General features: G+C 73.2%; 110 protein-coding genes and 1 pseudogene (1 of these 111 only partly in view). 52 read left to right on the top strand and 59 right to left on the bottom strand.

What is annotated here, in order from left to right; all coding sequences use genetic code 11:
- Positions 1-90 precede the first annotated feature (90 nt).
- Positions 91-885 carry an enoyl-CoA hydratase-related protein gene (locus tag LQ327_RS14680; RefSeq protein ID WP_230734744.1) on the top strand — a complete coding sequence of 265 codons (795 nt, stop codon included), beginning with the start codon at positions 91-93 and terminating at the stop codon, positions 883-885.
- Positions 886-973: 88 nt separating this feature from the next.
- Positions 974-2125: an acetyl-CoA C-acetyltransferase gene (locus LQ327_RS14675; protein ID WP_230734742.1), complete on the top strand. Its 1152-nt coding sequence runs from the start codon at positions 974-976 to the stop codon at positions 2123-2125.
- A gap of 41 nt (positions 2126-2166) precedes the next feature.
- On the opposite strand, the gene LQ327_RS14670 is transcribed toward LQ327_RS14675, so the two are convergent.
- On the bottom strand, positions 2167-3387 hold the full coding sequence (locus LQ327_RS14670; protein WP_230734740.1) for a CoA transferase: 1221 nt from the start codon (positions 3385-3387) through the stop codon (positions 2167-2169).
- On the bottom strand, positions 3384-4553 hold the full coding sequence (locus LQ327_RS14665) for an acyl-CoA dehydrogenase family protein (protein ID WP_230734737.1): 1170 nt from the start codon (positions 4551-4553) through the stop codon (positions 3384-3386). Before LQ327_RS14665 ends, LQ327_RS14670 begins: the two co-directional genes overlap by 4 nt.
- A 77-nt stretch (positions 4554-4630) precedes the next feature.
- Between LQ327_RS14665 and LQ327_RS14660 the strand changes: the two genes are divergently transcribed.
- Both LQ327_RS14660 and LQ327_RS14655 read left to right on the top strand, forming a co-directional pair.
- Complete coding sequence (locus tag LQ327_RS14660; protein WP_230734735.1) at positions 4631-5074, top strand: SCP2 sterol-binding domain-containing protein; 444 nt, start codon at positions 4631-4633, stop codon at positions 5072-5074.
- Between the two features lie 11 nt (positions 5075-5085).
- Positions 5086-6765 carry a class I adenylate-forming enzyme family protein gene (locus LQ327_RS14655; RefSeq protein WP_230734733.1) on the top strand — a complete coding sequence of 560 codons (1680 nt, stop codon included), beginning with the start codon at positions 5086-5088 and terminating at the stop codon, positions 6763-6765.
- Here LQ327_RS14655 and LQ327_RS14650 read toward each other — a convergent pair.
- Positions 6720-7379 carry a TetR/AcrR family transcriptional regulator gene (locus tag LQ327_RS14650; RefSeq protein ID WP_230734731.1) on the bottom strand — a complete coding sequence of 220 codons (660 nt, stop codon included), beginning with the start codon at positions 7377-7379 and terminating at the stop codon, positions 6720-6722. The two genes, LQ327_RS14655 and LQ327_RS14650, sit on opposite strands and share 46 nt — an antisense overlap.
- A 45-nt stretch (positions 7380-7424) precedes the next feature.
- Positions 7425-8810 carry a WS/DGAT/MGAT family O-acyltransferase gene (locus LQ327_RS14645; RefSeq protein ID WP_230734729.1) on the bottom strand — a complete coding sequence of 462 codons (1386 nt, stop codon included), beginning with the start codon at positions 8808-8810 and terminating at the stop codon, positions 7425-7427.
- A gap of 186 nt (positions 8811-8996) precedes the next feature.
- Between LQ327_RS14645 and LQ327_RS34765 the strand changes: the two genes are divergently transcribed.
- The 3 genes from LQ327_RS34765 (at position 8997) to LQ327_RS14630 (ending at position 12820) form a co-directional block, all read left to right on the top strand.
- A complete protein-coding gene (locus tag LQ327_RS34765; protein ID WP_230734727.1) occupies positions 8997-10220 on the top strand; it encodes an enoyl-CoA hydratase-related protein in 1224 nt (407 codons plus the stop codon).
- A gap of 16 nt (positions 10221-10236) precedes the next feature.
- Entirely contained in the window at positions 10237-11415 is a 1179-nt protein-coding gene (locus LQ327_RS14635; RefSeq protein WP_230734725.1) for an acyl-CoA dehydrogenase family protein, read from the top strand.
- Between the two features lie 91 nt (positions 11416-11506).
- Complete coding sequence (locus tag LQ327_RS14630; RefSeq protein WP_230734723.1) at positions 11507-12820, top strand: phytoene desaturase family protein; 1314 nt, start codon at positions 11507-11509, stop codon at positions 12818-12820.
- A 75-nt stretch (positions 12821-12895) separates the two neighbouring features.
- Here the strand turns inward: LQ327_RS14630 and LQ327_RS14625 are convergent, their stop codons facing one another.
- The 6 genes from LQ327_RS14625 to LQ327_RS14600 are packed head-to-tail and all read right to left on the bottom strand — an operon-like array spanning position 12896 to position 16658.
- Positions 12896-13156, bottom strand: coding sequence for a cytochrome C oxidase subunit IV family protein (locus LQ327_RS14625; RefSeq protein ID WP_230734721.1), 261 nt, complete (start codon positions 13154-13156; stop codon positions 12896-12898).
- Between the two features lie 2 nt (positions 13157-13158).
- Complete coding sequence (locus LQ327_RS14620; RefSeq protein WP_230734719.1) at positions 13159-13749, bottom strand: cytochrome c oxidase subunit 3; 591 nt, start codon at positions 13747-13749, stop codon at positions 13159-13161.
- Positions 13746-14486 carry a hypothetical protein gene (locus LQ327_RS14615; protein WP_230734717.1) on the bottom strand — a complete coding sequence of 247 codons (741 nt, stop codon included), beginning with the start codon at positions 14484-14486 and terminating at the stop codon, positions 13746-13748. Before LQ327_RS14615 ends, LQ327_RS14620 begins: the two co-directional genes overlap by 4 nt.
- 3 nt (positions 14487-14489) lie before the next feature.
- Positions 14490-15353 carry an SDR family NAD(P)-dependent oxidoreductase gene (locus LQ327_RS14610; protein ID WP_230734715.1) on the bottom strand — a complete coding sequence of 288 codons (864 nt, stop codon included), beginning with the start codon at positions 15351-15353 and terminating at the stop codon, positions 14490-14492.
- A gap of 30 nt (positions 15354-15383) precedes the next feature.
- Positions 15384-15839 (bottom strand): MaoC family dehydratase, encoded by a 456-nt coding sequence (locus LQ327_RS14605; RefSeq protein WP_230734713.1) that lies wholly within the window; start codon positions 15837-15839, stop codon positions 15384-15386.
- A 57-nt stretch (positions 15840-15896) separates the two neighbouring features.
- Positions 15897-16658, bottom strand: coding sequence for an enoyl-CoA hydratase/isomerase family protein (locus LQ327_RS14600; protein ID WP_230734710.1), 762 nt, complete (start codon positions 16656-16658; stop codon positions 15897-15899).
- A 128-nt stretch (positions 16659-16786) separates the two neighbouring features.
- Here LQ327_RS14600 and LQ327_RS14595 point away from each other — a divergent pair, with 128 nt between their 5' ends.
- The 5 genes from LQ327_RS14595 (at position 16787) to LQ327_RS14575 (ending at position 20434) form a co-directional block, all read left to right on the top strand.
- On the top strand, positions 16787-17419 hold the full coding sequence (locus LQ327_RS14595) for a TetR/AcrR family transcriptional regulator (protein WP_230734708.1): 633 nt from the start codon (positions 16787-16789) through the stop codon (positions 17417-17419).
- 94 nt (positions 17420-17513) lie between these two features.
- Positions 17514-18839 (top strand): aromatic ring-hydroxylating oxygenase subunit alpha, encoded by a 1326-nt coding sequence (locus tag LQ327_RS14590; protein ID WP_230734706.1) that lies wholly within the window; start codon positions 17514-17516, stop codon positions 18837-18839.
- A 31-nt stretch (positions 18840-18870) separates the two neighbouring features.
- On the top strand, positions 18871-19413 hold the full coding sequence (locus LQ327_RS14585) for an aromatic-ring-hydroxylating dioxygenase subunit beta (RefSeq protein WP_230734704.1): 543 nt from the start codon (positions 18871-18873) through the stop codon (positions 19411-19413).
- A 7-nt stretch (positions 19414-19420) separates the two neighbouring features.
- Positions 19421-19699: a hypothetical protein gene (locus LQ327_RS14580; RefSeq protein WP_230734702.1), complete on the top strand. Its 279-nt coding sequence runs from the start codon at positions 19421-19423 to the stop codon at positions 19697-19699.
- Between the two features lie 48 nt (positions 19700-19747).
- Positions 19748-20434 (top strand): TetR/AcrR family transcriptional regulator, encoded by a 687-nt coding sequence (locus LQ327_RS14575; protein ID WP_230734700.1) that lies wholly within the window; start codon positions 19748-19750, stop codon positions 20432-20434.
- Here LQ327_RS14575 and LQ327_RS14570 read toward each other — a convergent pair.
- Genes LQ327_RS14570 through LQ327_RS14555 form a run of 4 tightly spaced genes read right to left on the bottom strand, consistent with a single transcriptional unit; the run spans position 20404 to position 24284 of the window.
- The gene (locus tag LQ327_RS14570) at positions 20404-21951 is read right to left on the bottom strand and encodes an acyl-CoA synthetase (RefSeq protein WP_230734698.1); all 1548 of its coding nucleotides are present in this window, start codon (positions 21949-21951) and stop codon (positions 20404-20406) included. The genes LQ327_RS14575 and LQ327_RS14570 overlap by 31 nt on opposite strands.
- A 37-nt stretch (positions 21952-21988) precedes the next feature.
- Positions 21989-22786: an enoyl-CoA hydratase/isomerase family protein gene (locus LQ327_RS14565; RefSeq protein WP_230734696.1), complete on the bottom strand. Its 798-nt coding sequence runs from the start codon at positions 22784-22786 to the stop codon at positions 21989-21991.
- 4 nt (positions 22787-22790) lie between these two features.
- Complete coding sequence (locus LQ327_RS14560) at positions 22791-22985, bottom strand: ferredoxin (protein WP_230734694.1); 195 nt, start codon at positions 22983-22985, stop codon at positions 22791-22793.
- A gap of 30 nt (positions 22986-23015) precedes the next feature.
- Entirely contained in the window at positions 23016-24284 is a 1269-nt protein-coding gene (locus tag LQ327_RS14555; protein WP_230734692.1) for a cytochrome P450, read from the bottom strand.
- Positions 24285-24437: 153 nt separating this feature from the next.
- Between LQ327_RS14555 and LQ327_RS14550 the strand changes: the two genes are divergently transcribed.
- The 3 genes from LQ327_RS14550 (at position 24438) to LQ327_RS14540 (ending at position 26870) form a co-directional block, all read left to right on the top strand.
- The gene (locus tag LQ327_RS14550) at positions 24438-25232 is read left to right on the top strand and encodes an SDR family NAD(P)-dependent oxidoreductase (RefSeq protein WP_230734690.1); all 795 of its coding nucleotides are present in this window, start codon (positions 24438-24440) and stop codon (positions 25230-25232) included.
- Between the two features lie 112 nt (positions 25233-25344).
- Positions 25345-26136, top strand: coding sequence for a coniferyl-alcohol dehydrogenase (locus LQ327_RS14545; RefSeq protein ID WP_230734688.1), 792 nt, complete (start codon positions 25345-25347; stop codon positions 26134-26136).
- Positions 26137-26210: 74 nt separating this feature from the next.
- Positions 26211-26870 carry a TetR/AcrR family transcriptional regulator gene (locus LQ327_RS14540; protein ID WP_230734686.1) on the top strand — a complete coding sequence of 220 codons (660 nt, stop codon included), beginning with the start codon at positions 26211-26213 and terminating at the stop codon, positions 26868-26870.
- A gap of 26 nt (positions 26871-26896) precedes the next feature.
- On the opposite strand, the gene LQ327_RS14535 is transcribed toward LQ327_RS14540, so the two are convergent.
- Positions 26897-27709 (bottom strand): alpha/beta fold hydrolase, encoded by an 813-nt coding sequence (locus LQ327_RS14535; protein WP_230734684.1) that lies wholly within the window; start codon positions 27707-27709, stop codon positions 26897-26899.
- 5 nt (positions 27710-27714) lie between these two features.
- Positions 27715-29124 carry an aldehyde dehydrogenase family protein gene (locus LQ327_RS14530; protein WP_230734682.1) on the bottom strand — a complete coding sequence of 470 codons (1410 nt, stop codon included), beginning with the start codon at positions 29122-29124 and terminating at the stop codon, positions 27715-27717.
- A gap of 145 nt (positions 29125-29269) precedes the next feature.
- Between LQ327_RS14530 and LQ327_RS14525 the strand changes: the two genes are divergently transcribed.
- Positions 29270-29527: a hypothetical protein gene (locus LQ327_RS14525; protein ID WP_230734680.1), complete on the top strand. Its 258-nt coding sequence runs from the start codon at positions 29270-29272 to the stop codon at positions 29525-29527.
- 18 nt (positions 29528-29545) lie between these two features.
- Here LQ327_RS14525 and LQ327_RS14520 read toward each other — a convergent pair whose 3' ends face one another.
- Positions 29546-30244, bottom strand: coding sequence for a TetR/AcrR family transcriptional regulator (locus LQ327_RS14520; RefSeq protein WP_230734678.1), 699 nt, complete (start codon positions 30242-30244; stop codon positions 29546-29548).
- 68 nt (positions 30245-30312) lie between these two features.
- On the opposite strand from LQ327_RS14520, the gene LQ327_RS14515 reads away from it, so the two are divergent.
- The gene (locus tag LQ327_RS14515; protein ID WP_230734676.1) at positions 30313-31224 is read left to right on the top strand and encodes an NADP-dependent oxidoreductase; all 912 of its coding nucleotides are present in this window, start codon (positions 30313-30315) and stop codon (positions 31222-31224) included.
- Position 31225: 1 nt separating this feature from the next.
- Here the strand turns inward: LQ327_RS14515 and LQ327_RS14510 are convergent, their stop codons facing one another.
- The gene (locus LQ327_RS14510) at positions 31226-32272 is read right to left on the bottom strand and encodes a spirocyclase AveC family protein (RefSeq protein WP_230734674.1); all 1047 of its coding nucleotides are present in this window, start codon (positions 32270-32272) and stop codon (positions 31226-31228) included.
- Between the two features lie 113 nt (positions 32273-32385).
- Here LQ327_RS14510 and LQ327_RS14505 point away from each other — a divergent pair, with 113 nt between their 5' ends.
- The gene (locus tag LQ327_RS14505; protein WP_230734672.1) at positions 32386-33009 is read left to right on the top strand and encodes a TetR/AcrR family transcriptional regulator; all 624 of its coding nucleotides are present in this window, start codon (positions 32386-32388) and stop codon (positions 33007-33009) included.
- Between the two features lie 7 nt (positions 33010-33016).
- Here the strand turns inward: LQ327_RS14505 and LQ327_RS14500 are convergent, their stop codons facing one another.
- The 3 genes from LQ327_RS14500 to LQ327_RS14490 all read right to left on the bottom strand — a co-directional run bounded on the left by LQ327_RS14500 (position 33017) and on the right by LQ327_RS14490 (position 38462).
- Positions 33017-33880 (bottom strand): hypothetical protein, encoded by an 864-nt coding sequence (locus tag LQ327_RS14500; protein ID WP_230734670.1) that lies wholly within the window; start codon positions 33878-33880, stop codon positions 33017-33019.
- A gap of 106 nt (positions 33881-33986) precedes the next feature.
- Positions 33987-35717: a phytoene desaturase family protein gene (locus tag LQ327_RS14495; protein ID WP_230734668.1), complete on the bottom strand. Its 1731-nt coding sequence runs from the start codon at positions 35715-35717 to the stop codon at positions 33987-33989.
- A gap of 36 nt (positions 35718-35753) precedes the next feature.
- Positions 35754-38462: a PEP/pyruvate-binding domain-containing protein gene (locus LQ327_RS14490; RefSeq protein WP_230734666.1), complete on the bottom strand. Its 2709-nt coding sequence runs from the start codon at positions 38460-38462 to the stop codon at positions 35754-35756.
- Between the two features lie 236 nt (positions 38463-38698).
- Here LQ327_RS14490 and LQ327_RS14485 point away from each other — a divergent pair, with 236 nt between their 5' ends.
- The gene (locus LQ327_RS14485) at positions 38699-40360 is read left to right on the top strand and encodes a PEP-utilizing enzyme (protein ID WP_230734664.1); all 1662 of its coding nucleotides are present in this window, start codon (positions 38699-38701) and stop codon (positions 40358-40360) included.
- A gap of 34 nt (positions 40361-40394) precedes the next feature.
- A complete protein-coding gene (locus LQ327_RS14480) occupies positions 40395-41282 on the top strand; it encodes a DUF7064 domain-containing protein (RefSeq protein WP_230734662.1) in 888 nt (295 codons plus the stop codon).
- Between the two features lie 51 nt (positions 41283-41333).
- On the opposite strand, the gene LQ327_RS14475 is transcribed toward LQ327_RS14480, so the two are convergent.
- The 15 genes from LQ327_RS14475 to LQ327_RS14405 form a co-directional block, all read right to left on the bottom strand.
- Complete coding sequence (locus tag LQ327_RS14475; RefSeq protein WP_230734660.1) at positions 41334-41768, bottom strand: hypothetical protein; 435 nt, start codon at positions 41766-41768, stop codon at positions 41334-41336.
- 16 nt (positions 41769-41784) lie between these two features.
- Positions 41785-42234, bottom strand: coding sequence for a universal stress protein (locus LQ327_RS14470; RefSeq protein ID WP_230734658.1), 450 nt, complete (start codon positions 42232-42234; stop codon positions 41785-41787).
- Positions 42235-42265: 31 nt separating this feature from the next.
- On the bottom strand, positions 42266-43423 hold the full coding sequence (locus LQ327_RS14465; protein ID WP_230734656.1) for a peptidylprolyl isomerase: 1158 nt from the start codon (positions 43421-43423) through the stop codon (positions 42266-42268).
- 4 nt (positions 43424-43427) lie between these two features.
- On the bottom strand, positions 43428-45968 hold the full coding sequence (locus LQ327_RS14460; protein WP_230734655.1) for an RND transporter family protein: 2541 nt from the start codon (positions 45966-45968) through the stop codon (positions 43428-43430).
- Positions 45965-47266: an MlaD family protein gene (locus tag LQ327_RS14455; protein ID WP_230734653.1), complete on the bottom strand. Its 1302-nt coding sequence runs from the start codon at positions 47264-47266 to the stop codon at positions 45965-45967. The genes LQ327_RS14460 and LQ327_RS14455 overlap by 4 nt, the downstream gene beginning before the upstream one ends.
- Positions 47266-48564 carry an MlaD family protein gene (locus tag LQ327_RS14450; RefSeq protein WP_230734651.1) on the bottom strand — a complete coding sequence of 433 codons (1299 nt, stop codon included), beginning with the start codon at positions 48562-48564 and terminating at the stop codon, positions 47266-47268. Before LQ327_RS14450 ends, LQ327_RS14455 begins: the two co-directional genes overlap by 1 nt.
- A complete protein-coding gene (locus LQ327_RS14445; protein ID WP_230734649.1) occupies positions 48561-50003 on the bottom strand; it encodes an MlaD family protein in 1443 nt (480 codons plus the stop codon). The genes LQ327_RS14450 and LQ327_RS14445 overlap by 4 nt, the downstream gene beginning before the upstream one ends.
- 47 nt (positions 50004-50050) lie before the next feature.
- Positions 50051-51334 carry an MlaD family protein gene (locus LQ327_RS14440; protein ID WP_230734647.1) on the bottom strand — a complete coding sequence of 428 codons (1284 nt, stop codon included), beginning with the start codon at positions 51332-51334 and terminating at the stop codon, positions 50051-50053.
- Between the two features lies 1 nt (position 51335).
- Positions 51336-52658, bottom strand: coding sequence for an MlaD family protein (locus LQ327_RS14435; RefSeq protein WP_230734645.1), 1323 nt, complete (start codon positions 52656-52658; stop codon positions 51336-51338).
- Positions 52655-53875, bottom strand: coding sequence for an MlaD family protein (locus LQ327_RS14430; RefSeq protein WP_230734643.1), 1221 nt, complete (start codon positions 53873-53875; stop codon positions 52655-52657). Before LQ327_RS14430 ends, LQ327_RS14435 begins: the two co-directional genes overlap by 4 nt.
- A gap of 17 nt (positions 53876-53892) precedes the next feature.
- A complete protein-coding gene (locus LQ327_RS14425) occupies positions 53893-54708 on the bottom strand; it encodes an ABC transporter ATP-binding protein (RefSeq protein ID WP_372460669.1) in 816 nt (271 codons plus the stop codon).
- A gap of 40 nt (positions 54709-54748) precedes the next feature.
- On the bottom strand, positions 54749-55594 hold the full coding sequence (locus LQ327_RS14420) for an ABC transporter permease (protein ID WP_230734641.1): 846 nt from the start codon (positions 55592-55594) through the stop codon (positions 54749-54751).
- Complete coding sequence (locus LQ327_RS14415) at positions 55591-56463, bottom strand: ABC transporter permease (protein ID WP_230734639.1); 873 nt, start codon at positions 56461-56463, stop codon at positions 55591-55593. Before LQ327_RS14415 ends, LQ327_RS14420 begins: the two co-directional genes overlap by 4 nt.
- Positions 56464-56808: 345 nt before the next feature.
- Entirely contained in the window at positions 56809-57747 is a 939-nt protein-coding gene (locus tag LQ327_RS14410) for an SPOR domain-containing protein (protein ID WP_230734637.1), read from the bottom strand.
- Between the two features lie 367 nt (positions 57748-58114).
- Positions 58115-58276, bottom strand: coding sequence for a hypothetical protein (locus LQ327_RS14405; RefSeq protein ID WP_230734635.1), 162 nt, complete (start codon positions 58274-58276; stop codon positions 58115-58117).
- A gap of 112 nt (positions 58277-58388) precedes the next feature.
- On the opposite strand from LQ327_RS14405, the gene LQ327_RS14400 reads away from it, so the two are divergent.
- The 4 genes from LQ327_RS14400 (at position 58389) to LQ327_RS14385 (ending at position 60969) form a co-directional block, all read left to right on the top strand.
- Positions 58389-58817 (top strand): hypothetical protein, encoded by a 429-nt coding sequence (locus tag LQ327_RS14400; protein WP_230734634.1) that lies wholly within the window; start codon positions 58389-58391, stop codon positions 58815-58817.
- Positions 58799-59533, top strand: coding sequence for an LLM class flavin-dependent oxidoreductase (locus LQ327_RS14395; protein WP_230734632.1), 735 nt, complete (start codon positions 58799-58801; stop codon positions 59531-59533). Before LQ327_RS14400 ends, LQ327_RS14395 begins: the two co-directional genes overlap by 19 nt.
- A 23-nt stretch (positions 59534-59556) precedes the next feature.
- Positions 59557-60150 (top strand): TetR/AcrR family transcriptional regulator, encoded by a 594-nt coding sequence (locus tag LQ327_RS14390; RefSeq protein ID WP_230734630.1) that lies wholly within the window; start codon positions 59557-59559, stop codon positions 60148-60150.
- Between the two features lie 147 nt (positions 60151-60297).
- Positions 60298-60969, top strand: a complete 672-nt coding sequence (locus LQ327_RS14385; RefSeq protein WP_230734628.1) for a hypothetical protein — start codon at positions 60298-60300, stop codon at positions 60967-60969.
- A 118-nt stretch (positions 60970-61087) separates the two neighbouring features.
- On the opposite strand, the gene LQ327_RS14380 is transcribed toward LQ327_RS14385, so the two are convergent.
- Entirely contained in the window at positions 61088-61855 is a 768-nt protein-coding gene (locus tag LQ327_RS14380; RefSeq protein ID WP_230734626.1) for a hypothetical protein, read from the bottom strand.
- 59 nt (positions 61856-61914) lie between these two features.
- Here LQ327_RS14380 and LQ327_RS14375 point away from each other — a divergent pair, with 59 nt between their 5' ends.
- Positions 61915-63294, top strand: coding sequence for a protoporphyrinogen/coproporphyrinogen oxidase (locus LQ327_RS14375; RefSeq protein WP_230734624.1), 1380 nt, complete (start codon positions 61915-61917; stop codon positions 63292-63294).
- Between the two features lie 135 nt (positions 63295-63429).
- Positions 63430-63579: a cytochrome c oxidase subunit 3 family protein gene (locus LQ327_RS14370; protein ID WP_230734622.1), complete on the top strand. Its 150-nt coding sequence runs from the start codon at positions 63430-63432 to the stop codon at positions 63577-63579.
- A 6-nt stretch (positions 63580-63585) separates the two neighbouring features.
- Here LQ327_RS14370 and LQ327_RS14365 read toward each other — a convergent pair whose 3' ends face one another.
- The gene (locus LQ327_RS14365; RefSeq protein WP_230734620.1) at positions 63586-65886 is read right to left on the bottom strand and encodes an acyl-CoA dehydrogenase family protein; all 2301 of its coding nucleotides are present in this window, start codon (positions 65884-65886) and stop codon (positions 63586-63588) included.
- A gap of 117 nt (positions 65887-66003) precedes the next feature.
- Here LQ327_RS14365 and fgd point away from each other — a divergent pair, with 117 nt between their 5' ends.
- From fgd to LQ327_RS14345, 4 genes are all read left to right on the top strand, one after another.
- Positions 66004-67011: a glucose-6-phosphate dehydrogenase (coenzyme-F420) gene (fgd, locus tag LQ327_RS14360; protein WP_230734618.1), complete on the top strand. Its 1008-nt coding sequence runs from the start codon at positions 66004-66006 to the stop codon at positions 67009-67011.
- A 392-nt stretch (positions 67012-67403) separates the two neighbouring features.
- Positions 67404-68759, top strand: coding sequence for a class I SAM-dependent methyltransferase (locus LQ327_RS14355; RefSeq protein WP_230734616.1), 1356 nt, complete (start codon positions 67404-67406; stop codon positions 68757-68759).
- Between the two features lie 10 nt (positions 68760-68769).
- Complete coding sequence (locus LQ327_RS14350; protein WP_230734614.1) at positions 68770-69396, top strand: P-loop nucleotide/nucleoside kinase family protein; 627 nt, start codon at positions 68770-68772, stop codon at positions 69394-69396.
- A gap of 13 nt (positions 69397-69409) precedes the next feature.
- Complete coding sequence (locus LQ327_RS14345; RefSeq protein ID WP_230734613.1) at positions 69410-70279, top strand: DMT family transporter; 870 nt, start codon at positions 69410-69412, stop codon at positions 70277-70279.
- 309 nt (positions 70280-70588) lie between these two features.
- On the opposite strand, the pseudogene LQ327_RS14340 reads toward LQ327_RS14345, so the two are convergent.
- Positions 70589-72043: pseudogene (locus tag LQ327_RS14340) on the bottom strand (MDR family MFS transporter); the annotation flags it as partial.
- A gap of 166 nt (positions 72044-72209) precedes the next feature.
- Between LQ327_RS14340 and LQ327_RS14335 the strand changes: the two are divergent.
- Positions 72210-72578, top strand: coding sequence for a hypothetical protein (locus LQ327_RS14335; protein ID WP_230734611.1), 369 nt, complete (start codon positions 72210-72212; stop codon positions 72576-72578).
- A 27-nt stretch (positions 72579-72605) separates the two neighbouring features.
- Here LQ327_RS14335 and LQ327_RS14330 read toward each other — a convergent pair whose 3' ends face one another.
- Positions 72606-72929, bottom strand: a complete 324-nt coding sequence (locus tag LQ327_RS14330; RefSeq protein ID WP_230734609.1) for a hypothetical protein — start codon at positions 72927-72929, stop codon at positions 72606-72608.
- Between the two features lie 222 nt (positions 72930-73151).
- Here LQ327_RS14330 and LQ327_RS14325 point away from each other — a divergent pair, with 222 nt between their 5' ends.
- The 3 genes from LQ327_RS14325 (at position 73152) to LQ327_RS14315 (ending at position 75566) form a co-directional block, all read left to right on the top strand.
- Complete coding sequence (locus LQ327_RS14325; RefSeq protein WP_230734607.1) at positions 73152-74420, top strand: glycoside hydrolase family 1 protein; 1269 nt, start codon at positions 73152-73154, stop codon at positions 74418-74420.
- Positions 74417-75121, top strand: a complete 705-nt coding sequence (locus tag LQ327_RS14320) for an RraA family protein (RefSeq protein ID WP_230734605.1) — start codon at positions 74417-74419, stop codon at positions 75119-75121. The genes LQ327_RS14325 and LQ327_RS14320 overlap by 4 nt, the downstream gene beginning before the upstream one ends.
- Before the next feature lie 70 nt (positions 75122-75191).
- Positions 75192-75566 carry a hypothetical protein gene (locus tag LQ327_RS14315; RefSeq protein ID WP_230734602.1) on the top strand — a complete coding sequence of 125 codons (375 nt, stop codon included), beginning with the start codon at positions 75192-75194 and terminating at the stop codon, positions 75564-75566.
- Positions 75567-75587: 21 nt separating this feature from the next.
- Here LQ327_RS14315 and LQ327_RS14310 read toward each other — a convergent pair whose 3' ends face one another.
- Positions 75588-77021, bottom strand: a complete 1434-nt coding sequence (locus LQ327_RS14310; RefSeq protein ID WP_230734600.1) for an alpha,alpha-trehalose-phosphate synthase (UDP-forming) — start codon at positions 77019-77021, stop codon at positions 75588-75590.
- Positions 77022-77212: 191 nt separating this feature from the next.
- Here LQ327_RS14310 and LQ327_RS14305 point away from each other — a divergent pair, with 191 nt between their 5' ends.
- The 4 genes from LQ327_RS14305 to LQ327_RS14290 all read left to right on the top strand — a co-directional run bounded on the left by LQ327_RS14305 (position 77213) and on the right by LQ327_RS14290 (position 79611).
- Positions 77213-77503 carry a hypothetical protein gene (locus LQ327_RS14305; protein ID WP_230734598.1) on the top strand — a complete coding sequence of 97 codons (291 nt, stop codon included), beginning with the start codon at positions 77213-77215 and terminating at the stop codon, positions 77501-77503.
- A gap of 98 nt (positions 77504-77601) precedes the next feature.
- A complete protein-coding gene (locus LQ327_RS14300; protein ID WP_230734596.1) occupies positions 77602-78234 on the top strand; it encodes a protein-L-isoaspartate(D-aspartate) O-methyltransferase in 633 nt (210 codons plus the stop codon).
- Positions 78235-78296: 62 nt separating this feature from the next.
- On the top strand, positions 78297-78830 hold the full coding sequence (locus tag LQ327_RS14295) for a hypothetical protein (RefSeq protein ID WP_230734594.1): 534 nt from the start codon (positions 78297-78299) through the stop codon (positions 78828-78830).
- 67 nt (positions 78831-78897) lie between these two features.
- Positions 78898-79611 carry a GAF and ANTAR domain-containing protein gene (locus tag LQ327_RS14290; RefSeq protein ID WP_230734592.1) on the top strand — a complete coding sequence of 238 codons (714 nt, stop codon included), beginning with the start codon at positions 78898-78900 and terminating at the stop codon, positions 79609-79611.
- Between the two features lie 40 nt (positions 79612-79651).
- On the opposite strand, the gene LQ327_RS14285 is transcribed toward LQ327_RS14290, so the two are convergent.
- Positions 79652-80539, bottom strand: coding sequence for an oxidoreductase (locus LQ327_RS14285; protein ID WP_230734590.1), 888 nt, complete (start codon positions 80537-80539; stop codon positions 79652-79654).
- A 133-nt stretch (positions 80540-80672) separates the two neighbouring features.
- Positions 80673-81623: an FAD-dependent oxidoreductase gene (locus LQ327_RS14280; protein ID WP_230734588.1), complete on the bottom strand. Its 951-nt coding sequence runs from the start codon at positions 81621-81623 to the stop codon at positions 80673-80675.
- A gap of 386 nt (positions 81624-82009) precedes the next feature.
- Here LQ327_RS14280 and LQ327_RS14275 point away from each other — a divergent pair, with 386 nt between their 5' ends.
- The gene (locus tag LQ327_RS14275; RefSeq protein ID WP_230734586.1) at positions 82010-82420 is read left to right on the top strand and encodes an SRPBCC family protein; all 411 of its coding nucleotides are present in this window, start codon (positions 82010-82012) and stop codon (positions 82418-82420) included.
- A gap of 138 nt (positions 82421-82558) precedes the next feature.
- Here the strand turns inward: LQ327_RS14275 and LQ327_RS14270 are convergent, their stop codons facing one another.
- Complete coding sequence (locus LQ327_RS14270; protein ID WP_230735122.1) at positions 82559-83200, bottom strand: hypothetical protein; 642 nt, start codon at positions 83198-83200, stop codon at positions 82559-82561.
- Positions 83201-83379: 179 nt separating this feature from the next.
- On the opposite strand from LQ327_RS14270, the gene LQ327_RS14265 reads away from it, so the two are divergent.
- The gene (locus LQ327_RS14265; RefSeq protein WP_230734585.1) at positions 83380-84069 is read left to right on the top strand and encodes a response regulator transcription factor; all 690 of its coding nucleotides are present in this window, start codon (positions 83380-83382) and stop codon (positions 84067-84069) included.
- Positions 84066-85535, top strand: a complete 1470-nt coding sequence (locus LQ327_RS14260; protein WP_230734583.1) for an ATP-binding protein — start codon at positions 84066-84068, stop codon at positions 85533-85535. The genes LQ327_RS14265 and LQ327_RS14260 overlap by 4 nt, the downstream gene beginning before the upstream one ends.
- Positions 85536-85575: 40 nt before the next feature.
- Here LQ327_RS14260 and LQ327_RS14255 read toward each other — a convergent pair whose 3' ends face one another.
- A complete protein-coding gene (locus LQ327_RS14255) occupies positions 85576-86307 on the bottom strand; it encodes a maleylpyruvate isomerase family mycothiol-dependent enzyme (protein ID WP_230734581.1) in 732 nt (243 codons plus the stop codon).
- A gap of 111 nt (positions 86308-86418) precedes the next feature.
- Here LQ327_RS14255 and LQ327_RS14250 point away from each other — a divergent pair, with 111 nt between their 5' ends.
- The 4 genes from LQ327_RS14250 (at position 86419) to LQ327_RS14235 (ending at position 91992) form a co-directional block, all read left to right on the top strand.
- A complete protein-coding gene (locus LQ327_RS14250) occupies positions 86419-87105 on the top strand; it encodes a PAS domain-containing protein (RefSeq protein WP_230734579.1) in 687 nt (228 codons plus the stop codon).
- Positions 87106-87210: 105 nt separating this feature from the next.
- Positions 87211-89184 (top strand): molybdopterin oxidoreductase family protein, encoded by a 1974-nt coding sequence (locus tag LQ327_RS14245; RefSeq protein WP_230734577.1) that lies wholly within the window; start codon positions 87211-87213, stop codon positions 89182-89184.
- A 16-nt stretch (positions 89185-89200) separates the two neighbouring features.
- Positions 89201-91063: an NAD(P)H-dependent oxidoreductase subunit E gene (locus tag LQ327_RS14240; RefSeq protein ID WP_230734575.1), complete on the top strand. Its 1863-nt coding sequence runs from the start codon at positions 89201-89203 to the stop codon at positions 91061-91063.
- A complete protein-coding gene (locus tag LQ327_RS14235) occupies positions 91060-91992 on the top strand; it encodes a 2Fe-2S iron-sulfur cluster-binding protein (protein ID WP_230734573.1) in 933 nt (310 codons plus the stop codon). The genes LQ327_RS14240 and LQ327_RS14235 overlap by 4 nt, the downstream gene beginning before the upstream one ends.
- A 44-nt stretch (positions 91993-92036) precedes the next feature.
- Here LQ327_RS14235 and LQ327_RS14230 read toward each other — a convergent pair whose 3' ends face one another.
- The 4 genes from LQ327_RS14230 to LQ327_RS14215 all read right to left on the bottom strand — a co-directional run bounded on the left by LQ327_RS14230 (position 92037) and on the right by LQ327_RS14215 (position 96527).
- The gene (locus LQ327_RS14230) at positions 92037-93083 is read right to left on the bottom strand and encodes a maleylacetate reductase (protein ID WP_230734571.1); all 1047 of its coding nucleotides are present in this window, start codon (positions 93081-93083) and stop codon (positions 92037-92039) included.
- Positions 93080-93949 (bottom strand): dioxygenase family protein, encoded by an 870-nt coding sequence (locus LQ327_RS14225; RefSeq protein WP_230734569.1) that lies wholly within the window; start codon positions 93947-93949, stop codon positions 93080-93082. The genes LQ327_RS14230 and LQ327_RS14225 overlap by 4 nt, the downstream gene beginning before the upstream one ends.
- A 56-nt stretch (positions 93950-94005) precedes the next feature.
- Positions 94006-95790, bottom strand: a complete 1785-nt coding sequence (locus LQ327_RS14220) for an FAD-dependent oxidoreductase (protein ID WP_230734568.1) — start codon at positions 95788-95790, stop codon at positions 94006-94008.
- Between the two features lie 77 nt (positions 95791-95867).
- A complete protein-coding gene (locus LQ327_RS14215; RefSeq protein ID WP_230734566.1) occupies positions 95868-96527 on the bottom strand; it encodes a TetR/AcrR family transcriptional regulator in 660 nt (219 codons plus the stop codon).
- Positions 96528-96613: 86 nt separating this feature from the next.
- Between LQ327_RS14215 and LQ327_RS14210 the strand changes: the two genes are divergently transcribed.
- The gene (locus LQ327_RS14210; protein WP_230734564.1) at positions 96614-97741 is read left to right on the top strand and encodes an FAD-dependent oxidoreductase; all 1128 of its coding nucleotides are present in this window, start codon (positions 96614-96616) and stop codon (positions 97739-97741) included.
- A gap of 8 nt (positions 97742-97749) precedes the next feature.
- On the opposite strand, the gene LQ327_RS14205 is transcribed toward LQ327_RS14210, so the two are convergent.
- From LQ327_RS14205 to LQ327_RS14190, 4 genes are all read right to left on the bottom strand, one after another.
- Positions 97750-98631: a polysaccharide deacetylase family protein gene (locus LQ327_RS14205; RefSeq protein WP_230734561.1), complete on the bottom strand. Its 882-nt coding sequence runs from the start codon at positions 98629-98631 to the stop codon at positions 97750-97752.
- A gap of 57 nt (positions 98632-98688) precedes the next feature.
- The gene (locus LQ327_RS14200; RefSeq protein WP_230734559.1) at positions 98689-99450 is read right to left on the bottom strand and encodes an alpha/beta fold hydrolase; all 762 of its coding nucleotides are present in this window, start codon (positions 99448-99450) and stop codon (positions 98689-98691) included.
- Positions 99451-99478: 28 nt separating this feature from the next.
- On the bottom strand, positions 99479-100141 hold the full coding sequence (locus LQ327_RS14195; RefSeq protein ID WP_230734557.1) for a TetR/AcrR family transcriptional regulator: 663 nt from the start codon (positions 100139-100141) through the stop codon (positions 99479-99481).
- A 215-nt stretch (positions 100142-100356) separates the two neighbouring features.
- Positions 100357-101007, bottom strand: coding sequence for a TetR/AcrR family transcriptional regulator (locus LQ327_RS14190; RefSeq protein WP_230734555.1), 651 nt, complete (start codon positions 101005-101007; stop codon positions 100357-100359).
- 117 nt (positions 101008-101124) lie between these two features.
- Here LQ327_RS14190 and LQ327_RS14185 point away from each other — a divergent pair, with 117 nt between their 5' ends.
- From LQ327_RS14185 to LQ327_RS14175, 3 genes are all read left to right on the top strand, one after another.
- Entirely contained in the window at positions 101125-102903 is a 1779-nt protein-coding gene (locus LQ327_RS14185) for an MFS transporter (protein ID WP_230734553.1), read from the top strand.
- A gap of 8 nt (positions 102904-102911) precedes the next feature.
- The gene (locus LQ327_RS14180; RefSeq protein ID WP_230734551.1) at positions 102912-103052 is read left to right on the top strand and encodes a hypothetical protein; all 141 of its coding nucleotides are present in this window, start codon (positions 102912-102914) and stop codon (positions 103050-103052) included.
- Positions 103053-103233: 181 nt separating this feature from the next.
- Positions 103234-103419: a cytochrome P450 gene (locus LQ327_RS14175; RefSeq protein WP_372460668.1), complete on the top strand. Its 186-nt coding sequence runs from the start codon at positions 103234-103236 to the stop codon at positions 103417-103419.
- 3 nt (positions 103420-103422) lie between these two features.
- Here LQ327_RS14175 and LQ327_RS14170 read toward each other — a convergent pair whose 3' ends face one another.
- Both LQ327_RS14170 and LQ327_RS14165 read right to left on the bottom strand, forming a co-directional pair.
- The gene (locus LQ327_RS14170) at positions 103423-103830 is read right to left on the bottom strand and encodes a PPOX class F420-dependent oxidoreductase (protein WP_230734549.1); all 408 of its coding nucleotides are present in this window, start codon (positions 103828-103830) and stop codon (positions 103423-103425) included.
- Positions 103831-103877: 47 nt separating this feature from the next.
- Positions 103878-104471, bottom strand: coding sequence for a TetR/AcrR family transcriptional regulator (locus LQ327_RS14165; RefSeq protein ID WP_230734547.1), 594 nt, complete (start codon positions 104469-104471; stop codon positions 103878-103880).
- Between the two features lie 76 nt (positions 104472-104547).
- Here LQ327_RS14165 and LQ327_RS14160 point away from each other — a divergent pair, with 76 nt between their 5' ends.
- On the top strand, positions 104548-105693 hold the full coding sequence (locus tag LQ327_RS14160; protein ID WP_230734545.1) for an FAD-dependent oxidoreductase: 1146 nt from the start codon (positions 104548-104550) through the stop codon (positions 105691-105693).
- A 9-nt stretch (positions 105694-105702) separates the two neighbouring features.
- Here LQ327_RS14160 and LQ327_RS14155 read toward each other — a convergent pair whose 3' ends face one another.
- Positions 105703-106476 carry an ABC transporter permease gene (locus tag LQ327_RS14155; protein ID WP_230734544.1) on the bottom strand — a complete coding sequence of 258 codons (774 nt, stop codon included), beginning with the start codon at positions 106474-106476 and terminating at the stop codon, positions 105703-105705.
- Positions 106473-107054, bottom strand: coding sequence for an ATP-binding cassette domain-containing protein (locus tag LQ327_RS14150; protein WP_230734542.1), 582 nt, complete (start codon positions 107052-107054; stop codon positions 106473-106475). The genes LQ327_RS14155 and LQ327_RS14150 overlap by 4 nt, the downstream gene beginning before the upstream one ends.
- A 657-nt stretch (positions 107055-107711) precedes the next feature.
- On the opposite strand from LQ327_RS14150, the gene LQ327_RS14145 reads away from it, so the two are divergent.
- Complete coding sequence (locus LQ327_RS14145) at positions 107712-108035, top strand: antitoxin (RefSeq protein WP_230734540.1); 324 nt, start codon at positions 107712-107714, stop codon at positions 108033-108035.
- 200 nt (positions 108036-108235) lie between these two features.
- Here LQ327_RS14145 and LQ327_RS14140 read toward each other — a convergent pair whose 3' ends face one another.
- Positions 108236-108937: a M24 family metallopeptidase gene (locus LQ327_RS14140; RefSeq protein ID WP_230734538.1), complete on the bottom strand. Its 702-nt coding sequence runs from the start codon at positions 108935-108937 to the stop codon at positions 108236-108238.
- 94 nt (positions 108938-109031) lie between these two features.
- Here LQ327_RS14140 and LQ327_RS34760 point away from each other — a divergent pair, with 94 nt between their 5' ends.
- Positions 109032-111035 carry a S9 family peptidase gene (locus tag LQ327_RS34760; RefSeq protein ID WP_230734536.1) on the top strand — a complete coding sequence of 668 codons (2004 nt, stop codon included), beginning with the start codon at positions 109032-109034 and terminating at the stop codon, positions 111033-111035.
- Positions 111036-111060: 25 nt separating this feature from the next.
- Here LQ327_RS34760 and LQ327_RS14130 read toward each other — a convergent pair whose 3' ends face one another.
- On the bottom strand, positions 111061-111178 hold the final stretch of the coding sequence (locus LQ327_RS14130) for a nucleobase:cation symporter-2 family protein (protein ID WP_230734534.1). Its footprint extends 1391 nt past the window's final position; the window shows 118 of its 1509 coding nt (coding positions 1392-1509); its start codon lies off the right edge, out of view; it ends in the stop codon at positions 111061-111063.

Raw genomic sequence — 111178 nt, 5'->3', positions numbered from 1 at the left:
GTTTTTAATCGACCATAGAATGTCACCGTGAGGTTGTCAGCCCCGGCGGTTCCTCGCCCGCCCGGGTCCGCGAACCCGTCAGGAGCGTCGATGCCGACCTACGAGACCGTCCGCCTGCACGAGCTCGCCGGTGCGCGCCGGATCGAGCTGCACCGTCCCGACTCGCTCAACGCCTGGACCCCGGAGATGGGGCGCGAACTGCTGGACGCGCTCACCACGGCCGCCGAGGACCCCGAGGTCCGGGCGATCCTGATCACCGGGGCGGGACGGGCGTTCAGCGCCGGCGCGGACGTGAAGAACGCCCGCGAGCTCACCGCCGACGGCGCGCCCGACCTGTCCGGGCGGCTGCGCACGATCTACAACCCGATCATCTCGACGATCCGGCAGGCCCCGAAGCCGGTGATCGTCGCGATCCACGGGGCGTGCGCGGGCCTCGGGGTGTCGCTGGCCCTGGCGGGCGACCTGCTGCTCGCCGCCGACGACGCCTACCTGCTGCTGGCGTTCGCGCGCATCGGCGTCATGCCCGACGGCGGGGTGCTGCCGGCGTTGGCGGAACGCATCGGCCTGACCCGCGCCGCCGAGCTGGCGATGCTGGCCGACAAGCTGCCCGCCGAGCGGGCGCACGAGTGGGGCCTGGTCACCGCCGTACACCCCCGCGACGAGCTGTTCGACCAGGCCGTCGCGCTCGCCGAACGGCTTGCCGCCGGACCGACGGTGGCCTACTCCAGCATCAAGACCGTGCTCGCCGCGGCCGCCCAGCCGCGCCTCGACGAGCTGCTCACGCTCGAGGCCGACCTGCAGCAGCGCCACGCCACCACCCACGACTACGCCGAGGGCCGCGCGGCCTTCGTCGAGAAGCGGCCCGTCGCGTTCACGGGCCGGTGAGCCGAACCGACCGACGACGTCACACCCCGTCGTCGCCAACATCTTCTACTCTCGATTAAAGAACCCGAACCCGACAGGGAGGTGGCCCGTGTCCGAGGCCTACATCGTCGAGGCCGTCCGCACGCCGGTCGGACGCCGCAACGGGGGGCTCTCGCAGGTCCACCCTGCGGACCTCGCCGCACACACCATCCGTGAGGTCGTCGAGCGCAGCGGCGTCGACCCGAACGCGATCGACGACGTGATCCTGGGCTGCCTCGACCAGATCGGCGCCCAGGCCGGCGACATCGCCCGGACCGCCGCGCTCGCCGCGGGACTGCCCGAGCACGTCCCCGGCGTGACCATCGACCGGCAGTGCGGCTCCTCCCAGCAGGCGGTGTCCTTCGCCGCGCAGGCCGTGATGAGCGGCCAGTCCGACGTCCAGGTCGCGGGCGGCGTGCAGGTCATGAGCCGCTACCCGCTCATGGCCGGGTTCGTCGCGGGCAAGGAGTTCGGCGACCCCGACCCGTGGACCGGGTGCGAGGGGTGGGAGGCCCGCTACCCCGGCGAGGAGATCTCGCAGTTCCGGGGCGCGGAGATGATCGCCGACAAGTGGGCGATCTCCCGCGAGGAGATGGAGGCGTTCGCCTACCAGAGCCACCAGCGTGCGCTGACCGCGATCGCCGAGGGCCGGTTCGCGAAGGAGATCAGCCCGTACCGCGGCGTCGACACCGACGAGGGCCCGCGCGCGGACACCACCCCGGAGAAGATGGCCGGGCTGAAGACGCTGGCCCCGGGCGGGCGGCTCACCGCGGCCGTCTCCAGCCAGATCTCCGACGGCTCGGCCGCGCTGCTCGTCGCCTCCGAGAAGGCCGTCCGCGAGCACGGGCTCACGCCTCGCGCCCGCATCCACCACGTGTCCGCGCGCGGCGACGACCCGGTCATGGTGCTCACCGCGCCCATCCCGGCCACCGCGTACGCGCTGGAGAAGACCGGGCTGAGCATCTCCGACATCGACACCGTCGAGATCAACGAGGCGTTCGCCAGCGTCGTCCAGGCCTGGCTCAAGGAGACCGGCGCCGACCCGGCGAAGGTCAACCCCAACGGCGGCGCGATCGCGCTGGGCCACCCGATCGGCGCGACCGGCGCCCGCCTGATGACGACGATGCTCGGCGAGCTCGAGCGCACCGGCGGGCGCTACGGCCTGCAGACGATGTGCGAGGGCGGCGGCCAGGCGAACGTGACGATCATCGAGAGGGCGTAGCCCATGTGAACGGATTTGGTCGTCTGGGCGACCAAATCCGTTCACATGAGGGTTCCCCTCTTCCGCAGCGCCGCGGGGTCGTAGCCGCGCTCCCCGAGCCACTCGGCCACCACCTCGTCGCCGTGCTCGCCGAGCGTCGGCGCCCGCACCACCGGCGTGCGCAGCGACCCCAGCGCGATGGGCGACGCGGGCACGAAGTGCTCCCCGACCCCCGGCTGGTCCACCCGGTCGATCATCGGGTTGTCCCGGATCACCGCGCCGTCGTCGGCGACCAGGTCGGTGAAGGTGCGGTAGCGCGACCACAGCAGCGAGCTGTCCGCGAGCCGGGCCTCGACGGTCTCCAGGTCCAGGTCGGCGATCCACTTCGCGAACAGGCCTGCCAGCACCTCGCGGTAGGCGAACCGGTCGTCGTCGGTGGAGAAGTCCGCGCCCACGGCGTCCTCGAGCGCCTTCACGGGGCCGCCCAGCTCGGAGATGCGCAGCAGGTCCTGCCAGTGCCGGGCGGTCAGCGCGACGATCATGACGCGGCCGCCGTCGCGGGTGGTGAAGTCCCGGGCGAAGCCGCCGTAGAGGTAGTTGCCCATCCGGCGCCGCTCGACGTGCCCGACCTGGGCCTCGGCGAGGAACCCGAGGTTCCCGGCCATCGCGAGCGCGACGTCGTGCAGCGCGATCCGCAGCTGCGAGCCCGCGCCGGTGCGCGTGCGGCGGCGCAGCGCGGCGAGGATCGACGTGGCGGCGTAGAGCCCGCAGGCGATGTCCCACGCAGGAAGCACGTGGTTGACCGGGTCGGCGTGGCCCTCGGGCCCGGTCACCGAGGGGAACCCGACGCCGGCGTTCACGGTGTAGTCCACCGCGGGAGTGCCGTCGTGGTGCCCGTCGACCTGCACGTGGATCAGCCCGGGGACCTGTTCGGCCAGCACGTCGTAGCCGAGGAACCGACGCCCGACGGCGTTGGTCAGCAGGATCCGGCCGTCCTCGCCCGACCCCGCGATCAGGTCGGTGACCAGCTGCTTGCCCTCGTCGGAGCGCAGGTCGACCGCGACGGAGCGCTTGCCCTTGTTCAGCCCGGCCCAGTAGAGCGAGGTGCCCGACGGCGCCAGCGGCCAGCGGGCGTGGTCCGGCGCGCCGCCGAGCGGGTCGATCCGCACCACGTCGGCGCCGAGCTGGGCCAGGGTCATCCCGCCGAGCGGCGCGGCGACGAACGTCGAGACCTCGACGACGCGCAGGCCCGCCAGCGGCAGGTCCTCGGGCGGGGCGCTCACAGCCCGAGATCCCGCCCGACGATCTCCTTCATGATCTCGTTGGTGCCGCCGTAGATCTTCTGGACGCGGGCCTCCACGAACGCCCGGCCGACCGGGTACTCGCTCATGTAGCCGTAGCCGCCGAAGAGCTGGAGGCACCGGTCGGCCGTGCGGGCCTGCACGTCGGTGCACCACCACTTGGCCTTGGCCGCCCGCGCGGCGTCGAGCTCGCCGCGCACGTGCGCGGCGATGCAGTCCTCGACGAACGAGCGGGTCACGTCGACCTCGGTCGCGACCTCGGCGAGCACGAAGCGGCTGTTCTGGAAGGAGCCGATCGGCCGGCCGAAGGCGGTGCGCTCGCGGACGTAGTCGAGGGTGTTCTCCAGGACGCCCTCGGCCGCGGCCAGGCCGAGCACGGCGAGCGAGAGCCGCTCCTGGGCGAGGTTGCGCATCAGGTTCCGGAACCCGTCGCCCTCGGCGCCGAGCAGGTTGGCGGCCGGCACCCGCATCCCGGTGAACGAGAGCTCGCAGGTGTCCTGGCCGTGCAGCCCGATCTTGTCGAGCAGGTTCCGCTCGAAGCCCGGCAGGTCGGTGGGGATCACCAGCAGGGACAGGCCCTTGTGCGGGTCGTCGCCGGTGCGGACGGCAGTGACGACTAGGTCGGCGTTCAGCCCGTTCGAGATGAACGTCTTCGCCCCGTCGACCACGTACTCGTCCCCGTCGCGGACCGCCTTCGTCCGGATCGCGGCGACGTCGCTGCCGGTTCCCGGCTCGGTCATCCCGATGGCCGAGACCAGCTCGCCGGAGACGAGACCGGGGAGCCAGCGCGCCTTCTGCTCGTCGTTCGTGAGCTCGAGGAAGTACGGCCCGAGCACGTCGTTCTGCAGGCTGAGCGCCAGCCCCGGCGCGGAGAGCCCGTGGCGGCCGAACTCCTCGGAGACCACGGCGTTGAACCGGAAGTCGTCGATCCCGGCGCCGCCGTGCTCCTCCGGGGCGGCGAACAGGAGGAGCCCCTGCGCACCCGCGGCGGAGAACAGCTCGCGGTCCGGACGGTGCTGCGCCTCCCACTCGCGCTCGTGGGGCAGCACGGAGCGCTCGATGAAGGTCCGGACGACCTCGCGGAACGCCTCATGGTCGTCGGAGTACAGCGAGTCGCCGCCCGGGCGGCTCGTCGTCGGCGCGGCCATGGCGGGCTCCTGTCGATCGGGACGGGTCCGGAGTCGGCGCGGTGGGTGTCGCCGTCGTTGAATTTAATCTACCTTAGATGAGTAGGACCGCACGACGACAGGAGGAGGCCCCGATGCCCGGCTTCGCCGACGAGGACGAACTGCGCCGCTACGTGGGATCGATCTTCGAGGCCGCGATGGCCGACCCCGAGACCGGCCCGAAGCTCGCCGACACCGGCCTGGTGCTCCGCATGGACTGCACCGCCCCGGACTCGAAGCTGACGATCGACCTGCCCGGCAAGGTCGTCTACTCGGGCGACGACGGACCGGAACCCGGCGCGACCATGGTCATGTCGACCGAGACCGCGAACGCCTACTGGCAGGGGAAGGTCAACCTCCCCTTCGCGATGGCCCGCGGCAAGGTGAAGATCCAGGGCGAGATGAGCAAGCTGCTCGCCCTCGCGCCGCTGTCGAAGAAGCTCTTCCCGGTCTACGTCGAGACCCTCAAGGCCGACGGCCGCGACGACCTCGTCGTCACCTGAGGTCGGCCACCGTGAGCACCGCCGTCGCCGTCGACGCCCCTCCCGTCGCCCTGCCCGCGACGACGCGCCGCCTCGAGCGCGCCGAGTGGGCACCCGACGAGTCGGTGCCCCTCGCCGAGTGCACCGTCGGGGATCTGCTGCGTGACCGTGCGCAGCGGTTCCCCGACGTGTGCGCCCTCATCGGCACCCGTCACGACGGGTCCACGGCCAGGCTGACGTACACCGAGCTGCTCGCCGAGGCCCGCAGCGTCGCCGCGGGCCTGCTGGCACTTGCCGACCCGGGCGAGCACGTGGCGCTGTGGGCGCCGAACGTCGCCGAGTGGCCGGTGATCGAGTACGGAGCCGCGCTGGCCGGCGTCGTGCTGGTGGCGCTCAACCCGGTGCTCACCGACGACGAGCTCGCCTACTCGGTGCGCCTGGCCGGGGCGTCGGTGCTGGTGCACGCCGAGACGAGCCGGGACCGCGACCTCGCGGCCTCCGTGGCGCGCGTCCGCCGGGACCTCCCGGCGCTGCGCGAGACCGTCAGCCTCGCGCACCCCGACCGGCTGTACGCCGAGCCGGGCCCGGAACCGGACGACCTCCACCCCGACGACCCGGTGATGATCCAGTTCACCTCGGGCACCACCGGGCGGCCCAAGGCGGTCGTGCTCGCGCACCGGTCACTGGTCAACAACGCGCGCCTCACGATGATCACCGCCGAGGTCGGGCCGGGCGCGGTGGGGATCGCACCGCTGCCGATGTTCCACACCGCGGCCTGTGTCATCTCCACGCTCGGACCGGCCTGGGTCGGCGGCACACAGGTGCTCATCGAGCGCTTCGAGCCGGGCCCGGTCCTCGCGAGCGCGGTGCGCGAGGGCGCCCGGGTGCTCTTCAGCGTCCCGACGGTGCTCTCGGCGCTGCTCGAGGCCGCCCGTAAGGGCGCGGCGGCGCCGCGGCTGGACACCGTGCTCGTCGGCGCCTCGATCTGCGCGCCGACCACCATCACCGCCGCACAGGAGACCTTCGGGGCCTCGGTGCACAACCTGTTCGGCCAGACCGAGCTCTCCCCCGTGCTCTCGCTGACGCGCCGCGGCGACACCGCCGACGACCTCGCCACCACCGTCGGGCGGCCGCTGCCCCAGACCGCGGCCCGCGTCGTCGACCCGACGTCGGGCGACGTCGTCGGGCTGGGGGTCCAGGGCGAGATCTGCGCGCGGGGCTACCTGCAGCTGCTGCGTTACCACGACGACCCGGCGGCCACCGCCACGACGGTGGACCCGGAGGGCTGGGTGCACACCGGCGACCTCGGGACGATGGACGAGCGCGGCCTGATCACGGTGACCGGCCGGCTGAAGGAGCTGGTCATCCGCGGCGGGGAGAACATCGCCCCGGCCGAGGTGGAGATCGCCCTCGCCGAGCACCCGGACGTGCTCACCTCGGCGGTGGTCGGCCTGCCCGACGACCACTGGGGCGAGATCGTCGCGGCCGCGGTGGTGCTGCGCGACGGCGGCGCACCGGGCGTCGAGGAGGCGCTGCGGGCGCACTGCCGGGAGCGGCTGTCGTCGTTCAAGGTGCCGGAGCGGTGGTTCGTCGTCGACGAGCTGCCGATGACCGCCTCCGGCAAGGTGCAGAAGTTCGCGCTGCGCGACCAGCTGGCCGATCAGCCTTACGCGGGGGGCACGAGCACCGACTCGAGCACCCGCTCGAACTGATCCACCACGGCCTCGAGCTGCTCGTGGGTGCCCACGAACCCGGCGTAGAGGCCCATCCCCCACATCACGGCGACCAGCAGCTCGGTCACCGGTTCCAGCTCGAGGTCGGCCCGGATCTCCCCGGCGGCCATCCCGGTCTCGAGGGTGCCGCGGACGAAGCCGCGCACGTCGTCGATCTGGCGGCGCGCGTGGTCGGCGAGCTCCGGGTGGCGGAACGCGTCGACCAGTGACGCCGCGATGAACCGCGCGAACGACCGGTCCCCCGCGTCGGCCTGCGCCGCGGTCTCGAGGAACAGCCCCAGCCGCTCGGTGGAGGTCCGGGCGTCCGCCGCCCGGGCCAGACCGACGGTGACGACGCCGTCCTGGGTCGCCTCGAAGACGGCGGCGTAGAGCGCGGGCTTGCCGGCGAAGTAGTGGTTGACCGCCGGGCGGGTGACCCCGGCCCGCGCGGCGATCTCCGCGAACGTCGCGCCCTCGTACCCCGACTCGGCGAACACCTCCCGCGCGCTGCGCAGGATCGCCGCTTCCGTGCTCGGGCCCCCCGAGGCGGCCGGTCGACCCCGGCGCCGTGGCGGGGCGTCGCGCCGGTCCACCCGGTCGCCGCTCGTCGTCACCTACCCGACGTTATCTCACCCGCCGTCGTGCCCCGTGATCACCGATCACCGGGCGGTGGCCTTCTCCAGGTCGGTCAGGCCGTTCTCGAGGTGGGCCAGCAGCCGCTGCAGGTGCGGCACCGAGCGGCGGCAGCCGGTGATCCCGAAGGCCAGGTGATCGGCGTAGGAGACCATCGTGATGTTGAGGGCCTGACCGTCGAGGACCATGGAGATCGGGTAGTTCTCGGTGAGCTCGCACCCGTCGAGGTAGAGCGGTTCGCGGGTCGCCGGGATCGTCGAGCAGATCAGGTTGAACGCCGGGCGCGGGAGCGACGGGGCGCCCGGGATCGAGATCGGGACGGCCCCGGCGAGGTTCACGGCGCTGATCGCGGTCGCCGAGACGGCGTCGAGGGAGCCCATGAGGTCCTTGCTGCGGTTCATCGCGGCGTGGACCCGGGTGAGGCGCTCGACGGGGTCGTCGGTGTCCGTCGCCAGCGTGGCGAGCACCGCCGCCCAGGAGTTGCCGTCGGTCGCCGTCCCCGACGGGTCGGTGCCGACCAGCGAGACCGGGACCATCGTCACCAGCGGGTCGTCGGGCAGCTCACCGCGCTCGTCCAGGTAGCTGCGCAGCGCCCCGCCGCACATCGCGAGCGCGACGTCGTTGGAGCTCGTCCCGGCCCGGCGGGCGACGGTGCGCAGCCGCTCCATCGGCCACTTGTCGCCGGCGAACCGGCGCCCGGAGCTGACGGGCGCGTTGAACCGGGTCGGGGGTGCGTCGTAGGGCAGCGCGACCGAGTCCTCGCGCACCGCCGCGGCGCCGGCGCTCGCCAGCCGCGGCAGCGAGCGGACGAACGCCCCGGCCGCGCCGCCGACCGACCGGGCGGTGTCCGTCCAGCTGGGCAGCGGGCGACGCTTGCGGGGGGAGCTGCGCTCCGCCGTCGGGACCATCCAGGGCGCGGTGCCCCCGCGGTGCTCCTGGTCCGTGGACAGGCCGCCGAGCAGGTGGCGACCCATGTTCACGCCGTCCAGCGACGCGTGGTGCATCTTGGTGGCGAGCGCGAACCGGCCGTCCTCGAGTCCCTCGACCAGGCGGGCCTCCCAGAGCGGGCGGTCGCGGGCCAGCGGGACGGCGTGCCAGTCCCCGAGGAACTCGAGCAGCTCCCGGATGCGCGCCGGGCGGGGCAGCCCGATGCGGCGCACGTGCAGGCCCATGTCGAGGTCGTCGTCGATCGCCCAGGCGAACTGTCCGCCGGTCGACCAGCCACGCACCGGCCGGCGCCGGAACGAGCGCTTGACGTGCTTCGGGTCGGTCATGCCCTCGTAGAGCTCGTCCAGCAGCTCCGGGCCCGAGCCCTCGGGCGGGCGGAAGAGCTGCAGGGCGATCACGTGGCAGGGACTGTTGCCGCCCTCGCCCCAGAGGTAGACCGAGTCCATCGCCGGCACCAACTGCACGGGGCTCCCCCTCCGAAGCACGCCTTGTTTCGAATTTCGATTAAACCACTTGGGCTGGCACCCGGGAACACCCGACCGGCCGTCGTCCTCTCGCTCGTTCTGGGCATCTCTCCCTCTTGCCTGCCTCTCACCAGCATGTTCTAGTAAGTCCTAGAAAAATTCGGCACGGAGGGAGACCGGGCGCACGTGATCACGACGGACGCCGAGACCCGGGCGCGGGCGCTCTACGACGCGCTCGCCGCGGGCAATGCCGACGCCCTCGCCGACCTCCTCGACCCCGACGTGGTCGTCGAGCCGACCGCCGGCCTGCCCGGGGATCTCGGCGAGGTCCGGCACGGCCGCGACGCCGCGATCCAGGGCTTCTGGTGGGCGATCGGCCGGCGCTACGCGGCGCGGGCCGAGCCCGAGCGCTTCCTGCCCACCGACGACGGCGCGCTCGTCGTCCTCGGGCGCTATCGGGGCACCGCACGCGACGGCGGGGGCGAACTCGACGCCGCCTTCGCGCACGTCCTGCGCTTCGCCGCCGACGGCCGGATCGCCGCCCTGACGCAGTACACCGACTCGACCGCCTGGGGCGAGGCGCTCCCCGCCCCCGACCGACCGCGGGCCGGCGAACGGGAGATGCGTCGGCTGAGCTACACCGTCGACTCCCACGGCGTCGCCACGATCCGGCTCGTCCGCCCGAAGGCCGGCAACGCCATCGATCCCCGGTTCACCGAGGATCTCGACGAGGCCACCTTCCGGGCCGCCGAGGACCCAGCGGTCCGCGCGGTGCTGCTCTGCGCCGACGGGCCGCGGTTCTGCGTCGGCGGCGACCTCGCCGTGCTCGGCGAGCTCGAGCCGGCCGCGCTGCCCGTGGTGCTCCGCCAGATGATCGACACCTACCACCAGGCGCTGGAGCGGCTCACCGAGATCGACGCGCCGGTGGTCGCCGCGGTGCGCGGGGCCGCCGCCGGCGGCGGGCTCGGGCTGCTGCACGTGTCCGACGTCGTGGTGATCGACGAGGCCGCGTCGCTGGCGATCGGCTACGCGGCGCTCGGGCTGGTCGCCGACGGACTGAACACCTGGTACCTGCCCCGCACCGTCGGCCTGCGCCGTGCCCAGGAGCTCTTCCTGCTCAACCGGCCCTTCTCCGGCGCCGAGGCGGTGGCCTGGGGGCTCGCGACCGAGGCCGTGCCCGCCGACGACGTCGACGAACGCGGCCGCGCCCTGGCCGAGCGCCTGGCCGCCGGCCCGACCCGCGCGTTCGGCCGGATGAAACGGCTGCTGCGCGAGTCCCACAACACCGCCCTGCCGGTGCAGGCCCGCGCCGAGATCACCGCCATGACCGACGCCGCCGCCGACGAGGACGCCGCGGCGGGCGTCCCCGCCTTCCGCGCCGGGCAGCGCCCGGTCTTCCACGGCCGCTGAGCAGAGAGGACCTCCGTTGACCCCCTCGTCGATCGTCCCCGAGAGCCCGGAACGGGCCGAACTGCGCGCCAGCGTGACGAAGCTGGTCGCCGCGTACGGGCACCCGTACTTCGTCGCCCGCTCCCGGGCTCACGAGCAACCCACCGCGCTGTGGTCGGAGCTCGGGGCCGCCGGCTTCCTCGGCGTACACCTGCCCGAGGCCTACGGCGGGGGCGGCGGCACGCTCGGCGACCTGTCGGTGGTCGTCGAGGCCGCCTCGGCCGCCGGCTGCCCGCTGCTGATGACGGTGATCTCCCCGGCGATCTGCGGGACGATCATCGCGCAGCACGGCTCGGAGGAGCTGAAGTCCCGCTGGCTGCCGGGCATCGCGGACGGCTCGCTCAAGATGGCGTTCGCGATCACCGAGCCGGACGCCGGGTCGAACAGCCACGAGATCACGACGACGGCCCACCCCGACGGCGACGGGGGCTGGCGGCTGCGCGGCACCAAGTACTGGACCTCGGGGATCGACGAGGCGGACGCCGTCCTCGTCGTCGCGCGCAGCGGGTCGGCGCAGCCCGGGTCGAGCGGGCGCAAGCCGCTGTCGCTGTTCGTCGTCCCCACCGACTCCCCCGGGCTGTCGTGGCAGCACCTCGAGGCGGCGCTCGTCCAGCCCGAGCACCAGTTCACGGTGTTCCTCGACGACGTCGCGGTCGGGCCGGAGACGCTCATCGGCGACGACGGGGCCGGGCTGCGGCAGGTGTTCGCCGGGCTGAACCCGGAGCGGATCACCGCCGCGTCGATCTCCAACGGCCTCTCGCTCTACGCCCTGGACAAGGCCACCCGGTACGCGGGCGAGCGGGCGGTGTGGAAGGGCGTCCCGATCGGCGCCCACCAGGGGGTCGCGCACCCGCTGGCCGAGTGCTACATCGCGGTGGCGCAGGCCCGGCTGCTCACCGCCCGCGCGGCGGAACTGTTCGACGAGGGCTCCGACGCCGCCGAGGCCTCCAACATCGCGAAGTTCGCCGCCGCCGACTCCTCGCTGCGCACCCTCGACCAGGCGATGCAGACGCACGGCGGCAACGGGCTCGCGCTCGAGTACGGCCTGTCCGACTACTGGTTCCTCGCCCGGATGCTCAAGACCGCCCCGGTCAGCCGCGAGATGGTCCTGAACTTCGTCGCCCAGCACAGCCTGGGCCTGCCGGCTTCGTACTAGGTGGCCTTCGGCCCTGTGAGCACTAATTGACGCCAGGGCATCAATTAGTGCTCACGGGCGCGGCAGCGCACCTACTGAGCAAAGGAGACGCATGACCAGGACGTTCGACGTGCTCGTCGTCGGCGCCGGCGCCGGCGGGCTGTTCACCGCCGCCCGGCTCACCCAGCGCGGCTACCGCACGCTCGTCGTGGAGCGCCTCGACCGCGTCGGCGGCCGCGCGTCCACCGAGGACATCGACGGCTTCAAGGTCAACAACGGCGCGATCGTCATCGAGGTCGGCGGGATCACCGAGCAGACCTTCGCCGAGGTGGGCGCCCGCTTCGACGTGCGCCGCGCGACGCCGCCGCTGCTCTACCGGATCGGCGGCAAGGACGTCGACGTCACCGGCGGCGGCTGGGGGTTCCTGCTCTCGAAGCTCACCCGCCAGGGCGCGAAGGTCCTCGAGGGGCTCGGCGCCGCCCGGACCGACGACGGCCTGCCCGACGGCGGCCTCTCGACGGCCGAGTGGCTGCGGCGCTTCACCAGCAACGAGAACGTCCACGGGATCTTCCGGAACATGTGTGCGTCGATCTTCGCGGTGAGCTCCGAGGAGCTGCCCGCCAAGGTCTTCCTCACGTACTTCACCCGGCGCAGCGCGTTCAAGAAGTTCGGGTTCTGCCCCGAGGGCACCATCGGCGTGTGGCGGGCCCTCGCCGACGTCATCGAAGGCACAGCGGGCGAGGGCAGTGAAATTTGGCTCGACAGCGAGGTCCGCGGGCTGCACCTCGGCGACGACGGCCTCGTCACCGGCGCCACCGTCACGCGCGCCGGCGAGACCGTCGAGGTCGCCTGCCGGGCCGCGGTGAGCGACGTCGGGCCGGCCGCGACGGCGGATCTGATCGGCCGGGACCGACTGTCGGCCGAGTACACGGCGACCGTCGACACCACGCCGTGCTCGATGATCGTCGTGAACTTCGCGAGCCGGACCCCGCTCATCGACGCCCCCGGGATGCTGAGCTTCGCGAAGACCCGGCGGATGTGCTACGTCGCGAACTTCACGGCGACCTGCCCGGAGATGGCCCCCGAGGGCTGGCACCTCTACAACGGCACCTCGGTCCCGGTCCCGGCCACCGGCGGGTTCGACGCGGCCGAGGAGACGGCGCTGCTCCACGAGGACCTGCACGAGCAGATTCCCGGCTTCGCCGACGCCCGGGTGCTCTCCACCTCGGTGTGGCGCGACGACTGGCCGCCGCAGCGCGCGGTTGCGGGCTTCGACCTGCCGCACACCACGCCGGTGGCGAACCTCTGGAACGTCGGCGACGCGGTGAAGGAGTACGCCAACGGCGGCACGACGGCGTGCGCGGAGACCGCCGCGCTGGTGGTGGAGGAGCTGGCCGAACGCTTAGCCCCGGCCGCCGCGCGGTAGGCCTGACGAGGGGTACGTGGGGCAGGGTCCGGCGACCCGCGACCTGCCTCACGTGCCCCTGATCAAGGTGGCCCGTCAGGCGAGCAGGACGACGGCGAGCACGACCGGCACGACGACGACGTAGGCGTCGAACAGCCGGCGCAGCACCGCCGGGGCGTGGCGCAGCTCCATGAAGTACCGGCCGACGAGCCAGATCTTGACGAAGGCCACGGCGACGACCACGAGCACCGTGGTCGGGCCGGGGCCCAGTCCCTCGTGGACCCCGACCGAGACGGCCGTGGCGACGAGCAGCGCGGCCCAGACGGCGATCAGGGTCCTGTCGACGACGGCAGGCATGATCACCCCAGGGTGTAGAGCAGGCCGAAGAGCACGAGCCAGAGCAGGTCGACCATGTGCCAGTAGCTCGCTCCGCTCTCCACCAGCGAGAGGTCGGCGCGCCCGAGCACCGGCCGGCGCACGATCCGCAGCACCCCGCCGAGCACGGCCAGCCCGATCACGACGTGCAGCAGGTGCAGTCCGGTGAAGCAGAAGTAGTAGAGGAAGAAGTCGTCGGAGCGCGCGGTGTGCCCGGCGACGACGAGATCGGTGTACTCGACGACCTTGACCGCCGCGAACACCACCGCGCCCGCCATGGTCGCGACGACCAGCCGCACCGCCGTCCGTGGCCGGGCGAGCCGGGCCGCACGCACGGCGAGGGCCATCGTCAGCGACGTCGTCACGAGCACGACGGTGTTGACGATGCCGAGCCCGAGGTGCAGGGCCTGCTGGTCGGCCGCGTAGGCCGCCCGGTCGTGCGCGTAGGTCACGGCGAGGACGACGAAGCAGACGGCGAACACGACCATGTCGCCGAGGACGAAGATCCAGATGCCTGTCTCGCCGGGCGTCCGGGATACCGGTGCCTCGCGCTCCGCCGGCGGGGCGGCGCTCATCGGGCCTCCGCCCGGAGCACGTCGCGCAGCACCCAGAACATCACCAGGAACCACCCGCCGAAGACCGTGGCGACCACCCAGAACACGAGCACGCCGTTCCACGCGAACGCCCCGGTACGGAAGAAGATCAGCAGCAGTCCCGGCAGCGTCAGGAACGCCGTCCAGAGGTTGTAGAAGCCGACCCAGCGCGGCAGGACCGGTCGCTCCGGGTCCTGCATGAGCACCGCCACCCCGATGGCGATCGCCTGGATGAGGAACGGCACCAGGTTGCCGATGAACGGGATGAACGCCAGGTCGTGCAGGGCCTGGGTGATCTCGGGATTCCGCTCCGGGCGGTAGGCCGCGACCATGAACACGATCGCCGGGAGGACCACCGCGAAGACCCCGAGGGTCCCGCCGATCACCTGCAGCCGGGCCAGCGCCCGCGCTCCGGGGATCTGCTCCAGGCGGTGGTCGATCGCCGCCACGAACGCGGCGCTCATCCCGCCGCCGAGGAAGAGCAGCACGAAGGCCAGGCGCTTGAGGTCGGTGTGCTCCGCGTACATCGCCGCGACCTGGCCCGGCGTCTGCGACGGCGACGGCGGCGGGACCCACCCGGCGACCAGGAGGGCGCCGAAGAGCAGCGCCACGAACAGCGGGGCCGACCACACGCACCACGTCTGGACGCGATGCTCGGTCAGCCCGCGCGGCGTGACCGCCGCGACGTCGCGCTCACGGGCCGCGCGGACCGTCGTCACGGATCAGCCGACCGGGTTGACGCCGGGCACGGCACCGGACAGGTCGGTGATCTCGTTCCACCGGTCCCCGACCTGCTCGAGGGTCGGGACCTCGGAGAAGGTGACACCCTTCGTCATGAACTGCGCGACCTGGTGGATCTGGCCGCCGCCCGCGACGGTGACCGTGCCGGAGTCGCTGCACTCGTCGGAGAGCAGGTACCCGACCACCGGGGCGACGTGGGCCGGCCCGAGCTTCTCGAGCACCTCGGGCGGCGCCACGTCCGCGGTCATGCGCGTCGAGGCGATCGGGGCGATCGCGTTGGCGAGGATGCCGTAGCGGGCGCCCTCGAAGGCGAGGGTGCGGATGAGCGCGATCATCCCGCCCTTGGCGGCGCCGTAGTTCGACTGCCCGAAGTTGCCGTAGATCCCCGACGTCGAGCCGGCGACGACGACGCGGCCGTGGCGCTGCTCGCGGAAGTGCGGCCACGCGGCGCGCACGGTGTGGAACGTGCCGTTCAGGTGGACGGCGAGGACGGCCTCCCAGGCCTCCGGGGTCATCTTGTGGAACGCCGCATCGCGCAGGATGCCCGCGTTCGCGACGACGCCGTCGACGCGCCCGAACCCGTCGAGGGCGGCCTGTACGACGGCCGCGCCGCCGGCCTCGTCGGCGACGCTGTCGTAGTTCGCCACCGCCTCGCCGCCCGCGTCGCGGATCTCGCCGACGACGGTGTCCGCGGCGGCATGGTCCTCCCCGCTGCCGTCCCGGGCGCCGCCGAGGTCGTTCACCACCACCTTCGCGCCGGAGCGGGCGAGCAGCAGGGCGTACTCCCGCCCGAGCCCTCCCCCGGCTCCGGTCACCACGACGACGCGTCCCTCGACTCCGGACACACGGACCTCCTCTGGACAAAGACGTCAGAACTACAGGTAGAAGCGTCCGATGCTCTCGACGACGCAGGCGGGCTTGGACGAGCCGTCGAGCTCGATGACGGTGGAGAACACGACCTGCACGGCGTTCCCGTCGAGCGGCGTCACCTCGGACACGGTCGCGACACCGCGGACCTTCGAGCCGACCGGCACCGGCGCGGGCATGCGCACCTTGTTCAGGCCGTAGTTCACGGCCATCTTGACGCCCTCGACGGTGTAGAGGGAGTTCAGCAGCTCCGGCAGCATCGTCAGCGTCAGGAAGCCGTGCGCGATGGTGGTGCCGAACGGACCCTGCGCCGCCCGCTCCGGGTCGGTGTGGATCCACTGGTGGTCGCGGGTCGCGTCGGCGAACTGGTCGATGCGGGCCTGGTCGATCTCGATCCAGTCGGTCGGTCCGAGCTGCTCGCCCACGGAGGCGAGCAGGTCGTCGGCGCCGGTGAACGTGCGCATGGGCAGCACTCCTGGAGGTCTGGGGGAACGGGTCAGCGGGCGGGCCGGGTGCACTGCTCAGCGGGTACGCGCGTCGAACGCGGCGATGCCCGCGGCGGCGGAGTCGCCGCCGAGGTGGTCCACGACGGCCTCGCGCTCGGCGGCGAGGCCCTCGGCGAGGGGGAGCTCGAGCCCGTCGCGCACCAGGCGCTTGGCCCGGGCGAGTGCGGCGGGGTCCTTGCTCGCGAGGTTCTCGACGACCTCGTCCACGACGGCGTCGAAGTCCTCGGCGGAGGCGGCGCGGTGGGCCAGCCCCCAGGCGAGCAGGTCGGTGCCCGAGATCCGGTCGCCGGTGAGGATGTGGGCCAACGCCCGCGAGCGCCCGACCAGCCGGGGCAGCCGCTGCGACGAGCCGCCGCCGGGGACCTGCCCGAAGTTGAGGTGGTTGTCGGCGATCTTCGCGTCCTCGCGCACGACGACGACGTCGCAGGACTGCAGCAGCTCGAAGCCGCCGGCCAGCGCGTAGCCCTCGACGGCGGCGACGACCGGCACCCCGACCTCACCGATCACCGCGCACGCGGCCCCGAAGTTCTCGAACAGCGGGCGCAGCGCGTCGGGTCCCTCGGCCCGCAGCGCCGAGACCTCGGCGAAGTCGCCGCCGGCCGAGAAGTGCCCGCCGGCGCCGCGGATGAGCAGCACCCGGGTGCGGCCGGCGAGGTCGACGACCGCGTCGTGCAGCGCGCGCCCGAGCTCGACGGTCACCGCGTTCCGCGCGTGCGGCCGGTTGAGCGTGATCCGCCCGACCGGCCCGTCGACCTCGGCGTGCACCGGCTCGTCCACAGGCCTCCCTCGCGCTCGGCCCCGCCGGTCGGCGTCCACGACCAGTGAACGGGCGGGTTTTAACGGACGTTAGAAGAATCGCTCGTCCCGGTCAACGGCGACGCACCGGCGCCGTAGGGTGAGCGCCCATGGCGTCGGTGACGCGCAGGACGTCCGGGACCCGGGCGCAGCGGCGCGAGGAGAACGCGCGCCGGCTGCTGGGCGCGCTCTCCGAGCTCCTCGCCGAGGGCACGAGCTTCACCGAACTGCCGGTCGAGCGGCTCGCCTCGCGCGCCGGGGTCTCGCGCTCGACCTTCTACGTCCACTTCGCCGACAAGGGCGCGCTGCTGCGCGAGGTCACCGCCGACATCGTCGAGGCACTGCTCACCGCCGGGCGGGGCTGGTGGGCCGGCGACGCACCGGCCTCGCGCGAGGAGCTGCGCGAGCGCGCCGCGGTGATCGTCGCGACCTACCGCCCGCACGCCGAGCTGATGCGCGCCTTCACCGACACCTCGAGCCACGACGCCGAGGTCCACGAGGCGTTCCGCGCCCTGACCGACTCCTACGTCGACGAGCTGACCGACCACATCGAGCGCGGGCAGCGGGCGGGCACCGTGCACCGGGACCTGCCGCCGCGCGGCACCGCACAGATGCTGACCGGCATGGCCGAGCGCGGCCTCGACCAGATGCTGCGCGGCGCCGACGACGAGCGGGCCGAGCAGACCGTCGAGGCCTTCACCGCCGTCGTCTGGAACATGCTCTACGCCCACGCCGACGCGTGACTGGACACGGTGTCCAGACAGACTGTCTTGACTCCGGATTAAATTCGCGGGAAGCTGGGCGCCGTACTCGACCTGTCCTGCGAGAGGACCCTCGATGACCACCACGCTCGGGTCGTCCCGGCCGACTCCCGAGGGCCTGCGCGGCCTCGTGCAGCCCGACCGCGTGCACGGCTCGCTCTACACCGACCCCGCGATCTTCGCGGCCGAGCTCGAGCGGATCTGGTACTCGACCTGGGTCTACGTGGGGCACGTCAGCGAGATCCCGCGCCCGAAGGACTACGTCCGCAAGACGATCGGCCCGCAGCAGATCGTCATGACGCGCGACACCGACGGCGGCGTCCACCTGCTGCAGAACCGCTGCGCGCACCGCGGCAACCTGGTCTGCGAGGCCGACCGCGGGCACTCCGGCTCGTTCCGCTGCCCGTACCACGGCTGGACGTTCTCGAACACCGGCGACCTGCTGGGCGCCCCCTTCAACCAGGGCTACGGCGGCCGCGAGGGCCTCAAGGAGCTGGGCGGGCTCGCGACGGTGCCCCGGGTCGGCATCTACCGGGGCTTCGTCTTCGGCAGCCTGGCCGCCGAGGGGCCGACCCTCGAGGAGCACCTGGGCGCCGCCGCCGAGCGCCTCGACCGGCTGGCCCGCCTCTCCCCCGAGGGCGAGGTGGAGCTGACCGCGGGCTTCGTACAGCACGAGGTCGAGGCGAACTGGAAGATGCTCGTCGAGAACGAGACCGACGGCTACCACCCGCAGTTCGTCCACTCCTCGATCTTCTCGATCTCCGGCAGCAGCATCGGCGACCTCTACAGCGACAAGTCCACGGCGGTGACCCGCGCCCTGGGCGGCGGCCACTCGGAGAACGACCTGGCCCCGGAGTTCCGGCGCCTCGGCGTCCCGATGGGCTGGGCGGGCACCCCGGAGTCGAAGATCCCGGACTACGTGGCGCAGATGCGGGACGTGTACGGCACGGAGACCGGCGACGAGATCATGATCAACGGTTCGCCGCACATCATGATCTTCCCGAACCTCTTCGTCGCCGAGATCCAGCTCTTCTCGATCCAGCCGCTGGCGGTGAACCGCACCGTCCAGCACGTGACGGCGATCCAGTTCAAGGGTGCGCCCGACCTCAACCGCCGGCTCGTGACGCAGTGCGTCGGCTCGGTCGGGCCGGCCGGGATGCTGCTGGCCGACGACGCCGAGATGTACGAGCGCAACCAGCGCGGGGTGGAACAGCTGCGCCCGGAGTGGCTCGACCTGCGCCGCGGGCTCGGCCGTGAGACCACCGACGACGACGGGTACACGATCGGCACCGCGACCGACGAGACCTCCATGCGGTCGATGTGGTCGCACTACCTGACGCTGATGGACCCGCAGCCCGCCACCGCCCCGCAGGAGAGCACCGTCGAAGGAGCGCAGGCATGACGACGGAGACGAAGCGAAGCGGAGCTCGACCATGACAGTTGCGGCCCAGCAGATCGTCGACGGGACGCCGGCCCCCACCGCTGGAAACGACACCGGCACCGTCACGCCCATCGGCGTCGACGAGGCCGCCCAGTTCCTCTACCGCGAGGCCCGGCTCGCCGACGCGCACGAGCTCGACGCGTGGGAGGCCCTCTGGACCGACGACGCGCTCTACTACGTGCCGATCGACGACACGGCCGACCCGATGACGTCGATGTCGATCATCTTCGACAACCGCGGCCGCATCGCGACCCGGATCAAACAGCTGCATACCGGCCGTCGTCACGCGCAGCGCCCGCCGTCCCGGCTGTGCCGCACGGTCGGCAACGTCGAGGTCCTCGGCGTCGAGGGCACCGACACCGTGGTGACCTCCGTCGTCCAGATCGTGGAGTCGCGCGAGCGCGGGACCCGGTTCTGGGCGGGCCGCGTGACCCACAAGCTGCGCCGGACCGACGACGGCCTCCGGATGTCGACCAAGAAGGTCGTGCTCGTCGACTCCGACCGGCCGTTGCTCTCGCTGTCGTTCCTGGTCTGATGTGACCGTGGCGAAGGGCGACGACGAGGCGACCCCCGGCATCGAGCTCGGTGTGGTCGCCAGCGAGTTCGCGACGGTGAAGGTCACCCTCGAGCAGGGCGGCTCCGGGGCGCGGCTGCGCGTCGAGGACCTGCGCGCAGACGCGGTGCGCTACCTCGACGCCCTCGAGCTGGAGTCGCTCGTCTGGGCGCCCGAGGACTGGTGGCGGCGCCTGCTCGACCCGTCGCTGCACCGCTGGCGCGACGCCGGACGGGGCCCGGAGATCGAGTCGCTGCCGCCGGGCTGACCCCGTGGACGGGGCGGCCGTCGTGAACGTTCCTTACACTCGTCCGCCATGGGGCGCCCGCGCGCCGCTCGGGGGTCGTCCGGCGCGGAGAACAAGTCGTCGAGGACGCGTGCGCGCATCCTCGTGGCCGCGGCGCAGCTGCTGGACCGCCACGGGTACGCCGGCACCCGCCTGACCGAGATCGCCGAGCTGGCCTCGGTGCAGGCCCCGGCGCTGTACTACTACTTCCCGTCGCGGGACGCGCTCGTCGAGCAGGTCGTGCTCTCCGGCCAGGCGACCATCATCGACCACGTCGTGGGTGTGCTCTCCGAACTGCCCGACGACCTGCCGCCGATCGAGCGCGTCCGCGAGGCCGTCGCCGCGCACCTGCGGATCGTGCTGGAGACCTCGGACTTCTCCTCGGCGGCGCTGCGCAACGCCAGCCAGCTGCCCGAGCCGATCCGCGCCAAGCTCGTCGAGGGCCAGCGGACCTACAGCGACATCTGGCGCGGACTGGTGGTGGCGTGCGCCGAGGCCGGGCAGCTCGCGCCGGACCTCGACGTCGGGCTCGCCCGGATGTTCGTGCTCGGCGCGCTGAACTGGGCGCCGCAGTGGTTCGATCCGGACCGCGGCCCGGTGGACGACGTCATCGACACCACCCAGCGGTTCATCCTGCACGCCCTGACCCGCGGCGTCCCGGACGATCTCCGGGACGCCGTGGCCGCTCAGGCGCCGGCGGGGCTGGAGGCCAGGTAGGCCTCCCGGATCTCCCGCTTGAGGAGCTTGCCGGTCTCGGTGCGCGGCAGCGAGTCCACGAACTCCACCCCGCAGGGCGCCTTGTAGTGCGCGATGCGCTCCCGCACGAAGGCGATGATCTGCTCCTCGAGCTCGGGGCCGGTCGCCGTCCCCGCGGTGGGCACGACGAAGGCGCGGACCTGCTCGCCCATCTCCTCGTCGGGCACCCCGATGACGGCGACGTCGTCGATCGCGTCGTGCAGCGTCAGGACGCTCTCGATCTCGGCCGGGTAGATGTTCACACCGCCGGAGATGATCGTGAAGGACTTCCGGTCGGTGAGGAACAGGAACCCGTCCTCGTCGACGCGGCCCATGTCCCCGACGGTCGTCCAGTTCTCGTGGGCAGGGTGCTGCGCCTCGCGGGTCTTCTCCGGGTCGTTGTGGTAGACGAACGGGAGCTGATCACGCTCGAAGTAGACGGTGCCGACCTCGTCGGTTCCCAGCACGATGCCGTCGTCGTCGCAGATGCGGACGGTGCCGAGCACCGCCTTGCCGACCGAGCCGGGCTTGGTCTGCCACTGCGCGCTGTCGATCATCGTCATGCCGTGGCCCTCGGTCCCGGCGTAGTACTCGACGAGGATCGGGCCCCACCAGGCGATCATCTTCTGCTTGACCTCGACCGGGCACGGCGCGGCCGCGTGCACCGCGACCCGCAGGCTGGAGTGGTCGTAGGAGAGCCGGACGTCGTCGTCGAGGCGCAGCATCCGCACGAACATCGTCGGGACGAACTGCGCGTGGGTGACGGCGTTGGCCGCGATCGCGGCGAGCGCACCCTCGGCGTCGAACTTGCGCATCATCACCACGGTGCCGCCGTGGGAGTGCACGCCGGCGGCCCAGCGCAGCGGCGCCGCGTGGTAGATCGGGGCCGGCGAGAGGTAGACGGTGTCCTCGCCGACGCCGAACGCCGCGATGAGCCGCACGAGCGGGTCGGGGGCGTCGGCGATCTGCGCGTCCTCGAGCGGCGGCCGGATGCCCTTCGGGCGGCCCGTGGTCCCCGACGAGTACAGCATCGGCGCGCCCGCCGGCTCGTCGTCGAGCGGCTCACCCGACGACCCGGCCAGCGCCGCCTCGTAGGAGCCGTGGCCCGGGACCTCGCCGCCGTAGGCGAGGCGCAGCACGACGCCGGGGGTGGAGTCGACGACGGCGGCCGCGAGGTCGCCCTTGTCCGCGGAGACGACGATCGCCCGGGCGCCGGAGTCCTGGGCGATGTAGGCGACCTCGTCGGGGGCCAGGTGGTGGTTCACCGCGGTCACGTAGAGGCCCGACCGCAGGCCGGCCCAGTACACCTCGAGCGCCTCGAGCGCGTTGGTCGACAGCAGCGCGACGGTGTCGCCGCGGTGCAGGCCGGCGTCGGCGAGCACGCGCGCGAGCCGGGTGGAGCGGTCGTCGAGCTGGGCGTAGGTCAGTTCCTGGCCGGTCTCGACCAGGCGCGCGGCGACCTTGTCGGGGGTGCGCAGGGCGTGGGTGCGCGGGTACATCGGTTCCTCCCGGGTCGAGCTCGGCCGACGCTGAGGGTCAGCGCCCGGTGAACGAGGGCGCGCGGCGCCCCATGACGGCGTCGAGGCCCTCCCGGGCGTCGGCGGTGCCGGAGAGCTCGGAGACGGTGCGCGCCTCCTCGGGCAGCTGGGCCTCCACGCGGGAGCCGAGCCCGGCCCACATCAGGCGCTTCGTCGCCGCGAGCGCCCGCGGGGCGCCGTCGGCGAGCTGCGAGGCGAGGTCCTCGGTGGCCTTGCCGAGCTCGTCGTCGGGAACGACCTTCGTCAGCAGGCCGATCTCGAGCGCCTCGGCCGCCGTCAGCACGGGGTTGGTCAGCGAGATCTCGAGGGCCTTCCGCAGCCCGACCAGCTGCGGCAGCGTCACGGTCGTGCCGGCGTCCGGCGCCATTCCGACGCGGGTCGCCCCGCCGAGGAACTTCGCCGACTCCGCCGCGACGACCAGGTCGGCCGCGCACACCAGCCCGAAACCGCCGCCGCCCGCCGCGAACCCGTGCACCGACGCGATCACCGGGGCGGGCAGGTTCAGCAGCCCCTGCACGCACACCTGCAGCCAAGACGTGGCCTCACGCAGGTAGTCCGGCAGCGCCTCGCCCTTGCTCGCGAAGGTCTTGACGTCGCCGCCCGCGCAGAAGTTCTTGCCCTCCCCGGAGAGCACGAGCGCCCGCAGGTTCGGTTCCGAGTAGGCGTTCATGATCTTGTCGTAGAGGGCCCGCAGCAGCGGGACGTCCATCCCGTTCGACGCCTCCGGTCGGTTGAGGCGCAGCCGCGCCACCCCGCGCTCGTCGACGTCGAGGAGCACCAGTTCCTGGTCCGCCACCGGCTCAGTCCTCGATCGACAGGGCGCCGGTCGGGCAGCCGTCGACGGCCTCCTGGAGCTCGCCGCGACGGGTCTCGTCGGGGGACTCCTCCAGGATCAGCAGCGAGCCGTCGTCGTCGACCTCGAAGACGTCGGGGGCGATCGACTCGCAGATGCCCAGTCCGGTGCACTTGTCGTAGTCCACGACGATGCGCGGCATCGTTCCTCCTACAGGCTCGGCGTGGTGGTGTCAGAGGTTGAGGCGGCAGGGCATCGACTTGATGGCCTGCATGAAGTTCCCGGCCAGGTAGACCGGCTCCCCGGCCTCGAGGTCCGGGACGCGGGTCAACAGCTCCCAGAAGATCGCGCGGAGCTGGGTCTTCGCGAGCTGGTTGCCCATGCAGTAGTGCGGTCCGCCGCCGCCGAACGCGATGTGGGGGTTCGGGGAGCGGGTGACGTCGAAGCGCATCGGGTCGTCGAACACCTCAGGGTCGCGATTGCCCGAGGAGTAGAACAGCACGACCCAGTCGCCCTGCTTGATCTGCTGCCCGCCCAGCTCGACGTCGCGGGTGGCGGTGCGCCGGAAGGTCATCACCGGGGTGGCCCAGCGGACGAACTCGTCGATCGCGACGGTGATGCGCCCCTCGTAGTCCTCGCGCAGCAACGCCCGCTGGTCCGGGTTCAGGGTCAGCGCCCGCATGGTCGAGGAGGTGGTGTTGCGGGTGGTGTCGTTGCCGGCGATCGAGAGCAGGCAGAAGAACGCCGCGATCTCCTCGTCGGTGAGCTGCTCGCCGTCGACCTCGGCCTGGACCAGGTTGGTCATGAGGTCGTCGCGCGGCTCGGCGCGGCGCGCCTCGGCCAGCTCGAGGGCGACGTTGATGAGCGCCATGAGCGACTCGGTGAGCAGCTCGGCCGGCTCCCGTCCCTGCCGGACGTCCTCGTCGCCCCAGCTCACCATGCCGTCGGCGGCGCGGGTCGCGATCTCGCGGGTCTCCTGGTCCTCGACCCCGACCATCTCGAAGATCGTCCACTGCGGCAGCCGTCGGGAGATGTGCTCGACGAAGTCGCAGTCGCCGGTCTCGATGAGCTGGTCGACCAGCCGGGTCGCCTGGGCCTTGATCTGCTCCTCGATCTTCTTCACCCGCTTCGGGGTGAACGCCGCGCTCACCAGCTTGCGGAGCTTGGTGTGCCGCGGGGCGTCCGTGGCGAGGAAGGAGCTGACCGCCTCGAGGATGTCGAGGGGGACGTCCTCCATCTGGATGCCCTCGCCCGAGCAGAAGGTCTCGGGGTCCTTGCTGACGGCGACGATGTCCGCGTGGCGCGTCACCGCCCAGAACCCGCCACCCTCCTGGGGCGGCATCATCGAGCCCTCGGCGGGCGGGTGCCAGCTGATCGGCCGCTCGGCACGCAGGACCGCGTAGTCCTCCTCGCGCTCCTCCGGCGACTTCGCCCAGAAGGCCATCGGGGCGAGCGACACCGGGTCGTACTGCCGTGCGTTCGGCTCGGTCGTCAGCGTCATCGCCCACCTCCGGCGGCTTTTTTAAGATGGATTAGGTTAGGAGCACGACACCACGACGGGGCGGGCGTGTCAAGCGCCGGACACGGCCCGGCGGACCCCTCGGACGTGTGGTCCGATCCCGCAACGAGCGCACGCCCGAGAAGGGAACTCGAGATGGACCTCGGACTGGCCGACGCCCGGGTGATCGTCACCGGCGGCGCCTCCAACATCGGCCGCGGCATCGTCCACGGCTTCGCCCGGGAGGGCGCCCGCATCCTGCTGGTCGACGTCGACGCGGAGCAGGCCGAGCGGGTGAAGGTCGAGGCCGAAGATCTCGGGGCGGGCGAGGTCCTGGTCCACGCGACCGACCTGACCGAGGACGGCTCGGGCGCCGTGGTGACCGGCCGCGCCGTGGACGCCTGGGGCGGGGTCGACGCGCTGGTGAACAACGCCGGCATCAGCGTTCCGGGGTTCCTGACCGAGCAGACCGACCGGGCGCTGTGGCAGCGCCACGTCGAGGTCAACCTCTTCACCGCGATCGACTGCACGCAGTCCGTTCTGGGACCGATGGGCGAGGCGGGGCGCGGGTCGATCGTCTTCATCTCCTCGGACGCCGCGTTCGGGGCGGTCCGCCAGGGCGTCTACGGCACGACGAAGGCCGGGATGATCGCCCTGGCCCGCACCACTGCCCGGGAGCAGGGCCGCAAGGGGATCCGCTCGAACGTCGTCTGCCCCGGGCTGGTGCTGCCGGACGAGGGCGGGGTCGGAGAGCGCAGTCTCTGGTCGGCGGGGCAGGACGCGATCTTCACGTCCGACCAGGTCGATCACGTCGTCAAGCAGCAGCCGCTGCGGCGCCTCACGGAGGCCTCGGACGTCGCCGACACCGTCGTGTTCCTGTCCTCGGAACGCGTGGCACGCCAGGTGACCGGTCAGGTCGTGGCCGTCGGCGGCGGTTCCTCCATGCCGTGACCCGGCCCTGACCCGGCTCCGACCCGACGAGCCGTGATCGTGTCCGGATTGACTCCCTCTTGTTTTGAATCTAGATTCGAATCAATACCGTTCCGGGAGTGAGGAGACCGCCATGGACGTCGCAGGCCTGCGTTGCCTGGTCACCGGGGCCGCCTCGGGCATCGGCGACGCCGTCGCCCGCGCCCTGATCGCCGACGGTGCCGAGGTGGTGAGCCTCGACCGCAACAAGCCCACGGCCGACGTCGCCTCCCACATCGAGATCGACCTGGCCGATCCGGCGGCGATCGACGCCGCGGTCGCCGAGGCCGGCTCCGGGTGGGACGTGCTCGCGAACGTGGCGGGCGTGCCGGGCAACGCACCCTCCGAGACCGTCTTCCGGGTCAACTTCCTCGGGCTGCGCCACCTCACCGAGTCGCTGTTCGAGCGCATGAACCCCGGCGGCTCGATCGTCAACGTCGCCTCGATCGCCGGGTTCGGCTGGCCGCAGCGCCTCGAGACGGTCCGCGACCTGCTCACCACGGAGACCTTCGACGAGGGCCTCGCCTGGTTCCGCGAGCACCGCCCCGAGGGGAACGCCTACAACTTCTCCAAGGAGGCCGTCGTCGTCTACACGATGGCCATGGGCGGGGCGGTCCGCGAGATGAACGAGCTGCGGATCAACGCCGTCATGCCGGGCCCGGTCGAGACGCCGATCCTGGCGGACTTCGAGGAGTCGATGGGCAAGCAGACCCTCGATGGGGTGCGCGCCTTCCTGGGCCGGCACGCCACGGCCGCCGACATCGCGCCCGCGGTGGAGTTCCTCGCCTCGCGCAGTTCCGGCTGGATCAACGGCGTCGCCTTCCCCGCCGACGGCGGCATCACCGGGGCGGTCATGGCCGGGCTCGTGCCGCCGCCGGAGATCTGATGCGCTCCGACCGGGAGAGCACCACCACGCGCGTCGGCGTCCCGGAACAGCGCGATCCCACCTACCATCGGAACATGCCGCCTGCCACGAGCTCTCGGGGCAAGGACCCGGCGTCCACCCGCGGCGGTGCCTCCAGCAAGTCGGAGCGCACCCGCGAACGGATCGTCGACGCCACCGCCCGGGTCCTCAACTCCCGCGGGTACGCCGGCACGCGGCTCTCGGACATCGCGGCGATCGCCGAGGTCCAGGCCCCCGCCATCTACTACTACTTCTCCTCCCGCGAGGAGCTGGTGGAGGAGGCCGTCTCGGTCGGTCTGCAGCGCACGATGCTGCTCATGCGCGAGGCCCTCGACGAGGTGCCCGAGAGCGCGACGCCGCTGCAGCGCATCCGGGTGGCAGTGGCGGCGCACCTCAACACGCTGCTGACCCACTCCGAGCACTCCGCCGCGGCGGTGCGCACCGTCGCCCAGCTGCCCCAGGAGATGCGTGACCGCCAGCTCACCGCGCACCGGGCCTACATCGACGTCTGGCGGGGCCTGCTGGAGGACGCGCGCGCGGCCGGTGAGATCGACCCGGACCTCGACCTGCGGGCGGCGCTGATGATCGTCCTCGGCGCCCTGACCTGGACCGTCGAGTGGTGGGACCCCGACCAGGGCTCGCTCGACCGTGTCATAGCGACCGCGCAGTCACTGATCGAGAACGGCCTCTCCGCCACGGCCCCCTCGGCGGCCTGAGCCCAGGTGGCTCAGGCCGGCGAGGCTCAGGCCGGCGAGGTCACCTGCAGCACCGCCCGGGCGACGAGCTCGGGGTCGTCCCACATGGGCACGTGCCCGCACCCGGGCAGCGAGACGAACTCGGCCCCGCGGACCGAGGTCAGCATCGGCGCCCCGTAGCGCGCCCAGGGGACCACGTGATCGTGCTCGGCCCACGCGACGCGCACCGGGCACGGCAGCTCGTCGAAGTCCGCGAGCCGGTCCTCGGGCCGTGCCCCGCCGAGCAGGGCGGGCATCATCGTCGCGCCCACGAGGTCGTCGAAGAAGCCCTCGACGTCGGCGGCCGGGACCCGGTCGCCGTGCTCCATCACCTGGTGCAGCAGCACCCGGCGCATGTCCGGGCGCACGGCGGCCCGACGCACCGCGCGGACCTCCCCGAGCGCGGTGCCGAGCCGGAAGAACTGCAGCAGCCGCCACAGGTCCCGCGGCCGCTTCCACGAGCCGGCCGGGGAGAGCGCCACGCACGAGAGCGCCCGGCCCCGCCGCACCAGCTCGAGGGCGACCCAGCCGCCCAGCGAGTTCCCCGCGAGGTGGGCCCGCTCGACGCCGAGGGCGTCCATCCGCGCGCAGACGGTGTCGGCGAGCTCCGGGACCCCGACGCGGAGGCCCTCGGGCCACGTCTCGCCGCCGCGGTGCCCGGTCATCGTCAGGGCGAGGACGTCGTGGTGGCTCTCGAGCGCCTCGAGCACCGGCCGCCAGGCGCGCCAGGACATCGAGGCGCCGTGCAGCAGCACGAGCGGCTCGCCCGACCCTCCCCGGTGGAAGCCGCCGTCGACCCCGACGGCGGGGGCGCTCGCCACGACGGTCACAGCAGCTTCCGCATCAGGGCCTTCTCCCGGTCGGAGTACGGCGGGTAGAGCAGACCCGGGTCGGGCTTCGTCGACTTCGACATCACCGCCTTGCGGTGGCTGAACGCCTCGAAGCCCCACCGTCCGTGGTACGCGCCCATCCCGCTGGTGCCGACCCCGCCGAAGGGCAGCTGCGGGACGAGGCAGTGCATCATCGCGTGGTTGATCACCGTGCCGCCGGAGGGCACGGCGGCGGTCAGCAGCTCGTGGGTGCGCCGCGAGGACGAGAACACGTACGCGGCGAGCGGCTTCGGGCCGGCGTTCACGTGCCGCACGGCGTCGTCGACCGAACTCACCGACACGATCGGCAGGATCGGCCCGAAGATCTCCTCGGTCATGAGCGACGAGGCCTTGTCGGGGTCGACGACGACCGTCGGCTCCATCGTCAGCGCGTCGCGGTCCGCGCCACCGCCGAGGACGACCCGCCCGCCGTGGCCCTCGAGCAGCCCGGTCAGCCGATCGTGCTGGCGGTCGTTGACGATCCGCAGGCCCGCCGGCTCCCCCACCCGGAACTGCTCGTAGCAGCCGAGGATCTCGGTGACGAGCGCGTCGCGGACGCTCTCCTCGACGAGGAGGTAGTCGGGCGCGATGCAGGTCTGCCCGGAGTTCAGCAGCTTCGTCCACACCAGCCGGCGCGCGGTCACCGCGAGGTCCGCGTCCGCGGCCACGATCGCCGGGCACTTCCCGCCGAGCTCGAGCACCACCGGGGTGAGGTGCTTGGCTGCACCCTCCATGACCTTCTTGCCGATCTCCGGACCGCCGGTGAAGAAGGCCAGGTCCAGCCCCTGCGCGAGCAGCGCCTGGGTGGCGTCCGCCTCGCCCTCGACGACGGCGACGGCGTCCGGGTCGACGTAGCGCGGCAGCAGCTCGGCCAGCAGCGCCGACACCGCGGGCGCGTGCTCGGACGGCTTGAGCACCGCGGTGTTGCCCGCCGCGAGCGCGCCGACCAGCGGGCCCAGGCAGAGGTAGACCGGGTAGTTCCAGGGGCCGATCACCAGGACCGTGCCCAGCGGCTCGTAGCGGTAGTGCGCCGAGCCCGGCTGCTGCGCGACCGGCAGGTGCACCCGGCGCTTCCGGTTCCAGCGCCGCAGGTGCTTGCGGGCGAACGCCGCCTCGCCGCGGGTGCTCGCGATCTCGCCGAGCCAGGTGTCGTGCGCCGAGCGCCCGAGGTCGGCCGCCATCGCCGCCGCGATCGCCGGTTCCTGCTCGGCGCACAGGCGCTCGATGCCGCGCAGCTGCTGTCGCCGCCATCGCAGATCCCGCGTCCGACCGCCGGCGAAGGTACTGCGCAGCCGCGCCACGACCTGCTCGACGTGTTCCTCGGGAGACGGTCGGGCCGGCACCGGCCGGGACGCCACGCTGGTCACGGGATCACCTCTCGATAGGTTTCTGAATACAGATTAGAACCCACGGGGGCGGTCGCCAAGTCCCCACACCCGCCGTCGTCGTCACCGGTATCGACCCAGATCGTTACTGCTGGTGAGCCTGACACAGCCGATCGGGAGAAGCATCGTGCGCGCCATCCACGGTCTCGGAATCGCCGGCATGACGACGGCGGCCCTCGTCGGGCTGAGCGCTCCGGCCTTCGCCGAGAGCACGACCGACGCCGCCGTTCACCCCGCGAGCGCTCCGGCCGCGTCCAGCCAGGCCGGGACCGTCGGGCAGGCGTCGCTGCTCCAGGGTCTGCCGATGAACTCGGCGATCCCCGGTGCCCTCACCGCGGCCGGGAGCCTCGACCCGATGGGCACCTTCGCCTTCCCGAAGCTCTAGATCTCGCCTCGCCGCCGCTCAGGAGTCCCCGCTCCCGGGCATCAGCGCAGCGAGGAGCCGGTCGAGGCCGAGCCGGAACACGTCGTCGTCGGACCACGCCCGGTCGACGAACCCGGACGCGGCGAGCGTCGGGTACAGCTCGGCGCGCCCGGCGATGTGAGCCTTCGCCGCGGCGAGGACGGCGGGCTCGTCCAGCCGGCGCCAGGTGGCGTCCGCCATGGCCGACCCGATGACGAACGTCGACAGCGTCCGGGTGGCCGCCTCGAGATCGATCCCGGACAGCCCGGCGCGGCTGAGCATCGCCTGCAGGAACTCGGTCCGGGCCAGCACGTTCGGGCCGAGCAGGGGTCGGCCGAGCAGACCGGGCGACCACGGGTGCGCGAGCATCGCGGCCCGCCACCCGAGCAGCAGGTCGCGGGCGGCGGCGCGCGGGTCGGGACCGGGCTCCGGGATCGGCCCCTCGCCGACGACGTCGTCGAGCGCGAGGTCGAGCAGGTCCTCCTTCGTGGACACGTGCCAGTAGAGCGCCGTCGAGGTCACGTCGAGCCGCTGCGCGAGGCGCCGCATCGTCAGGCGCTCCGCCCCGTGCGCGTCGAGCTCGGCGACGACCGCGGCGACGATCCGCTCCTGCGTCAGCGGCTCGGCCCGGCGCGGTGATCGCGCCGTCCGGTCCCGCAGCCACAGGACATCACCCCGATCGTTCTCGTCCGCCGCCACGAGACTGCACCCTACCCGCTCTGCCTTACCGTTGATAAGTTACCTGAACGCGGGTAAATCTAGACCTCATGAAGGCAGCCCAGTTCAGTCGGTTCGGCGGACCCGAGGTCCTCGAGATCGTGGATCTCCCCGATCCGCACCCGGGTCCCGGCCAGGTCCGGATCGCCGTGCGCGCGGCCGGCATCAGCGCGACGGACACGAAGCTCCGCTCCGGCGAGGTGAGCTTCGGAGCCACGCTGCCCCAGACGACGGGGGCCGACGTGGCGGGCGTCGTCGACGAGGTCGGGGACGGGGTCACGGACGTGGCGGTCGGTGACCGGGTCTTCGGCATCTCCGACGACCACGCGTCCGCGGCCGGGTTCGCGCTGCTGAGCTTCCGTGCGGTCATCCCCCGAGCACTCGGGTTCGTCGACGCCGCCGCCCTTCCCGTGGCGCTCGAGACGGCCACCCGCGGCCTCGACCAACTCCGGATCGGCGCCGGGACCACCCTGCTGCTCAACGGCGCCACCGGCGGGATCGGCAGCACTGCCGTGCAGCTCGCCGTCGCGCGCGGCGCCCGCGTGATCGGCGCGGCGAGCGCGGCCAACCACGGCTATCTCCGGACGCTCGGTGCGGAGCCGGTGACCTACGGGGACGGCCTCGTCGAGCGGATCCGCACGCTGGCGCCGCACGGGGTCGACGCCGCGCTCGACATCGCCGGCAGCGGCGTCCTCGCCGAGCTGATCGACCTCGCCGGGACCCCGGAGAGGGTGGTCACCGTCGCCGACATGGCGGGCGCCGAGAAGCACGGCGTCCATTTCAGCAACGGCTTCGTCGACGGCCCCGCCTTCCACGCACTGGGCGAGATCGGTGCGCTGATCGAGGCCGGCCGGTTCTGGCTCCCGGTCGACCGGACCTTCCCGCTCGACGGGATCGCCGAGGCGCACCGCATCAGCGAGCACGGCCACGTCCGCGGCCGGCTGGTGCTGGTGATCGACTGACTCAGCCGGGGAGCATGTACGACGGCAGGTGCGCGACCGAGGTCCCCGCGAGGCCGAGCCAGTTGAACGGCAGGTGGTAGACCGTCAGCGTCGCCGCGCAGCACAGTCCGATCACCGCGAGGGTGCGCACCGGGCCCTGCAGCGACGGGCGCCACCGCTCGAAGCCGCGCTCGGCCGGGCACAGCCCCTGCGGGCTCTCCTGGGCCATGATCCGCATCCAGGTGTACACCGAGCCCAGCGTGGCCACGAGGAGCGACTCGTAGACCGGGAACTGGTGCACGTCGCCGGACCAGAGGGTCAGCGGGGCGAAGGTCTGGGCGTACGCGTAGCCGTTGGTGAGCCGGATGATCAGGTTCTCGGCGACGAAGTCGAACAGGAAGTCGAAGACCCAGATCGCGGCGAACAGCTTCACCGTGGTGATCGCCGGGTTCCGGCGCCGCAGCCAGGTCACCATCGGCGCCGACATGATCGCGACGCCCGCGCAGAAGTACACGTACATCGGCGCGCCCCAGATGATCGACTCGGCGTACCGACTCGAGGACTCCGGATCGTGGAAGGGCAGGAACCGGGTCCAGACCCCCATGTTGATGTTGTTCGCGTTCCAGGCGAACAGGTACTGCCGGGAGTTGAGGAAGGCGTCCCCGACGAAGGCCACCAGCCCGCCGAGCACGAACTTGCCGTCCAGGCTGAGCCGGCGCTCGCGGATGATCGGCCGCAGCACGCAGAACCACAGGAACACCACGAGCACGAGCAGGCTGAGGCCCTCGAAGATCCGCAGCGCGACGAGCTGCCAGGCCGCCATCACGTCCGGGCCGATGATCGGGGCCGGCGCGAAGTCGTCCGAGAGGATCCAGCGGACGACCGCCTGGACCGCCACGACGATCCAGACGAGCGCGATCGCGGCCCAGACGGTGGCCGGGCCCCGCTGCTCGGGCCGCAGCCGACGCACGCCCTGGGGCGTGAGGTCCTGCCCGGTCTCGTCCGGGACGACGTGGTCGGCCGTCGTCCCGGGGGCGTCCGAGGTCCGGGCGGATTCGGCGAGCGTCATCGCGTGCTCCCTCCACACAGGCCGCGGACGGCTCCGCAGCCGAGGTTACATATCGTCGATGCTGTTGTCAGATAGCCGGTTTTGTCAACACGTGGCGGGGATACGGTGGCAGGGTGACGACGACCGACACCGCCGCGCTGCCACCTCGGGGCACCTCGCGCGACCGCTCGGACGCGCGGGACCAGGTCGTCGCGGCGGCGCGGTCGGTGTACCGGGACAAGGGCGTGCGCCGGGCGACGATGGAGGACGTCGCCCGGGCGCACGGGACCTCGCGGCAGACCGTGTACAAGCTCTTCCTCGGCCGCCGCGAGCTGGTCGAGGCCGCGGTCGCGGCCCGGGTCGCCGAACTGGCCGACGAGATCACGGGCGGCGAGTGGGGCGACGGGGCCGACGCGGTGGCGGCCTTCGTCCACGCCTCGGTCACCGTGATCCGCCGGATCCGCGAGGACGCCGAACTGCGCGACCTGCTCGACGAGGGCAGCCCGGTCACCCTGCACGAGGCGCTCTGGCTCGACGAGGTCCGCGCCCGCGGCCTCGCCTTCTGGGCCGCGTGGTTCGACCGCGCCCGCGTCGCCGGTGTGCTGCGCCGCGACGTGCCCGAGGCGGCCCTCTCCGACTGGCTCCAGACCATCTACGCCTCGCTGATCCTGCGCGACCCGCTCGACGACGAGGGCGCCCGCGAGATCATCGAGCGCTTCGTGCTGCCCTCGATCCTCACCGCGGCCGCCCTCGACTGACCGGTCGCTACGCGTCGGCGGTGGTGCGCTGCGCCGCCGGGACCACCGAATCGTCGGGCGCGGGAAGTGCCTCGCCCCGTCCCGCCGGCAGCAGCATCGCCATCAGCCGCACGGTCAGTGCGCCGCCGCCGACCACGGTCAGCGCTCCGATGTAGAGCAGCCACATCGGGGGATTCTCGGAGTGCCGCAGCGCCAGATAGAGCACCCCGGAGCCGATGGCGTCGACGCCGAAGGCCAGCGGCGGGATCGTCGCCAGGGCCAGGCGCGCGCGCCCGTGCAGGTGCGGCACGAGAGCGTGGATCGCGATGCCGCCGATCAGCGCGGACATCGAGTTCACGAAGCCCAGGAACAGCGGGTAGCCGAGGACCACGAACGGCTGCTGGTCCTGGTAGTTGTAGACCCCGAGCGCGGAGATGTACGCGATCTCGGCGACGATCGCGACGACGACCAGCGCCCCGTAGAGGCGCCACACGGTGCGCATCGTCGGCGCCCGGTCCAGGGTGCGGGCACACCAGATCGCGAGCGCCCCGTAGACCACCAGGTAGGCCGCGGGCAGCCAGACCGGCTCGTGCAGCCCGTAGGTCACGAACAGCGTCCACTGCCCGATCGTGGGGAACCACAGTCCGTAGAGGTGGTCGAACAGCGGCTCGAGCAGGCATGTCACGGTGCCGCCGGCCAGCACCGCGAACGGCCAGGCGATGCGCTCCCGCACGCACATCCGGCCGATGACCACGACGGCGACGACGGCGAGCGCGAAGGTCGCGACGGTGGCGACGACCTGCCCGACGGCGTTCACCGGGCCGTCGACGCCGTCCGAGGTCACGGGGGCCATGCCGCCGGGATCGGCGAACACGGTTGCGAGCAGGGACATGACAGAACCTCCGGGTCAGCCGGGTCGAGGCCGGGAAGGTCGGGGTCCCGGCCTCCTCACCGGGAGACCGAGACCCGGACGGTCGCCGGGGAGCGCGTTCTGGGGGTCAGGCGTGCGGGGCGGAGGGGGTCGGCCACGGGTCGTCGGCCAGCTCGAGCCGGGCCTGCACCCCGCGCTCCTGCTCGGCGAGGGCGGCGATCCGGTGGCGCAGACCTCCGGAGTCCTCCGCCTTGAAGAGCTTGATCATCGTCTTCGCGGCGTTCTGGCCGGGCATGCCGCTGATGCCGGCCACCGGGTGGGTGCCCGAGCCGGTGAGGAAGAGCCCCGGGACCGGCGTCCGGTAGCCCGCGAAACCGGGCGCCGGCTTGCGCGGGCCGAACCGGGTGATCGTCGGGTCGACGTGGTAGACGCTGCCGTCGATCGCCCAGAACCGCTCCTCCAGGTCGGGCTGGGCCAGCTCCCGGCGGGCGACCTCGAGGCTCTCGATGCCCTCGTAGTACTGCTGCGCGTCGCGGATGACGTTGTCGGTGATCTGCTTGCGTGCCTGGTCCCAGCCGTCCCGCGGGATGGCCGGGGTCAGGCCGCTCCAGTACCAGAAGACGTCCTTGCCGGGGGGCGCGAACTGGTCGAACGCCGTCGGGACCGTGGCGAGACCCGGGACCTGGTCGGGGACCTCGCCGCGCACGCAGGAGCGCGCGGCAGCGAGGACCTCCTCGTAGGGGTGGAAGCAGTTGCAGGCCAGCCGCAGGTCGATGCCGTCGCCGCGCCACTTCTCGTGCTTGGTCATCCGGATCGTGCCGGAGAGCGCGATGTTGAGCTTGTAGTCGGTGATCCCGCGCTTCTTGGTCGGGATGTGCTTGACGGCGTTCTGCAGCCGGTGCGGCAGGACGCCGTCGGGCAGCAGCCGCTCGAGGGTGGTCCGCGGGCTGCAGGCCGTCAGCACGCCGCGGCGGGCGGTGATCTCCTTGCCGCCCCGGACGCGGACGCCGGTCACCCGGCCGCCGGTGACGACGAGCTCCTCGACCGGGGCGTCGGTGATGATCTTCCCGCCGTGGTCGTGGATGCACGCCGCGAGCGACTTCGGGAACGACCCGGTGCCGCCGTGGAACATCGACACGCCGTACTTCGAGAGCACGCCGAGGTAGATCAGCGACCAGCCGGAGAGGTCGGCGTCGAACGGCATGAACGGCAGCGACGTCAGCAGGGGCGCCTTGATCATGTCGTGCTCGAAGTACTCCTCGACCGCCTCGGCCTGGGAGTTCGCCATCCAGCGCCCGACGTTGACGAGCTCCTTGCGGTTCTTGGCCGCCCCGGCGACGGTCTTCATCACCGCCTTGAGCGCGGGCCGGGTGACGTTGGTCTGCATCAGCGGCAGGCCGATCTCGACCGCCGAGTCGATGACCCGGTAGAGGTCGAGGAGCCGGTCCGCGTCGCGGCGGCTGAAGTGGCGCAGCTCGTCGGCCGTCTTCCGGGGGTCGCGCCAGAGGCCGAGCGAGGACCCGTCGGCGGCGAGCTGGAAGTGCGCCGGGTCGATGATGGTCTGCTTCAGGCCGTAGCGACGCCCCAGCCCCAGCTCCTGGTCGATGTTCGTGGTCCGGAACAGCGAGGCCTGCAGCGACGCTTCGTTGATCTTGTAGCCCGGGGCCTCGGGGAGCATCTCGTTGGTCGCGGTCATGCCGCCGTACGTCGGCGACGCCTCGACGACGACGACGTCGAGGCCCGCGCGGGCGAGATAGGCGGCGGACACCAGCCCGTTGTGGCCGGCCCCGACCACGACGACGTCCGCACTGCGCGGGAGCTCGTCGGTCGTCGTCATCGGCTGATCGAGAAAGCTCATCGCTCTCTCCTTTCTGCTCGGTCGTTCGGGGCTCGGTCAGGAGATCGGTGGGTCCTCGGGCGGGGTGGCGCGCTGCAGGACGGTGACCGTTCCGGCGGTGCCGTCGACGCGGACGCGGTCTCCGGTACTCAACGCCCGGGTCCCGGTCCGGGTGCTGACGACGCAGGGCAGGCCCAGCTCGCGGGCGACGACCGCGGCGTGGCTCAGCGCCCCGCCGATGTCGACGACGAGGCCCGCGGAGACGAACATGATCGACGACCAGCTCGGGTCGGTCGTCGGCGCCACGAGGATCTCGTCGGGGCGCACCTCGGCGAAGTCCGGGTGGGTCACCACGCGCACCGGTCCCTCGACGACGCCGCTCGACACCCCGACCCCGCTCAGGGCGTCGCCGACCGCCACGTCGGTGTGGGCCTCGTCGAGCAGGTCGGGCTGCCCGGCCCAGTGGTTGGGGATCCGCAGGGCGGCGTGCTGGTCGCGCCGGCGCCTGCGGCGCGCGACGAGCTCGGCGGTGTCGCCCCCGCCGTCCCGCCCCATGTCCTCGCCGACCCCGGCGACCAGCTCGTCGACGGTCAGGTAGAAGACGTCGTCGACCGCCCCGAGCCGGCCGTCGTGGACCAGGCAGCGCCCGATCCGGCGGGCCGCGGCGCGGGCGACGTCGATGCTCTGCAGGTAGGAGCGCTTGCCGACGCCGCGCAGCGGGATGCGGTGTGCGGCGAGCGCGAGCAGTGCCCGGACCGCGGGCCTGCGGTGGCGCGGGACGGCGGCGAGCAGCTCGCGGGTCGTGACGGCGGCCTGCTCACGGCGTCGCTGTTCGCGGGCGCGGGGGCCGGCCGAGTCGGGCCGCTGCGCGTACTCGCCGACGAGGCGGCGCAGCGGGCTGTCGTCCTCGCGCCAGACCCGTCCGGAGAGCTCGCCCTCGAGAGGGCCGTGGAAGCCGTGCCGGGCGACCACCTCGGCGAGGTCGATCTCCCCGCGGGAGGCGCGCCAGATGTCGCCGACGACGGCCATCTCGGCCCCGCCGGATCCGGACAGCACCGCGACGTCGCCGACGCCGGTGGTCTCGACGAGCCGGGTGAGGGCGTCGTAGACCGGCTGCACGACGCCCATGAGCCCGAGCGTGTGCAGCGAGAGCGTCGCGAAGAACCGGTCGGAGGCCTCGGTCAGCAGCTCGGTGGCTCCGCGCAGCCCGAGCGAGCCGGCGCGCGCCGTGGATTCCTGCCACCAGGTGTCGGTCTCGCGGGCCAGCCGGTGCACCTGCGCCGGGCCGGTCACCGAGAGGGCCGCGAGCCGCGCCGCGATGGCGGGGTAGCGACGGCGGGTGCTGGTGTAGTCGATGTCCTCGGGGGCCTGCCCGAACAGGCCGCGCACGACCTCCTCGCCGGTGGTCCCCGGCATCCGGTTGCCGGTCGCGGCGACGAAGTCGACCTGTAGCGCGAGGCGTCCGTGGAAGATGCGCAGGATGCGGTCGGCCGGGTCGTCCGGCGCGCCGCGCTCGTCGGCACGCAGTGCACCGAGCCGGTAGAACGCCTCGCGGCAGGCCCGCTCCCCCACGCTCCGCCACAGGGACCAGCAGAGCGGGGTGAGCACGCCGGGCGCGGCCTCACCGAGGTTGTCCACCGACCAGTGCAGGGACGGGGCGCTGCGCGAGTGCAGCGGGTCCCAGTCGTCCTGGGGGCTGATGGGCTCGTCGTCGGGCTGCGCGGTGGGGTCGACGACCGTGGTCGCTTCGCGGCCGCTCCAGACCGTCTCCGGGCGGGCCTGCAGGACGAGGACCCGGCCCGCGGCGACCGGGTCGGAGTCGTCGGCCACCGCCCACTCGACGTCCATCGGGGCGCCGAAGCCGTCCTCGATGGTGCGGCCGAGCTGGGCGAGCGCGGTGAGCTCGTCGTCGGTGAGGACCGGGAGGTCCTGCTGATCGGCGGGGACCTCGACGACGGCCCCGGCGGCGCGCTCGACGTCGAACCGGTGGGCGTGCTCCTTGTGCCCGATCTCGGTGCGGCGGGGCGCGAGGGTCGCCTTGTCGATCCAGTGCCGGTCGGTCGCGACGTCGCCCTGGACGACGCCCTCTCCCACCCCGTAGCCGGCCTCGAGGTAGATCTGGGAACGGTCGCCGGTCACCGGCTCCAGGGTCATCAGCACGCCCGCGCCGCGCGCCGGGACCATGCGCTGCACGACGACGGCGATGCCGAGGTCTTCGAGGGGCACCCCGAAGTGGGCGCGGTAGGAGATCGCCTGCGGGGTGAACAGGCTGGCCCAGCACCGGAGGACGTGGCGGGCCACCTCGTCGCGGCCGCGGATCCAGAGGTAGGTCTCCTGCTGCCCGGCGAACGACGCGTTCGCGGTGTCCTCGGCGGTGGCGCTGGACCGGACGGCGACCCGTGCGGGTTCGTCGGCCCCGAGGGCGTCGTAGGCGGCGAGTACCTGGTCGGCCACCGCGGCGGGGAGCTCGACGCCGGCGAACAGCTCGGCAATGCGGGCGGAGACCTTCCGGGTGTCGCGCTCGCCCGCGGCCTCACGCAGAAGGTCGGCGACCTGCTCACGGAGCCCGGTCACCGCCATCAGGTGGTGGTAGGCCTCGACGGTCACCACGAAACCGCCCGGGACGGGCAGGTCCATCCGCAGCAGCTCGCACAGGCCCAGCGCCTTGCCGCCGACCCGGTCCGCGACGTCCCGCCCGCACTCGGCCAGGGGGAGGGTGTACGCCGCCGAGACCCCGACCTCGACGTCGGACGCGAGTCCCTCCATCGCCCGTCCTCCGACTCCTGGCCACCGGTGGCCGACGTCACTCCAAGTATTGTCCTTAATGTAAATTAAGCAGCTCGCACCGGTGCGGTCAAGGACCCCGTCCCGGGCTCCCACCGGCGCGTTCGAGGTTTATTGACGCTTAAGTAAATTTCGCCCTAGAGTGAGCGCCCTCACGCCCACCGCGGCGCTCCCGGGCCCCGGCCCATCGCCTCGAGCGCTTCGACACCGGAGTCACCATGGCCAGCACGATCGCCGCCGACGCGGACCACGCCGATCCCGCCGCGACCATCGGCGACCTCCGCACCGCGGCCGACCCGGTCAACACCGTGCGGTGCGACCCCGCCGTCGCGTGGACGACCGGCAACGTCGCCGAGGCGTTCCCCGGCGTGTTCACCGCGCTCGGCTTCACCTTCACCCACGAGCCGATGGAGCTCGCCTTCCGGACGATGTTCCACCGCCTCGGGGTCTTCACCGAGGCCGAGCTGACGGTCCCGCAGCGGGTGGAGGACCAGTTCTGGACCGCCTTCGAGGGCCGGGCCGCCGCGAACCTCGACCAGTTCCACCGGGTGGCCTCGCTGACGCCCGGAACCTCCGCCTCCGCCGTCGAGAAGCAGCTCTTCGGCTACGTCCGCGACACCACCCGGGACGCGAACTCGCCGAGGCGCTACCCGCTGCTCACGGTGAAGGCGCCCCGGACGATCGCCACCCTGCCGAAGCGCCACGACGCGCTGTTCGCCCGCCTGCGAGGTTGGCGCCGCCAGCAGCTGCCCAAGATCGAACGGATGGACGAGCGCAGCTGCCTCGACCTGCTCGACGACGCTCGCGGCCGATTCCGGACGATCATGATCGAGCACCTCGTCGTGGCCTTCGTCAGCTCCGGGCTGGCGGACCGGCTGGCGGCGATGGTCGAGGTGGCGGACCTGCCGGGGCTCGAGGCGCGGCTGCTCTCCGGGGTCGGCACGGACGAGAACGAGGTCGCCCACGACCTCTGGGCCCTGGCCCACTCCCAGCTGGAGCTCGACGAGTTCCTGGAGCGCCACGGCTATCACGGCCCCGGGGAGGGCCAGCTGCACGGCGCCTGCTGGCGGGAGGACCCTGCTCCGGTGCTGGCCCGGCTCGACGGCTACCGCCGGATCGCGGCCGATGACCCGAGGGCCCCGCGGCGGCGCAGCGCCGAGCAGGCGCGGGTCCGGGCCGCGGCGACCGCCGAGCTGACGGCGACCGCCGGCCCCGTCCGCCGTCGGGCGGTGCTCACCCTGACCGATCTGACGGCGCGGTTCCTCGCGCTGCGCGAGCAGGGCAAGGCCGGCTACCTGCTGGCCTACGACGTCGCGCGGGCCGCGGCCCGCCGGCTCGGGGATCTGCTGGTCGCGCGGGGCGTGCTCGCCACCTCCGCCGACGTCTTCCACCTGACCTACGACGAGCTCATGGCGCAGCCGACCGCCGATCTACGGGCCCTCGCCGACGAGCGGCGCGCGCTGTACCAGCGTCGCCTCGGCCTGCGCCTGCCCCAGGGCTGGGAGGGCGCGGTGCCGGTGAGCGCCGCCCCGCGCGACGCGACCGAGGGCGAGCCGCCGGGCACGGTGTTCTCCGGGGTCCCGGCGAGCTCCGGGGTCGTCGAGGGCACGGTGCGCGTGGTCCGCGACCCGGCGACCGCCGAGGTCGACGACGGCGACGTGCTGGTCTGCGAGACCACCGACCCCGGGTGGACCTCGCTCTTCCTGGTCGCCTCCGCGGTGGTCACCGACTTCGGCGGCATGCTCAGCCACGGGCCGATCGTCGCCCGCGAGCTGGGCGTGCCCTGCGTGTGCGGCACCCGCGACGGCAGCCGCCGGCTGCACGACGGTCAACGGGTCCGCGTCGACGGCGGCGCGGGGACCGTCGAGGTCCTCGCATGACGCCCCCACCGTCACCCACCGAGAAGGAGAGCCCATGACCGCCGTGACCGACACCGACTGGGGCCCGCTCGCCGAGCCCGTCCACGCCGACGCGGCCGGTCCCGGCGACCCGGTGTGGAAGGACAACGGCTACCTGTCGTTCTGGAACCCCGACGGCGAGGTGTTCGGGACGCTGCACGTCTCGACCTCTCCCAACGGCGAGGGCGCGCGGCGGGCGCGGTGCAGCATGTCTGTGGCGGGCCGCATCGTCGAGGTCGTCGAGGGGCTCCCGGTCGGCGGGTTCACCAGCGACTCCATCCATTTCGGGCTCGACGGCACCGTCCGCGTGGACCACCCCACCATCACGATGGACCTGGTCAACCGGCCGCTGCTGACGCCCGCGGACTACGCGGCCAACGGCTCCATCCCGGCGCTCGTCCCCGACCAGCCGCTGCAGCACTTCCAGCAGGGCACCGCAGTCACCGGGTCGGTCAGCGTGGACGGCGTCACCCGCTCCGTCGACGCCCGCGGGATGCGCGACCGCACCTGGGGCTTCCGCGACGAGTCCTCGCAGTGGGTCGAGTACATCGGCGTGGTCGGGGTGTTCGAGGACCGCTTCCTGACCGTCATGAAGTTCCTCGGCGCCGACGGCTCGCTCGCCGCCGACGGCTTCGTCATCGACGCCGACGGGGCCGTGTCGCTCGCGGACCTGCACGTCACCCGTGACGCCGCCGCCCGCTTCGTGAGCTGCCGGATCGACCACCGCGACGGGTCGTCGTCCACAGTCACCACGACGTCCCGGACCGGCGGGTTCTGGGTGCCGATGGGGCGGGAGCAGGAAGGTCCGGCGCTGGCCACCTACGACGACTTCCTGTCCTTCTCACTCGACGGCGTCCCGGGGGCCGGCTTCGTCGAGCAGGCCGCGCTGCACCGCGTCATCTAGGTGCGCTCCGCGCCCGTGAGCACTAATCCGTGCTATTGGACGGATTAGTGCTCACGAGCGCGACAGCGCACCGGCACAGCGGGAGCAGGGCGTGAAGCCCTCCTCCTGCGCCTCCTCCAGATCGAGCGTCTCGGGCTCGCGGCCGTCGAGCATGCTGCAGCCGGCGCGGTGGTAGCGGTGCCGGCCCGGCACGACCAGCACCGACGTGAGCACCGGTTCCTCGACGGCCGGCTCCTCGGCGACGGGCTCCTCGGCGACGGTTTCCGCCGGCGTCTCCTCGACAACGGGAGCCTCCTCGGCCGCCGCGTCCTCCTGCTCCTCCGCGGCCACCGCGGCGGCCCGGCGCGCCATCAGCACCGGCCACACGATCAGCCCCAGCGCCACCACGGCGACCACCAGCCCGGCGATCGCGAGCGGCAGCGAGTCGGTGAGCACGGACGCCACCACCAGACCCGCCGCGACGACGACCAGCAGCAGAGTCAGCACGGGCGATCACTCCCCCTCATACGGTGTGCACGATCAGCACGTCGACGGGCGCCCGCCGCGACACCCCGGACGGCACCGAGCCGAGCAGGCGGCCGCTCAGGCTGTTCAGCCCGCGGTTGCCGATCACGACGACGTCGGCCTCGCGCGCGTTCACGACGTCGACCAGCGTCTCCACCGGCTCGCCCTCGACAGCGACGGTCTCGACCGACGACACGCCCGCCCGGCGGGCCTCGTCCTCGGCGCGGGACAGCGTCGACTGCGCCGGCGAGGAGCCGACGACGTTGAACGCGTCGTCGCCGAGGGCCGCCGTGGCCTCGTGGACGGTGTCCCGGCCCTCGGGCCGGTAGGCGCAGACGATCAGCAGGGTGGCGCCGCTGGCCGCGGCCACCCGCGCTGCCCGGCCGACGGCCCGGCCCGCCGACTCGGAGCCGTCGGTGCCGACGGCCACCCGGGTGTAGGAGCTCATGAGTCGGTTCCCTCCGTGGTGGACCGGGCGATCACGGGGTCATCCCCGCGGGCAGCGCGTTGGGGTCGGCCGGCTGGTACCGGTCGGCGTAGGCGATGTCCGCGGCGCGGATCTGCTGGGAGAGCCACGGCCGCCAGAGCGCGAGCCGCCGCTCGTCGTCGAGCTGGCCGCGCAGCTGGTCGCGGACCTGGTCGAGCGACAGCTGCTGCGCGGGCGCCACCTCGAGCACCTGGCCCACGTTCCAGCCGTGGGAGCCCTGCACCGGGCCGTAGAGCGCGCCCGCCGCGGCGCCGAACGCGGCGTTCCCGATCGCGGGCTCGAGCTGGTCCTTCGACAGCGCGCCGAGGTCGCCGCCGGCCTGGGAGGTGCTCTTGTCGGCCGAGCTCGCAGTGGCGATCCCGGCGAAGTCGGCGCCGCCCTGCAGCTGGGTCAGGATCTGCTGGGCCGTCGCCTGGTCCGGCGCGACGATGTTGCGCAGGTGCCGCTTCTCGGGCACCACGAACTGTCCCCGGCGCTGCGCGTAGGCCGCCGCGACGTCGGCGTCGGTCACCGGCGGTGCGGGCGCGGTGACCTGGTCGAACAGCCGGGCGGTGGTCAGCTGGCGCTTGATCTCGGCGAGCACGTCGCCCTCGGAGACCTTGAGGTTGGCCAGCGCCTGGTCGAACCCCTGACGACCCTGCGGGAACTTCTGCTGGATGATCTTGTTCAGCGCGTCCTGCGCGACGGTGTCGGGCACGACGACGTTCTGCGCGGTCGCGACGTCGTCGAGGACCATGCTCGCCGCGACCGCCTGCGCGGCGTCGCGCTCGAAGTGGTCGCGCCCCGCCGGGTCGGTCGGGGGCTGGGCACCGTAGAGCCCGGCCAGCAGGTCGATCCGCTGCCGGAAGTCCGCCTCGCTGACGGTCGTGCCGTCGACGCGCAGCGCGGCGTCCGCGGGCAGCGTCGTGACCTCGTGGACCACGATCTGGGCGATCGCGCCGAGCATCACGACGAGCGCGGCGACGACCGCGGTGAGCCGCGTCCGGCCGCGCGGGACGATCCGCGGCCCATCGCGTAGTGCTGCGACCATCCGCGTCCACGACGGCGTGGCGGCGCGGGCGGCCACGGTCGCGCCGTCGGGGGCCGCGTCGCCGAAAGCCTCGTCGGAGTCCGCACGGGGCTCGGTGAGGACGGGCGGGGGAGACTTCACACGATCACACCCTCGTGATGACGACGTCGTCGCTCTCGGGCAGCGTCGCAGCGCCGCGGTCGGACTCCTCGGCGGGCCCGCGGCCGCCGGGGATGCGTCGGCCCAGGTCAGAGCCACGGTCACGACGACGGCGGGTCCGCCGGGTCCCGGGCCACCAGGCGGTGAGGCGCCCGACGGTCGGGCCGCCGCGCCCGGCGCCCGCGGGCCCGGCCGGGATCTCGGCCTCCGTCGGCGGCATGAGGGCCTCGACGACGACCACCGCCGCGGCGGCCGAGGTCACCACCCCGAGCGCGAGCAGCAGCCCGAACTGACGCAGGACGGCGAGGTCGGAGGCGGCCAGCGCGAGGTAGCCGAGCACCGCCGCGGAGACCGCGAGGGCGACGCTGCGCAGCAGCCAGGGGCGTCGGCCGCGCCGGGCCTCGGCGAGCATCACCGCGAACTCGCAGCCGGTCGCGGTGGTCAGCGCGCCGATGGCCATCGTGAGCGGGTTCAGCGAGCCGGACAGCAGCCACGCCAGCCCGAGCACCCACCCGGTCGAGAGCACCACGGTGAGCACGCCCCGCACGGCGTCGCGGCGTTCCCGCAGCCCGATCAGGAGCACCAGGCCCGCGACCACGACGGCGAGGACGTTGAGCAGCACCCGCCCCGAGGACACCACGTCGTAGGCGCGGGCCGCGGCGACCGGCAGCCCGACGACGTCGGACGTGTAACCCGGCGGCGGGGGCGGCAGGTGCGCCCGGAGCCCGTCGATCAGGGCGCTCTGCTGGCCGAGGTCCTGCAGCTCGACGCCGAACACGCCGATCGACGAGCGCCGGTCCGGCTGGATCACCGCCGACGCGAGGTAGGACGGGAGCAGGTCGGCGGCCGCCTGGATCTGCTCGGCCGTCGGGTTCGCCCCGAGGAAGCCGAGCAGGCTGCTCGCCGTCGTGATCGGGTGCATCCGGTCGCCGTAGTCCTGGGCGACGAGGTCCTCGGCGTGCCGGGACCACGCCAACGCAGCCGGGGTGAGCACGTCCGGGCCGCGCAGCATGATGTTGACCTCGCCGGAGGCCCCGAGCACCTGCTCGGTGTCGCGGGCCTGGTCGAGGGCGGGCAGCCCGGACGCCAGGGTCTCGGGGTCGGCCTGCACCGGCAGCGAGGGCAGTGCCGCCCAGCCGCCCGCGGCGAGGCCGAGGGCGAGGACCGCCGCCGGGACGCGGATCCACCAGCTCCGACGGCGCGGGCGGGGCAGGACCCAGGCCGGGCCGGTCGTCGTCGGCTCGAGCACGTCGAGCCAGCGCCGCAGCACCAGCGCGACACCGGCCGTCACGACGATGCCCGCCGCGAGCGCGATGCCCAGCTCCCGCACGAACGGCAGCGGGGAGACCGCGAGCGCCCCGAACCCGACGGCGGCCGCGAGGGCCGCGACCAACACCCGCCGTCGTCGGGCGGGCTGGGCGATGTAGAGCGGGAAGTCGCTGCCGATGCCGAGCAGGATCGGCAGGAACGCGACGATCCCGAGCGACACCGGCCGGCCGGTCCAGCCGAACCCGGCGAGGGTCAGCGCGGTGCCGATCAGCGTGGTCACCAGCGGGCGCCACCGATCGCGGCGCCGCGCGCTCCACGGCACGAGCACATAGAGCGCCGCCACCGCGAGCAGCGCGAGCGCGCCGAGCAGCGGGAACTCGCGCTGGACCTGGTCGGTGAGCGACGCGGTGACGGCCGGGACGCCCGAGACCGTCACCTTCGACGTCGGCAGCCCGCTCGTGGAGACCGCCGCGTTCACGCTGTCGACCAGGCGCGACGTTCCGCCCTGGTCGAGTTCGGCGCGGGGCCGGATGAGGACGGCGACGGTGGCGGGGTTCGGGACGATCGCGCTCCACTGCGGGCGGACCTGGTCGGTGCCGCCGAACACCACCGAGTCGATGAAACGGTCGTTGGACAGCGTCGGCAGTCCGGCCGGGAGCGCCCCGACGAGCAGGCTGCCGTAGCGGCGGTCGAACCCGGTCAGCGCCGCGTCCCCGGCGGCGGCCGCCGCGGCATCCGGGGCTCCCCCGGCCTTCGCCTGGTCCACGGCCGCCTGCCGCAGCGCGTCGCGGCGCCCGCTGATCTGGGCCACGAGATTCCGGGCGGACAGCGCGATCTGGTTGAGCGCCGTCCCGGGCCCGTAGACCTCGGCGACGTCGGGGAGCTTCGAGAGGTTCCCCTCGAGGCGCAGCACCTCGCTGAGCTGGTCGCCGTGCAGCAGGCCCCGGGGCTGCGGCGACTGCAGCAGCACCACCACCGGGTCGCCGCCGAACGCGTTCGCCTTCGCGTCGAGGGAGCCGAGCACCGGGTCCCCGGCCGGCAGGAACGAGTCGATGCCGGTGTCGACGCGCAGCTGGGCGAGCCCGCCGCCGAGGAAGGCGACGACGAGCAGCCCGATCACCCCGGCGGTCAGCTCGCGGCCGGTGGGGCGGCGCCGCAGCCGGGCCACCGTGATCCGGAAGACGCCCCGCAGCCCGGCCCGGAGCCGTCCGGCCCCGGACCGCACCCGGCCCATGCCCGTCCCGACGGCAGCCCTCATCGCGGCGCCTGCGCGACCCGCGGGTAGGGCCCGCCGAACGGCGCCGGCGCCCCCGCCGATCCCGGCCGCGGATACGGGTTGTGCCAGTTCGTCGGGTCGAGCATCGAGGTGGGCAGCGGGATGTTGCGCACCGCCTGCTGGTTGACGATCGGCGCGAGGCGCACCGTGTGCAGGCCGTTCTCCGAGTAGTTCTCGAAGGTCGACCCGAAGCTCTCGAGCATGGCGCCCACGTCACGGCCGTAGGGCGCCGCGTACGCGAGCAGCGGGTTCGCGTCCTGCAGCATCGTCTGCGTCGGCGGCACCAGACCGCGGACGTCGCCACCGAGCGTCGGGACCCGGTCGAGCGTCGCCGGGGCTCGGTCGAGGACCCCGTTCAACGACGGGAGCAGCCCGCGCAGGTCGGAGGTCACGCCGGGCAGCTGGACCAGCGAGCGGTTCAGGTCCGGGGCCGCCTTGTTCAGGTCGGACGCGATCGGCGCGAGCGAGCCGGACAGCTCCTGCAGCTTGCCGGTGGCCGTCCTCGCACTGTCCAGCGTTCCGGGCAGCTGGCGCACGGTGCTCGCGAGCGCGTCCTTCTGACCGGCGGTGGAGCGGGTCAGGGTGTCGGCGTCGGAGACCACCTGCGCGATACGGCCCTGCCCGGTGTCGAGATCGTTCAGCAGGCCGGTCGCCTCGTTGCTCAGGGCCTTGAGGTCCTGGCCCTGCTTCGCGATCGCGTCGAGCGCGTCGACCCCGCCGTTGGCGAGCTTCCCGACGCCCTGCATGAGCTGGTCGATGTTGCCCGCCTGGCCGGCCGTCCCGGCGCCGAGCGACTGGATGGTGCCGCCGAGCGCGGTCCGCGTCGGCGGGGACAGCCCGGCGATCACGTCGTGCACCTGCACCGGCGCCCCGACGGCGTCGGCCGGCAGCGTCGCGCCGTCCGAGAGCTCGGGTCCCTGGCCGTCGGTCATGGTCACGTCGCTCGCGCCGACGAGGCTCTTCACCCCGATGCGCAGCGTCGCGCCCTGGTGCAGCGGCGCGTACTGCGGCTGGATGGTCAGCTGCACGCGGACCTGGCTGCCCTCCTGCGTGCGGCCACTGACCTTGCCGACCACGACGCCGGCGATGGTGACGTCGGCGTCGTCGAGCAGGTTGTCGATGTCGTTCGTCAGGAAGCTGACGTGGTAGTCGCCGACCTCGGCGATCACCGGGATGCGGCCGCCCATGCTCGTGTAGAAGTAGCCGGCGAGCACGAGGCAGACCACGAGGAAGCCCGCGACGAACCCGGAGCGCACCAGGGTCTGGGTGGTGAAACGCATCAGTTGCCGCCCCCGGTCTTCTTCGTGCGAGCCTCGTCGCCGGGACCGGGGCTGGTGCCCTTGCCCTCGTTCTGCAGGCCGCCGGCTGGGTTGCTGGCGTCGATGAACACCTGCGCCCGCCCGTAGCCGCCGTTGGCGTCCTGGAGGCTGAAGGCCGACGAGGTCTGGAAGATGAACGCCTGCAGGTTGGGCAGCCACGGCGCGACCTGGGCGGTCGCGTTCGGCAGCAGCCCGGTGGTCGGCTTGAGGTCGTCGAGCGCGGCGTGGGCGTCGCTGACCAGCGGGCGCAGGTCCCCGACGACGGGTCGGGCCTTCGCGACGACGGGTCTCGCGGCGTCGACGACGGGTCCGGCGTCCTGGAGCGTGTCGGTGAGCTTCGACAGCGCGGGCGGCAGGGCGTCGGAGGCGTTCTCGAGGTCGTCCAGCGTCGGGTCCAGCTGGCCGGTCAGGGTGTTCACGCTGCCCAGCGCGTGCCGCAGGTCGTCGCCCAGTCCCGGGAGCTGGTTCAGCGTGTCGCCGAGCTGGTCGTCACGGTTGGCCAGCGTGGAGAGCGTGGTCTGCAGCGAGGCGACCAGCCCGGCGAGCCGCCCGTCGTTGCGGCCCGCCGCCGTGGAGATCTCCGACAGGTCGGTGACCAGGGTCTGGATGGTCTGACGGCGGGTCTGGAGCTGGTCGGCCACCGGCTTGAGGGTGTTCAGCGCGTCGGTGACCGAGTGCAGGCTGCCGGGCAGCTGCTGCGGGCTGTCCTTGAGCCCGACGTCGGCCTCGTCCACCAGCGAGGTCAGCGCCTCGCGGGTCCGGGTGTCGAGGTTGTTGAGGACCTCGAACGGCTGGATCAGCCGGGTGGTCTGCGACGCCGGGATCACGCCGGAGCCGTCGGTCGCCAGCTCCGGCGCCGGCGAGCCGCCCGGCTCCAGCGAGATGTACGGGTCGTTGAGCGGGGTCTTGCTCTTCAGGTCGGCGTGCGCGTTGGCGTAGACCGGGTGGCCGGGGTCCAGATCGACCGTCACCCGCACGCCGTCGGTCTGCGCGGTCGCCGCGGAGATGGTGCCGACCTTGACCCCGGCGATGCGGACCTCCTGGCCACCGTCGGCGACCAGGCCCGGTCCCTTGGAGAAGTCCATCTGCACGACCTCGCGGGCCTGCCAGGGCCACGAGACCGAGTAGTTGGACAGGATGTAGGCCGACGACCCGATGCCGAGCGCGACCAGCACGGCCACCGTCACGAGGTTGCGCCCCAGGCCGGGGATGTTCCGCATCCGGTCCCAGGAGGCGGCGAGCTTCCGTGTGCGCGTCATCGGCCGTTCCCCTGTCCGGACGCGGCGAACGGGAGACCCGCCGCCGGGTTCGCGGGTGCGCTGTTGCCCTGCCCGAGCCGCCCGAGCGTCGGGGCCGCGGCCAGCGGACCGGTCGCGCCGCCGTTGCCGAGCGACGGGGTCAGGCCTCCCGCGCGACCGAGCTGGTCGACCAGGTCGGGCAGGCTCACCGAGCGGAGCCCGCCGACGGTCTCGAGCGGCCCGGCCCCGACCTGGAAGCCGAGCAGCGAGCCCTGCTTGTCCTGGGTCATGGAGCCGCGGTCGAGGTTGGTGACCAGGTAGCCGAGCTCCTGGTAGAAGGTGTGGTCGGCCTGGAACCCGCCGCCGCTGCCCTGGTAGGGCCCGGTGCCCCGGTAGGTGTTCAGCAGAGTGTCGAGGACCGGCCCCTGCACCCGCTGCAGCGTCGGCCCGCGGACGTCGTCGAGGACGCCGGTGGCGCGGTCGGCGGTGGGGACCAGCTCGCCGACGGCGGGTCGGGCGTCGTCGAGCACCGGGCGCAGGTCGTGCACCACCGGACGGGCGTCGACGAGCACCGGGTCGAGCTGGTCGAGCAGCGGGCCGACCTTCTGCGCGGCGGGCCGGAACGAGGACGCGGTGTCCCTCAGCTTGTCCAGCGTGCCGCCGAGGTTGGTGACGCTCTCCCGGGTGATGCGCAGCGTGTCGGGCATCGTCGAGATGGAGTCGGCCAGCGGCTTGCTCGACGAGGCCAGGACCTGGGTGGTGCGGTCGAGGTCGTCGACGATCCCGTCGAGCTGGCCGTCCTTGGCGGTGAGCACCGACGCCGTCGACTCGAGGTTGGTCACCAGCTGCGGCAGGTCGACGCCCGGGCGGGTGCCGCGGGCGGCCTGCAGCACGTCGTTCGTAGGGCGCAGCGTGTCCGGCGCCTGGGTCAGCAGGTTCCCGACGGCCTGCTCGCCGCCCTGCGCCAGCGCCTGGTTCGTCGTGGACACGATGCCCTGCACGGCCTGGCGGGTGGGCCGCGGCACCGCCTCGAGGATGCGATCGAGACCGACCGGCAGGCTCGTGCGCTGCAGCGGGATCCGCCCGTCGGCGGGGAAGCTGCCGTGCCCACCACCGGGCACCAGCTCGATGCTGTAGAGGCCGCCGAGCAGGGTGCGCGGGGTGATGGTGGCCGAGGGCTGCGGCCCGATCTTGTCGAGCACCCCGTCGTCGACCTTCATCGACACGACCGCGGTGTGGTGGTCGGTGTAGTCGACCCCGGTGACCCGCCCGGACTCCAGCCCCGAGAGCTTCACCGTCGTCTCGCCGCTGAACAGCTTCCCGAGGTAGTTCTCCGGGAACTCCGCGGTGATGGTGTCGCCGCCGGCGAGCCAGGTCGAGATCGTCGGCTTGAAGAACAGCCCGAGCGCGACCAGTGCGGTCACCCCGAGCACGACCGCCCCGAAGGTCAACGAGCTCATCGGCGTGCGGTCCTCGCGACGGGACAGCAGATCGCGCAGTCGTCCCATCATCGACCTGCCTTCTGGGAGCCGTCGGGGTTGGTCCGGTAGGCGGTCTGGCCCGGGCCCGGGTACGGGTTCTCGTGCATCGTCGGGTCGGGCAGGCTGGCCAGTCCGGGGCCGCCGGGGATGGTCGGGAAGATGCCGAAGTAGTGCTCCGTCGGCGAGATCGACCCGGACAGCAGACCGTTCGGGGCGGCGAGCTGGTTGAAGAACCGGCCGATGTCGGGCGAGTACGGCGAGAGGCCCGCGAGCAGCCGCTGCGTCGAGTCCAGCGTGTTCAGCAGCTTCGGGGCCAGCGGCCGCGCGTCCGAGACCGTGGAGGTCAGGTCCTCGACGGCGGGGGTGGCCTTGTCCGCGACGTCCGGGACCTTGTCGAGCGGCGTGACGGCCTCGCGCAGCACCCCGCGCAGGTCGCCGGCCGAGTCGCCGAGGGCCTCGCCGCCGGGGCGGATGGTGCTCACCGCGGAGCGGGCGTCCCCGAGGGGCCCGTTGAGCGAGTCGAGCGCCTGACGGGCCTGCGTCAGCGTCGAGGGCAGGTCCTTGAGGGTCGCGTCGAGCGGCCGCGTGTCGTCGGTGTTGACCGCCGCCAGCGTCTGGTCGGTCTGCGTGACGAGGCCGCGCAGCTGCGCGCTGCGGCTGTCGAGCCGGCCCACCACACGGTTCGCCGTGCTCAGCAGCGCCGGCAGGTGGGTGTCCGGGTCGGTGAGGTCGGTGGCGACGCGGCCCAGGTTGTCCAGTCCCCCGGGTGCCTCGCGCAGCGCGTCGCGCAGGTCCGCGGAGTGCCCGAGGAGCCCGCCGCCGAGCTGGGTCAGCGTCCCCGAGAGCGCGGTGCGGGTGGGCTGGTCGAAGACGTTGAACAGCTGGTCGAGGTCGATGGCGTCCGCGGTCCGGGCGGCCGGGATGCGGTTGCCGGGCAGCGGGCCCGACGACGGGTCGCCGGGGGTCAGCTCGACGAAGGACCGCGCCAGCGCCGACTCCTGCCAGATCTTCGCCGACGCATTCCCGTAGACCGGGTGGTCGCCGTCCATGCGCAGGGTCACGACGGCCTGGCCGGCCTCGTAGCGGATGTCGCTGATCTGACCGACGATCAGGCTGTCGATGCGGACGTCCTGGCGCACGCGCAGGGTGCCCACGTCGTGGAACGCGGCCGTGGCGTAGCTGTAGCTCTTCGCCGGGATCTCCCCGCCGGAGCTCACGATGGCGCCGAGCGCGGCGAGGGCGGCCATGACGACGAGGCCGCCGACCCCGATGAGGAAGTGGCGCGCGGTGGTGCGGTTGACCCGTGCCATGTCACTGCCCTCCGAGGAGTTGGCCGACCATGCCCTGCTCCTGCTGCGGGGAGAGCCCGGTCGCGTTGCCCGGGTCGGCGCCGGTCGGAGTCGACGACGGCTGCGGGGCGGGCCGCAGCGGCAGCTGCAGCGGGCCGGGGGGCTGGTTCGGGATGAACCCGGTGGCGATGCGGCCGAAGTTCTGCGGGGTGGCGTAGGCGACGCCGCGGAAGTAATGGGAGAGCCCGTCCGAGCCGTTCGTGCTCATCGCCCAGAGCTTCACGAAGTCCAGGACTCCCCGGAGGTTCTGGTCCAGCAGCTGGCTCGCGACCGGCTTGGCGTTCGCGGCGGTGCTGCGCAGGTCCGGGCCGCCCTGGCGCAGCTGGGCCACCAGGGGCTGGGCCTGGCCGAGGAGGTCGTCGCCCTTCTCCAGCACCGGTTTCAGCGACGACAGCGCCGGGTCGGCGGCGTCGGAGAAGTCCTTCAGCTCGCCGGCGATCTGGGGCAGGTTGTCGGTGACCGGCCGGATCGAGGCCAGCGTCGGGGTCGCCGCGTCCGCGGTGCCCGCCAGCTCGCCCAGGGTCTTCCGGGCCGAGGTGACGGTGGCCGGGAGCTGGGCGAGGGTGGCGTCGACGTCCTGCTGGTTCACGGCCACCGTCGAGAGCGTCTGCTGGGTGTTGCCCACCAGGTGGTCGAGCGTGGCGCCGTTGTCGTCGGCCAGGGAGTCCGCCACCGGCCCGACCCGGTCGACGAGCTGGTTGAGCGCGGTGTTCTGGTCGCGCAGCAGCCCGGCGAGCTGGTTGGTCTGGCTGAACGCCGGCTCGAGGGCCTTGATCGTGGCCGCGAGCTGGGGGCCCTGCTTGTCGAGGCCCTCGCCCGCGGTGGTCACCAGCGCGGAGAGCCCGGTCGCGGCCGGGTCGCCGAGCCCGTTGATGACGTCCTGGATGTCGACCGAGACCTTGGTGCGCTGCATCGGCACGGTGTCGTCGTCGGCCACCGGGGCGCCGGGGCTGCCGCTGCTGAGCTCGACGTACTTCTCGCCGAGCAGGTTGACCGCGCGGATGGTCATCGTGGCGTCCTGGTGCAGCGGCAGCAGCTGCGGGTCCACCTGCAGCCCGACGCGGGCGTGCCCGTTCTCGAGGCCCACCGAGGTCACCTGGCCGACCTCGACGCCGCCGGCCCGCACCGTGTTCCCGACGGCGAGGGTGTTCGCGTCGGCGAACTCGCCGTAGACCGTGGTCTCGCTGGTTGTCATCCACCTGTTCACGCCGACGGCCACCGCGCCGATCACGAGCACTCCCACCACGGCGATCGCGCCGCGCCGGATCCATGTCGTCCGTGTCACTGCGGCGAGTCTCCGTTCGCGTCGGTCCAGGGCTGGCCGACCAGCGAGCCCGGGGCGGGCCGCTCGTCACGGCGCTGGCCCGGCGGGATGACCCCGGGGTTGTCGCCGAGCGCCGACGCGGACGTGGTCAGCAGGGCCCGGGCGTAGCCACCGACCCGGTCGCGCCCGGCCCAGATCCCGGTCCAGTTGGTCAGCCAACCGGTGAGCTCCGGGGTGTAGGGCCGCAGGAACGCGACGGCGGGCTGGGCGCGGGTGACGACGTCGGTCGCCCCCGGCAGGACGTCGTGCGCGGTGTCGATGAGGCCGGGCGTCCGGTCGAGCAGGGACTGCGCCGAGCCCAGCGTGGGCTTCAGCTGCCCGACGGCGGGTCGCAGGTCCGACAGCACCGGGCTGAGGTTCGCCGCGATCCCGGGCAGCTTCGCCGTAGCCGGCTGCAGGTCCTTGAGCAGCGGGACGGTCTGGTCGACCGCGCCGGGGACCTTGTCCAGCGTCGTCCTCGCCGCCGAGAGCGTCGAGGGCAGCTGGGAGATGCCGTCGCTGAGCGCCTTCTGCTGCGACGCGGTCGCGGCGGTGAGGTCGCCGAGATTGTCGACCGTGTTCGAGAGCTTGTCGCCGCGGGCGGAGAGCGTGCCGGTCACCTGGTGGAGCTGGGTCACCAGGTCGCGGATCGCCGGTCCGTCGGCGCCGACGCCCTGCAGCACCTCGCCGAGGGCGTTGAACGCGGGCCCGCCGGACTGCAGCGTGCCGTTGAGGCCCTGCTCGCGGCCCTTGAGCGTCGCCGCGACCTGCTGGACCAGCGAGTTGGTGTCCTTGAGCGTCCTCGGGTCCAGGGTGGCGAGCACCTGGTCGAGCTCGACGCGCTCGTAGTGGGAGTCCACCCGGCTGCCCGAGGGCAGCTCCGGGCCCGCGGCCGGACCGGGGAGGATCTCCAGGAAGCGCTCGTTGAGCACCGCCTGCCAGCTGATCCGCGCGTCGGTGCCCTCGTGCAGCGGGGCGAAGGAGTCGTCGAGGTCGACGGTGACCAGGGCCTTGTTGCCGCGCACCTCGACGCTCTCGACGGTGCCCGCCTCGCGGCCGCCGATCATCGCCTTGTTGCCGGCGAAGGTGCCCTCCGCACTGGCCATGAGGAACTGCACCTTGTAGGGGGACGCCGTGGAGACGACGGTGATCGCGATCGCGGCGATCAGGACCACGACCACCGCGAGGCCGGCGATCATCAGGGGACGGGAGATTCTCATTCCATCCCCAGCGGGCCCTCGTCGGAACCCGCGAGGAACTGCCGCACGAACGGCTCGTCGGAGTTGAACGCCTCCTCGGCGGGACCGAAATGGACGAGGTTGCCGTGCCAGAGCACGCCGACGTAGTCGCTCAGCGTCCGCGCGGCCTCGATGTTGTGCGTGATGACCACGTACGTGCCGCCGTGCTCGGCGTGCAGGTCCTTGATGAGGTTGCACAGCAGCTTGGTACGCACCGGGTCGAGGCCGGAGTCGGGCTCGTCGCACATGATGATCTCGGGCTGCATGACGAGCGCGCGGGCGAATCCGGCCCGCTTCTTCATGCCGCCCGAGATCTGGCTGGGCACCCGGTCGAGAGCCTGTTCCAGACCGACCTGCTGCAGGTAGTGCATGACCGTCTCGCGGATCTCCGCCTCGCTGCGGCTGGTGTGCCGGCGCAGCGGGAACGCGACGTTGTCGTAGATGTTCATCGACCCGAACAGCGCACCGTCCTGGAACAGCAGCCCGAAGCGCTTCCGGATCTCGAAGCGCTCGGCTTCCTTGAGGTCCCAGAGGTCGTTGCCGAAGATGCGGACGCGGCCCGAGTCGGGCTGCATCAGCCCGACGATGTGCTTGAGCAGGACGCTCTTGCCGGTCCCGGACGGGCCGAGAATCGTGGTGATCTTGTTGTCGGCGAAGTCCGCCGACACCCCGTCGAGCACCTTGAAACTGCCGAAGGCCTTCTTCACGTCATCGAGCTCGATCGGCGACGCACCGCGGTCGCGCGGATCGGGACCGACCGCGCGCAGGGGGGTGGTCGGAGGTGCTTCGGACACGTCGACTCCTGGATTCGGGGAGCGGGCGGGAGGACGGGGGTCAGTTGCCGATCGGCGCGTTCGCGTTGCCGCCGTAGAAGACCTGCGCGAAGACGACGGCGAGGGTGCTGATCAGCACGAGGTTGACCACCATGGAGCGGGCGGTGGCCTGCCCGACGCCCACCGGGCCGCCGGAGGCGGTCGCGCCGTAGTAGGTGGCGACGAGAATGCACATCACGCCGGTGCAGAACGCCCAGGTGAGCGCGATCGCGAAGTCGGCGAAGTTCTGGAACAGGTAGAGATAGGTGAAGAAACCACCTGCCGACACCGTCTTCATGAACACGACGCTGCCGACGTAGCCCGCCAGGAACTCGACGAGCAGGCCGGTCGCGAACAGGAAGGGGACGACGATGATCCCCGCGGCGGCCCGCGTCGAGGCGAGGTATTGCACGGGGTTGATGCCCATGACCTCGAGGGCGTCGACCTCTTCGTTGATCTTCATCGAGCCCAGCTCGGCGACCACGCCGCAGCCGATCTTGGCCGCCACGATCCAGCCGAACACGACCTGGACCAGGCCGCGCATGAGCGCCACCGAGTAGATCGCGCCGGCGTAGCTGTTCAGGCCCGGGGTGTCGAAGATGTAGTGGCCGCCGACCGCGCTCTGCACGGCCAGCACCGCGACGAGCGCGACGATGACCGGGCCGCTGCCGCGGATGAGGATGCCGGCCTGGGCGAAGACCTCCGACGGGTAGAGCCGGAAGGTCATCGGGATCTGCACGAGGGAGCGGCCGCAGTAGCGGACCAGGTCGGCGGCGTTGGTGACCGCCTTCTCCATCGCCTTCCGCGCGTCGTCGAGCGACTCCCGCGTGGTGGGCGTGTCGCTCCGCTCCGAGGCGTCCTGGCTCATCGAACCCTCCCGAGCTCCGGGAACAGACCGAGGAAGATCGCGTTGTAGGCGAGCTGGAAGACGAAGAGCGCGACGTAGCTGATGACGACCGCCTGGTTGACCGCGCGGCCCAGCCCGATCGACCCGCCGCCGGCGTTGAGGCCCTTGTAGCAGCAGACCGTGGTGATCAGGACGCCGAGCATGAAGCAGTTGATCAGCACCGAGTACAGCTCGAGCGGGGACAGCGAGCTGAACAGCGAGTGGTAGAAGTCGGCGGCCGAGAGGTGGCCGTAGTAGCTCGCCCCGAGCTGGAGCCCGACGGCGGTGACCGCCAGGCCGGGCAGCGAGATCAGCGTGGTGAGCACGGTCAGCGAGATGGCCCGCGGGACGACGAGCTCCCGGATCGGGTCGATGCCCATGACCGTCATCGCGTCGAGCTCTTCGCGGATCTTCCGGGCGCCCAGGTCGGTGGTCAGGGCGGCGCCCGCGACCCCGGAGACCACCACCGCGACGACGAAGACTGTGAAGGCCCGGAAGCCGTACTGGAAGAGGTACGCGGTGCCGAGCGAGACCGCGCCGGCCTGGCTGAAGAAGATCACGACGACCAGCGAGAAGAACAGCAGGAAGCCGAAGATCGCCGCGGCCATCGGCAGCGCCGAGCGTCGCAGGGTCACGAAGAAGTAGTCGAGCGATTCCGCCCAGAACCCGTAGGGCTTCCGGACGGCGCTCCAGATGATCTTCCCGAGCAGCTCGAGCATGCCGCCGATCTCGGCGATCGAGGACCGGGGCCCCTCGGGGACGAGCCCGACGACCCGCGGGCTGAGCCCGTCGTACAGGCCGGGGGCGTGCCGCTGGTCGTCGCGACTGCGCCCCTCCTCCTCGATGCTCACCGCGGCGCCCGGTCCGAGGTCGTCACTGGGTCGCCCACGATGACTCCTAGCGCTCACGGGACGCCACGCCACGACGGATCAGGTCGTGCTGCGGTGGCGTGACCAGGGGGGCGACGAGTCGGCCCGGGTCCCGGGGCCCGACTCCGAGGCACTGTGCTCGGCGTCGCTTTTCTTATACCGATTCAACGAGGTGGGCAGGATCTCGTTACGCGTTGTGCGCTAGGTCACAGTTTCACGAATCCATGATCGGCCGAGAGGCTGGTACAAGCCCCGGACACGACGACGGGGCCGGGCGCACCTCGTCCGAGATGCGGCCCGGCCCCTTCGTGGGCCGTGCGGGTGGGGTCAGGTCGCCGGGCGTGGGGCGGGCCGGACGGCCGTCGCCGAGGTGGTGGCCGGCTCCGGCTGCGACTCGGGTTCCGGCGCGGCCTCGTCGGCGACACCGGCCGGCGCATCCTTGGCCAGCATCCGCTCCCGCTGGTGCGGCAGCATGAAACGGAACATGACGAGCTTGCCGACGGTCCAGTTCACGGTCGGCTCGTCCACCGCCACGAAGTAGGCGATGATCCGCACGACGACCAGCACCAGGGCGCAGGTGATCGCGGTCGCGACCCACTTCAGCGGCTCGGGCAGCTCGGAGTTCAGCGCGAGCAGGTGCGGCCAGCCCGCCGGGAAGTAGGCCATCATCATCCCGCACGGCGGAACGATGAGGAACCACGCCCGCGACCAGCCCTTGAGCCGCGGCTCCAGATACCAGATGAGCGCGCCGATCAGCACGAACGAGAGCCCGTTGAGGAACGCCCACCAGTACGGGAACTTCAGGAACGTGAACGGCTGCACGCCGTAGTACTCGTAGACCTTCAGGTTGAGGCCCGGGGTCTCCATGATCGCGTCGGTGAGTCCGGCGACGGCGAAGACCAGGAATGTCTGCTTCACCGTGACCCCGCGCTTGAACACGAGGTACCAGAAGTACGGCTCGAGCCCGAGGAACGCCGCGTAGCAGAACGGGATCAGCAGCGGGATGTCGATGCCGAAGTTGTGGAACAGGTAGATCGGGAGATCGTTCGCCCAGCGCAGATGCCCGAGGAAGTCGAGCATCGGCTCGCAGAGCGAGCACAGGAACCCGCCGCCGATGAGGATCGTCGGGAGCCAGTTCTTGTGCTTGAACCCGACGTAGATCGCCCAGCAGAGCGCGACGATCACCACGAAGGCACCGGCGTAGAGGGTGAAGAACCACCCAGCGACCGGCCCGGCCGAGAAGTCCGGCGGGCTCGGCAGGGTCATCTCCGGCATTCCCGGATAGGGATTCACCGGTGGTGGATCCGTCAGGACCGTCGGCAGCATTGCGACCTCCCTGGCTCGCGTCCTCGACTGCACCGCGCCGCAGCACGGTGGGGCCGGTCGGGCCGCCCCGCGGCGCCCGTCCGTGCGGCCAGCCCGGGACGTGTCCCCCCGCTGCAGCGCGGCAGTGATCGCCGTCTCGAATTGACCTTAACGTAAATTAGAAGCCGGGTGCGGTCGCCGTCAAGACCCTGTGATGGGCCGACGGGCTGGTAGGCGTCCGGCCGGACGGTCGCACCGCGTCACCAGGAGGGACCATCGATCGCACGCCCGGGGAGAAGTCGTCCGGGCGGGGCGCTGAGCGCGAGCCTCAGGAGCGGTGCTCGTCCCGACGACTCCGCCCGGCCATCGCCGCCCAGAGCACGAAGAGCGCCACGAGCACGACGACGCCGATGCCGGCGATGCCCTCGTGTCCGAGCACGGCGCCCAGCATCAGGATCGCCGTGATCACGATGTAGAGCATCCCGAGCATCGCCGGTGAGCCTAGCGGACCCGACCACTCGTTTGATACAAACCACCAGCTGTGTCTGACAAATACCCACATTTGTCAACCGACCAGCCATCGACGAGGGGACGGGTGGGCCATGGGTGACCTGCGCACGGGTATCGGCATCTGGTCATCGCGCTACATGGATCCGAAGGGATCGGCGCAGTACGCGAGCGCACTGCAGGCGACCGGACAGATCGACCAGTTCGTCCTGTGGGACCAGCTGACGAGCTGGTGGCCGAACTCGCTCTGGACCCCCGAGAACACCGTGCTCGCCACCCAGGTCCCCGACATGGACTCACTGCAGGACCCGTTCGCGACGGCCGCCTTCGCCCTCTCGGGCGTGGACGACCTGGGCTTCGCCGTCTGCACCGACGCCCTGCGGCGCGAGCCCGCCGAGATGGCTCAGACGATGCTCACCCTGGCGACCGCGACCCGCGGCCGGGGACGCTGTGTCTGGGCGCCGGCGAGGTGCGGCACGTCGCGCCGTTCGGCCGGAAGCGCTCGATGGGGCTCAAGCGGCTGAACGAGGCCCTGCAGGTCATGGCGCGGCTACTGAAGGACGAATGCCTCGTCGACTTCGACGGCGAGGTCTGGAAGCTCCGGGACGCCTGGCTCGGCAACGCCGGCAAGGACCGGTCCCCCGAGGTGATCGCCATGGGCGGCGGACCGCGCCTGACGGAGATGGCCCTGCGGTACGCCGACGGCTTCGGGACGGGCGCGCCGTTCGTCTACCCGGACGCCGAGCAGTACGCGCGGGACGTCACCGGGCACAAGAAGACGCTCGCGCAGTACGGCCGCGATCCCGAGGACTTCACGTTCGCGCTGCACCACATCGTGTTCGTGCTCAACGACAAGGACGAGTTCGAGCAGTACCTCGACAACCCCCTGCTCAAGTGGTACGCGGCGACCGGGGGCCGCCTGAACATGCCCGACTGGCGCCCGGAGGGACTCGAGCCGGTCATGCCCGACGACTGGCACTACGCCTTCCACATGGAACCGAACTCCATGACCCTCGAACAGATCCAGGAGATCATCGACAAGGTCCCCGCCGAGATGGTCCGCAAGACCTACTTCCACGGCACCCCGGACGACATCGCATCCCAGATCCGGCCCTACGTCGCGGCCGGCGCCGACCTGCACCTGATCGCCGACCTCGCGCCGCTGCTCGTCCCGGTCGACCCGCAGGAGACGATCGAGCGCTCGGCCGAGATCTGCCGGCTGGTCAAGGCGGCCGAGTAGGCCCTCCTCGTATGATCAGCTCCGTGGCTCGCGACTCCCGGGCCGATCGCGACGCGACTCGGCAGCAGGTCCAGGCCGCCGCCAGGAACTGCTTCGCGGCCGTGGGGGTCCGCAAGACCACCATGGAGGACGTCGCCCGCCGCGCCGACGTGTCCCGTCAGACGCTCTACAAGCACTTCGCCGGACGGCGGGAGCTGGTCGAGGCCGCCGGCGGGGCACGGATCGCGGAACTGGCGGACGACATCCTGGCCCGCGACTGGGGTGACGCCGGGCCCGCCGAGGTGTTCCTCGACCGCTGCCAGGCGATCGTGGCGAGCATCCGGAACGACACCGAGCTGGGGCTGCTGATCAGCGAGGGGCCGCTGACGCTGCACGAGATCCTGTGGCAGCCGGAGGTGTGGCTGCGGGGTCTCACCGACTGGACGGGCTGGCTGCGGTCGGCCCGGTCCGACGGGCTCGTCAGCGGTGAGCTCACCGACGAGGATCTGTACGACTGGATGCAGACCGTTCTCACCTCGATCATTCTGCAGCCGACGACGGACGACGGACGGGTGCGGCGACAGCTGCACCTGATGCTGCGCTCGTTCCGTCCCGTCGCGGCGCACGAGTCGGAGTAGATCCGCACCGGGGCGAGATCAATCCGAGATTTGTGAACCCCTGTTTGATTCGGCGCATCCCCCTGCGCACCCCGTCGTTGGACGAGGCACATCCCCCGACGGGTGCACGCGCGCCTGTCCCGCTCCCCGCAGCAGTGGAGGTCGTTCGTGCCCCTGTCCGCACGCTCCCGTGCCCTGACGATCGGCGTGCTCGCCGCGGCCGCCGCGTCGCCGGCAGCCACCGCGTTCGCCGCCCCCGCCCCGGCGCCCGCCGCGGCTCCGGCCCCCGCGGCCGCTCAGCCGGCCGCCGCCCAGCCCGCCGCCGCGCAGCCCGCCGCCGCGCAGCCCGCCTACGCCCAGCCCGCCGCGGCCCAGCCCGCGTACGCCCAGCCCGCCGCGGCCCAGCCGGCCTACGCGCAGCCCGCCGCGGCGCAGCCGGCCTACGCGCAGCCCGCCGCGGCTCAGCCGGCCTACGCGCAGCCCGCCGCCGCGCAGCCCGCCTACGCCCAGCCGGCCGCCGCCGCGCCGGCCGCGCCCTCGCCCGGCCTGCTCGGCACGCTGATGGGCTCCTCGGCCACCGCCGCTCCGGCCGCCACGCCGTCGACCCCGCAGGCGTCCACCCCGAAGGCCGGCGACGCCAAGAGCCTCTTCTCGCAGGCCGGCTCCAAGGCCACCTCGAAGGCCTCGGACGCCAAGAAGTCGACCTCGCAGAAGGCCGACTCGAGCAAGGCCGACTCCAAGAAGGCCGACGCCGCCAAGAACGACCTCTCCAAGGCCGCCGACAAGGCCTCGAGCCACGACAGCCGCTCCTGGCTCAGCGGCATGAACATGAAGCTCTGAGCAGTACCGCACCGACGACGATGCCGGCCCTCCCCACCCGGGAGGGCCGGCATCGTCGCGTACTGACCATGATCACCGGGACCTCATCGCTCCGGCCCCCCCCCCGACCCCGGAACCACTACGTCCCGCTGATCATGCTCGGCGGCACCACCGCGACCGGAGCTCCCAGACCGTCGAAACCGGGCAGACCGACCTCGAGGCTCTCCTCCTGCCGGATCGCCGTGAACAGCACCGCCGCGTTGACGACGAACTGGGCCACGAACACGACCGCCGGGATCCACACCACGAAGAGCCCGTTCCACGCGAACGGCCCGGAGCGGAAGAACGGCAGCAGGATCGACGGACTGAACGAGATCGGCGCCCAGACGTTGAAGTACGCGACCCAGCGCGGGAAGAGCGGGACTTCTCTTCGGTCCGTCATGATCGCAAAGGCGAAGGCACCGTTCTGGGCGAAGAACGGCGGCCACGGCAGCACCAGCAGGATCCAGGCGAGGTCGTTCAACAGCAATGTCAGGTCGGGCGCCCGCTCCGGCCGGAACGACGCCACGACGAGGAGCATCCCGGGCAGCGTGAACGTCACGCACGCGAATGCCCCCGCGACCAGCCGCGTGTAGTGCACGGTCCGGTGCACCCCGGGAATGCGCTGCATCTGCGTCGAGATCACCGCGGTGAACGGCGCGTAGAACATCCCGCTGAGCATCATCGCGAGGCCGCCAAGCCCCATTCCGAACGTGTGCTCGCGATAGTGGGCGGTGATCTGTTCCGCCGTGAGCGACGGCGATACCGGCGGGATGAAACCGGCGAGGGCGAAGGCCCCGAAGAACAGCAGGACGGCCACGACCCCGCAGAGCGCGGCCATGCGCTGGAACCCGTGCTGGGAGGCCACGACGCGGACCGTACATGATGTCGCTGACAGAAAACACGCTGTGCATTAAGGTGCACAGCATGTCTGGGTCGATGCACGACGTGTCCGATCGCGGCCCGGTCTTCGTCATCGGCGCCGGTCCGTCCGGTCTCGCGGCGACCTGGCGGCTCCGCGAGGCGGGCCACGAGGTGATCGTCCTGGAGGAGCGCGACCGGGTCGGCGGGCAACTCCTGACCGTCGAGCGGGACGGATTCCTCATCGAATGCGGAACCGTGATCCTGCCCGAGGCGTACGACAGCGTGATGCGCCTCGTCCGTGACGCCGGTATGGCGGACGAACTGCAGGTCGGGAACTCGTTGATGGGGTTCATGCGCGATTCCGAACTGCACTACCTGCGCGCCGACCGGCTCGCGCTCGACGCCGCCCGCACCCGGTTGCTCTCGCTGCGCTCCAAGCTCGCCGTCGGTCGCCTCGCCCTCGACGCGGCGCGGCTGCGGCGGGCGCTGAGCTACGACGACCTGTCCGCGGGCGCCGTCTACGACGCCGAGACCCCCGAGCAGTACGCGCGTCGGCGTGGCCTCGACGGCGAGCTCTACGACTACCTCATCGAGCCGACGATCCGGGGCGGCGCGGGCGTCCCGGGCGACGTCATCTCGCTCGTCGAGTTCTTCTTCCTCTGGCAGAAGGTGCTCGGCTCCAAGCTCTACGCCTTCGAGCGGGGGTACTCGTCGTTCACCGAGCGCCTGGCCACGGCGGCCTCCGAGGTCCGGCTCGGCTGCCGGGTGTCGGAGGTCGTGCACGACGGCGACGGGGTGCGGGTCACCTGGTCGGGCCCGGACGGGGAGCGGACCGAGCGCGGCGCGGGCGCGATCGTCACCGCGATGGGCAACCGCGTCCCGGACCTGGTCCCCGAACTCGCCCCCGAGCGCGCGGAGTTCCTGCGGGACCTCGACTACACGGCGACGATGTCGATCAACCTCGCCCTCTCCGACGTCCCCGATTGTCCGGCGTCGTTCGTCGTCGTGCCCCGCCCGGTGCACGACGGCATGTTCGCGATCATCCTCGAGCACAACAAGGCCCCGGGGCGCACACCGGCCAGGAAAGGCCTGGTCAGCCTGTTCATGATGAACCAGTGGGCCCTCGACCACTGGGATCTCACCGACGAGGAGATCCTCGCCGAGGTGCTGCCCGTCGCCGAGCAGGCGCTCCCGGGTGTCAGCGGCATGGTCGAGTTCAGCCAGGTCAACCGCTGGTTCCCGGTGCTCGTCTACAGCCACCCGGGCCTCTACCGGAAGCTCGGCGCCTTCCACGCCGCCCGGGACCGCTCCTCGCGCATCCACCTCGGCGGGTCCTTCACGTCGTCCGGGAACGTCAACACCGCGACGACGGCGGGTGAGCGTGCCGCGCGGGAGCTCATGGCGGCGATGCGCAGCCGCACCCCGGTGCGGGCCACCCGGTGACGGCGCCCGGGACTGCCGTCGGCGACACCCGTCCGGCCGCCCCACGGACGGCGGGCGAGGTCCCGGCCTCGAACGACTTCTTCATGCTCTATGTCGCCATGACCGGGGTGCACTGGGGGTCATCTGCTGCTGGGCATGGCGTTCCTGGGCATCGTCGCGTCACTGGGCCGGCGGCCCGCGCCCACCCGCAACCAGCGGACCTTCGTCGAGGGCGCGGCGTGCTTCTGGCACCTGGTGGATCTGCTCTGGATCGTGATCTTCCCGCTGATCTACCTCGTGCGGTGATCGCGCTCAGGACGGCTCGCGCGGCAGACCCAGCAGGCGCTCGCCGATGATCGTCCGCTGGATCTGGTCGGTACCGCCCGCGATGGAGAGCATCGGGGCGTAGAGCACCCCGCGGGACCAGAGCTCGCCGTCGGGTTCGGCCGGGTCCCAGGCCAGGCCGTGCGCGCCGGCGATCTCGACGGCGGCCCGGGTGACGTCGCGCGCCAGCCCGGCGGCCGCGAGCTTCCCGACCGACGCCAGCGCGCCGGGGTCCTCGCCCGCCACGCCGGCGGCGGCGAGGCGGTCGCCGAACGCCCGCAGCGCCCGCTCGCGCACCCACAGGTCGATCACCCGATGACGATGCGTCTCGCCCACCTCGTCGTCCCCGACCAGCCCGACCAGGTGCTGCAGCGTCACCGGCGGCGCGAGGGCGAGTGGGTCCCGGCCGAGGGCGCGCCGCTCGTGGGCGAGCATCGTCAGCGCCGCCTTCCAGCCGCCACCGACCTCGCCGACGACGGCGTCCGCCGGGAGCGCGACGTCGTCGAGGAAGACCTCGCAGAACTCCTCGTCGCCGGTCATCTGGCGCAACGGCCGGGTGCGGATGCCGGGGGCGGCCATGTCGACGACGAACATCGTCAGCCCGCGGTGCTTGGGGACCTCCGGGTCGGTGCGGGCGAGCAGCAGGGCGTGGTCGGCGAAGTGGGCGAACGTCGTCCACACCTTTTGCCCGGTCACGCGCCAGCCGGCCCCGTCGGGAACCGCCCGGGTCCGCAGCGAGGCGAGGTCGGAACCCGCCTCCGGCTCGGAGAACAGCTGGCACCAGTACTCCTCGCCACGCAGGAGCGGCGCGAGGTACCGGGACCGCTGGTCGGCGCTCCCGAGCGAGAGGATCACCGGGCCGCACATCGCGACGCCGACGGTGAACACCTCGCTGAAGGTCTCGTGGCCCCGGGTCCCGCGGGCGAACGCGACCTCGTGGGCCGGGTCCAGCCCCTGGCCGCCGTAGTCGACCGGCCAGGTGAGCCCGGCCAGGCCCGCGTCGGCGAGGTCGCGGCGGTACGCGATCGCCGCGTCGAACCACCTGCGTCCGGCGTCGACGTCGCGGCGGGTGCCCGCGGGCAGCGGCGGCCGGGCGAAATGCCACGCGTCGACGCGGGCGGCGAACGCGGCGAGGTCGTCCGGACCGTCCGACGACGGCGCGGGGGCCGCGCCGCCGAGCGCCTCCCCGGCGAGGGCCCGGCGGTGGACGTCGGGGCCGCCGAACAGCACCGCGGAGGCGTGGGCCCGGCGGAAGGACAGGTGCGCGTCGTGCTCCCAGGTGAACCCTATGCCGGCGAGGACCTGCACGGCGCCACCCGCGACCTCCCGGGCGGCGTCCGCGGCGGTCAGCGCCGCCGCCCGGATCGCCGGCTCGGCACCGTCCGGGTCGGCCTGGGCCGCCACCACCGCGTCGTGCAGGGCGGCGCGGGCCTGTTCCAGCGCGACGAGCAGGTCCGCGCAGAGGTGCTTGACCGCCTGGAAGGAGCCGATCGGCCGGTCGAACTGTCGCCGGGTGCCGCCGTGCTCGACCGCGAGATCCAGACACCGGCCCGCCACGCCGACGTGCTCGGCGGCCCGCAGCAGGAGGCCGAGCCGCACGCCGCGGCGGACGGCCTCGTGGGGATCGGGCACGTCGAGCAGCCGCCCCACCGCCCGGTCCAGCCCGATCCGCCCCCGACGGCGAGTGAGGTCGAGGCCCTCGAGGTCCGTGACCGTCAGCGCGTCCGCCCCGACGACGGCGAGCCCGGGCCCCGTCGGGGTCGAGACGGGCACGACGACGTCGTCCGCGTGCGGGTCGAGGACGTCGGCGAGCTCGCCGGTGATCGTGACACCGGAGCCGTCGGCCGCCGGGTCGCCCTGGATGGCCGGTGGGTCGGCCGGGTCGCGCCCGTCGAGCGGGAGGGCGACCGTGGCGCGACGTTCTCCGGAGGCGATCGCGACGAGCGACTCGGCCGCGGCGGGGTCGTCGTCGGACGCCGCCCCGAGCACCTCGGCCGCGAGCACCGTCGCGAACCAGGGGCTCGGCGCGACGACGCGGCCCAGCTCCTGCGCCACCACGGCCAGCTCGCCCGGCCCCGCTCCGGAGCCGCCGTGCCGGGCCGCCACCGCGAGACCGGCCACGCCGAGCTCCCGGCCCAGGGTGACCCACAGGCCGTCGTCGAACCCGGACCTCGACGCGATCGCGGCGCGGACGGCGCCGCTGTCCGCCCGCCGCACGAGCAGCGTCCGCACCGCCTCGGCGAGGTCGCGCTGGTCGTCGTCGGGCCACACCGGGGCACTGCTCTGCATGGACATCCTCCGGGGCGCGTCGACGTTTTCTCATCCATCTTAAATTCTGGTCGCCGCAGCCCGCGACCTGCCCGCGACACCGGGCCGCCACACACGGTGCCGCGTAGGCTCGCGAGGGTGACCGTGAAGATCGGGTACAAGGCCTCGTCCGAGCAGTTCGGCCCCCGCGACCTCGTCGAGTACGCGGTGCACGCCGAGGAGGTCGGCCTCGACAGCGCCTTCGTCTCCGACCACTTCCTGCCCTGGCGCCACGAGGGCGGGCACGCGCCCGCCGCGATCCCGTGGCTGGCCGCGGTCGGCGAACGGACCTCGCGGATCCAGCTCGGGACGAGCGTGCTGACGCCGACGTTCCGGTACAACCCCGCGGTGCTCGCGCAGGACTTCGCGACGATGTCCCTGCTCACCGGTGGCCGCGTGATCCTGGGGATCGGGACCGGCGAGGCGCTCAACGAGGTCGCCGTCTCCGGGCGCGAGTGGCCGGACTTCAAGGAGCGCTTCGCCCGGCTCCGCGAGTCGGTCCGGCTCATGCGGGCGCTCTGGACCGAGGAGTCGGTGAGCTTCGAGGGCGAGTACTACACGACCGTCGACGCCTCGATCTACGACCGTCCGGACACCCCGGTGCCGGTCTACGTCGCCGCCGGCGGCCCGCAGATGGCGCGCTACGCCGGACGCGTCGGCGACGGGATGATCTGCACCTCCGGCAAGGGCATGGAGCTCTACACCGACAAGCTGATGCCCGCGCTCGCCGAGGGGCGCGAAAAGGCGGGCAACCCCGGGGTCGAGGGCGTCGACCGCACGATCGAGATCAAGATTTCCTACGACCGGGACGCCGACACGGCCCTCGAGAACACCCGGTTCTGGGCGCCGCTGTCGTTGACCGCCGAGCAGAAGCAGTCGGTCACCTCGTCGCAGGAGATGGAGAAGCTGGCCGACGAGCTACCCATCGAGCAGATCGCCAAGCGGTGGATCGTCACCTCGGACCCCGACGAGGCCGTCGAGCAGATCCGGCCCTACGTCGAGGCGGGACTCGACCATCTGGTCCTGCACGGCCCCGGCGCCGACCAGCAGCGCTTCCTCGACCAGGTGGGCGAGGACCTCATCCCCCGGCTGCGCGCACTCGGCTGATCCGGCGCTGACTCAGCGCCACGGGGGGCCCGGGACGGGCGACCCCGGGAGGCGGCCGGACCACCTCGCCATCCGATCGGTGCGAGATGTGTCCGTGATGTTGCCGAATCGGACATTTGACGGGTTTCGTCCGTGCACGAAGCGGGTAAGGAGCCCCAGTTAGTGCGGGTCCGGGGCATCGCTACGGTGTCGGTCCGAACCGAGTCCCGCACCCCCCGGGGGGAAATATCGTGATCACCTCGCCGACTGATTCGACAGCGGGCGGCCGACTGGCTCCGATCGATCTTGTCTGCCCCGAATGCCGCACCACCCTGGCATTCGAGTCCGCCGCGACTCAGCCGCTCGAGGGCGGGGTCTTCGGAGTCCTGACGTGCCCCTGCAGCGAGTACCCGGTGGTCGACAGCATCCCGGTGATCCGCCACGGGCAGGTCGACGTCCAGGACCACATGACCGAGCGGGCCGAGGTCGACGGACCCACCGTGGCGCGGCTGGTCGCGCTGATCCGCGGCGACAGCCCCGTCGAATCGCTCGTGGAGCTGCTCGCCTTCCCCCCGCCGACGCCGCTGAACCTGGGCTCCACCCCGGGCGTCCGGCTCCCCTTCACCCGGGGTCCGTGGCCGCACCTGGCCCACGAGGCCCGTCGCGGCGAGGTCCGCGCGCTGCTCGGTGAGCTCGACTCGCTCACGGCACAGGACTGGATGGAGCTGTGCTACGAGCGCTCCTCCGACCGGATCAACGGCGAACTGTTCCCGTATTTCTTCATCCGATTCGGTCAGCCCCGCTACCTGTCGTCGATCTCGTTCCTCGAGGCCCTCCCGAAGGATTCCGGCCCCATTCTGGACATGGCGTGCGGATTCGGGCACATCATGTACCACCTGGGCGTCCGGAAGAACCCGGTGGACTCGGTCGGGCTCGACCGGAACTTCTTCCAGCTCTGGGTCGCGCGCCGCTACATCGCGCAGGGCCAGAGCTACGTCTGCTCGGGCCGACTGGACTCGCTGCCCTTCGCCGACGACGCCTTCGCGGCCTCGGTGTGCACCGACGCGTTCCACCTGTTCCCCACGCAGCAGGAGGCGATGGACGAGCTGCGGCGGATCGCGAAGGCGGACACCGTGCTGCTCGACCGCGTCGGCAACGCCGAGCTCGAGCCGCACGACACCGACGAGGAGCGCGACCCCGCCGGCTACGTGTCGCTGCTGCGCGGCGCGCCGTGGCGGCTGGCCTGCGAGGACGAGCTGTTCGCGGGCTACCGCGCCGGGCGCGGTGTCCAGCTCGCGACGCCCCGCCCGCCCGAGGACTTCACCGACTGCAAGTGGCTCTCGCTGATCTCCAGCCAGGACGAGTCGCTCTTCGTCGACGCCGACGAGTTCGAGACCATGCCGCACGCCGCCGGGACGCTCCAGGTCAACCCGATCTTCCACGTCGAGCGGAACGGCACGACCGACGACGTGCACCTGCGCTTCGCGTTCCCGTCCACCTGGTACGCGTTCGAGAACTCGGCGATGATCAGCTACACGTCCGCGGGCGAGTGGATGGACGCCAAGACCTTCGACGCCATCAGCGACGGGCTCGAGACCGACCGCACGCCGTACTACCTGCGGCGCTTCGTGGTGCTCGGCATGCCCCCGACCTACGCCCGGCGCCCCGGCACCCCGCCGCGGTTCTGCTCGGTCGGGGCCGGCCTGCGCCACGGCGCCCGCGAGCGCCTGACGACGGTCGCCCGACAGGTGAGCGCGCTCCGGCCGTGACGGCCCACTCGTGACGGGCACCCACGCGTCCGCGTCCGGCGCGGACGTGTGGGTGGTCGCCGGGGCGCCCGGCGCGGGCAAGAGCACCGTCGCCGACCGGCTGCTGGCCCGGCTGCGGCCGGTACCCGCGCTGCTGGACAAGGACTCCCTCTACGGCGGGTTCGTGGCCGCCACCCTCGCCGTCGCCGGCCGCCCGGACGGGGAGCGCGAGGGCCCCTGGTACGACGAGCACATCAAGATCCACGAGTACGGCGGGATGACCGCGGTCGCCCGGGAGATCCGCGAACGCGGCTGCCCGGTCCTGCTCACCGCTCCGTTCACCGGCCAGATCCGCGACCCCGAGCGGTGGCGCCGCTGGGTCGCCGAGCTCGGGGGCGAACCGGTGCGCCTGGTCTGGGTCGGCTGCGATCCGGCGACGCTGCGCCGGCGGATCGAGGCGCGGGGCCTCGACCGCGACGCCGGGAAGCTCGCGGGCTTCGACGCCTTCACGGCCCGCATGCGGCCCGGCGAGCCGCCGGACGTGCCACACCTGGCCGTGGACAACAGCGCCCAGGGCCGTGCCGGGATCGACGAGCAGCTCCGGCTCGCGCTCGGCGACGAACCGGAACCGCGCGGGGCGGACCGACGCCCGGGCTGAGAGGCTGAGGCCCGTGTGGTGGGGCGTCCTCGTCGCGCTCTGCGGAGCGGTCTTCTCCGGCACCGCCGCCGTGGTCCAGGCGGTCGCCGCGCGCTCGGTCCCCGACAGCGGCCGCGGCGTGCACGTGCACCTGCTGCTGGACCTGACCCGGCGGTGGCGCTTCTGGGCCGGCCTCGGCCTCGACCTCGCGAGCTTCGTCGCCACCTTCACCGCACTGCGCGTCAGCCCGGTGTTCCTGGTCCAGGCCGCCACCTCGGCCAACCTCGCCGTCACCGCGGTGGTCGCGCGCCGGGTGCTCGGTACGCACCTGGGCCGGATCGAGAAGGCGGCGGTCGTCGCGGTGTGCGCCGGGCTGGTGGTGCTGGGCCTGTTCGCCGGACGCCAGGGACCGTCGCACGGGGACGCCGCCCTGCACGTCACGCTCCTGGTCGCCGTCGGGGTGCTCGCCGTCCTCGGGTGGCTCGCCGGGCGGCTGCCGCCGCGGGCCGCGGGCGCCGTGCTCGGGCTGCTGGCGGGGTGCGGATTCGGCCTCACGAGCCTGGCCAGCCGGGTGATCGACCCGAGCTCGGTCGGCGCGCTCGCCGCCGATCCCGCCACCTGGGTGCTCCCCGGCGCGGGCTTCCTCGCGTTCCTCTTCTACGCGACCGCCCTGCAGCGCGAGTCCGTGACCGCCGCGACGGCGGGCACCGTCGTCGGGCAGACGGTCTTCCCGGGGCTGGTCGGGCTGCTGGTACTGCACGACGAGGTCAGCGTCGGGACGCTCGCGCTCGTCGGGTTCCTCCTGACGATCCTCGGGGCGCTGACGCTCGCCCGCTTCGGGGACGTCTCCGAGGACACCGCCACCCCGGATCCGGCGAGTCCGGCGTCAACGCCCGGCGGGTGAGGCCGGGGCCGCCGTCGGGACCAGGTCGAGGTGCTCGTCCGACCGGTCCCCGACCCCGGCCAGGACCACCCGGCGGGCCTGCGGGGCGTGGCCCGGCGCGCTGACGATGAGCTGCCAGCTCCCCGCCCCGGGTACGCGCAGCGACCAGCTGCCGGCGACGGTGCGGGTCCGCCCCTGCTGGCGGCCGTGGTCGTCGACCAGGGTCACCGCGGCCTCGGTGCCGTCGCGGGTCGCGACGGAGCCGGTGAGCATCCCGACGTCGGGTCGGGCTCCGTCAAGCCGCCCGGTCGCGTCGGCGGGGACCGGCGCGCTGCCCGTCGTGGTGTCCGTCGCGGCCCCTGCCGTCCGGCGCCGGACCAGCAACGACGCGAGGAACGCCAGCACCCCGAGACATCCCGCGACCACGAACGCGACCCGCAGCCCGGACGCGTCCGGGGCCCCGCTCGGGTCCGCCGTCCCGAGCGCGGCGACGGTGACGAACACGGCCGTGCCGAACGCGCCGGAGACCTGCTGCAGCGTCGAGAGGATCGCGCTGCCGTGGGAGTAGAGGTGGTCGGGCAGCGAGCCGAGCGACGACGTCATCAGCGGCGTCATCATCAGGCCCAGCCCGCCCATGAGCAGGACGTGGATGCCGATCACGGCGACCAGCGGCGATCCAGGACCCAGCGAGGCGAACAGCCACAGCGAGACCGCCATCGCGAGCGCGCCGGGGATCACCAGGGGGCGGGCACCAACGCGGTCGTACAGCGCCCCCACCGGCCGGCCGAGCACGCCGAGCACGAGTCCGCCGGGCAGGACCGCGAGCCCGCTGACGAAGGTGCTGGTGTGCAGCACGGTCTGCAGGTAGAGGGGCAGCAGGATCGACGAGGCGCCGATGAGGCACATGAACAGCGGCACGCTCAGCGCGATCGCGACGCCGAAGGCCCGGTGGGTGAAGGGCCGCAGGTCGAGCAGGGCGCGGTCGCGGCGCTGCAGGCCCGACTGGCGGACCACGAACAGCACCAGGGCGACGACGCCGACCGCGATCGGCACCCACGGCGGCAGCGCGTGCCCCCCGCCGGACTCGCCGATCGTGGACAGCCCGTAGAGCAGGCCGCCGAAGCCGATCGCGGAGAGCAGCACCGAGGAGGCGTCGAGCGGGACGGCCCGCGTCGTCGTCGGGATGCGCAGCCAGGTCGCGCCGGCGATCAGCGCGAGGACGGCGAGCGGCAGGACGAGCCAGAACATCCAGCGCCAGCCCAGGTACTCCAGGATCGCGCCGCCGATGGTCGGGCCGATCGCGGGCGCCACCGCGATGACGATCGTGATCGTGCCCATGGTGGCGCCGCGGCGCTCCGGCGGGACCAGGCGCATCACGGTGGTCATGAGCATCGGCAGCATCACCGCGGTGCCGCACGCCTGGACGACGCGCCCGACCAGGAGCACCGCGAAGCCCGGGGCGATCGCACCGATCAGCGTGCCGACGCTGAACAGCGTCAGCGAGATCAGGAAGATGCGGCGCGGCGTGAACCGCTCGAGCAGGAACCCCGTGATCGGGATGACCACGGCCATCGTGAGCAGGAAGCCGCTGGTCAGCCACTGCACCGTCGTCGTCGAGACCCCGAGGTCGACGGTGAGATCCTTGAGCGCGACCGACAGGATCGTCTCGTTGAGGATCATGACGAACGCCGAGACGACGAGTACCCCGAGCAGCAGACCCGCCCGGGCCGGCGGGGCCGCGGGAGCGTGGTCGGTCGCGGACGACGGGCTCGCGGTGTGGGCCATGGATGCACTCCGGAGATCGGTGACGCCATTATTGGCGCGCAGTGCCACGATATCCACGGAGTGGCCGTCCCGCCCTGTGATCGCGGTCTCGGAGCGACACGATGGCACGTCGTGACATCCGACCCCGACGTGCGGACCCCGGCGGGGATGGGTGAGGATCAGCGCCGTGACGTTCGACGACCCGGCCGTCGCCCAGGCCCGTGCCGCAACCGATGCCCTCCGTGAACTCGAGCGCTCCGGACGCCACCTGCTCGCCGACCCGGCGCAGCGGGAGGAGTGGAGCGGCGAGCTGCTCGACGAGCTCGCACGTCTCACGAGCGCGCTCGCGGACGCCGTCGAGATGGCGAGCGGGACGTCCGGGCCCGATGTGCCCCGCCTCGCCGCCCAGCTCTCCGACGCCATCCTGCGGCGTCGCGAGGCCACGGGCGGTGACCGTCCGACGAGTCCCGTCCTGCCCGCCGTCGGGAACGACGACGGCCGCGGCGCGCGCGAGCCGAAGCACCGCGCGCGGCGTCACCTCCGTCCGGTCCGGTAGTCCCCGTCGGCGACCTGAAGCCCGGGATCAGTTCGTGAATCCCGCGTAGGCGATACCGCCGAGCAGCACGACCCACGCGGCGAGGACGAACCAGAAGGTCACCCACATCAGGCTGCGGCCGGCGTTCGAGTGGTAGATGCCGTTGACGTCCTTGGTCGCCCGCAGCGAGCGGGCCGAGGGCGGTTCGGTGACCGCCGGACGCAGGTCGAGCTCGGACTCGGGCACGACGAGCGGACCGAGCTCGGGCTCGACCACCGCGGCGGGGGTGACGGCGGGCTCGAGCGCGACGGGCTCGACGGTGACAGCGGGAACGGACTGGGACGGGCGCTGGGGCTGAGCGGCGGTGGTCATGGCGGTGGTTCCTTCGGGGCGGCTGGCGACGCTTACGGTCAGTGGTGTAATCGCGCGCGAAAGCCAGCTGCTACACGTCCGTTCGAGTGATGTATCGGATCAGCGGTTGCGTTTCGTGGACGACGCAACCGCCCGCGGTCCCTGCTGGCGTCCGCCGGTCCCCGGGCGGCAGGATCATGATCGGACCGCCCGGACCCGGCGCGGACGTGGGAGAGGAGCGCGATGCCGAGCTTCCCGACCGGCTTCCTCTGGGGCAGCGCCACCGCGGCGCACCAGGTCGAGGGCGGCAACCACAACAACGACTGGTGGGACTGGGAGCACGACCCGGCCTCCCCCGCCGTCGAGTCCTCCGGGGACGCGATCGACCACCTGCACCGCTACGACGCCGACTTCGCGCTGCTCGCCTCGTCGGGGCAGAACGCGCACCGGCTCTCGCTCGAGTGGTCGCGGATCGAACCGGCCCCGGGCGAGTTCTCCCGGGCCGCGCTCGACCACTACGCCCGGGTGCTGGACAGCCTCGCCGCGCACGGGCTCACCGCGTTCGTGACGCTCTACCACTTCACGCTGCCGCGGTGGTTCGCAGCACGGGGTGGGTGGCTCGCCGACGACGCGCTGGAGATCTTCGGCCGCTACGTCGAGCACGTGACGACCGCGCTCGGCGACCGCATGCCCTACGTGTGCACGATCAACGAACCGCAGATCGTCGCGCTCGGCTGCTACCTGAACGGCGAGTTCCCACCCGGCCACCAGGACGTCGGCGAGGCGATCGCGTGCAACGCGACCCTCGGCCAGGCCCATCGGACCGCGGTCGAGGCCATCCGCGCGGCCAGCGGCACGCCGAAGATCGGCACCTGCCTGCACCTGCCCTACATCGAGCCGCTGCGCCCGGGTGACGACGCCGACGAGGGCGCCGCCGGGATGGCCCGCGCGGTGATGGTCGACCACCACATCGACGACCTGCGCGCCGGCGGCGACGTCGGCGACTGGGTCGGACTGCAGTACTACACCCGCACCCGCATGGACGCCTCCGGCGGCGGGCTGGACACCGCGCCGCCACCCGAGGGCGCCGAGACCACGCTCATGGGGTGGGAGGTGCACCCGGCCGGGTTCGGGGTGATGCTGCGGCGGATCGCGGAGACCGGGCTGCCCGTCGTCGTCACCGAGAACGGCATCGCGACCGCCGACGACGCGCAGCGGGTGCGCTACCTCGACAGCCACCTCACCGAACTGGAGCGGGCCATGGCCGACGGCGTCGATATCCGCGGCTACCTCTACTGGTCCTCGTTCGACAACTTCGAGTGGGCCCGCGGGTACGCGCCGACCTTCGGCCTCGTCGGGGTCGACCGGGCCGACGGGTACCGCCGGGAGCCGCGTCGCAGCGCCCAGCTGTTCGGCGAGGTCGCGCGGTCCGGCGACCTCACCGCGCTCCACGACGCGGTCGCCACCCAGGACGCCTCCGCCGCACCGTCGACGACCGGGAGCACCCGATGAGCAAGTCGCACCCGCAGCAGTGGGCGATCGTCACCGACGACCACCGCCCGGACCCGGCCTCCGTCGCCACGCTGGCCACGTTCCCGAGCACCCAGATCGCGGACTGCGGCGGTCCGGTCGCGGTCGTCGGTCCCGGGATCGCGCGGCTCGCGGGCGGCACCGGGTTCTGCGGCCCGGCGCTGACCGTGTGGACGAAGCCCGGCGACATCCTGTTCGTGCTCAAGGCGCCCGACCTCGCCCGCGAGGGCGACGTGCTCGTCGTCGACGGCGGCGGACGCACGGATGCCGCGGTGCTCGGCGACATCGTGTCGAGCGTCCTGTCGCGGGCCGGCGCGGTGGGCACCGTCGTCGACGGCGCCGTCCGCGATCTCGACGGCATCGACGACGTCGGGACCCCGACCTTCGCCCGGAACGCCCACCCCGCGACCGGGTCGAACGAGGGCCCGGGCGCGATCAACGTGACGGTGCAGCTGGGCGGGGTGACCGTGCGCCCGGGCGACGTGGTGCGCGGCGACGCGAGCGGCGTGGTCGTCGTCCCCCGCGAGCACGTCGACGAGGTGGTCGCGCTGACCCGTGCGGTCGACGAGCGCGAGTCCGCGTGGCTGGAGACGATCCGCGGCGGCGCGTCGCTGTCCGCGGCGACCGGGATCGACGACGTGATCCGGGAGAAGCGGCGCGGCGCGGGCGTCGAGCTGCCCTGAGGGTGGGGGGCGTCCGGGCGGGGAACCCGGCGGCGTCCGGACGATCACGACCGAGTTCCCGGGAGGGACGATGACCAGCTCCGGCGAGGTCCCCGACGACGCGCCGGTGCGGCCCCGGCCCGACCGGACGCCGGACGACGCGGCCACCGACGGTGCCCTGCCCAGCCCGGTGGGCGACCCGCGGGACGCCTGGCTGCGGAAGGACGGCGACGAGCTCCGCTACGGCGGCCGTCTCGACGTGCCCGCCGGGCCGGAGGGCGACATCCCGGTCGGCGCGGAGGTCGAGGACCGGGCCGGCCGGACGTGGGCGGTCGAGGGGGACGCCCACCCGATCGGCGAGAGCGGCGTGGTCCTCGAGCCGGAGCCCGACCCGTCCACGCCGGCCGATCGCCGGCTCGGCGTGACCACCCCGGAGCCGGACGCCGACCCGTCGTCGGGAACCTAGACCCGACGACGGGACGAGCTCTCACACGTCGGGCCCGGCGAGCGCGTCCAGGAACGCCTCGACCCACCGGGCGACGTCGTGCTCCCGGACCTGGGTGCGCATCGCCGCCATCCGGGCGCGGCCGTCGTCGGTGCCGCCGGACGCCGCGGCGTCGGCGATCGCGGCCGACACCCCGTCGACGTCGTGCGGGTTGACCGTCCACGCCTCGGTGAGCTCCTCCGCGGCGCCGGTGAACTCGGAGAGCACCAGCGCGCCGCTGTCGTCCGGGCGGGTCGCGACGTACTCCTTCGCGACGAGGTTCATGCCGTCGCGCAACGGGGTGACCAGCATGACGTCCGCGGCGAGGTAGAGCGGCGCCAGCTCCTCGGGCGGCAGCGGGCGGTGCAGGTAGTGCACGACGGGTCGGCCCAGGTCGGCGTGGTCGCCGTTGAGGCGTCCGACGATGCGCTCGACCTCCTCGCGGGTCCGCCGGTAGGCATCGACCCGCTCGCGGCTCGGCGTCGCGACCTGCACCAGCACCGTCGACGCCGGGTCCAGCCGCCCGTCGGCGAGCAGGTCGCCGTACGCCTCGAGGCGGGCCTGGATGCCCTTGGTGTAGTCGAGCCGGTCGACCCCCAGCAGCACCGTCCCGGGATCCCCGAGGCCGGCCCGCACCTCGGCCGCGCGCTCCGCCGTCGTCGCATCCGCACCGCGCTCGGCGAGCGCCCAGCTGTCCACCGAGATCGGGAACGCACCGACCCGGGTGGTGCGGCCGTCGAGCCGGACCTCGCCGGGGGCCTCCCGCAGCCCGATCGGCGAGTCGTCGACGTCCGCGCCGCACAGCCGGCGCGCGAGCCAGCGGAAGTTGCGGGCGCCGCCGGGGGTGTGGAAGCCGACGAGGTCGGCGCCGAGCAGCCCCTGCACCACCTCGGTGCGCCACGGCAGCTGCTGGAACAGCTCCACCGGCGGGAACGGGATGTGCAGGAAGAAGCCGATGCGCAGGTCGGGGCGGCGCTCACGCAGCATCCGGGGCACGAGCTGGAGCTGGTAGTCCTGCACCCACACGGTCGCGCCCGGCGCGGCGACCTCGGCGGCCGCGTGGGCGAACCGGGCGTTGACGCGGCGGTGGGTCTCCCACCAGTCGCGGTCGTAGACCGGGGCGGCGATCAGGTCGTGGTAGAGCGGCCAGAGCGTGGCGTTGGCGACGCCCTCGTAGTGCGCGGCGATCTCTTCGGCGTCCAGCGCCACCGAGTGCAGGACGACGTCGTCGCCGACCTCGGGGTCGGTGAACGGCTCGGGGGCGGCATCGGGCACGCCGGGCCAGCCGACCCACGCCCCGCCGCGGTCCCGCAGGGCGGGCGCGAGCGCGGTGACGAGGCCGCCGGGAGCCGCCTGCCACCGGCCCACGCCGTCGTCGCCGGTCACCAGGTCCACGGGGAGGCGGTTGGCGACGACGACGAGGTCGACGGTGCTCACTCCTGCTGGGCGGCCTGGTTGCGGGCCTGCTCGGCCATCCGACGTCGCTCCGTTCCCGTCGTCCGATCTCCCGGTCACGGAGCGGCGGCTACCCCGGGCCGTCCGCGGCGGACACGTCCGGCTCCGACACGGTTCGCGGACCCCGCCCACCGACAACCCCTCGGACGGACCACGACGAGAGGAGCACCACCGTGGCGCTCTCCGACGCACTCACCCGCTTCCTGGACCGCCTGCGCGGGGACGACGGTCGTCTCGGACGACCGGTGTCCGCCCAGCCCTCGGAACAGGACGTGGGACACGACCCGGCCACCGCGGGCAGCCGTCCCGCGGGCGGCTGCCACACCCGGCACACCGGCGACTCCGGATCGGTGACCGGGACGGCCGACACAGACGTCTTCGTCGGACGCGCCGCCGGGCTCGACGAGGGCTACGCCGGCGAGACCGGCGCCGAGGCCCGTCGGGAGGGGCGTTCCGGCGGGTGATGCGTCTGGTGCGGCAGGCGCTCGGCCGGGAAAATCCGTCGGCACCGGTCGAGAGCCTGCGCCGCCGCCTCCCCGACGACGGCCGGGAGGGCACTGCCATGGAGTCACCCGAGCCGGCCGCGACACGGCGGCACCGGATGGTCGAGGCGCTGCGCCACGAGGGCGTGCGCGACCCCCGGGTGCTCGCCGCGATGGACCTCGTCCCCCGCGAGCGCTTCGTGGCCGCCGATCTCGCGGACCTCGCCTACGAGGACCGCCCGCTCCCGATCCACGCCGACGCCACCGTCTCGGCGCCGTCCATCGTGGCGCGGATGACCGAGGCACTGGAGCTGACGGGGACCGAACGGGTCCTCGAGGTGGGGACGGGATCGGGGTACGCGGCCGCGGTGCTCGCGGCCTGCGCAGCCGAGGTCGTGACCCTCGAGTACGACGAGGACCTGGCGCGCTCGGCGCGCGACGCCCTCGACGCCACCGGGTTCGGCGCCGTCGAGGTCCGGCACGCCGACGGGGCGCTCGGCGCGCCGGACCGGGCGCCCTTCGACGCCGTGGCGGTGACTGCGATGGCCCCGGAGCTGCCACCGGCACTGCTCGAGCAGCTGGCCCCGGGCGGCGTGCTGGTCGCCCCGGTCGGACCCGACCGCGACGGGATGCTGCTGCGGTGCCGCGCCGGCCTCACCGAGGAGCTCGGGCCGGTGCGCTTCGTGGCCCTGCGAGGCGCGCAGACGCGCTGATGCGCCCCGGCGACGTGCGAGGATGCGCCGCCGGCGAGGAGAGAGCGAGCGGAGGGACGGCCATGCCCGTCGTGCGACTCGTCGCCCTGGCCCGCCGTGCCCTCTTCGACGAGCCGTGCGCGGTCCTGAGCGACGACCGCGACGTCCCGCGGCTGATCGCGGTGCCACTGCCGCCCGGGGACCTGCCCGGCTTCGCCCGGGTGCTCGACCCGTGGCTGCCTCGGCCATCGCCGCAGCGGGAGATGACCGTCCGGCTCGACGGCGACGCCGGCGGGAACCTGTACGCGGTGGTCGCGCCGGTCGAGCCCGGCCGGGAGCCGGTGCTGCCGCCGGAAGGTGGCCGGGAGACGTCGATGGTCGACGCGCTGACCCTCGCGCACCGCTCCCGGGTCCCCGTCCGGATCGACGGGGACCTGCTCGACGCGTACCGGGTGGATCCCTGCGACATCGACGGGGTGGTGCCCATCGCCGACCGGCCCCCGCTGATCCCGACGGCCGAGCAGCAGCATCGTCTGGCCCGCGCGTTCGCCGCGTTGGAGGGACACGACGGGGCACGGCGGCGTGGTTCGGCCCGGGCCGGACCGCCGGTGTCCTAGAGTTGCGCGGTCTGTTTCACCAACGAGGCGGGCGTGCCAGTAGAACCGGATTCCGGGGGCCGCCGCGGTGGGTGACGACGTGCAACCGATCGGCGAGGCGTTGCTGACCGCCGCCGCCGACCTGACCGGCGTCATGAGCACCGACGACGACGTCGTCGACCGGACGCTGCGCACCGCCGCGAGTGCGGTCGCGACGGTCGTGCCGGGCGCCGGTCACGTCGGCGCCGCCGTCACCGTCCGTGGGACGTTCGCCGCCCGCGCGACCGGCGATGCGGTCGCCGAGGAGCTCGACGCGGTGCAGGCCTCCGGCCGTTCCGGGCCGGGCCCCGAGGCGGCGGCCCGCGGCACGTGCGTCGAGGTCCCCGACCTCGTCGCCGACCCGCGGTGGCCCCGGCTCGCCGAGGCCGCGGCCCGGCACGGCGTCACCAGCGCGCTCTCCCTGGTCCTGCGCGGCCACGACGGCGTGCTGGGCGTCCTCACGCTCTACACCCCGGCCCCTCTCGACCCGGACGCCCGGGTGCTCGCCGAGGCCCTCACGGCGCAGGCCGCGGTCGCGCTCTTCGGCGCGCAGCGCATCGCCGGGCTCGCCCGCGCGGTGAGCTCCCGCGACGTCATCGGCCAGGCGAAGGGGATCCTCATCCAGCGCGACGGCGTCGACGACGAGAGCGCCTTCGCGATGCTGGTCCAGGCCTCGCAGGCCACCAACATGAAGCTGGTCGACGTCGCCCAGTGGCTCGTCTCCCAGGCCAAGGGGACGGCGACGACGGACGCGCCCGCCTGAGCGGACGCACCCGCCGTCGTCGGGGGTGGGTCGGTCCTGTTCAGCGGCCGATGGTGTCCAGCTCGGCCAGCGCGTCGGCGGGCAGGTCGAGCCCGGCTCCCGTGACGTTCTCCTTCAGGTGCTCGACCGACGAGGTGCCGGGGATCAGCAGCACGTTCGGCGAACGCTGCAGCAGCCAGGCGAGCGCCACGGCCATCCGGCCCGCGCCGAGCCGCTCGGCGACGTCGTCGAGGGTCTGCGACTGCAGCGGCGAGAACCCGCCCAGCGGGAAGTAGGGCACGTAGGCGATCCCCTGCGCGGCGAGCGAGTCGACCAGCGCCTCGTCCTCGCGGTGCGCGAGGTTGTAGGGGTTCTGCACACAGGCCACCGGGGCCACCGTCTGCGCCTCGGCGACCTGCTCCGCGCTCGCGGTGCTGATCCCGAGGTGGTGGATCAGGCCCTGCGCCTGGAGCTCGGCGAGGACGCCGAACCGCTCGGCCACCGGCTGCGCCATCGGCGCGAGCGGGTTGTCGTGGTCGGCCTCGAGCCGCAGGTTCACGGCGTCCAGGCGCTCGACGCCGAGGCGGCGCAGGTTGTCGTGGACGGCCGAGCGCAGCTCGTCGGGACCCAGTGCGGGCAGCCAGTTCCCGCGGTCGTCGCGCCGGGCGCCGACCTTCGTGACCAGGACGAGGTTCGCCGGGTAGGGCGACAACGCCTCGCGGATGATCTCGTTCGTGACGTGCGGACCGTAGAAGTCCGACGTGTCGATGTGGTTGATGCCGAGGTCGACGACGGCGCGCAGCACCCGGACGGCCTCGTCGCGGTCCTTCGGCGGGCCGAACACACCGGGTCCCGCGAGCTGCATCGCGCCGTAGCCGACGCGGGTGACCTCGAGGTCGCCCAGGCGGGCGGTGCCGCCGGGCAGGTCGTGCGTGGGGAGGGAGGTCATGATCGCCTTCCGGGTACGTCGGAGATCGTTGCGGGGTCCACTCTGCGCCGGGTATCCGCTGTGCGGCATCGGACCCCTCATCCTGGGATCGGCGGTCCCCGGCTGGGCTCCTTCGTGGCGGTCGTGCCGCGGCTCAGGCCAGGTCGGCGACCTCGTCGGCACAGCCCCAGGCGAGCGTGACCCCGGAGCCGCCGTGGCCGTAGTCGTGGATCACCGGCGTCCCGTCGGCGAGGGTGGCGCGCTCCAGGCGGACCGTCGGGCGGGCGGGCCGCAGCCCGGCGACGGTGCCCAGCACCTCCGCGCCGGCGAGCTCCGGGACGAGGTCGGTGCAGCGCGCGACGATCGCCGCGGCGGTGGCGGGGTCCGGGGTCGCGTCCCAGACGTCCTCCTCGAGGGTGCCGCCGAGGATGACGTCGTGGGCGCGCGGGTGGACGTACGCGCGGCCACCGGGGTGGGCCTCGTCGCGGACCGAGAGCGTCAGGCCGGGGTTGGCGACGCGCACGATCTGGCCGCGCACCGGGGTCACCGAGTCGTCGGGGACGAGGTCGCGCGCGCCGAGCCCGGGGGCGACGACGACGAGGTCCGGGCGATCGGCCGCTGCCGGTGCCTCGTCGAGGGTGTGCAGGCGCGTCGTGATGAACCGCGCGCCCCGGCCCGCGACGTGCTCGGCCAGCCACGGCAGGTGCACCGGCATCTCGACCAGCGGCACGGCGAAGCGCAGGCCGTGGGAGTAGCCGTGCGGCAGCTCGTCGGGGCGTGCGGAGCGCAGGCCCTCGACGGCCGCGGACCACCATGGCTCCCCCGGGTCCTCGCGGTACAGCGCGAGGCTCTCCCGCATCACGACCCCGGGCACGTTCCCGTGCGCCTGGTGTGCGAGCTCGCGGAAGGTGGCGGCGCCCCAGGCGAGGACGCGGTCGCGGGGGGCGGCGCGGGTGGGGAACCAGACCGCCGCGGCGAGGTGCGAGGTCGACTCCGCGGTGGGGCGATCGGCCAGGACGGTGACCTCCCAGCCGCGCTCCAGCAGCCGGGAGGCCGCCGCGAGCCCGACGATCCCGGCCCCGATCACCGTCGCGCGTGAGGTCATGGTCGTGATCCTCGCGCGGCGGGGTGCGGTGCGCCGCAGGTGTAGCTCGCCGCGCCCCGTTCGGCCGCGCCCCCGTTCGGCCGCGCCCCCGTTCGGCCGCGCCCCCGTTCGGCCGCGCCCCCGTTCGGCCGCGCCCCCGTTCGGCCGCGCCCCGTTCGGCGCCCCGTTCGGCGCCCCGTTCGGCCGCGCCCCCCGTTCCATGATCAAGAGCACTGGGCGCAGGATTCCGGGCCCGGCTCCATGCCTGATGTGCCCGTCGTGCCCGGCGGCGCAGGGACGCTGGAGATCACGAGCACACCGCGCACTCCCGTCGGCGGTTCTCGATGCCTGGTGTGCCCGTCGTCCATCGTGTCCGCCCACGGCGCTGACCTGGCACGATCGGCCGCGTGGCTGACACCGACGCCGGGACCCGGCACGTCTCGCGGCTGATCGCCCGGCCCTGGCGCGAGGTCTACGAGTACGCCGCCGACCCGCGGAACCTCGTCCACTGGGCGTCCGGGCTCGCGACGGCGACGGTGACCCCGGTCGGAGACGGCACCTGGCTCGCGTCGTCCCCGTTCGGCGAGGTCACGGTCCGCTTCACCGAGCCGAACGACCTCGGCGTGCTCGACCACACCGTCCGCATGCCCGACGGCACCGAGGTGCTCAACCCGATGCGGGCCCTCCCCCATGCGGTCGGCACGGAGGTGCTGTTCACCGTGCGCCGGCGGGAGGGGATGAGCCAGGAGGAGGTCGCCGCCGACGCGGGAACCGTGGCGGGCGACCTCGAGACGCTGCGCGGGATCTGCGAGGGCTGAGCGCGCCCGCCCCGTTCCCGCCTCGCCCTCTATCAGCAATGGACCATCGCTGACATCGGCCGGGCGGCTCCTCGACCAAGATCACGAACCGGGCGGCAGGGTGATCGCTGAGCGAGCACTCCGCCGCCCGAATCCGGATCAGCCGGTGGGGGCAGGGGCCGCGGGAGCCGGACCGGCCGGAGCAGGAGCGGCCGGAGCAGGAGCGGCCGGAGCAGGAGCGGCCGGCGCAGGAGCGGCCGGCGCAGGGGCGGCCGGGGCAGGAGCCGCCGGAGCCTGTGCCGCGCCCGGAGCCTGCTGCACCGTCGCGCCCGGCTGGACGATCACCGTGCCGCCCGGCTGCACCTGGATCACCGGGCCCGACCCGCCCGAACCGGCGGCACCGGGCGCGACTCGACCCTGCCCGCCGTCGGGACCACCGCGACCGGGTCCGCCGTGCCCGGGACCGCCGCGTCCCGGACCGTCGCCCGGCCCGCCGCGCCCCTGACCCGCGCCAGCCGGCCCGCCGTCGGGACCCTGCGCCGCGACGCGACCGGGGCCGTGCCCGTCGTGACCACCGCCCAGCGGGGTCGCGAGCAGCAGGACCCCCGCCACGACGAGACCGAGCACGAAGCGGCCGACCCCGACCAGGACCGTCGCCATCCGGCCGCGAGGACGCCGTGACGCCGCCGCGCCCCGGAACCTCGACCACCGCGAACCGCCGGGCACCCCCGCTGACGCCGCCGTCGGCGTGCTCTCCGGGGTGGGCGTGGCCGGAGTGGTGGGCGGGTCGTTCTCGCTCATCGGGTTCCTTCCGATCTCGGCTCGTGGCCGGTTTGGTGGACCGGCACGGCACCGACCGTGGCCCGCGTACCTGAAGCGTCCCTGAGGCCCGAGCGGCCGGACGACTTCCTCAGCGACGCTTCAGCCGACGGGGTGCGCCTTCAGGCGCGGTTCAGGCCGGCCTGGTCTGATGGAGCCCCATGAGCAGGGGTGACGGGCCGCGGGTGCTCGTCGTCGAGGACGAGGCGACGATGCGCGAGTCGATCGTGCGCACCCTCGACCGCTCCGGGTACGCCGCGCGGGGACTGCCCGACGGCGCGGCGCTGGAGGAGACCCTCGACGGCTTCCGCCCCGACCTCGTCGTCCTCGACGTGATGCTGCCCGGGCGGGACGGGTTCCGGCTGCTCGACGTCGTCCGGGACCGGACCGATGCGGGCATCGTCATGGTGACCGCCCGCGACGCCCTCGACGACCGCCTGCGCGACCTGGACTCCGGCGCGGACGACTACGTGGTCAAGCCGTTCCTGCTCGAGGAGCTCACGAGCCGGGTGCAGGCGGTGCTGCGGCGCCGGGGCCGGACGCCGACCGCCCTCGTCGTCGGGGACCTGGTGATCGACGAAGAGGCGGGGGTCGCGACCCGGGCCGGCGCGCCCCTGAAGCTGACCGCCACCGAACTGCGGCTGCTGCGCTACCTCGCCGAGCAGCGCGGCCGGCTGGTGAGCAAGAACCAGATCCTGACCCAGGTGTGGGGGTACGACGCGTACGACCCCAACCTCGTCGAGGTCCACCTCTCGGCGCTCCGGCGCAAGCTCGAGGCGCACGGACCGCGGATCGTCCACACCAGCCGCGGCCTCGGCTACACGCTGCGGCCGGCGGAGGAGGACGCGTGAGGTCGCTCGCCTGGTTGCGGCAGCGGGCGGGTGACCGCATCGTCCCGACGCTCTCGCTGCGCTGGCGGGTGACCGCGACCGTCGTCGCCGTCGTCGCGGTGACGCTGCTGGTGGCCGGTCTGGTCGTCGACGTCGTCCTCGGTCAGGCGCTCGACCGCGACCAGCAGTCCCGGCTCACCGAGCGGGCGGCGCGGGCGACCACCCTCGTCGCGCAGCAGGTGCCGCCCGACCAGATGGTGTCCCTGCTCGACGGCCAGGGGGTGCGCGCGGTCCGGGTGTCCGCCACCGGGGCGGTGCTGCAGGGACTCCCCGACCCGCCCGGCGGACCGGGCGCGCCTCGCCCGCCAGGCCCCGGCGGCCGACCACCCGGGGACGGGCCGGGGCCGGGGATGCGCGGCGTCCGGGGCCCGACCGTCGACACCCGGCTGGCCGACGGCACCGTCGTCCGGCTGTTCGCGGATCCCGGGGAGATCGACTCGGTGGTCCACGTGCTGCGGGGGGTGATGATCGGGGTCGGGCTGGTCGGGCTGGCGATCTCGGCGGTGGTGCTGTTCACCGGGGTCACCGCGGCGCTGCGGCCGCTGGACGCGATGACCCGGGTGGCCCGGGCGATCACCACCGGGGACCGCGGACGACGACTGCGCCCGACGACGACGAACACCGAGATCGGGCGGACTGCGGCGGCGTTCGACGAGATGCTCGACGCGCTCGAGGCCGCCCGGCAGCGCTCCGAGACGTCCGCCCGTGACGCGCTCGACGCCGCGGCGCAGGCTCGGGCGGCCGAGCAGGAGGCCCGGCGCTCCGAGGCGACGACCCGACGGTTCCTCTCCGACGCCGCCCACGAACTGCGCACGCCGCTGGCCGGCATGCAGACCCTCGCCGAGACCCTCGTGCGCGACTCCGACGACGACCGCGAGACCCGCGAGGAGCTCGCGATCGCGCTGGTGCGGGAGACCTCGCGGGCGTCGTCGCTGGTCACCGACATGCTCGACCTCGCCCGCATCGAGGGCGGGGAGGACCTCGACCGGCGGCCGGTGGACCTCACCGCGCTGGTCACCGACCAGGTGGGACGGCTGCGGCTGGTCGACCCCGACCTGGACGTGACGGTGGATGCGCCCGGACCCGTCGTCGTGCCGGGCGACGAGCAGAAGCTGCGGCGGGTGCTGATCAACCTGCTCGACAACGCGCGCCGGCACGTGCGCCCGGGCGGCGCGGTGCGGGTGACGGTCGCGGACGGGGAGCTGGTGGTGCACAACGACGGCGAGCCGGTCGCCGAGGCGGACCGCGAGCGCATCTTCGACCGGCTGGTGCGGCTGGACGAGGCCCGGGCACGCGACTCCGGCGGGGCGGGCCTCGGACTGGCCATCGCGCGGGCGCTCGTCCGCGCGCACGGCGGCGAGCTGGTCTACCGCGCGACGGCCGACGGCTCGGACCTGGTGGCCTCCGGCCTCGTGAGCACTAACTGACGCCAGAGCGTCAATTACTGCTCACGAGCGCGGAGCGCACCTAGGGGGTCAGCCCCGCCGCCAGCACCGCGTCCACCGCGCCCCGGTCCCCCTCGACGTCGACCCGCGCGTCGTCGGGACCGACCCGTCCCCACACCAGCAGGAGCAGCGCCTCGGCGTCCCCGCGCACGGTGGCCGCCGGGCGCTCCGGCGCGCCGTCCCCGGCGATCTCCCACGACGGTCCCTCGGCGCTCGCCACCGCGATCCGGACGTCCGGCACCGTGCACCGCCCGAGCCGGACCTGACGGGGCAGGAACATCGCGATCGCCTCGTCGAGGCCGTCGAGGGCGAAGTCGGACGCCAGCGCCCCTGCCGTGCCGGACGCGACCTCGGCGTCGTGGGCGTGCATCGCGGTCTCGTGGGCCTGGCGCCGGAACCAGAACGCCGCGGTCCGCGGCTTCGGGCCGAACGACCAGCACGGGGCGTCCGGACCGGCCTCCCGCAGCGTCGAGATCAACGCGGCCGAGCCCTCGTCGAACCACGCGACCAGGTCCGCCCGGGACGACGGCGGATCGTCGGACGTGCCGTTCGGGTGCCCCTCGAGCACGGCCACCCGGGCCCAGCGGTGCACCCCGCCGAGATGGTGGGCGAGCTCGCGCAGGCTCCACGGCGGGCACGACGGGACGGGCGCGGCGAGGTCGGCCCCGGCGAGCGCCGTCGAGAACCTCGCGGTCGCGGAATCCAGGTGATCCAGGCAGACGGTGGGCGGGAGCAGGTCCACGGTGCTCGGCACGCGACCGACTCTAGGGGTGGCCCAGGACACCATCCGAGAATCGATGCCCTGTCGAGGGATGGTTTACCCCGATCGTTGGGTACGCCGTTACCCTCCGGATCGTCCGGGCCCGTGACCGTCAGGGGTGCGATGGACAAGATCGGCGCCTACTCCTGGCACCCCAGCTCGGACCGGTGGATCTGGAACGACACCATGTTCCACCTGCTCGGATACGCCTCCGGCGAGGTCCGGCCGAGCCGGGCGCTCGTCGTCGCGCACAAGCATCCCGACGATCGGGCGCACGTCGAGCGCATCATGGCCGACGCGGTCGCCCACCGATTGGCCTACACCTGCCGACATCGGATCGTGTCGGTCGACGGCACCATCCACCAGGTGGTCGCCGTCGGGCATCCCGCCGACCACGACGAGCGCTGGCCTCCGGGCCTGCTGCTGCGCGGCTACCTGGTGCACCTGGCGACGACGGCGCCCCGCCCCTCGTCCGCCGAGTTCACGGCGACCGCGTCCGTCGGCATCCCGACCGCGCCGTTCCCGCGCGGTGACCCGCAGGGCCGGCTGCCCTCGCTGGGCTCGTCGTGGTCCGCCGCCGAGCACGACCGCCACGTCGGCCGGGCCGCCGACGTCCTCGCCGACGCGATGGAACTGACGTCCGAGGCGGGCGCCGCGCTGCTCGCCCACCTCGCCAACGCCGCGGCCGAGCCGCTGATCGTCGTCGCCGAGCGGGTGATCGCGGTCAGCCTGGACCCGGACACCCGTGGCCTGGCCGAACTGCTGACGGGGATCGCCGTTCCGGAGGCGTGAACGAAGGTCGGGATCTTCCTGTGACGCGGGTCGCACTTGATCTCCACGCCGTTTAGCGTGGCGGGTGAGAGCACGTCAGAGCAGTCCCGCCGGAGGTCGATCCCCATGCGCGCTCCGCGCCATGTCCGTCTCACCGAACCCCTCGTGCGCGAGCACGGGGAGCTGCGTCCCGCGAGCTGGGACGAAGCGCTCGACCGCGCCGCGGCCGGCTTCCGCGGGGTGCCGGGCGAGGCCTACGGGATGTTCTCCTGCTCGAAGGCGACCAACGAGATGAACTACACCGCCCAGAAGTTCTCCCGGGTGGTGATGGGGTCCAACAACGTGGACTCCTGCAACCGCACTTGACACGCTCCCAGCGTCGTCGGTCTGACGGCAGTGTTCGGCGCCGGTGGTGGCACCAGCGCCTATCAGGAGGTCGAGGAAACCGACCTCGTCATCCTCTGGGGCTCGAACGCGCGCGACACCCACCCGATCTACTTCCACCACGTCCTCAAGGGCCTGCACAACGGGGCCGAGCTGTACGTCGTCGACCCCCGACGCACCTCGTCGGCGAAGTGGGCGACGGGGCACCTGGCCCTGGACGTCGGCACCGACATCGCGCTCGCCCACGCCATGGGCCGCGTGATCCTCGACGAGGGCCTCGAGAACCGGGCGTTCATCGAGCGCGCGACGACGGGCATCGACGAGTACCGGGCCGCGGTCGAGCCGTGGACCCTGGCGCGCGCGCAGGAGGTCACCGGCGTCGACGCCGCGCTGATCCGTGACACCGCGCTCGCCTACGCGACGGCCGACCGTGCCCAGCTGTGCTGGACGCTCGGCATCACCGAGCACCACAACGCCGTCGACAACGTCCGCGCCCTCATCGACCTCGCGCTGCTCACCGGCCACGTCGGCCGGTGGGGCTCCGGCGTCGTCCCGCTGCGCGGGCAGAACAACGTGCAGGGCGGCGGGGACATGGGCTCCATCCCCAACAAGCTGCCCGGCGGCTACGACGTCGAGGACGAGGTCGAGCGGGCACGCTTCGAGCGCGTCTGGGGTGCGCCGATCCCGCCGCGCAAGGGCCTGCACCTCTCGCAGATGTTCGAGTCGATGGAACGCGGGGAGATCCGCGCGGTCTACTGCGTCGGAGAGAACCCGGCCGAGTCCGAGGCGGACGTCGCCCACGCCCGCAAGCTCCTCACCGGCCTGGACCACCTCGTCGTCCAGGACATCTTCCGGACCGCGACCGCGGAGCTGGCCGACGTCGTGCTGCCCAGCTGCGCGGACTGGTGCGAGTACGAGGGCACCGTCACGTCCTCCGAACGGCGCGTGCAGCGCGTCCGCAAGGCCATCGACCCGCCGGGGCTGGCCCGGCCCGACACCCACATCATCTGCGACCTCGCGACGAGGCTGGGCCACGACTGGGGCGCGCCGACCGCCGAGCAGGTGTGGGACGAGCTGCGGTCGGTGTCGCTGAACTGGCACGCCGGGATGTCCTACGCCCGGCTGACCGAGCTGGGCGGGCTGCAGTGGCCGTGCCCGAGCGAGGACCACCCCGGCACCCCGACGATGCACACCCGGCTGTGGGAGCGCGATCCCGCCGCGCGGGGCAAGCCCGCCCCGTTCGCCGGGGTCGAGCACGCCGGGCCGCTCGACGTGCTGACCGCCGAGTTCCCGCTGCGCCTGACGACGGTGCGCACCCTCGACTCGTACAACTCCGGGGTGCAGACCGGCGGGTACTCCTCGCCGCTGCGCCGCGACGAGGCGCTGTGCATCGACCCGGCCGACGCCGAGGCGCTGGGGATCGCCGACGGCGAGCGGGTCCGGGTGGTCTCGCGGCGCGGGGCGGTGGAGGCCCCGATCCGGTTCGACGGGGCGGCCCGGCCCGGTCTGGCGTTCATCACGCCGCACTTCTCCGAGCAGGTCGACGTCAACCTGATCACCAACGAGGCGTGGGACCCGCAGTCCGGCACGTCGGAGTTCAAGGCGACGGCGATCCGGATCGAGCCCCTTCCCCCGCGTCAGGAAAGCCTCGTCGCTGACGCCGAACGTCAGGAACGCGACGTTCCCGACGTGCGAGTGCCGGTGGCCGGATCGTGATCATGAGAGGGGTCCTGTGGATCTGAGGCTGCTGCCCGACGCACCCACCGACGTGGAGCGGACCGCGATCGACGCCGTGGTCCCCGACGACCTCGGCTCGACGGGCGAGCGTCGGGACCTGCTGCTGCCGGCCTTCCACGCGGTGATGGACGCGGTCGGGTGGATCAGCCGGGGTGCGCTCGGGCACGTCTGTGAACGGCTGCAGGTCCCGCCGGCCGAGGCCTACGGGGTGGCCACCTTCTACGCGCTGTTCTCGGTCACGCCCCGCGCTCCGCGCACGGCCCACGTGTGCGACGACGTGGCGTGCGCCGCGTTCGGCGGCGACGCGCTCTGCGCCGCCCTGGAGGAGCGCCTGGGGCCGGCGGGCGAGCGCGAGGACGTGACCTGGACGCGCAGCCCCTGCCTGGGGATGTGCGAGCGGGCGCCGGCGGTGTTCCTGCAGCGGGCAGGAGACGCAGCGCAGCGGAGCTCGACCATCGATGCCGGACCGGAGGCCGCTGACGGTCTCGGGGACCACCAGCAGATCGCCCCCGCCGACGTCACCACGGTGCTCGAGGGACTCGGCGGCGCCGACGTCCCGGGCCCCGACCCCGTCGTCTCCACCCCGCAGTCACGGATGGACCGGAGCCGGAGCAACGGGACCCGCCCGCAGGAGCTGCACCTGCTCTCCCGCGTCGGCATCGTCGACCCGGCCGACCTCGACTCCTACCGGGCCGCGGGCGGCTACTCCGGGCTGCGGCGCGCGCTGGCCGTCGGCTCCTCGCGGGTGGTCGACGAGATCACCGTCGCCTCGCTCACGGGCCGCGGCGGGGCGGCGTTCCCGACGGGGACGAAGTGGTCCGCCGTGGCCGGGTCCCCGGACCCGGACAAGTACCTGATCTGCAACGCCGACGAGTCGGAACCGGGCACCTTCAAGGACCGGGTGCTCATGGAGGCCGACCCGTTCGCGCTGGTCGAGGCCATGACCGTCGCCGGGATCGCCGTCGGCGCGCACACCGGCTACCTCTACATCCGCGGGGAGTACCCCGCGGCCGAGCGCGCGGTCCGCCACGCCATCGAGGCCGCGCGGCATCACCGGCTGCTGGGCGACGACGTCATGGGCTCGGGTCGGGTGTTCGACATCGAGGTCCGACGCGGGGCGGGCGCGTACATCTGCGGTGAGGAGACCGCGCTGATGAACTCGCTCGAGGGCCACCGCGGCGAGCCCCGGGCGAAACCGCCGTTCCCGACGGTCGCCGGCCTGTTCGCGAAGCCCACGGTGATCAACAACGTCGAGACGCTGATCAACGTGCTGCGCATCGTCGCCGAGGGCGGTCCGGCGTTCGCCGAGGTGGGGTCGGGCCGCTCCACCGGGACGAAGCTGTTCTGCCTGTCCGGGGTGGTGGCGCGGCCCGGCGTCTACGAGATCGACATGGGCACGACGCTGCGCGAGCTGCTCGAGCTCGCCGGCGGGGTGCCCGACCGGCTCCGGACGATCCTGCTCGGCGGCGCCGCGGGAACGTTCGTCACGCCCGACCAGCTCGACGTCCGGCTCACGCTCGAGGACACCCGCGAGATCGGGGCGACGCTGGGGTCCGGGGTCGTGCTGTGCCTCGACGAGTCCGTCGACATGGCGAGGATCCTGCGCCGGATCGCCGGGTTCTTCCGCGACGAGTCGTGCGGGCAGTGCGTGCCGTGCCGGGTCGGGACGGTCCGCCAGGAGGAGGCACTCGCGCGGATCGTGCGGGGGCGTGAGATCGGCGACCGGAAGACGGAGCTCCAGCTGCTCACCGACGTCGACCGGGTCATGACCGACGCGTCGATCTGCGGTCTCGGGCAGACCGCGGCGTCGGCGGTGCGGTCGGCACTGAAGCTCGGACTGATCGGGGAGAACGCGTGACGACGATCGACCTGGGCACCATCCGGAGACTGGTCAGCGTGACCGTCGACGACGTCGAGCACCGCGTCCCCGAGGGCGCGACGATCATGGACGTCCTCGACGGGGCCGGCTGCGACACCCCGCGGCTGTGCCAGGCGCCGAACCTCACCCCGGTCAACGCCTGCCGGGTGTGCGTGGTGGAGGTCGAGGGATCGCGCCCGCTGGTGCCGTCGTGCGCGCGCCGGGTCGAGGACGGGATGGTGGTGCGCACCGACACCGAGCGGGTCGCGCACAGCCGCAGGATGGTGCTCGAGCTGCTCGAGTCGGCCAACGACATGTCCCAGGCCGGCGACGACGTCGCCCGCTGGTCGGTCGAGTACGGCGCCGACCCCGAACGCTACGGCCCGCCCGGACCGCCCGCCGCGGCCGGCGAGCGCGGCAACCGCCACCCGGGCCACCACGCCGAGCCCGACGGCGAGACACGCGCGACCGTCGCGCAGCCGGTCACCGTCGACAACGACCTGTACGTGCGCGACTACGCCCGCTGCATCCTCTGCTACAAGTGCGTCGAGGCGTGCGGGACCGACGCGCAGAACACGTTCGCGATCGCGGTCGCCGGGCGCGGGTTCGACGCGACGATCTCGACGGAGTTCGCGGTCCCGCTGCCGGACTCGGCGTGCGTGTACTGCGGGAACTGCATCGGGGTGTGCCCGACGGGGGCGCTGAAGTCGGTCGCCGAGCACGAGCGCCGCGAGGCGGGGATCTGGGACCCCGACGACGAGACGGTGACCTCCACGATCTGCTCGTTCTGCGGGGTCGGCTGCACGCTGGAGCTGCACGTGCAGCACAACACGATCGTCAACGTGACCTCGCCGCACGACCACTCGGTGACCCACGGGCACCTCTGCATCAAGGGCCGGTTCGGGTTCCAGCACGTGCAGAACCTCTAGGTGCCCTTCGGGCATGTGAGCACTGATTGACGCCCTGGCGTCAATCAGTGCTCACGGGGCCGTAGGCCACCTATCAGTGAACGCACCTCCGCCGCCGTCGGAACCCGGGGATGCGTCGGGGGCGGCGTCACCGCGCGCTCGGCCAGCACGTCGAACTGCGCGTCGTCCGCGCCGAGCTCGGCCAACGTCGTCGGGGCGCCCAACCGTGCGAGCAGGTCGGACAGGATCGCCACCGGGTCGCCGCCGAGGGCGTTCTCCAGGGCCACCGCGGCGACCGGTGCGGCCGGGAGGGTGTAGGCCATGACGGCGGGCAGCAGCACGGTGTGGGTGCCGGCGTGGGGCAGGTCGAGCCCGCCGCCGAGCACGTGCGCGAGCCGGTGGTGCAGGCCCATCGTCGTCGCCGCGAGCCCCGACCCCGCGAGCCACGCGCCGTAGAGGAGATCGCCCCGGGCGTCGGGATCCGCGGGCGACGAGGCCACCCGCGGCAGCGCGTCGACGATCGCGCGGGCCGACTCCGCCGACTCCAGCCGCGTCACCGGGGTCCCGTCCGGCGCCCACAACGCCTCCACGGCGTGGGCGAGCGCGTTGACCGCGCTGGTCACCGAAACGGCGACCGGCAACGACGTCGTCAGCTCCGGGTCGTACACGACGACGGCGGGGCGCGCCCGCTCGTCACGACCAGTCGTCTTCACGCCGTCCTCGGTCCGGCCCCACACCGGGGTCATCTCCGAGCCCGAGTACGTGGTGGGCACCGCGACCAGCGGCAGCCCGGTGTCCCGGACGATCGCCTTCCCGAGCCCGATCGCGGACCCGCCGCCGACCGCGACGCACCCGTCGGCGTCGAGCTCCCGGGCCCGCGCGACCCCGGCGTCCGCGATCTCGCCGGGCACGTGCTCGACGGCCTCCGCGAGCACCCCGGCCGACCGGTCACCGAGGTGACCGGCGGCCTCCTCCCCCAGCGCCTTGCGTCCGGGCGTGGTCACGACGACGACGCGGCGGCACCCCAGCCGGGCGACCTCGTCGCCGACCTCGGCGAACCGCCCGGCCCCGAAGACCACCTGGGAGGGCCGCGGCAGCTCGGTGAACCTCATGACGCGGCAGGCTGCAGCACGACGTCGAACCGCGCCCGCCGGAACGGGTTCGGCAGGCCGAGCCGGGCGGCCTCGTCGGGGTCGTCGACCGGCGCGAACTCCCGCACCAGCGACTGCTTCACCGCGAACACGGCGTCCGAGTCGAGGTAGGCGCTGCCCTCGACGAACACGTGCGTGGTCACCGGGACGTAGCCGGGCGCCTCGACGATGAAGTGCACGTGCGCGGGCCGGTACGGGTGGCGCTGCGACGCGCGCAGCAACGCCCCGACCGGCCCGTCGGTCGGGATCGGGTAGTGCGCCGGGACGATCGACCGGAACCAGAACCGGCCGTCGTCGTCGGCGGTGAAGAGGCCGCGCCCGTTGCCGAGCGGCTGGTCGTCGGGGACCTGGACGTCGTAGAAGCCGTGGTCGTCGGCCTGCCAGACGTCGATCCGTGCGCCCGGCACCGGCGTCCCGTCGGGCGCGGTCACGACGCCCTCGATCAGACAGGCCTCGCCGGTGCCGACCGAGTCGATCGTGTCGCCGAGCGCCCGCTCCGGGCTGCGGACCACGTGGAACGGCCCGAGCACGGTGGATGCCGTCGCATCCTGCGCCTGCCGCGACGCCTCCATCGTCTCGACCAGCATCGACGCCCCCAGCACGTCGGATAACAGGATGAACTCCTGGCGGTGGTCGTCGCACTTCTGCCCGATCGCGGTGAGGAACTCGATCCCCTGCTCCCACTCCGCGATGCTCGGGCGCACCTCCCGCAGGAAGCCGTGCAGGTGGCGCACGAGGCTGTCCATCACCTCGGCCAGCCGCGGGTCGGGCGTGTCCGCGAAGCTCGCGGTCACGGCGTCGACGGAGTCCTTCTCGCTGAAGTCCATAACAGGGCCCTCCGGGCCATGTGAACGGATGTGGTCGTCATGACGACCACATCCGTTCACATGCGCGACAGCGCTCGATCGAGCGTGGTGGTCAGGGTGGTGGTGGGATCGTCCGGCAGCGCGGCGAACCGCGCGGCCACGTGGTGGTCGGGGCGCACGAGCACCGCACCGGTGTCGCCGATCCCGGCGGCCTCGAGCAGCGTCGCCCAGTCACCGTAGGGGTCCTCGACCTCCCGGCCGGGCCCCACGACGACGAGCGCGACGAGACCGCTCACGACGTCGGGCGCCTCGCCCCACGCCTCGCCGCCCGGCCCCGTGAACAGCGTGAACCGGCCGTGCCCGGCCAGCTGGATCGTCGAGACCTCCCGACGACCGGCCCCGTGGGCGGCCAGCCACGCGTGCGGCACCCGCGCCCCGGGCGTCGTCGACGGCGCATGGGTCAGCTCCGGGTCCTCCACGACGTCGAGCGGGTCCGGGGCGAGCCTGTCCGGCACGACGGCGGACGAGACGTACCGGTGGTTGAGCTCGACCCCGTGCGCGTCGAACTCGTAGGCCTTGAACCGCACCGCCTCGCGCAGCGCCCGCCGCTGCTTCTCGGCCCCGGCGCCGGAGTCCTTGCGGGCGTCCATGTTCGCGCGCATGACGTCGGGGTCGTCCGTCCCGCTCACCCCGAGCGCGTCGAAGATCCGGCCGGTCTCGGCGATCGAGCGGTTGGCGCGGTCGACGACCTGCCGTCCGATCGGCGCGCGCTCGACGGTGTAGCTGTCGAGCAGCCCCGGGCCGGCGTCACCGCGCAGCACCAGCGCGAGCTTCCAGGCGAGGTTGAACGAGTCCTGGATCGAGGTGTTCGACCCCAGCCCGTTCGACGGCGGGTGCCGGTGTACCGCGTCGCCGCCGCAGAAGACCCGCCCGGAGCCGTAGTGCTCGGCGGCCATGTGGTTCACCGTCCAGGCCGAGCTCCCGACGATCTCGACGTCGAGGTCGTCCACCCCGACCAGCCGGCGGACCAGGCCCTTCGTGAACTCCTCCGACAGGTCGGGCGGCCCGTCGGCGGCGTCGTAGCCCCACACCGTGAGCCACTCGTTCCACGGCCGGACCATCCGGACCAGGCCCATCCCGATGCCGCCGACGTCCGAGCCCGGCTGCAGCACCCAGTAGAGGACGCTCGGCCGGTGCGCGACCCACGGGGAGAGGTCGGCGCGGAAGACGATGTTGAGCGACCCGGCCACGCCCATCTCGCCGCGCATCGGGAGCTCGGCCGCGTCGGCGACCCGCGATCGACCGCCGTCGGCGCCGTAGAGGTAGCGGGCCCGGATGTCGTACTCCGCGCCGTCGTCGGATCGCGTCCGGTCCCGGACCGTCACAGTTACCCCGTCGTCGTCGACGACGTGGGACAGGTACTCGGTGCCGTACCGGATGCGCGAGCCCCGGGCGGTTGCCGCGTTCACCAGCACCGGCTCCATGAGGTTCTGCGGCATGTCGCAGACCCGGCCCGGGCTCGCGCGCACGTGCGCCGCGCGGGTCTCCGGGTCGGTCCCCCAGGAGCGGACCCGGCCGAGCTCCTCCCCCGCGATCGCCGTGCAGAACGTCGTGGTGCCGATGAGGTCCTGCGGGGTGGCCTGGGCGATCACCTCGCCGGCGACGCCGAGGTCGTCGAGGACCTCCATCGTGCGCTGGTTGGTGATGTGCGCGCGAGGCTCCGCGGCCAGCGAGTCGTAGCGGGTGACGACGAGGTGGTCGACGCCGAGCGTCGCCAGGGCCAGCGCCATCGAGGCCCCGGCCGGACCGGTGCCCACCACGACGACGTCGGTGGTGACGGCGGGTGGGCGGGCCTCGGCCATGGCGCTCCTCGACGGTCGGCGACGACCACCTCATCCTGATCCGCACCGGACCCCGAGGGAAGAGGGTCGCTGAAAGTTCAACGACCGTGGACCGCGCCGATGCCGGCCAGGATCAGGTCCACGCCGGCGAGGAACTGCGCCCGGTCGTCGTGGTCGGCCAACCGCGTCGCGGCCCGGCGCACGAACGGATACCGCTCGGGGTCGAGGTCCTCCCACTGGGCCGCGACCGTCGCGAGGTACGTCGACCGGTCCGCGTCGTCATGGGCGAGGACCCGGGCGTTCGCCGCGTTCTGGCCGGCGACGCCCAGGACGTAGTTGACAAGGGCGCCCGCCGCGTCGAACAGCGACGGCTCCGGAACCCCGAGCGCGTGGAGCCGCTCGCCGACCCGCTCGTAGACGTCGAGCAGCGCAGGCCGCGACGGCTGCGCGGCGAGCTGCGCCCCGACCCAGGGATGGGTGTCGATCGCGTCGAACAGGCCGAGTGCGAGCGCGCGCAGCCCCTCCCGTGGGTCCGCGCCCCCATCCAGCCCGGCGATCACACCGGAGACGACCTCGTCGGTCGCGGCCGCCAGGAGCTCCCCCTTGTTCGCGACGTGGTGGTAGATCGCGCCGTACCCGGTGCTCAGGCGGGTGGTGAGCGTGCGGAAGGTCAGCGCGTCCTCGCCGCCGGCATCGAGGATCCCGGTCGCGACCTCGACGATGCGCTCCTTCGACAGTGCGTCCGTCCGCCGTGCCACGACCACAGTCTCGCATTCTTTGGATCGCCGATCCAACTCGGTGCTACCGTTGGATCGGCGATCCAAACTCAGGAGGAGGCGGCGTCATGACGACACCGGTCACGGTCATCGGCGCAGGTCTGGGCGGTCTGGTCCTCGCTCGCGTCCTGCAGGTCCACGGCGTCCCGGTCACGGTCCACGAGGCCGAGCCCTCCCCCACCGCGCGCACCCAGGGCGGGCTGCTCGACATCCATCCGTGGAACGGCGAACCGGCCCTCGAGGCGGCCGGCCTGGTCGATGGGTTCCGCGGCCTCGTCCTGCCCGGCCGCCAGTCCTACCGGGTCCTCGACCGGGAGGGGACCGTCTGGCTCGACCGGCCCGACGACGGCGAGGGCGACCGTCCGGAGGTGCAGCGCGGCGACCTGCGACGGCTCCTGCTCGACTCGCTCGAGCCCGGCACCGTCCGCTGGGGCCACAAGGTCAGCGGGGTGCGCCCCCTCGGCGGCGGGCGCCACGAGGTGGGCTTCACCGACGGGACCACCGTCACGACGAGCGTGCTGGTCGGCGCGGACGGCGCGTGGTCACGGGTTCGCCCGCTCCTCTCCGACGCCATGCCCGAGTACGCCGGCATCTCGACCGTCGAGACGTTCCTGCTCGACGCCGACACCCGCCACCCTGCGGCGGCCGCGCTGGTCGGCGGCGGGTCGCTGATGGCGCTGGGTCCGGGCAAGGGGTTCCTGGCCCATCGGGAGAGCCGCGGGACCCTGCACGTCTACGCGCAGCTGCGGAAGCCCCAGGACTGGCTGGGCGGCATCGACTTCGACGATCCGGCCGCCGCGGCCGCGCAGGTCGTCGCGGAGTTCGAGGGCTGGGCGCCCGAGCTCACCGCACTGATCACCGACACCGACACCCCGCCGGTGCCGCGGCCCTTCCTGACGCTGCCGGTCGGGCACCGGTGGGACCGGGTGCCGGGGGTGACCCTGCTCGGCGACGCCGCCCACCTCGTGCCGCCGAACGGGGAGGGCGCCAACCTGGCGATGTTCGACGGCGCCGAGCTCGCCCGACTCCTGGCCGGGCATCCCGACGACGTCGAGGCCGCTCTCGCCGAGCACGAGCGGGCGATGGTCGCCCGGGCCGCCGCCACCGAGGACGGCCTCGAGATGTTCGAGGTCATGCTCGCCGACGATGCACCCCGCGGCATGGTTCGGGTCTTCGGCGACGACGACGGGTCCTGACGCCGGGATCAGGACCGCCGCGGCGACCGACGCGCGAAGTCGTTCGCGATCTCGTCGAACGTCGCCCACCGCACGCCCTCGTGCGAGTTGATGTACTCGATCAGCCGCTCGTGCATGAGCAGCACCTGCGGGCGCCCGGAGACGTCGGGGTGGATCGTCATGGTGAAGACCGCGTAGTCGTGCTCCCGGTAGACCCAGTCGAACTGGTCGCGCCAGAGCGCCTCGATGTCGCGCGGGTTGACGAAGCCGTGCGAGTTCGGGCTGCCCTTGATGAACATCATCGGCGGCAGGTCGTCGAGGTACCAGTTGGCCGGCAGCTCGATGAGGTCGGTCTCCTCGCCGCGCTGCAGCGGCTTCATCCACTCCGCGGCGTCGGCGTCCAGGTCGATCTTCGTCCAGGAGTCGCCGACGCGGACGTAGTAGGGCGTGAAGTCGTCGTGCATCAGCGAGTGGTCGTAGGTCAGGCCACGGTCGAGGACCAGCTCGTTGGTGATCGGCGAGAACTCCCACCACGGCGCGACGTAGCCGGTCGGCCGCGTTCCGGTCCGGCCCTCGATCAGCCCGATGCAGTGGTCGAGCACGTCCGACTCCTGCTGCCGCGACATCGCGATCGGGTTCTCGTGGCTGTAGCCGTGCACCCCGATCTCGTGGCCCGCGGCGACGCACGCGTCGAACTCGGCCGGGAACGTCTCGATCGAGTGCCCCGGCCAGAAGAAGGTCTGGCGCAGGCCGGCGCGCCGGAACAGCTCCAGGATCCGCGGCACGCCGACCTCGCCGGCGAAGAGCCCGCGGGAGATGTCACCCGGCGAGTTCTCCCCGCCGTACGAGCCGAGCCACCCCCCGACGGCGTCGATGTCGACCCCGTAGCTGACGAGGATCTCCTTGGGCATGACGGGCCTCCGGTGCGGCGACGGTGCAGCTGGGCTGCACCCACCATCCCCGGGACGTCAGTGCCCGGCCAGACCGTTCCAGAAGTCGGTCAGGACCTCGGCCCCGCGCGCCGGGTCCTCGACCATCCACCAGTGCCCGAGCCCCTCGAGCACCGCGACCTCGGCCCCCGCGCGCGCCGCGGCCCGGCGCCGCATCGCATCGTCGCCGACGTAGTGGTCCTCGGTGGCGAGGATCGCGAGCCCGGGTCGGGCGCTCAACCGGCCCAGCGCCTCCCCGCGGCGGCCGATCGCGGGCTGGGCGGCGTCCCGGTAGAGCCGCAGCACACAGGCCTGCATGTCCTCGTTCCAGCCGGGGGCGATGCGCCCGGCGACGTCCGGCGCGATCCCCAGAGCACCCATGCGGGCGACCTTCTCCTGCTGCGTTCCACCGAGCAGCCCGGCGATCTGCTCCTCGCCGACCTCGGGGGTCTGCCAGGCCTGCGCGAGGTCGTGCCAGACGTAGTCCGGGTCGAACACGCTGAGAATGTCGTTCGCCCAGCTCCGCACGATCTCCGGGCGCTCCATCAGCGCGGTCCCGACGTGGCCGCCGCCCCAGTCGTGCCCGACCAGGTCGATCGGCCCGTCGAGCGCGGCCAGCTCGGCGAGCAGCCAGTCGCGGTAGCCGTCGACGGTGGCCGCGAACCCGTCCGGGACCGGAGCGCCGAAGCCCGGCGGGGACAGTCGGACCACGTCGTCGACGCCCCGGTCGGCGAGGGCGGTGACGAGCGGGTCCCAGACGGCGGCGGTCTCGGGATTGCCGTGGACGAGGACGACGGTCATGCGCGGCATCCTGGCGCATCACCCCGTCTCAGGCCGACGGAGGTTCGTCCCCCAGCACACCGTGGGTCGCCGCCCGGACCGCCTCCGAGAGCCGCGCACCGCCCTCGTCGTCGGAACGCGCCCGGCCGTCCGCGAGATCGGCCGCGAGGTCCTCGGTGGTGATCCGCAGCGCGGCGGCGAGGGTCGCGGCCTGCACCCGGACGGCGAGGTCCTCCGGCGAGCGCCCCAGCCGGTCGGCGACGACCTGTGCGAGCACCGGCTCCGCCCGCTCGTAGACCACGAGCCACAGCGCCCGCAGCGCGGGCTCGCGCCGCGACATCGCGACGACGGCGAGGGTGGCGTCGCCGTCGGCGGGCGAGACCTGGTCGCGCATCCGGTGGTCGGCGACCAGGTGCTCCTCGAGCGAGCTCCCCGACGGCCAGCGGCGCAGGGTGTCGACGAACGCGTCGGTGGTCAGCGAGAGCACCGGCTCCACGCAGCTCTCCTTGCTGCGGAAGTAGCGCCACAGGGTGCGCACCGAGAGCCCGACGGCGTCGGCGATGTCCTCGCCGGTCGTCTCGGCGACGCCGCGCTCCCGGAACAGCCGGACGGCCTCACGGGAGATCTCCAGGCGCTGCAGCCAGCGGCGGCGCTCGCTCATCGGGCGGCGTCCGCGCGGGCGGGCCTGCGACTCGAGCGCCGTCTCGCTCATCGACCGCCTCCCGACGTCCTCGACTGCCGTGATGACACGCCGCGTCAGGTTAGACCCCGGGTCACGCACGACCAACGAGATGCGTCTCTCAGCGCCTTTATGGCACTATTTGCCATTATTGAGCATCGACCTGTCCCGAGGAGCCACCGTGACCACCACCGAGAGCGAGACCGACACCTGCCCACCGATGACCCTGCACGTGCGGTGGTGAGGAGTCAGCTCCCGGTCGCGGTGACCGGCGCGAGCCAGACGCCGACGACGGCGTCGACGAGCCCGGTCGCCGCGTCCGCCCAGCCGGCGCGGGCAGTGGGGCGGCCCTCGGCCACCGCCCGCTCGCGCTCGGCGAAGTGCCCGACCAGCAGGAGCCGACTGATCTCCTCACGCTCGCGCCGCACCTCGGGCGGCAGCGCGGGCAGGCACGCGTCGAGCCCGTCGACGATGCGCCGCAGCGTCGGCTCGTCGAGGGCCCGGGAGGTCATCGCCTCGCGCAGCGTGGGGTCGGTCGCGACCTGCGCGCCGAAGCGGGCGAACCAGCTCGGCACCCCGAGGGTCGCCAGGTGCTCGGCGTTCGGGCGGACCAGGCAGCCGACCCAGTCGCGCACGTCGGTGCTGCCCTCGACCGCGGCCAGCATCCGCTCCCGGGAGCGCGCGATCGGGCCCGAGTGGCGGGCGACGATCGCGCGCACGAGGTCGACCTTCGTCCCGAAGTGGTAGCCGACGACGGCGGTGTTGCCCTGCCCGGCCTCCTGGGCGACCTGCCGGCTGGAGACCGCCCAGACGCCGTGCTCGGCGAAGAGCCGCTCGGCGGCGTCCAGGATGCGTTCCCGGGTCGCGACGTTGCGCTCGGTACGGGCCTTCGCGGGCACGGCGGCGATCCTCCTCCCCGGCACTCGACGACGGGGCAGCCACCCCACTCGTTTCTCTCAATCGATTGATTTAGATTAGCGGTGTCAGCACCGCTCCCCCACCCCCGGAGCTGCCCGATGTCCCCACCCGCCGCGCCGGCCCGCGCGCCGATCTTCGTCGCCGTGCTCGCCCTCGCCGGCATCACGGTGTCGCTCCAGCAGACGCTCGTGGTCCCCCTGGTGCCGCAGTTCCCCCGGCTGCTCGGGGCCTCGGCCGCCGACACCGCCTGGATCGTCACGGCGACGCTGCTGACGGCGGCGGTGGCGACCCCCGTCGTCGGGCGCCTGGCCGACATGGTCGGCAAGCGGCGGATGATGCTGTTCTGCCTGGTCATGCTCATCGCCGGCTCGGTGGTGGCCGCACTGTCGCAGTCGCTGATCCCGCTGATCGTCGGGCGGGCGCTGCAGGGCCTGTCCACCGGCCTGATCCCGCTCGGGATCAGCCTGATGCGCGACGAGCTGCCGCCCGAACGCCTCGGCTCGGCGACCGCGCTGATGAGCGCCTCGCTCGGCGTCGGCGGCGCACTCGGCCTGCCGCTCGCGGCGATCATCGCCCAGACCGCGGACTGGCACGTGCTGTTCTGGGCCGCGGCCGGACTCGGCGTCGTCGTCCTCGTCGGGGTGCTCGCGCTCGTCCCCGAGTCGGCGCAGCGGGCGGGCGGACGGTTCGACCTGGTCGGGGCGGTCGGGCTCGCCGTCGCCCTGGTGTCCCTGCTGCTCGCGGTCTCGAAGGGCAGCTCCTGGGGCTGGGGCAGCCCGACGACGATCACGCTGTTCGCGGTCGCCGTCGTCGTGCTCCTGGCCTGGGGCGCCTGGGAGCTGCGGACCCGTCAGCCGCTGGTCGACCTGCGGGTGAGCGCGCGGCGCCAGGTGCTGCTCACCAACGCCGCCTCAGTGGTGTTCGGGTTCTCGATGTTCGCGATGTCGCTGGTCTATCCGCAGCTGCTCCAGCTGCCCGCCTCGACCGGCTACGGGCTCGGCCAGTCGATCATCGTCGCCGGCCTGGTCCTCGCCCCCGGCGGGCTCTGCATGATGGCGATGTCCCCGATCTCCGCGCGGATCAGCGCGGCGGCCGGACCGCGGACGACGCTCATGGTCGGCGCGGTGGTCGTCGCCGTCGGGTACGGCGTGGGCGCCGCGTTCCACGGCGCGGTCTGGCAGCTGCTGATCAGCTCGATCGTCATCGCGTGCGGCATCGGGCTGGCCTACGGTGCGATGCCCTCGCTGATCATGGCCGCGGTGCCGGTGGAGCAGACCGCCGCGGCGAACAGCCTCAACAACCTCATGCGGGCGCTCGGCACCTCGTTCGCCAGCGCGATCGCGGGCGTCCTGCTGGCCTCGCTGGTGACCTCGGCGGGCGCCCCGACCGAGGGCGCGTTCGTGCTGGTCATGCTGCTCGGCGCGGCGGCCGCCCTCGTCGCGCTGGCGATCATGGGCTTCGTCCCCCGACGGGCGGCGCCGGCCTCGGCTCCCGCCGCAGCCGTCGCGAAGCCCGAGGCCGCCGAGGGCACCGAGGAGGTCCCGACGACGGGTCGTCCCGTCCTGGTCCGCGGGGTGGTGCGCCACGGCGGCCGCCCCGCCGCGGGCGCCACGGTGACCGTCGTCAGCGACGGCGGCGGCCAGCTGGGCCGGGCCACCACGGACACCGAGGGCCGCTACGCGCTCGTCGCCACCGGCCCGGGGCACCCGTACCTGCTCGTGGTCCGGGCCCTCGGGAACACGCACGCCGAGCACCTCGGGGGCGGCGGCCCTCTCGTCCGGGACCTCGACCTGGCCGGCGCCGCGTCGCGGCCGGGCCCCGCCGCACCGTCGCCCGCACCCCGTCCCCTGCCGGCGGGCACCGCCGAGCACGCCTAGGAGGAACCATGAGCGCACCCACCGACCCCCGCCCCGTCGCCACCCGCCGGGACGGGTTCGGACCGGCGCCCGACGTCGTCGCGGTGCGGGAGGGCGAGGGGATCGTGCGGGTCCCCACGCCGTTCGGCCCGACCGCGCGTGGCTGCTGACCCGGTACGACGACGTCCGCGCGATGCTCGGCGACGCCGACGACTTCGCCAACGGCTGGACCCCCGCCGATCTCGGACAGAGCGGCCACGACCCGCGCCAGCTCTCCGGGGACCGCGCGGGCAACCTGCTCGCGCTCGCGACCCGGAGCGTCTCGACGTCACCCGGGCCGCCGCTCCGCACGTGGCGTTCGGGCACGGGATCCACCACTGCCTCGGCGCGCCGCTCGCGCGGCTCGAGATGCGGCTGGCGCTCCCGGCGCTGCTGCGCCGCTTCCCGTCGCTGCGACCGGCCGTTCCCGACGACGAGGTCCGCTTCGCCTCGCACCGCGCGATCCACGGGCTGGTGGAGCTGCCGGTCAGCTGGTGAGCCCTACATCGGGGTCAGGCGCAGGACGACCCGGGTGGACGTCTGAGTCGGGCGTCCGAGCCGGCGCTGCAGCTGCCGGAGCAGGCGACCCGCGACGTACTCCCAGCCGTACTTGATCCGCAGCAGCCGCTCGGTGAGCCGCACGGCGTCGGGGGACTCGTCGACCACGGCGGTCGCGATCACCGAGGGAGTGCCCGGGTGGACGCGTCCCCGGCGGTCGCAGGCGCGCAGCTCGACGTGGTCGTCGTGGCGGATGCGCGTGATCTTGCCGGTCTCGCGCACGGTGGAGGCGACGAGGGCGTCACCGTCGCGCACGACCCACACCGGGGTCGCCACCGGCTCGCCGGTGCGCCGATAGGTGGTGAGCGAGACGAAGCGTTCGTCTCCGAGAGTCACGAGTGATGCCGTCACGCCCTCGCTCATACCCGTGGCCGTACCGTGACGCACGGCTACGTAGCTCACAGAGCGTCATCGATCACAGCGGGCCATCCCTGGCGCAGAAGAGCGAACGCGGCGTCGACGGCCTCCCCCGGGGTCGGCGAGTCGAGCCCGAGGGTCCCGATCACGACGTGGGCCAGCGCCGCGGCGCGCGGGTCCTCACCAGGCAGACCGGCGTCCTGCCCGACGGCCAGCGCGAGGCTGCGCTCGTAGCCCGACCACATGCGCTGCGAGTAGGCCCGCAGCACCGGCGAGGCCTCCACGAGCGCGATGAAGTGATCAAGCTCTCCGGCCCCGGAGCCGGCCTTCCGGTCCACCTGCGAGCGCACGAACCGGTGCAGCGCGGTGAGGACATCCACGTCCGCGGGGCGCGCGCGGACCGCCCCGAGCAACTGCTCCTCGCGCTCGGCCTCCTCGTCGAAGACGAGCGCCTCCTTGCTCGGGAAGTGGTTGAACACCGTGGTGACCGAGACGTCCGCCGCATCGGCGACCTCGGCCACCGTGACGTCGTCGAACCCTCGCGCCAGGAAGAGCCGCAGGGCGGCGTCGGCGATGGCGCCGCGCGTGCGGGCCTTCTTCCGCTCGCGACGGCCGGGCTCGGACGGGGCGCTCATCCCGGCGATGGTAGCGCAGTCACCCCAAAGCTTAAGTGACTTCACTTTTGTACTGACCACGTCTATCGTCCCCGCCATGACCACTCCCCCCATCGCCGTGATCGGCGCGGGCCCCGCGGGCCTGACCCTCGCCCGGGTCCTGCAGCGCCACGGCGTCGACGGCGTCCGGGTGCACGACCTCGACTCCGGCCCCGACGACCGGCCGCAGGGCGGCACCCTGGACATGCACGCCGGCTCCGGCCAGACCGCGTTGGAGGCCGCGGGACTGTTCGACGCCTTCCTCGCCGCCGCGCGCCCGGAGGGCCAGGACGGGCGGCTGCTGGCCCACGACGGGTCGGTGCTCTTCGAGCACCGCGCGGCCCCGGACGAGGCCGACAACCCCGAGATCGACCGCGGTCAGCTCCGCGGCCTGCTCCTGGACTCCCTGCGGCCGGGCACCGTCCGCTGGGGCGCGAAGCTCGTCGCCACGACGCCGACCGACGACGGGTACCGCCTGGCGTTCGATGACGGCTCCGTCGAGGCGGCCGATCTGGTGGTCGGCGCCGACGGCGCCTGGTCGCGCGTGCGCCCGCTGCTCTCCCCCGCGGTGCCCGGGTACTCCGGCGTGACGTTCGTCGAGTTCCGGGTCGACGACGTCGACGAGCGCCACCCCGACCTCGCGGCCCTCGTCGGGCGCGGCTCGATGTCGGTGCCCTACGCGAACCGCTCGCTGATCGTGCAGCGCAACTCCGGCGGCGTCCTGCGGGGCTACGCCGCGGTGCGCCGGCCGCTCGCGTGGGCCGCGGAGAACGGGCTCGACGACGGCGACCCGGCGCAGGTCCGCGCCGTGCTGCTCGAGGTGTTCGCCGACTACGCGCCGATCCTGCGCGAGCTGCTCGTCCGGGCCGCCGACGAGTTCACTGTCCGCCCGATCATGGCGCTGCCCGTACCGCACCGCTGGGAGCACACCCGCGGCGTGACGCTGCTCGGCGACGCCGCGCACCTCATGAGTCCGTTCTCGGGCCAGGGCGCGAACCTCGCGATGCTCGACGGCGCCGACCTCGCGCGGCTGCTCCTCGAGCACCCCGGCGATCCGGACGCCGCCGTCCGCGCCTACGAGGAGCTCATGCTGCCGCGCTCGGCCACCGCCGCGCAGGGCGCCGCCACCGGGATCGAGCGCGCGATCGCCGCCGATGCCCCGGCCCACTCGCTGCGGTTCCTGCGCAGCCTCGAGAACGCCTGAGGCCCGTGCTCACGTCGCCGAGCGCGCCACCCGGACCAGCCGGTGGTCGGCGGTGAAGAGCCGGCGCGAGAGCCCGAGCGCCACCACGGTCGTCGTCGTGGACGCCGACGCGAGCACGAGGAACATGACGACGACCTGCACCAGCACCGCCGAGATCGGGTCCGCGCCCCCGAGGATCAGCCCGGTCATCGCGCCGGGCAGGAACACCAGCCCGGTCGCCTTCGTCGTCTCGATCTGCGGGGACAGCGCCGAGCGCAGCACCCCGCGCACGTAGGGCCGGGCGGCGTCCCGGGACGGCTGACCGAGCGCCAGCCGGGCCTCGATCTCGTCGCGCTTGTCGGCGAACTCCTCGAGCATCCGGCGCGCGGCCAGCACCGTCGAGGTCATGGCGTTCCCGACGACGAGGCCCGCGATCGGGACGAGCGTGCGCGCCGCCAGGCTGAACACCCCGAAGCCGAAGAGCACGACCATCGTCAGCGCCGTCGCGACGACGAACGCGGTCAGGGCCAGCGGCACGATCCGCGGCACGCCGGGCGCGCGCTGCTTCGCCGTCCAGGTCGCGTAGCCCAGCATCGCGGCCACCCAGAGCCACGACCACCACAGCGAGGTCCCCGGCCGCAGCAGCAGCACGAGGATCCCGCCGACGAGCAGCAGCTGGACGCCCGCCCGCAGCGCGGCCCAGACGATGCTGCGTTCCAGGCCGAGCCCCCAGTACAGCGAGAGACCCGCCGCGACCGCGACGAGGACGAGCGAGAAGGCCGTCCCGGCCCAGTTCACCGTCATGCGTTCTCGTCCTCCAGCTCGGCGGCGTCCCGCGACCGGACCCGGCCGTCGGCGACCTCGAGCACCCGGTCGGCCACCCGCCGAACCTGCGGCGCGTCGTGGCTGACCCAGACCACGGTGAGGCCGTCCGCCGCGAGGGCGGCGACGGTGTGCTCGAAGGTGCGGGTCGGCTCCGCGTCGAGGGCGGAGGTGGGCTCGTCGAGCAGCGGGCCCAGGACCTCGTCGCCGGCGTCGGGGGCGGCGACCCGGAGGTTGTCGCGCACGGTGCCGGCGAACGGCGTCGGGCGCTGGAACACCATGCCGACCTCGCGGCGCAGGGCCAGCGGATCGAGGTCGTCGAGCGGGGTGCCCCGGTAGCGGACGACGCCGCCGTCGGGGACGTCGAGGCGGTCCAGCAGCCGCAGCAGCGTCGTCTTCCCCGCTCCCGAGGGGCCCCACAGCACCGTCGTGCCCGTCGCGGGGATCTCGGCGTCGACGCCGTCGAGGATGACGCGCGCGTCCCCGCCGCCCTCCGGAGCGGCCCGTCTGACCGTCACGTCCTGCAGGGTGAACGCCGCCGCGTCCTCACCGTCGGTCACGATCCGTTGTCCTACCCGGGTGCGGGCCCAGGCGCACCACGGCCCGCCCGGGCCACGCGTGGCGCCTTCGGAGTGTGGGCCGGGACACGAAGTCGTAGGGACCTCCGGTACCTGTTCATTGATGCTGGACCGATCCGGGAACGCGATTCCCGGTGCGACACCGAGGAAACGGATCACGAGCGGGCGGGTTTTCGGCTTCCACGGAACGCGACGAGACACGTTCCGCATTTCGACCGCCCTTTGACGTTCCGATCACCGACCGTGCGCGTCCGACACGTTTCCGCTGATGGTGGCGGTGCGACGGCCGGACAGCCGCTGCACGAGAAGCCCACACGACTTTCACAGCCCTGCTGTCTTGTTGGCCGACCACGGGGGGAATACTCTGTTCTGGTAGCCGGGCAGCAACGTCTCCCCCCGACGAAATCCGGGTCACCCCCCCAGACCCGGAGGTGTGCTGCCCGGCTACTCTTGTGCCAATTCCGGGGAAATCCACGATATTTTCGCCGAAGAATGGTGTCCGATCGGCTGGCGTCCGATCGATCGGGAGGCGGAACGACGCCGGGCCCGCCCGGTCCTCCCACACCGGATCGTGGTACCCAGGAGGAGTCCCGTCCCGGCCCCTGTGCCGGGGCCGCCCCGACCGGATTGGTGCAGCAGATGGCCCTGATGCGTCGCGTGGCCGCCCTCGGAGCCGCCGTGGCCGCCGCCCGCCAGTACGCCCGGCAGAACCCGGAGAAGGTCAACCGGTACGCCGACCAGGCCGCGACGTTCATCGACGAGCGCACGCACGGCCGCTACCGCCGCCACCTCGACACCGCGCTGCGCCAGGTCCGCAAGGAGACCAGCGTCCCCGGCCAGGCCCGCTTCGGGCCGAGCCAGGCCGGCCAGTACGGCCCGCAGCAGCACCGGACCGGCGGGAACAACGGCAGCGAGGCGGGCTTCGGCACCCAGCGGTACCCGAGCGAGCGCACCGACCGCTGACCGCGCCGACCCGGGCCGACGCGAAGATCATCAGCACGCTGCGCACCCCGCAGTCGGCCGGAAGCTGCGCCATATGCCCCTCGTATGGGGCGGGGTCGGCTGGTCGGTGATCAGGAGTACGCCAGGCACGCGCGACTCCAGATCGACGTGCGCCAGGTGCCCTTCGCCGGCGGCCCGGTACCGCTGACCGGACCGGCGGCTCAGCCCATCAGCTGCTCGAAGAACCCACCGATGCGGTGCTCGCGGTCCACGAGGTGCACCTCGAGGATCCAGTGGCACCGGCGCCCGGCCGCGTCGACCGCGCGGTGCATCGCGGTGTCGTTGCCGGTCGTGATGTAGCTGTGGAGGCGCTCGGCGTCGATGAGCTCGTGCGGGAACTCGCCGACCAGGTGACCGCTGTGCGGCCCGCCGAACTCCCATCCCGCCTCGCGGGCGAGCTCACCCATGTGCGCGTAGAGCTCCTCGCCGGTGACGTCGGGCCGCTCGTCGAAGAACGCCCTGCCCGCCTCCCAGACGCGCGGCAGGTCGGCGGCGAGGCGGTGCTTGCGCGCGTCGTCGCCGAGCACGAAGGTGCGGCCCACGTCGGCCTCCCACGCGGCGAACACCGGCCCGAGGTCGACGAACACGATGTCGTCCTCGCCGATCCGGCGGTCCGGCGGGTTCTCCTGGTAGGGCTGCAGGGTGTTCTCCCCGGAGCGCACCACGCGCTTGTGCCAGTGTTGGGAGGTCCCGAACAGGTCCGCGCCGAGGTCCCGCACCGCCAGGCTGACCTCCGACTCCCACCGCCCGGGGCTGATCAGCCCGCGCCGGTCGATCTCGGCGAACAGCTCGGCGGCGTGCTGCTCGGCCTCGACGAGGCAGCGGGTCCGGTCGTCCTCGTCCAGCGTGCTCGTCGCGTCCACGGCCGCGATCCTCACCCCGCCGGGCGCCGCGACGGAAGACCACCGTCGGAATCCCCCGGCGGCGCCGCGGACCGGACCGCTAGCGTCGCGGGCCGTGCAGCCCGCCGACATCGGACGCCTCGTCACGCCGAGCACGCCGAGGGTCTCCCCCGACGGGACGCGCATCGCCGTCGTCGTGACCCGTGTGGACCTGGAGGCCGACCGCTACCGCAGCGCCGTCTGGCTCGCCCCGGCCGACGGCTCGTCGGCCGCGCGGCCGCTCACCGCGGGTGAGGCCACGGACGGGAACCCGACCTGGTCCCCCGACGGTTCCCGGCTGGCCTTCACCCGCTCCGCGGAGGGCCGCCACCAGCTCCTCGTCATGCCGGTCGGGGAGCCGGGCGAGCCGGTGTCCCTGGTCGACCGGCCCGAGCCCCTGGCCGGGCTCGCCTGGTCGCCCGACGGCGCGTCCCTGGCGTTCGTCTCGCGCGAACCGCGGCCCGGGGCCGCGCCGTTCACCGCACCGGCCGAGCCGACCGGCTGGAAGCCGCCCCGGCGCATCGACCGCCTCTTTCCCAAGCTCGACGGCGAGGGCTGGATCGTCGACCGGCCGCAGGCGCTGTTCGTCGTCGCCACCGACACCCCCGCCCCGCCGCGCCTGCTGGTCGCGCACCGGTACGACCTCGGCGCACCCGCCTGGTCGCCGGACGGCCGGACACTCGCGGTGTCGACGGTGCGGGATCTCCCCGACGCCGACCTGAGGATGGTCGAGGCCCTGCACCTCGTCGACGTCGACGGGGAGCACGCCGGCGAGCTGCGCCCGCTCACCGGGGAGCTGACGACCTCACTGACGCACCCGTCGTTCTCCCCCGACGGCTCCCGCATCGCGGTGCTGGCCGAGGAGACGACGGTGGCGCCGTCGTTCGGCCGCGTCGCCACGGTCCCGACGGCGGGTGGCGACCCGACGGTGCTCACCGACGGCCTCGACCGACAGGCCGCGCCCATGATCGGGCTGCGCGCCCCGATCTGGCGCGGCGACGACGAGCTCCTCTTCGCGGTCGAGGACCACGGCACCCAGCCGCTGTGCCGGGTGCGCACGGACGGCTCCTCGGTGCCGGGGCCGGTCCTTGGCGGGACCCGCGCGGTCGTCGAATACGACGAGGCCGCCGGAACGCTCGCGGCCGTCTCGACGTCCCCGACCGAGCGCCCCGAGCTCTCCGCGGTGCGCGGCGGCGTCGAGACCCGGCTGACCTCGCTGTCCGCCGCCTTCCACCGCGACGTGCCCGGCGCCGTGCCGGAGCACCTCCGGGTCCCCTCGCCCGGCGGCGGCGAGATCGACGTGTGGCTGCTGCGCCCGCGGGTGGGCGCCGGCGACCGCGTGCCCGTGCTGGTCTCGGTCCACGGCGGGCCGATGACGCAGTACCCGACGGCGTGGTTCGACGAGTTCGCGCTGTGGACCGGCGCGGGGTACGCCGTCGTCTGGTGCAACCCGCACGGCTCGACCGGCGACACCGAGGCGTTCCTGCGGTCCATCCGCCCGGCGGAGGCACCGGAGGCCCCCGGGACGGGCTGGGGCGGGGTCGACGCCGACGACGTCGTCGCCGCGCTCGACGCCGCCCTGGCCCACGACCCCGCGCTGGACCCGGCGCACGTCGGCCTGCTCGGCGGCTCCTACGGCGGGTTCATGACGACGTGGCTGGCGGCGCACTCCGACCGCTTCGCGGCGGCCTGCAGCGAGCGGGCCGCGAACAACCTGCTCTCCCTGGAGTGGGGCGGGTCCGACGCCGCGGGCTTCTTCCGCTACGAGTTCGGCGGGCTCACCCACCTCGACCGGCCCGAGCTCTACACCCGGCTCTCCCCGGTGACCTATGCCGCCGACATCGACATCCCGATGCTGCTGCTGCACTCCGACGACGACCTGCGCTGCCCGCCCGAGCAGGCCGACCAGCTCTACCTCGCGCTGCGCCTGCTCGGCCGCGACGTCGAGTACTGGCGCTTCCCCGACGAGGGCCACGAGCTCTCCCGCGCCGGTTCCCCGCGCCACCGGGTGGCCCGCGCGGAGATCCTCCTGGACTTCTTCGCGCGCCACCTCGGCGGCGCCCCGCCCGTCGCCGGCTGACCCGTGAGGGGGCGGGGCGGGCGGCTCACGCCTCGGTGCGCTGGATGACCCCCTCCTGCTCCGGGCTCACCGCTCCCGCCTCGACGGCGGCCTCCACGGCGCCCGCCTTGCGCGGGAAGTTCGGCAACCAGTGGTTGAAGATC

It is taken from the genome of Actinomycetospora endophytica, assembly GCF_021026375.1.
In the GTDB taxonomy this organism is placed as follows: Bacteria; Actinomycetota; Actinomycetes; order Mycobacteriales; family Pseudonocardiaceae; genus Actinomycetospora; species Actinomycetospora endophytica.
This window is presented reverse-complemented; position numbering and strand designations above follow the sequence as displayed.

What these genes read in the sequence shown, in the direction of transcription:
- LQ327_RS14680 (WP_230734744.1), top strand. Translation starts at nt 91, where the DNA reads ATGCCGACCTACGAGACCGTCCGCCTGCACGAGCTCGCCGGTGCGCGC.
- LQ327_RS14665 (WP_230734737.1), bottom strand. Translation starts at nt 4,553, where the DNA reads ATGGCCGCGCCGACGACGAGCCGCCCGGGCGGCGACTCGCTGTACTCC.
- LQ327_RS14660 (WP_230734735.1), top strand. Translation starts at nt 4,631, where the DNA reads ATGAGTAGGACCGCACGACGACAGGAGGAGGCCCCGATGCCCGGCTTC.
- LQ327_RS14630 (WP_230734723.1), top strand. Translation starts at nt 11,507, where the DNA reads ATGACCAGGACGTTCGACGTGCTCGTCGTCGGCGCCGGCGCCGGCGGG.
- LQ327_RS14625 (WP_230734721.1), bottom strand. Translation starts at nt 13,156, where the DNA reads ATGCCTGCCGTCGTCGACAGGACCCTGATCGCCGTCTGGGCCGCGCTG.
- LQ327_RS14620 (WP_230734719.1), bottom strand. Translation starts at nt 13,749, where the DNA reads ATGAGCGCCGCCCCGCCGGCGGAGCGCGAGGCACCGGTATCCCGGACG.
- LQ327_RS14605 (WP_230734713.1), bottom strand. Translation starts at nt 15,839, where the DNA reads ATGCGCACGTTCACCGGCGCCGACGACCTGCTCGCCTCCGTGGGCGAG.
- LQ327_RS14595 (WP_230734708.1), top strand. Translation starts at nt 16,787, where the DNA reads ATGGCGTCGGTGACGCGCAGGACGTCCGGGACCCGGGCGCAGCGGCGC.
- LQ327_RS14590 (WP_230734706.1), top strand. Translation starts at nt 17,514, where the DNA reads ATGACCACCACGCTCGGGTCGTCCCGGCCGACTCCCGAGGGCCTGCGC.
- LQ327_RS14585 (WP_230734704.1), top strand. Translation starts at nt 18,871, where the DNA reads ATGACAGTTGCGGCCCAGCAGATCGTCGACGGGACGCCGGCCCCCACC.
- LQ327_RS14575 (WP_230734700.1), top strand. Translation starts at nt 19,748, where the DNA reads ATGGGGCGCCCGCGCGCCGCTCGGGGGTCGTCCGGCGCGGAGAACAAG.
- LQ327_RS14570 (WP_230734698.1), bottom strand. Translation starts at nt 21,951, where the DNA reads ATGTACCCGCGCACCCACGCCCTGCGCACCCCCGACAAGGTCGCCGCG.
- LQ327_RS14560 (WP_230734694.1), bottom strand. Translation starts at nt 22,985, where the DNA reads ATGCCGCGCATCGTCGTGGACTACGACAAGTGCACCGGACTGGGCATC.
- LQ327_RS14555 (WP_230734692.1), bottom strand. Translation starts at nt 24,284, where the DNA reads ATGACGCTGACGACCGAGCCGAACGCACGGCAGTACGACCCGGTGTCG.
- LQ327_RS14550 (WP_230734690.1), top strand. Translation starts at nt 24,438, where the DNA reads ATGGACCTCGGACTGGCCGACGCCCGGGTGATCGTCACCGGCGGCGCC.
- LQ327_RS14545 (WP_230734688.1), top strand. Translation starts at nt 25,345, where the DNA reads ATGGACGTCGCAGGCCTGCGTTGCCTGGTCACCGGGGCCGCCTCGGGC.
- LQ327_RS14540 (WP_230734686.1), top strand. Translation starts at nt 26,211, where the DNA reads ATGCCGCCTGCCACGAGCTCTCGGGGCAAGGACCCGGCGTCCACCCGC.
- LQ327_RS14515 (WP_230734676.1), top strand. Translation starts at nt 30,313, where the DNA reads ATGAAGGCAGCCCAGTTCAGTCGGTTCGGCGGACCCGAGGTCCTCGAG.
- LQ327_RS14510 (WP_230734674.1), bottom strand. Translation starts at nt 32,272, where the DNA reads ATGACGCTCGCCGAATCCGCCCGGACCTCGGACGCCCCCGGGACGACG.
- LQ327_RS14500 (WP_230734670.1), bottom strand. Translation starts at nt 33,880, where the DNA reads ATGTCCCTGCTCGCAACCGTGTTCGCCGATCCCGGCGGCATGGCCCCC.
- LQ327_RS14495 (WP_230734668.1), bottom strand. Translation starts at nt 35,717, where the DNA reads ATGAGCTTTCTCGATCAGCCGATGACGACGACCGACGAGCTCCCGCGC.
- LQ327_RS14490 (WP_230734666.1), bottom strand. Translation starts at nt 38,462, where the DNA reads ATGGAGGGACTCGCGTCCGACGTCGAGGTCGGGGTCTCGGCGGCGTAC.
- LQ327_RS14485 (WP_230734664.1), top strand. Translation starts at nt 38,699, where the DNA reads ATGGCCAGCACGATCGCCGCCGACGCGGACCACGCCGATCCCGCCGCG.
- LQ327_RS14480 (WP_230734662.1), top strand. Translation starts at nt 40,395, where the DNA reads ATGACCGCCGTGACCGACACCGACTGGGGCCCGCTCGCCGAGCCCGTC.
- LQ327_RS14470 (WP_230734658.1), bottom strand. Translation starts at nt 42,234, where the DNA reads ATGAGCTCCTACACCCGGGTGGCCGTCGGCACCGACGGCTCCGAGTCG.
- LQ327_RS14460 (WP_230734655.1), bottom strand. Translation starts at nt 45,968, where the DNA reads ATGAGGGCTGCCGTCGGGACGGGCATGGGCCGGGTGCGGTCCGGGGCC.
- LQ327_RS14455 (WP_230734653.1), bottom strand. Translation starts at nt 47,266, where the DNA reads ATGCGTTTCACCACCCAGACCCTGGTGCGCTCCGGGTTCGTCGCGGGC.
- LQ327_RS14450 (WP_230734651.1), bottom strand. Translation starts at nt 48,564, where the DNA reads ATGACGCGCACACGGAAGCTCGCCGCCTCCTGGGACCGGATGCGGAAC.
- LQ327_RS14445 (WP_230734649.1), bottom strand. Translation starts at nt 50,003, where the DNA reads ATGAGCTCGTTGACCTTCGGGGCGGTCGTGCTCGGGGTGACCGCACTG.
- LQ327_RS14440 (WP_230734647.1), bottom strand. Translation starts at nt 51,334, where the DNA reads ATGGCACGGGTCAACCGCACCACCGCGCGCCACTTCCTCATCGGGGTC.
- LQ327_RS14430 (WP_230734643.1), bottom strand. Translation starts at nt 53,875, where the DNA reads ATGATCGCCGGCCTCGCGGTGGTCGTGGTCCTGATCGCCGCGATCGCG.
- LQ327_RS14420 (WP_230734641.1), bottom strand. Translation starts at nt 55,594, where the DNA reads ATGAGCCAGGACGCCTCGGAGCGGAGCGACACGCCCACCACGCGGGAG.
- LQ327_RS14410 (WP_230734637.1), bottom strand. Translation starts at nt 57,747, where the DNA reads ATGACCCTGCCGAGCCCGCCGGACTTCTCGGCCGGGCCGGTCGCTGGG.
- LQ327_RS14405 (WP_230734635.1), bottom strand. Translation starts at nt 58,276, where the DNA reads ATGCTCGGGATGCTCTACATCGTGATCACGGCGATCCTGATGCTGGGC.
- LQ327_RS14400 (WP_230734634.1), top strand. Translation starts at nt 58,389, where the DNA reads ATGGGTGACCTGCGCACGGGTATCGGCATCTGGTCATCGCGCTACATG.
- LQ327_RS14395 (WP_230734632.1), top strand. Translation starts at nt 58,799, where the DNA reads ATGGGGCTCAAGCGGCTGAACGAGGCCCTGCAGGTCATGGCGCGGCTA.
- LQ327_RS14375 (WP_230734624.1), top strand. Translation starts at nt 61,915, where the DNA reads ATGTCTGGGTCGATGCACGACGTGTCCGATCGCGGCCCGGTCTTCGTC.
- LQ327_RS14370 (WP_230734622.1), top strand. Translation starts at nt 63,430, where the DNA reads ATGGCGTTCCTGGGCATCGTCGCGTCACTGGGCCGGCGGCCCGCGCCC.
- LQ327_RS14365 (WP_230734620.1), bottom strand. Translation starts at nt 65,886, where the DNA reads ATGCAGAGCAGTGCCCCGGTGTGGCCCGACGACGACCAGCGCGACCTC.
- LQ327_RS14330 (WP_230734609.1), bottom strand. Translation starts at nt 72,929, where the DNA reads ATGACCACCGCCGCTCAGCCCCAGCGCCCGTCCCAGTCCGTTCCCGCT.
- LQ327_RS14325 (WP_230734607.1), top strand. Translation starts at nt 73,152, where the DNA reads ATGCCGAGCTTCCCGACCGGCTTCCTCTGGGGCAGCGCCACCGCGGCG.
- LQ327_RS14320 (WP_230734605.1), top strand. Translation starts at nt 74,417, where the DNA reads ATGAGCAAGTCGCACCCGCAGCAGTGGGCGATCGTCACCGACGACCAC.
- LQ327_RS14315 (WP_230734602.1), top strand. Translation starts at nt 75,192, where the DNA reads ATGACCAGCTCCGGCGAGGTCCCCGACGACGCGCCGGTGCGGCCCCGG.
- LQ327_RS14300 (WP_230734596.1), top strand. Translation starts at nt 77,602, where the DNA reads ATGGAGTCACCCGAGCCGGCCGCGACACGGCGGCACCGGATGGTCGAG.
- LQ327_RS14295 (WP_230734594.1), top strand. Translation starts at nt 78,297, where the DNA reads ATGCCCGTCGTGCGACTCGTCGCCCTGGCCCGCCGTGCCCTCTTCGAC.
- LQ327_RS14285 (WP_230734590.1), bottom strand. Translation starts at nt 80,539, where the DNA reads ATGACCTCCCTCCCCACGCACGACCTGCCCGGCGGCACCGCCCGCCTG.
- LQ327_RS14280 (WP_230734588.1), bottom strand. Translation starts at nt 81,623, where the DNA reads ATGACCTCACGCGCGACGGTGATCGGGGCCGGGATCGTCGGGCTCGCG.
- LQ327_RS14270 (WP_230735122.1), bottom strand. Translation starts at nt 83,200, where the DNA reads ATGAGCGAGAACGACCCGCCCACCACTCCGGCCACGCCCACCCCGGAG.
- LQ327_RS14265 (WP_230734585.1), top strand. Translation starts at nt 83,380, where the DNA reads ATGAGCAGGGGTGACGGGCCGCGGGTGCTCGTCGTCGAGGACGAGGCG.
- LQ327_RS14230 (WP_230734571.1), bottom strand. Translation starts at nt 93,083, where the DNA reads ATGAGGTTCACCGAGCTGCCGCGGCCCTCCCAGGTGGTCTTCGGGGCC.
- LQ327_RS14225 (WP_230734569.1), bottom strand. Translation starts at nt 93,949, where the DNA reads ATGGACTTCAGCGAGAAGGACTCCGTCGACGCCGTGACCGCGAGCTTC.
- LQ327_RS14220 (WP_230734568.1), bottom strand. Translation starts at nt 95,790, where the DNA reads ATGGCCGAGGCCCGCCCACCCGCCGTCACCACCGACGTCGTCGTGGTG.
- LQ327_RS14210 (WP_230734564.1), top strand. Translation starts at nt 96,614, where the DNA reads ATGACGACACCGGTCACGGTCATCGGCGCAGGTCTGGGCGGTCTGGTC.
- LQ327_RS14205 (WP_230734561.1), bottom strand. Translation starts at nt 98,631, where the DNA reads ATGCCCAAGGAGATCCTCGTCAGCTACGGGGTCGACATCGACGCCGTC.
- LQ327_RS14200 (WP_230734559.1), bottom strand. Translation starts at nt 99,450, where the DNA reads ATGACCGTCGTCCTCGTCCACGGCAATCCCGAGACCGCCGCCGTCTGG.
- LQ327_RS14195 (WP_230734557.1), bottom strand. Translation starts at nt 100,141, where the DNA reads ATGAGCGAGACGGCGCTCGAGTCGCAGGCCCGCCCGCGCGGACGCCGC.
- LQ327_RS14185 (WP_230734553.1), top strand. Translation starts at nt 101,125, where the DNA reads ATGTCCCCACCCGCCGCGCCGGCCCGCGCGCCGATCTTCGTCGCCGTG.
- LQ327_RS14180 (WP_230734551.1), top strand. Translation starts at nt 102,912, where the DNA reads ATGAGCGCACCCACCGACCCCCGCCCCGTCGCCACCCGCCGGGACGGG.
- LQ327_RS14165 (WP_230734547.1), bottom strand. Translation starts at nt 104,471, where the DNA reads ATGAGCGCCCCGTCCGAGCCCGGCCGTCGCGAGCGGAAGAAGGCCCGC.
- LQ327_RS14160 (WP_230734545.1), top strand. Translation starts at nt 104,548, where the DNA reads ATGACCACTCCCCCCATCGCCGTGATCGGCGCGGGCCCCGCGGGCCTG.
- LQ327_RS14155 (WP_230734544.1), bottom strand. Translation starts at nt 106,476, where the DNA reads ATGACGGTGAACTGGGCCGGGACGGCCTTCTCGCTCGTCCTCGTCGCG.
- LQ327_RS14145 (WP_230734540.1), top strand. Translation starts at nt 107,712, where the DNA reads ATGGCCCTGATGCGTCGCGTGGCCGCCCTCGGAGCCGCCGTGGCCGCC.